67 protein-coding genes, 2 tRNA genes and 1 riboswitch (2 of these 70 cut by a window edge) are annotated in these 115,343 nt (G+C 43.3%); of the genes, 7 read left to right on the top strand and 62 right to left on the bottom strand.

Annotated features, from left to right (window positions below; genetic code table 11):
- From HXT26_RS01380 to HXT26_RS01290, 19 genes are all read right to left on the bottom strand, one after another.
- Positions 1–536: the 5' portion of a cell division protein FtsQ/DivIB gene (locus tag HXT26_RS01380; protein ID WP_421788972.1), read on the bottom strand. The gene continues 715 nt to the left of window position 1, outside the view; only the first 536 of its 1,251 coding nucleotides appear in the window; its start codon is at positions 534–536; the stop codon falls past the left edge of the window.
- Positions 537–588: 52 nt separating this feature from the next.
- Positions 589–2,151 carry a UDP-N-acetylmuramate--L-alanine ligase gene (gene murC, locus HXT26_RS01375; RefSeq protein ID WP_422112037.1) on the bottom strand — a complete coding sequence of 521 codons (1,563 nt, stop codon included), beginning with the start codon at positions 2,149–2,151 and terminating at the stop codon, positions 589–591.
- Positions 2,151–3,350, bottom strand: coding sequence for a UDP-N-acetylglucosamine--N-acetylmuramyl-(pentapeptide) pyrophosphoryl-undecaprenol N-acetylglucosamine transferase (locus tag HXT26_RS01370; protein ID WP_415707089.1), 1,200 nt, complete (start codon positions 3,348–3,350; stop codon positions 2,151–2,153). Before HXT26_RS01370 ends, murC begins: the two co-directional genes overlap by 1 nt.
- A 51-nt stretch (positions 3,351–3,401) precedes the next feature.
- Positions 3,402–4,613, bottom strand: a complete 1,212-nt coding sequence (locus HXT26_RS01365; protein WP_415707181.1) for a peptidoglycan glycosyltransferase FtsW — start codon at positions 4,611–4,613, stop codon at positions 3,402–3,404.
- A gap of 526 nt (positions 4,614–5,139) precedes the next feature.
- The gene (gene murD / locus HXT26_RS01360) at positions 5,140–6,741 is read right to left on the bottom strand and encodes a UDP-N-acetylmuramoyl-L-alanine--D-glutamate ligase (protein ID WP_004118770.1); all 1,602 of its coding nucleotides are present in this window, start codon (positions 6,739–6,741) and stop codon (positions 5,140–5,142) included.
- Between the two features lie 24 nt (positions 6,742–6,765).
- Positions 6,766–7,869: a phospho-N-acetylmuramoyl-pentapeptide-transferase gene (gene mraY / locus HXT26_RS01355; protein WP_004107386.1), complete on the bottom strand. Its 1,104-nt coding sequence runs from the start codon at positions 7,867–7,869 to the stop codon at positions 6,766–6,768.
- A 78-nt stretch (positions 7,870–7,947) separates the two neighbouring features.
- Positions 7,948–9,537 carry a UDP-N-acetylmuramoyl-tripeptide--D-alanyl-D-alanine ligase gene (locus HXT26_RS01350; RefSeq protein ID WP_101886109.1) on the bottom strand — a complete coding sequence of 530 codons (1,590 nt, stop codon included), beginning with the start codon at positions 9,535–9,537 and terminating at the stop codon, positions 7,948–7,950.
- 99 nt (positions 9,538–9,636) lie between these two features.
- The gene (locus HXT26_RS01345) at positions 9,637–10,680 is read right to left on the bottom strand and encodes a UDP-N-acetylmuramyl peptide synthase (protein ID WP_101886110.1); all 1,044 of its coding nucleotides are present in this window, start codon (positions 10,678–10,680) and stop codon (positions 9,637–9,639) included.
- A 42-nt stretch (positions 10,681–10,722) separates the two neighbouring features.
- Positions 10,723–12,564 (bottom strand): peptidoglycan D,D-transpeptidase FtsI family protein, encoded by a 1,842-nt coding sequence (locus HXT26_RS01340; protein ID WP_004107378.1) that lies wholly within the window; start codon positions 12,562–12,564, stop codon positions 10,723–10,725.
- On the bottom strand, positions 12,564–13,151 hold the full coding sequence (locus HXT26_RS01335; protein WP_415696133.1) for a hypothetical protein: 588 nt from the start codon (positions 13,149–13,151) through the stop codon (positions 12,564–12,566). Before HXT26_RS01335 ends, HXT26_RS01340 begins: the two co-directional genes overlap by 1 nt.
- A gap of 1 nt (position 13,152) precedes the next feature.
- Positions 13,153–14,178, bottom strand: coding sequence for a 16S rRNA (cytosine(1402)-N(4))-methyltransferase RsmH (gene rsmH, locus HXT26_RS01330; protein ID WP_032835539.1), 1,026 nt, complete (start codon positions 14,176–14,178; stop codon positions 13,153–13,155).
- Positions 14,179–14,189: 11 nt separating this feature from the next.
- Positions 14,190–15,002 (bottom strand): division/cell wall cluster transcriptional repressor MraZ, encoded by an 813-nt coding sequence (mraZ, locus tag HXT26_RS01325; protein ID WP_004107368.1) that lies wholly within the window; start codon positions 15,000–15,002, stop codon positions 14,190–14,192.
- Between the two features lie 979 nt (positions 15,003–15,981).
- Positions 15,982–17,319 (bottom strand): type I glutamate--ammonia ligase, encoded by a 1,338-nt coding sequence (glnA, locus tag HXT26_RS01320; RefSeq protein WP_004107357.1) that lies wholly within the window; start codon positions 17,317–17,319, stop codon positions 15,982–15,984.
- Between the two features lie 198 nt (positions 17,320–17,517).
- A complete protein-coding gene (locus HXT26_RS01315; RefSeq protein ID WP_415688404.1) occupies positions 17,518–18,204 on the bottom strand; it encodes a hypothetical protein in 687 nt (228 codons plus the stop codon).
- 81 nt (positions 18,205–18,285) lie between these two features.
- On the bottom strand, positions 18,286–21,852 hold the full coding sequence (dnaE, locus tag HXT26_RS01310; protein WP_004107352.1) for a DNA polymerase III subunit alpha: 3,567 nt from the start codon (positions 21,850–21,852) through the stop codon (positions 18,286–18,288).
- A 46-nt stretch (positions 21,853–21,898) separates the two neighbouring features.
- Positions 21,899–22,837 carry an RluA family pseudouridine synthase gene (locus HXT26_RS01305; protein ID WP_422112036.1) on the bottom strand — a complete coding sequence of 313 codons (939 nt, stop codon included), beginning with the start codon at positions 22,835–22,837 and terminating at the stop codon, positions 21,899–21,901.
- Positions 22,830–23,324 carry a signal peptidase II gene (locus tag HXT26_RS01300; protein ID WP_422112035.1) on the bottom strand — a complete coding sequence of 165 codons (495 nt, stop codon included), beginning with the start codon at positions 23,322–23,324 and terminating at the stop codon, positions 22,830–22,832. The genes HXT26_RS01305 and HXT26_RS01300 overlap by 8 nt, the downstream gene beginning before the upstream one ends.
- 96 nt (positions 23,325–23,420) lie before the next feature.
- Positions 23,421–24,749 carry a DivIVA domain-containing protein gene (locus HXT26_RS01295; RefSeq protein ID WP_004107347.1) on the bottom strand — a complete coding sequence of 443 codons (1,329 nt, stop codon included), beginning with the start codon at positions 24,747–24,749 and terminating at the stop codon, positions 23,421–23,423.
- Positions 24,750–24,901: 152 nt separating this feature from the next.
- Positions 24,902–25,111, bottom strand: a complete 210-nt coding sequence (locus tag HXT26_RS01290; RefSeq protein ID WP_254596667.1) for a YggT family protein — start codon at positions 25,109–25,111, stop codon at positions 24,902–24,904.
- Positions 25,112–25,353: 242 nt separating this feature from the next.
- Here HXT26_RS01290 and galE point away from each other — a divergent pair, with 242 nt between their 5' ends.
- The gene (galE, locus tag HXT26_RS01285) at positions 25,354–26,364 is read left to right on the top strand and encodes a UDP-glucose 4-epimerase GalE (protein WP_422112034.1); all 1,011 of its coding nucleotides are present in this window, start codon (positions 25,354–25,356) and stop codon (positions 26,362–26,364) included.
- Positions 26,365–26,413: 49 nt separating this feature from the next.
- On the opposite strand, the gene HXT26_RS01280 is transcribed toward galE, so the two are convergent.
- From HXT26_RS01280 to nrdD, 6 genes are all read right to left on the bottom strand, one after another.
- Positions 26,414–26,486, bottom strand: a tRNA-Phe gene (locus tag HXT26_RS01280).
- Positions 26,487–26,529: 43 nt separating this feature from the next.
- A tRNA-Asp gene (locus tag HXT26_RS01275) sits at positions 26,530–26,603 on the bottom strand.
- A 102-nt stretch (positions 26,604–26,705) separates the two neighbouring features.
- Positions 26,706–28,757, bottom strand: coding sequence for an ABC transporter ATP-binding protein (locus tag HXT26_RS01270; protein WP_004107341.1), 2,052 nt, complete (start codon positions 28,755–28,757; stop codon positions 26,706–26,708).
- A 2-nt stretch (positions 28,758–28,759) separates the two neighbouring features.
- Positions 28,760–30,640: an ABC transporter ATP-binding protein gene (locus tag HXT26_RS01265; protein ID WP_422112033.1), complete on the bottom strand. Its 1,881-nt coding sequence runs from the start codon at positions 30,638–30,640 to the stop codon at positions 28,760–28,762.
- 193 nt (positions 30,641–30,833) lie between these two features.
- A complete protein-coding gene (gene nrdG, locus HXT26_RS01260) occupies positions 30,834–31,538 on the bottom strand; it encodes an anaerobic ribonucleoside-triphosphate reductase activating protein (protein WP_004118730.1) in 705 nt (234 codons plus the stop codon).
- Positions 31,539–31,758: 220 nt separating this feature from the next.
- Complete coding sequence (nrdD, locus tag HXT26_RS01255; protein ID WP_004118729.1) at positions 31,759–34,176, bottom strand: anaerobic ribonucleoside-triphosphate reductase; 2,418 nt, start codon at positions 34,174–34,176, stop codon at positions 31,759–31,761.
- Between the two features lie 269 nt (positions 34,177–34,445).
- Between nrdD and HXT26_RS01250 the strand changes: the two genes are divergently transcribed.
- On the top strand, positions 34,446–34,868 hold the full coding sequence (locus HXT26_RS01250; protein WP_004107331.1) for a DUF3052 domain-containing protein: 423 nt from the start codon (positions 34,446–34,448) through the stop codon (positions 34,866–34,868).
- Between the two features lie 429 nt (positions 34,869–35,297).
- Here HXT26_RS01250 and HXT26_RS01245 read toward each other — a convergent pair whose 3' ends face one another.
- The 12 genes from HXT26_RS01245 to HXT26_RS01190 all read right to left on the bottom strand — a co-directional run bounded on the left by HXT26_RS01245 (position 35,298) and on the right by HXT26_RS01190 (position 53,156).
- The gene (locus HXT26_RS01245; RefSeq protein ID WP_004118728.1) at positions 35,298–37,214 is read right to left on the bottom strand and encodes a DEAD/DEAH box helicase; all 1,917 of its coding nucleotides are present in this window, start codon (positions 37,212–37,214) and stop codon (positions 35,298–35,300) included.
- A 293-nt stretch (positions 37,215–37,507) separates the two neighbouring features.
- The gene (ettA, locus tag HXT26_RS01240) at positions 37,508–39,184 is read right to left on the bottom strand and encodes an energy-dependent translational throttle protein EttA (protein ID WP_004118724.1); all 1,677 of its coding nucleotides are present in this window, start codon (positions 39,182–39,184) and stop codon (positions 37,508–37,510) included.
- A gap of 153 nt (positions 39,185–39,337) precedes the next feature.
- Positions 39,338–39,841, bottom strand: coding sequence for a DUF3180 domain-containing protein (locus tag HXT26_RS01235; protein WP_032835493.1), 504 nt, complete (start codon positions 39,839–39,841; stop codon positions 39,338–39,340).
- Positions 39,841–41,076, bottom strand: a complete 1,236-nt coding sequence (locus tag HXT26_RS01230) for a hypothetical protein (protein WP_004118722.1) — start codon at positions 41,074–41,076, stop codon at positions 39,841–39,843. The genes HXT26_RS01235 and HXT26_RS01230 overlap by 1 nt, the downstream gene beginning before the upstream one ends.
- A 274-nt stretch (positions 41,077–41,350) precedes the next feature.
- Positions 41,351–43,660, bottom strand: a complete 2,310-nt coding sequence (gene ftsH / locus HXT26_RS01225) for an ATP-dependent zinc metalloprotease FtsH (protein WP_101886118.1) — start codon at positions 43,658–43,660, stop codon at positions 41,351–41,353.
- A 61-nt stretch (positions 43,661–43,721) separates the two neighbouring features.
- Positions 43,722–44,276 carry a hypoxanthine phosphoribosyltransferase gene (gene hpt / locus HXT26_RS01220; protein ID WP_101886119.1) on the bottom strand — a complete coding sequence of 185 codons (555 nt, stop codon included), beginning with the start codon at positions 44,274–44,276 and terminating at the stop codon, positions 43,722–43,724.
- Positions 44,251–45,369 (bottom strand): tRNA lysidine(34) synthetase TilS, encoded by a 1,119-nt coding sequence (gene tilS / locus HXT26_RS01215; RefSeq protein WP_422112032.1) that lies wholly within the window; start codon positions 45,367–45,369, stop codon positions 44,251–44,253. Before tilS ends, hpt begins: the two co-directional genes overlap by 26 nt.
- A 46-nt stretch (positions 45,370–45,415) precedes the next feature.
- Entirely contained in the window at positions 45,416–47,206 is a 1,791-nt protein-coding gene (locus HXT26_RS01210; RefSeq protein WP_422112031.1) for a D-alanyl-D-alanine carboxypeptidase, read from the bottom strand.
- A gap of 74 nt (positions 47,207–47,280) precedes the next feature.
- On the bottom strand, positions 47,281–48,933 hold the full coding sequence (locus HXT26_RS01205) for a hypothetical protein (protein WP_162861590.1): 1,653 nt from the start codon (positions 48,931–48,933) through the stop codon (positions 47,281–47,283).
- 14 nt (positions 48,934–48,947) lie between these two features.
- Positions 48,948–49,835, bottom strand: coding sequence for an ABC transporter ATP-binding protein (locus tag HXT26_RS01200; protein ID WP_422112030.1), 888 nt, complete (start codon positions 49,833–49,835; stop codon positions 48,948–48,950).
- 508 nt (positions 49,836–50,343) lie between these two features.
- Positions 50,344–51,570, bottom strand: coding sequence for a glycosyltransferase family 2 protein (locus tag HXT26_RS01195; RefSeq protein ID WP_032835541.1), 1,227 nt, complete (start codon positions 51,568–51,570; stop codon positions 50,344–50,346).
- Positions 51,567–53,156, bottom strand: coding sequence for an AI-2E family transporter (locus HXT26_RS01190; protein ID WP_004107301.1), 1,590 nt, complete (start codon positions 53,154–53,156; stop codon positions 51,567–51,569). The genes HXT26_RS01195 and HXT26_RS01190 overlap by 4 nt, the downstream gene beginning before the upstream one ends.
- Positions 53,157–53,347: 191 nt before the next feature.
- On the opposite strand from HXT26_RS01190, the gene glnA (HXT26_RS01185) reads away from it, so the two are divergent.
- Positions 53,348–54,784 carry a type I glutamate--ammonia ligase gene (gene glnA / locus HXT26_RS01185; RefSeq protein WP_004107300.1) on the top strand — a complete coding sequence of 479 codons (1,437 nt, stop codon included), beginning with the start codon at positions 53,348–53,350 and terminating at the stop codon, positions 54,782–54,784.
- A gap of 321 nt (positions 54,785–55,105) precedes the next feature.
- Here glnA (HXT26_RS01185) and HXT26_RS01180 read toward each other — a convergent pair whose 3' ends face one another.
- The 14 genes from HXT26_RS01180 to HXT26_RS01115 form a co-directional block, all read right to left on the bottom strand.
- A complete protein-coding gene (locus tag HXT26_RS01180) occupies positions 55,106–55,747 on the bottom strand; it encodes an ABC transporter ATP-binding protein (protein WP_004107298.1) in 642 nt (213 codons plus the stop codon).
- 105 nt (positions 55,748–55,852) lie between these two features.
- Entirely contained in the window at positions 55,853–57,175 is a 1,323-nt protein-coding gene (locus tag HXT26_RS01175) for an ABC transporter permease (protein WP_064340204.1), read from the bottom strand.
- A gap of 74 nt (positions 57,176–57,249) precedes the next feature.
- Positions 57,250–58,620, bottom strand: coding sequence for an ABC transporter permease (locus tag HXT26_RS01170; protein WP_004118695.1), 1,371 nt, complete (start codon positions 58,618–58,620; stop codon positions 57,250–57,252).
- 229 nt (positions 58,621–58,849) lie between these two features.
- Entirely contained in the window at positions 58,850–60,241 is a 1,392-nt protein-coding gene (locus tag HXT26_RS01165; protein WP_174191606.1) for a zinc ribbon domain-containing protein, read from the bottom strand.
- A gap of 75 nt (positions 60,242–60,316) precedes the next feature.
- Positions 60,317–61,573 carry a zinc ribbon domain-containing protein gene (locus tag HXT26_RS01160; RefSeq protein WP_004107291.1) on the bottom strand — a complete coding sequence of 419 codons (1,257 nt, stop codon included), beginning with the start codon at positions 61,571–61,573 and terminating at the stop codon, positions 60,317–60,319.
- 264 nt (positions 61,574–61,837) lie between these two features.
- Positions 61,838–62,491, bottom strand: a complete 654-nt coding sequence (locus tag HXT26_RS01155) for a peptide deformylase (RefSeq protein WP_004107289.1) — start codon at positions 62,489–62,491, stop codon at positions 61,838–61,840.
- A gap of 176 nt (positions 62,492–62,667) precedes the next feature.
- Positions 62,668–64,095, bottom strand: a complete 1,428-nt coding sequence (glmM, locus tag HXT26_RS01150) for a phosphoglucosamine mutase (protein ID WP_112928885.1) — start codon at positions 64,093–64,095, stop codon at positions 62,668–62,670.
- A 585-nt stretch (positions 64,096–64,680) separates the two neighbouring features.
- Positions 64,681–67,296 carry an aminopeptidase N gene (gene pepN / locus HXT26_RS01145; RefSeq protein ID WP_422112029.1) on the bottom strand — a complete coding sequence of 872 codons (2,616 nt, stop codon included), beginning with the start codon at positions 67,294–67,296 and terminating at the stop codon, positions 64,681–64,683.
- 106 nt (positions 67,297–67,402) lie between these two features.
- The gene (locus HXT26_RS01140; protein WP_422112028.1) at positions 67,403–69,430 is read right to left on the bottom strand and encodes a ribonuclease J; all 2,028 of its coding nucleotides are present in this window, start codon (positions 69,428–69,430) and stop codon (positions 67,403–67,405) included.
- 206 nt (positions 69,431–69,636) lie between these two features.
- Positions 69,637–71,031 (bottom strand): MFS transporter, encoded by a 1,395-nt coding sequence (locus tag HXT26_RS01135; protein WP_004107275.1) that lies wholly within the window; start codon positions 71,029–71,031, stop codon positions 69,637–69,639.
- Positions 71,032–71,091: 60 nt separating this feature from the next.
- Positions 71,092–71,778, bottom strand: a complete 687-nt coding sequence (locus HXT26_RS01130; protein WP_004107272.1) for a GNAT family N-acetyltransferase — start codon at positions 71,776–71,778, stop codon at positions 71,092–71,094.
- A gap of 181 nt (positions 71,779–71,959) precedes the next feature.
- The gene (locus HXT26_RS01125; RefSeq protein WP_422112027.1) at positions 71,960–76,177 is read right to left on the bottom strand and encodes an ATP-dependent DNA helicase; all 4,218 of its coding nucleotides are present in this window, start codon (positions 76,175–76,177) and stop codon (positions 71,960–71,962) included.
- Between the two features lie 2 nt (positions 76,178–76,179).
- The gene (locus tag HXT26_RS01120) at positions 76,180–80,808 is read right to left on the bottom strand and encodes a PD-(D/E)XK nuclease family protein (RefSeq protein WP_422112026.1); all 4,629 of its coding nucleotides are present in this window, start codon (positions 80,806–80,808) and stop codon (positions 76,180–76,182) included.
- Between the two features lie 43 nt (positions 80,809–80,851).
- Positions 80,852–81,649 carry a hypothetical protein gene (locus tag HXT26_RS01115; RefSeq protein WP_415705974.1) on the bottom strand — a complete coding sequence of 266 codons (798 nt, stop codon included), beginning with the start codon at positions 81,647–81,649 and terminating at the stop codon, positions 80,852–80,854.
- A 195-nt stretch (positions 81,650–81,844) separates the two neighbouring features.
- Positions 81,845–81,956: riboswitch (TPP riboswitch) on the top strand.
- Between HXT26_RS01115 and thiM the strand changes: the two genes are divergently transcribed.
- A complete protein-coding gene (thiM, locus tag HXT26_RS01110; protein WP_004107252.1) occupies positions 81,946–83,523 on the top strand; it encodes a hydroxyethylthiazole kinase in 1,578 nt (525 codons plus the stop codon). (Overlaps the previous riboswitch by 11 nt.)
- 573 nt (positions 83,524–84,096) lie before the next feature.
- Here thiM and thiD read toward each other — a convergent pair.
- The 8 genes from thiD to rpoB all read right to left on the bottom strand — a co-directional run bounded on the left by thiD (position 84,097) and on the right by rpoB (position 110,212).
- On the bottom strand, positions 84,097–85,017 hold the full coding sequence (thiD, locus tag HXT26_RS01105) for a bifunctional hydroxymethylpyrimidine kinase/phosphomethylpyrimidine kinase (RefSeq protein ID WP_050397244.1): 921 nt from the start codon (positions 85,015–85,017) through the stop codon (positions 84,097–84,099).
- Between the two features lie 192 nt (positions 85,018–85,209).
- On the bottom strand, positions 85,210–94,830 hold the full coding sequence (locus tag HXT26_RS01100; RefSeq protein WP_422112025.1) for a hypothetical protein: 9,621 nt from the start codon (positions 94,828–94,830) through the stop codon (positions 85,210–85,212).
- Between the two features lie 111 nt (positions 94,831–94,941).
- Complete coding sequence (locus HXT26_RS01095; protein WP_421789005.1) at positions 94,942–96,264, bottom strand: class C sortase; 1,323 nt, start codon at positions 96,262–96,264, stop codon at positions 94,942–94,944.
- A 769-nt stretch (positions 96,265–97,033) separates the two neighbouring features.
- Positions 97,034–98,791 (bottom strand): SpaH/EbpB family LPXTG-anchored major pilin, encoded by a 1,758-nt coding sequence (locus tag HXT26_RS01090; RefSeq protein ID WP_422112087.1) that lies wholly within the window; start codon positions 98,789–98,791, stop codon positions 97,034–97,036.
- Positions 98,792–99,583: 792 nt separating this feature from the next.
- Positions 99,584–100,669, bottom strand: coding sequence for an ORF6N domain-containing protein (locus HXT26_RS01085; protein ID WP_004107227.1), 1,086 nt, complete (start codon positions 100,667–100,669; stop codon positions 99,584–99,586).
- 229 nt (positions 100,670–100,898) lie between these two features.
- On the bottom strand, positions 100,899–102,188 hold the full coding sequence (locus tag HXT26_RS01080; RefSeq protein WP_032835499.1) for a hypothetical protein: 1,290 nt from the start codon (positions 102,186–102,188) through the stop codon (positions 100,899–100,901).
- 386 nt (positions 102,189–102,574) lie between these two features.
- The gene (locus HXT26_RS01075) at positions 102,575–106,594 is read right to left on the bottom strand and encodes a DNA-directed RNA polymerase subunit beta' (RefSeq protein WP_004118670.1); all 4,020 of its coding nucleotides are present in this window, start codon (positions 106,592–106,594) and stop codon (positions 102,575–102,577) included.
- Between the two features lie 69 nt (positions 106,595–106,663).
- Positions 106,664–110,212, bottom strand: a complete 3,549-nt coding sequence (gene rpoB / locus HXT26_RS01070; protein ID WP_032835542.1) for a DNA-directed RNA polymerase subunit beta — start codon at positions 110,210–110,212, stop codon at positions 106,664–106,666.
- A 311-nt stretch (positions 110,213–110,523) separates the two neighbouring features.
- On the opposite strand from rpoB, the gene HXT26_RS01065 reads away from it, so the two are divergent.
- The 3 genes from HXT26_RS01065 to HXT26_RS01055 all read left to right on the top strand — a co-directional run bounded on the left by HXT26_RS01065 (position 110,524) and on the right by HXT26_RS01055 (position 113,157).
- Complete coding sequence (locus HXT26_RS01065) at positions 110,524–111,213, top strand: tRNA (cytidine(34)-2'-O)-methyltransferase (RefSeq protein ID WP_004107537.1); 690 nt, start codon at positions 110,524–110,526, stop codon at positions 111,211–111,213.
- A gap of 33 nt (positions 111,214–111,246) precedes the next feature.
- Positions 111,247–112,242, top strand: coding sequence for an A/G-specific adenine glycosylase (locus HXT26_RS01060; protein ID WP_004107536.1), 996 nt, complete (start codon positions 111,247–111,249; stop codon positions 112,240–112,242).
- Positions 112,243–112,371: 129 nt separating this feature from the next.
- On the top strand, positions 112,372–113,157 hold the full coding sequence (locus tag HXT26_RS01055; protein WP_422112086.1) for a peptide ABC transporter permease: 786 nt from the start codon (positions 112,372–112,374) through the stop codon (positions 113,155–113,157).
- 118 nt (positions 113,158–113,275) lie between these two features.
- Here the strand turns inward: HXT26_RS01055 and HXT26_RS01050 are convergent, their stop codons facing one another.
- From HXT26_RS01050 to HXT26_RS01040, 3 genes are all read right to left on the bottom strand, one after another.
- Complete coding sequence (locus HXT26_RS01050; RefSeq protein WP_032842559.1) at positions 113,276–114,640, bottom strand: PFL family protein; 1,365 nt, start codon at positions 114,638–114,640, stop codon at positions 113,276–113,278.
- A gap of 38 nt (positions 114,641–114,678) precedes the next feature.
- Positions 114,679–115,017: an ACT domain-containing protein gene (locus HXT26_RS01045; protein ID WP_004107532.1), complete on the bottom strand. Its 339-nt coding sequence runs from the start codon at positions 115,015–115,017 to the stop codon at positions 114,679–114,681.
- A 103-nt stretch (positions 115,018–115,120) separates the two neighbouring features.
- A protein-coding gene (locus HXT26_RS01040; protein ID WP_004107531.1) for a ribose-phosphate diphosphokinase crosses the window boundary here: on the bottom strand, positions 115,121–115,343 show its 3' portion. Its footprint extends 791 nt past the window's final position; the window shows 223 of its 1,014 coding nt (coding positions 792–1,014); its start codon lies beyond the right edge, outside the window; its stop codon occupies positions 115,121–115,123.

Genomic DNA, 115,343 nt, shown 5'->3' with positions numbered 1-115,343 from the left:
GCAGATTTACGTTCTTTCAAACGCTCTCGAAAATTAATTATTCTAGGACGAGTAATCATTCCAAGAGAACCAGAAGTTTGACTTAAAGTTTTTCTTACAAAATCAAGCTTCGGCAAAAGTCTAGCGTCAACAAACTTACCTTGATGATTTTTTTCATTAACATCAGCTACTCGTATTTGCGATGTGTTTTGGCTGATTATATGCCTTTGGAAACGCTGGTCTTTGCGCAACGACGAAGCAGATCTAGGTTTAGAAATATGAATTTTTTCATCACGCGTTTTTTCGATACTAGATTTTTTTATATTAGATTTTCCGATATTAGATTTCGCACCACGCGCTATGCCACGCAATACACCACTACGCAATTCATTATTAAGCAATTCAGCGCTACGAGACGCACTACTACGAGACGCACTGCTGCTGGATTTATTACTACGAGACTCTTCAGTACGCGCAATATTAAGACTTGAAACGGTACGACGATGCGAATTATTTGCATCAGCATCGTACGATTTGCTTGACCTCACGCGACCCATAATTGCCTCTCGTAATAATTTATTTATATTTTAATCACTTAATTTCAAAGCACTACAATGCTTCTAGCATAACAGACGTCATAGCAGTAATACTTCCTGCACCAACTGTAAGCAGCACATCACCAGATTTTGCACGCAAAGCCAGTTTCAACGCAGCTGCGCGCATATCGTCAACCGCTTCAATTTTTACATCAAGATTCTGTGATTTTGCAGCTTTAACAATAGTTTCAGCATTAATATTTGGAAAATCTTCCTGCTTTTCGCGAGCTGGGAAAATTCCTGTAACAATTACATCGTCTGCAAGAGCCAAAGATTTTGCAAACTCATTAGCAAAAGCCTGCGTTCTGGAGAACAAATGAGGCTGAAACAGCACGCGAAGAGTAGAAGAAGTGTACTTTCTTCGAGCAGCGCGCAATAATGCAGCTATTTCAGTTGGATGGTGAGCATAATCGTCCACAACTGTTACACCATCAACACATCCACGAATATCAAAACGACGAGACGCACCTCGGAAGCTTTCTGCACCACGAGCCGCATTTTCTGGATTCATACCGAGCAATACTGCAGCAACAATAGCTGCAGAAGCATTAAGAGCATTATGCAAACCTGGTATTAACAAGCTAACTTGCACCTTGTTCGAACATTTAGTATGCTCATCCAAAATTTTTTCTGGCAATACAAGCGTAAACATTTCGCGACCACTTACAGCTTGCTCATTTTCATGCTCAATACTTGCGAAGATAGCTAATTTTTGTACGCGCGAGCTGAGTTTTAGGCTCCAAGTATCCAAATTACCGTAAGCAATTGTTTTGTTTAAAATATTATCCGGCATAGCTTCAAGTACTTTTCTAGCACCTTCGTCTTCTGCACAAATTATTACGTTATTAACAGCATGACTTACGTGCTCAACAAATGCTTCTCTGTATCGTTCACTAGATCTGTAATGATCCAAGTGATCTGCTTCAGCATTTGTTACGATTGCAATACTTGGGCTGTATTTTTCAAAACTTCCGTCAGATTCGTCAGCTTCAGCAACCATAACAATTCCATTGCCAGCATGACCACCGTCTAAGACTGTTCCGTCTGCAGCTTGAATAGATCCGCCGATTGCGTAGCTTGGATCAGCCAAATCGCCTACTGCAGCCACAGTTAATATATGAGAAAGAAGTGAGCTAGTAGTTGTTTTCCCATGTGCTCCAGCAACAGTCACACCAGTTTTTGCAGATAATAATAACGCAAGAATATCGCTGCGATGAACAAGTTTTATGCCGCGCTCATGTGCTGCCATAATCTCCGGATTGCTCGGTTTAATAGCACTTGAATACACGAGTACATCTGCATGCTCAACATGTGAAACACTTTGTCCAATTTCTACTTCAATACCTAATTCTTCCAAGCGTTGAGTGTGATCATTTGCTTCGCGATCACAACCGCTTACGCTTACGCCCTCTTCATGCAACATTTCTGCCAGAACACTCATTCCAGCTCCGCCAATGCCAATAAAATGCACTCGCCCTAATTTTGAAATTGTTTGCGAATCATCAAACGCTGATTTTACCGGGTTTAAATCAATGTTGTTATGAGATGAAGTTGTATTGTTATTAAAATTGGTCATTACTTTCTGCCTTCTTTTGCGATTTCAAGAATACGCTTCGCCATAACGTCTGCAGCATCACGAATACCATAATTCCAAGATTTAGTGCGCATAGCTTGTAATTGCTTTTTGTTTTGCAATAAAGCTAATCCTTCATCTATAAACCACTTTGCATTGAAATCAGCATCATTTACCATTAACGCTCCCCCTGCATTTACTACAGGCTCAGCATTGAAACGCTGCTCGCCGTTGCCAATAGGCAATGGCACGTATACAGCAGGTAAGCCAAGTGCAGAAATTTCTGCAACCGTTCCAGCTCCTGCACGACATATAACTAAATCTGCACAAGCAAAAGCCCAATCAATACGCTCTAAATATTCTGCAATATGATAATCACCACAACCAGCATGTTCTGGTTTAATATCATTTATTTGCGATTCGCCTACTTGCTTTGCAACTATATCTCGCACTTCTTCCGCTTTTGCGCGACCAGTTAAGTGAATTACTTGCGCATGTTTTAAAATATCTCCTGCCGCTGCAGCAACAGCTTGATTTATGCTTTTTGCACCCAAAGATCCGCCGGTAACAAGAATAATTGGACGTTTAGGGTCAACGCCAAGTTTTTGCGCACCTTCAACGCGAGCGGAATCATAATCTTTTTCTAATCTTTCACACAATTTAGAAATAGCAGGTCTAAGAGGTAAACCAACTCTTTCAACTTTGACACCTTTTCGTGTGCGCAAATCAGTATTCCCATAAACTGTTCCAACAGCATCAGCCCAACTTGCACCCAAGCGATTTGCCATTCCAGATTTAGCATTCTGCTCGTGAATCACAATAGGAATATGCTGCGCATGAGCTTGAGAATATACTGGAGCAGAAGCATAGCCACCGAAGCCCACTACTATATCTGCTTTTCTAGCGGCTAGTATATTTCGCACTTTGCGTTTTTCGCGCATCCATCGAATTGGAAACTTAATTGCATCCAAATTTGGCTTACGTGGGAACGGCACTTTTTCTATAGTGTCAAGTTCGTATCCTGCATTCGGCACAAGACTTTTTTCCAAACCAACTTCTGTGCCAATTACACTAATTAACGCTTCAGGATTGAGCTTTTTAATCGCGTTTGCAACAGAAAGCAAAGGATTGACATGACCTGCAGTACCCCCGCCTGCAAGAACAATATGCACTTCATGCTCAATAGCATTATCAAACTTCATTTCACTACCCTTGTTATAACTTTCATATTATAAAAAAGTTGTAAATACTTACTACTTCGATATAGTAAGTTGCGGATTGGAACGCATAAGACCATCAGCTACGCCAATTGCAACCAAACACATAACAAGCGAAGATCCACCTGCGGACACAAACGGCATAGGCACTCCCATAACCGGAAGTATTTGCACAACAACAAGAATATTAACTAATCCTTGGCCTACAATCCACGTTGCAATACACATTAATACGATTGAAATAAATTGCGATTTCGCTTTTAATGCTGAAGATAGTATGCACCAACCAATAATTACGTATAGCAAAATTACTGCTGCTGCAACCAAAAAGCCCATCTCTTCGCCAATAATAGCGAAAATAAAATCATTGTGAGCGTAAGGCAAATAATTCCATTTTTCACGAGAGTTTCCGATGCCAACGCCTAATAGTCCACCAGAAGCCATTGCATATTGAGCGTGAATTGCTTGGAAGCAAACGCCTTTAGCTGCTTTTGCGTCGCATCCATGCAAAGTAGCAAGAATACGTCGCATACGATTTTGGCTTGTCAAAACAAGCATAGCGACCATAGCAATAGCAATAAAAATACTTCCTATCAGCCAGCGCGTAGGGAATCCACCAAGATAAAAAGCTATAAGTGCAATAAGAATAATAATTAAAGCAGTACCAAGATCCTTACCTGCAATAACAAGCAACAACGATACGCCGAGTCCTGCTGTTACAGGAATATATGCGCGCATTTGCACACGCTCATATGCTTGTTTTGCAGCAATCAAAGCTATTGGAAGCCAAATACATAATGCAAGTTTTGTAATTTCTGCAGGCTGCAAAGTAATAGGGCCGAAAGCAATCCAACCAGCATTACCATTAACTTCACGTCGTAAACCTGGAACAAATGTTAAGAACTGTGCAATAACAGAAATAATGTAAATGACAGCAACGTATCGTCTATAAACTGTAACTGGAAGTCGAGAAGCGAAAATATAGCCAATTAAACCTAAAACGCAATACATTGTTTGGTTTACGCCTTGACCCCAAGGTGCAATTCCGTAGGTAATCATAGTTACTGAAGAACTAGAAAACACCATGAATAAGCCAAAAATCGACAGTATAACCACTGATACTCGCATGCCGTATAAGCACCACAGTGGGTTAGTTAAACTGCGCAAGCCAACATATTTCTTTAATTCTGAATCTTGAGTTTTGCGCTCTAACGAGTTTTTTGAGTAGTCTTTCTTCGAGGAAAATATTCCAGATACAGTATGCGCTAATTTTGCGTATTTAATTGACTTTGTCGGCTTTGCTGTATTTGCTGGTTTCGCTATCTTTGTTAGCTTTGCAGGTTTCGCAGGATTTACAGTATTTACAGGATTTGCTTGCTCTGCAGGCTTTACAAAATTAGCCCGTTTAGTTTGTTTCGCTTGTTTCGCAACTTTCGACTTCTTTACATCTTTTACAAATTTTACAGATTTATTTAAAGAAGAACCTACAGATCTGCCAACTTTAGTAACAGAATTACTTACGGACTTACTTACAGACTTTCCTACAGACTTTCCTACAGATTTGCCTAATTCCTTACCCGCTTTGCTTGCATACGCTCCTACTTTGCTTATGGACTCGCCTACTTTACTTGCTGAAGTCCTAATAGATTTTTTAAAAGATTCAAATTTTTGTTTTTGGGAAGAATGAGAAGAATCTGAATCTGCTTCAATATGATCTTCCATAATAACTTCTGAGACTTTGCGCGCTAATGAACGCAAAAACTTTTTAGGCTTATTACTGTTGAACACCATGATTATGCACCCATCGTTGAGATTCTTTAGCAAAACGATTGCCGCGATCGGCGTACGAAACAAATTGATCCATAGAGGCACAAGCAGGAGCAAGCAGAACAACATCACCAGGCTTAGCATAACGCCCAGCAGCTTCTACAGTTTGACGCATAACAGCCTCACCGAATGAAGAATCAGGATTTACAAGCGAAGTATTCTCAATATTCTCACAAACTAAGTCATCAACGCAATCATATGATTTAGCGCAAGAACCATCCTGTGAAACAATAGTTACTGGAATGTGAGGAGCTGAACTGTGAAGAGCTTCAACAATTGGACGTTGATCTATTCCAATAACAACAACTGCTTTAATCACATGAAGTTGGTTTGCAATTAAATCTTCAAAATGACCACCTTTAGCTAAACCGCCAGCAATCCAAACAACCGAATTATTAGCAAAACTAGCTAAAGATGCACAAGCAGCATGAGCATTAGTTGCTTTAGAATCATCTACAAATCTAATACAATGCGAAGGATTTTCATCTTCAGACATCAAAGTCGCAACTGTTTGAATGCGATGACCTCCAGGAGCAAATTCGCGTAAAGCACGAACTGAAGAATCTACGTCACCAGTTAAACCTAAAGATAAAGCTAACGCAGTAAGAGCATCAGCTAATAAATGCGGATACACACTGCCATCAGGCTCGCACAGATGTTTTAGCTCACGCAATTCGACAATAGGTTTTAGAGTGCCTTTAGTTCCTCCAGCAACACCGCTGTTATCGACAATCCAACCGTCTTTTACGCCAATTTCACCATCTTTAGGCTCTCCTAACGTAAAACCAATCTTTTTACAACCATCAGCAACTTGTGCACAATCTGCCAATTTGCTTACACGCTCATCTTGAGCATTGTAAACCAAAGCTTTTTGCACATTATTAAATACTTTTGACTTGTCACGAGCGTACGCTTCCATGCCACCATGCCAATCTAAATGATCAGCAGCAATATTAGTAATAGCAGCACAATCAAGAGCTAAAGAATCAGTGAAATGCAATTGGAAAGAGCTTAATTCAACGCATAAAGCATCATGCTCACATTCCAAAGCAGCATGTGACACAGACTTTCCAATATTTCCCACGGCTGGAGCATTTAATCCGCAAGCGGTTAGCATTGCAGAAGTCATTTCTGTAGTAGAAGTCTTACCATTTGTGCCAGTAATGCCAATCCAATAAGCAGGTTTATTCGTGCGATTAGAAGGTACGCGCAAGCGCCACGCTAATTCAACTTCGCTCATTACTGGAATATTGCGCGATGCAGCTTCTTGCAAAAATGGCGTGCGAGGGTTAAATACTGGAGATGTAACAACAGCATCGATTTTAGACCAGTCTATTGCTGAAAAATCATGTATATCGGCATCAGGCTTATTTTCGTCTGCAGTCACAGTCTCAGATCCAACAGCGCGCAAAACCTCAGCTGCGCCACGACCCGAAACTCCAAGACCTGCAACTAATACACGCTTAAAAGCAAATGCTTTATCGCTTGTGCACGACTTACAAGTAGATTCAGACGAAACAGATACTTCATTGCCATCGACAATATTCATATTGAAGCCTTCCAATTTTTGAAATTAAATAAGCAAGCCAGAATGCCCTGCCCAATCGGCGTAGAACATCATAAGTGCAGAAAGCACAAACATAAGCTCAATCATCCAGAATCGCACAACAACTTTAGTTTCCGTCCAGCCGAGCAATTCAAAATGATGATGAATAGGAGCCATTTTGAACACGCGCTTATGCGTAGCTTTAAAGAATCCAACTTGAATAACGTCACTTGCAGCTTCCATTACAAATAATCCACCCAAAATCACAGCCAAAAACTCTGTGTGAGTTGCAATAGAAAGAGCTGCAAATAATCCGCCTAAAGCCAACGAACCAGTATCTCCCATAAATACTTGAGCAGGATTCGAATTAAACCACAAGAATCCAAAGCAAGCAACAGCAGCGCAAACAGCAATAATAGTTAAATCGAGAGGGTCAGAAACAGCGTAAGAGAATCCAAAATGACCGCCTCCACGCACATGGTAGCTTTCCCAAAAAGCAATCAAAGCGTAACCAGCAAAAGCAATCATAGAAGATCCAGAAGCTAAACCATCAAGTCCGTCAGTCAAGTTTACAGCGTTAGACCAAGCAGCAATAAGGAAATTAACCCAAACAATAAATACTACGATTCCTACACCTTTACCGAGTATAGAAAAATCAAAAAATGGTTTTTCAATAAAACTCATTCCAGGTTGAGCGCTAGCAATACCAGATTGAGTTGGCAATAGCAATGACAAAAGCGCGTAAATACTTGCAAAAATAATTTGACCAGTAAACTTCGCATGTACAGAAAGACCAAGATTCTGCTTTTTACGAACCTTAGCAAAATCATCAATAAAGCCAAGCAAACCCATTGAAAGCATTGCAAACAGCACCAAAACAGCAGACCATGAAGGCGAGCGACCAACAGAAACATATCTATAAAGAGCAGAAGCAGCCCAACCTGCTACTACAGCAAAATTAATAACAACACCGCCCATAGTTGGCGTGCCGCGCTTTACTAAATGAGATTGTGGTCCATCTTGGCGAATGTACTGACCGTAGTGCAAACGATGCACTAAACGAATAAGCAAAGGTGTGCCAACAATCGTAACTACGAGCGACACCACAATTCCTACAATAAGCGCAATCACCGCTTAACCTCCGTTTACTGTTCTGTTTGCTATAATACTTGATTTATTAATTTCACACTTATATTGAGCATCGAGCAGTTAAATATTTGCCCAATGTTCAGCAAGCACGCTCAAGCCTGAAGCATGAGAGCCTTTCAATAACACAACACTACTCGGATGCTCGGCCACAAGTTTCCAAACAATATCATCAGCCTCATCCGCACTGTGTACAAAATAGACTGCCTCATGAGAAGAAGGTAGTTTATTATTCCAAGAAGAACGCGCACCTTGAGCAATACAGTGAGCTAATTTATCTAAGTCAGAGTCCGTTTTCGAACCAACAGCAACAACCGCATCGACACTCGAATTTGCCACATATTCTCCAATATTTGTGTGCAATTCATCTTCGTTGCTGCCAAGCTCCAACATAGAACCAAGAACCGCTATACGGAAAGGTTTCGAAGATGCACTACAAGAATCATTTTCATAAGCGCACAAACCATCGATTCCTGCTTTCATAGAATCAGGATTTGCATTAAAGGAATCATCAATAAGTGTAAATTTCTCGTCATTCTTAGAAACTGTACTCAATTGCATGCGATGCGGGCTAATATGCGAAACTTTAGACAGCACAGAAGCAATATCATCTAAAGTCATTCCCAAATATCTGGCAACATTTGCTGCTGCAAGCGCATTCATAACATTATGCTCGCCTTGTATAGCAAGATGCACTTCAATATGATTCACTAAATCAGAAGAATTAATGCGTTCAGTGATAGTAAAAACTGCTTTACCAAAAGAATCTAACTTTATATTGCTAGCTGAAAGTTGGTAGTCATCTTTACTAGCTGATTCCAGCAATCCGTTTTTAGCATTTCTACCAAACCAGCGCACATGCTTATTCTCTACAAGACAAGACATTGCAGAAACTCGCTTATCGTCGGAATTTAATACTGCTATGCCATGTGGCAAAAGCCCACGCACAATCTCACTTTTTGCTTGCGCAATTCGCTCAACTGAGCCAAATTCACCTAAATGAGCAACACCAACTTTAAGCACTATTGCGAGATCCGGAGGAGCAATATGAGTTAAATTGGCAATTTCGCCAACATGGTTAGCACCCATTTCTGCTATTAAAAATCGAGTATTACTGCCAACTTGCAAAGCAGTAAGAGGCAAACCAATATTATTATTAAAAGATCCAACAGGAGCAACTGTTTCGCCTAGCGTGCTCAACAAAGCCTTCAACATATCTTTCGTTGTTGTTTTGCCAACGGAACCAGTGATACCAATAATAGTGAAAGGTTTGTTAAGATTGCGGCGAAGTTCCAAATTATGTTTAGCTAGCAAACCCAGCGCTTCTACAGAATTATTAACAACTATTTGATTGAGATTAGTGCCTTCGACAACATGTTCAACAATAGCTACAACAGCTCCAGATTTTTCAGCATTCTTTACATAATCATGACCGTCAACATGTTCACCAACTATAGCTACGAACACAGAACCTTTACGGATTTGACGAGAATCACTAAAAACGGAATTTGCAACTAAATCTGTGTCACAACTATTAAACTCGTGCATTTCCCCATGAACAGCGTTAGCAATTTCGCTTATATTCATAGGCATCATATCAGCATAATCTAAACTCTTAGCATTGCTAGCACACGAAGTTTCAACACAACTCATAACATCCTCCAAATTAGCCACATAATTAAAAGCTCTTAAACAAAACTCACGCAATTAATTTATTTGAAAACTCGAATGAAATCAGCGCTTCAGCACAATTCAGTGCAATTCATGCGAAACTCGCAGCGCACTTTTAATAGTCCCACGACGAACACCAGCAGCTAACACCATTGCAATAGATAATGAAAGATGCCGCTGTACATCATTGCCACCAATTTGATCCGCTAATTCAGCTAATTCGTCAGACTCAGCCGATCTAGTAACACAATAAGCGTGCTCTCTTCCAGAAAAACCATAACGTTGACGCAACGCATAAAAACTCATGCCGGTTGCATATGCCGGGTAAAGCGGTGAAGAAGATATCTTTGCGCTAATTTTCACATTTGAGGCTGCATCTTTAAATTCAGAATTAGGTTCAGATTCAGAATTAGTATCAGAGCTATCTTTAGACTCAGTATCAGATTGAGAATCAGATCCTGCGCTAGAATTGCTTTCATTCTGAATTTGCTCAACGCCAAGAACATCAATATTAACGGATTGCAACGCATTCTTAGCTAAAGTTGCAGAATTAAGTGCAATAACAACAGCTGCGGCACCATCTTCTGCACACACGGATAAAGCATGCTGTACATCGGCAATATTTAAAGGATATTGCAAAGACAATTCACGCTGTAATGAAGTAGATCCAGCATCACTAATAACACCAACAGGATTGCCTAACATATGCAAAAAATCAGCTAATCGCAAAACGTTAGCATGGATCTCATCATCATCGTCACCAGCAATCGCAAATATTGCGACGCATGAAGAAGGATCTGCATTAATATCGCAAGCAAGCTTGCCCAAAGCAACTGGATTAGCAGAAGAAACAAGCAAAGGTAGACCTAAATCTGCAGCCTCACCACGAAATTCTGGTGAAACTAATGCAGCATATGCCCCAGCATCACGTGCAGCCTCAAGCTGACGACGATCAATATGACCAATTGGCACAAATAATCCACCAGGACGTACATGACGCACATCATGAGCAATAGAAGTAATAGTTACCTCTGAAGCAAACGCAGGAACAACTTCAAAACCATAATTTTTTGCAGCAAAACCTAGCGTCACCCTAATTCTAGAGTATTCATCAACCGCACTCATTGCACACCCTACTTTATAGACAACAACATTGTAATGCGTACACTACCAATTCACAGGAACAGGATTTGTGCGTGGAGAAGAAGCTGGAATATCATACTTTTGCATTAAGAATTCTCCAATAGTTTTGAACAGTGGACCTGCAGTCATACCACCATAAATACCTTGTGGATCACGCAAAACAACTGTTATGACGAAGCGAGGATTATCTGCTGGTATAGCACCCGACCAGTCGCTGATTGTAGAGCTAAGTTTACCATCAGCGCCAGCAACTTCAGCTGTACCACTCTTTGCAGCAACACGATAACCATCGACACCAGCAAACCTATGATAATGCTCACCAGAATTTTCCAAAGCATTCATCATTTGTGCAGCAACATTTTCATCCAAAACGCGCGTTCCTGCAGGGCGAGAAGACTTTGTAACCCTACCATTAGGATCTATAACGGATTTAACTATTGACTGACGCAATCTCACGCCTTTATTTGCAATAGTTGCAATCGCATTAGTAAGCTGCAAAGCATTCACTGCATAACCCTGACCAAACAGAACGGTATCTTTTTTACGACCATCCCAAGCTTGAACGCTAGGAAGCAAGCCGCGAGATTCTCCTTGTAAATTCAATCCCGAGTACTGACCAAGACCAAATTTATAAAGATACTCATAGCGTTTATCTATCGGATATTTTTCACCAGCCATAACCATACCGACGTTAGAAGATTCTGAAAGAATACCAGCTAATGTCCAACGCTCAACACCGTGGCTAACAGCATCATGGAATGCTTGACCGTTCTTATTGAGAGTATTAGGAACAGCAAATTTATCAGTAAGCTTATGCGCACCAGTTTGTAACATTCCAGACATTGAGAAAGCTTTACCAATAGAACCAGGCTCAAAGGTTTGGCTTACAGCTCTAGAAACATTCACCTTAGCTTGCGTTGTTCCAGCTTTAATCTCATCAGTATCTTCCAAAGCAAGTATTTCGCCAGTACGAACATCTTGCACTACTGCAATACCCCAAGTTGCATGATATTTTTTCTTGCCATCAAGCAAAACTTTTTTAACATACCAATCGACATCGCTATCGATTGTGAGCTTAACATCGCTTCCGTTGATTGCAGGCTTAGATTCAGTTACAGTACCAGGAATTTTCTCATTTCCTGCATTATTACCTTGATAACGCTGATATCCATCTACGCCGTTCAAAGTTGCATCTTTAGTAAATTCAAGACCTGTAACACCAACCTCGCCTTTACGATCTTTAATATCTTTACGATTAACTTCATCGGCATTAGCAACAGCACCAATCACAGATCCAAGAATAGGACCGCTTGAATATACTCGTTCACTACTGTTCTCTGCATAAATACACCCAGAAAGATTCAAATCGTCAATGGCACGTTTCATTGCAGGAGTCACGTTACGTTTCAATAAAACGTAACGACCAACGCCAGCCAGCTTTCCACCAAGTTCTACAGAACTCATGTGCAAAATCGGAGCAAGCAAACGGGCGACCGCCACAGCGCCCGTGCCTTCTACAGGCTTGCCATTAAGCATATGACAGTTATGCTCGGTTTGTTTTGTGCAAGGAGTCGGCACAAAAGCCTGAGCATTAAGTGGATCTCCAATAATATTAAATCGCTCAACACTTTGAGCCAACACAGCACCATTAGCATCAAGTATGCGACCACGACGTGCAAGAATTGGTCGCACACGACTACGCTCAGCCTGAGCTGCTTGCGCTGTTGAACGAGCATTAATAATCTGTATAAAACTTAGCTTTACTATTGCACTAACACCAATTAACGCAAAAACAATTGCAATTACGGTGCACTTACGCGCAAATATCTGCTGAGAAGCGAAACGTTGTTTGATTAAGTGGCGCATCAATGTTTCTCCTGTTTTGCTTTCTGTTGATATTGACGATTTTGTTGTTCTTGTTTTTGAGTTTTATTTGAGTTATTAGTTTGTTTTTCGTGCTTAGTTTTCTCAGAATGACCATGTTTTCGTTTTGCTGCATAATCACTCAAGTCAATAGAAATAGAACCTTGTTGCGGAACCATTCCCATTCGTTGCGCTCTTGCAGGAAGTTCAGATTCCAAAGTATCTAATTTCGCTTGACGAGCTTCCACATCCTGATGCAAACGAGAAATACGCATCTGTACTGCAGTTTGGTCGAAGGAAATCTCTGCCATTTGCGTACGCAAAAGAAGCGAAGTCAACAACGTAACAACCATAAAAATCACAATAATCATGCAATTTACAAGAGGTACTTTGCGCGTATTGCTCCATGTCATAACCTTGCGGAATCGTTCAAGCACAGCAGAAGATTTACGTTGAGATGGGTTAAACGCCGAAAGAGCAGAATTATGTACGTATTCTTTACGAGTCGAATTATCTTTAGTACGACCAGCTGGAGCTGAAGCAGAAGACGCAGAAGAGCGCAAAACACGATTTTGCATGTTCAATACCATGTCAGCGACCTCCTTTTATAGCTTTACGACCAGCCGCCTCATCTTCAAGCCTTGGAATCCAACGCTCAGGAATAGGTCGGCATAATTCGACAGCGCGCAAACGAACTGAAGAAGATCTAGTGTTATGAACAATTTCTTCTTTAGAAGCCTTCATAGCTCCGCGAGTAAGAGCTTTAAAGAACGGCTGAGCATCGTCAGGAATAACAGGCATGTTTGCAGGAACATCGACGGTTAATCCTTGATTCATAAAACGTTTTACAGCTGTATCTTCCAATGAATGATAAGATTCAACAACTAAGCGACCATGCTCACGAAGATGCAAAGCAATTTTAGGAAGAGTACGGCTCAATTTATCTAATTCACCGTTCACTTCAATACGCAAAGCTTGGAACACTCGTTTTGCTGGATTTCCAGTAGCGCGATGAGCTTTCGGAATTACAGAGTCAACTAAGCTAACCAACTGACCCGAAGTAGCAATAGGCTCCGTAGCGCGAACTTCAACAATACGACGAGCAATAAGAGACGCAAAACGTTCTTCACCATACTCGCGGAAAATTCTAGTTAATCCTCGAGAATCATAAGTAGCTAAAATCGTTGCGGCAGTAGTTGCTTGCGTTGTATCCATACGCATGTCAAGTGCTGTATCGTGAGAATAAGAAAAACCGCGATCAGTTTCGTCAATTTGCAAACTTGAAAGACCCAAATCCATAAAAGCAGCATCAATACCGTCAATGCGGTTTTCTCGTAGTACTTCATCAATCTCATCGAACGCCGCATGTGCAGGAATAAAACGATTCTCAAGGCCTTCACTACGCATTCTTTGCGTTGCTAACGAAAGTGCTTCAGCATCACGATCAATACCAATAAGTGTTGCAAAAGGCGCAGCTTTAAGAAAAGCAGTTGCATGACCAGCAAGACCTAAAGTGCAATCTACTACTATTGCGCCTTTATGTTGCAAAGAAGGAGTAACTAAATCAACACAATCTTGCAATAATACCGGTGCGTGAATAGCTGTAATGTCTTTCATAACATCAGTCATCACATCACCGCCGGAAGTACATCGTCAGCAATATCCGCATAACCTTGCTCACGATCGGCAAGATACTCTTCCCAAGCAGATTTATTCCAAATCTCTGCACGCGTACCAACACCAATAACAACAATTTGATCGCCCAAATTGGCGTAATCTCTTAACATTGGCGGCACAACAATGCGTCCCTGCTTATCTGGCTCTTCATCAACAGCGCCAGAAAGGAACACGCGAAGATAATCGCGAGCTGACTTGTTGCTCATAGATGTGCGCTGAATTTGCGTTGTCATACGCTGGAACTCAACCATAGGCAGCACGTAAACACAATGCTCTTGACCGCGAGCCATAACAAAACCAGTTCCGAGCTGAGAACGGAATTTTGCAGGAAGAGCAACACGACCTTTATCGTCAATTTTTGGAGTATAAGTGCCTAACAAAATAGGTGTTGCTGGATGAGTTGACACAGCTTCTTGATATTGAGAAGCATAAAAAGGTGCAACTGGCATAGCTGCAGCTTGTGCAGACGAATCAGCAGCGCCGGACGGAGTGGAGGTGAAAACCGGTGCTGGCATATATTGCTGCATTGCTGGCATAACAGTTGGAGGCATACCATAATAACCCTGAATTGACTGCTTAGATTGTATAGGTTGAACAGGCTGAACGTATTGTTGCTGAGGCACTTGTGAATCTTGCATTTGCAGTGGCATCTGCGATTGCTGAGAAACATTTGGATCAGCAGCTGATTGAGCCTGATTTATGGAATGCGCAGAGGAAGAATTGGCGTTATTGCGCGGTTGCTTATTAGCAGCACGACGTGCCATACTCCACCTCCTTAACTCAACATGTACTATGCCATTTACACGTTGCTCACCATTTTACCCCATTCCTCCCCAAAAATCCCCACTTTTTTACAAAATTTTTGATTTTTTTGAAGCAAATCACCAATAGAAAACAAAAGACACGCATGCAGCGCTCAAGCAGGTCGTTACGAACGCAGTCGACCATCTGCACCAGTAACAAAAAACGACCAAAACTTTACAGCGGTGTAAAGAAACGGTCGCCTACGCGCGAAAAAACGGCAGAAACTTTACAGCGGTGTAAAGAAAAAGCCGTTTGCGCGCCAGAAAACGGCAGAAACTGTACAGCGGTGTAAAGAAACGGTCGGCTACGAGCGAAAATCCGACAGAAACTTTACAATCGCGCTGCTAGCGAATCGATACACGCGTTAAATATTTTTGCAGTCAATAGAAAATGTCGAAAACATCTTGCGATTATGTATTTTCGACAGTTTTGGCTTGCGTTTTGTTTATTTCACCAAACGATTTGGTATTTTCGACATTTTAGTAAGCTGCAAAAATCGTAAAAACGCTTGGAACGCAGCGCGACGTCTGCAGCAGTGTCCCAAAACAAGCTACAAACGCCGGAGAAAAAACTCCAGCAAATGTTCATGAAGCTTTGCAGTAATGCTTCTGCGAACGGTAAGTATTTATTGTCTATAGAACACTAGCATTCGTGCTGCTGCACACACCACACCATACGCACCTACCACATCACAAAACAACGGTGAGTGGATTTACGAGTGGGAGATAGGAATTGCTTGTCGAGCAATATAAAAGCGGAACGATAGTAATAATCTTATTGACGAATACTATTTCTGCAGAAAAAGTAATTAAAAAACTAAACTTAACTATGCAACCGCTAAGTCCAAATAAGGTATAAGAGCGGAGCGCTGCGAGATAAGTAATTCCTATATCACACAGACACTTCAGAAACCCGCCAGCCAAACGCCAGGCAAAACAACTACAAACGCGGCAAATACTTCTCCAGCTCAAAAGGCGTAACTTGACGACGGTACTCTTCCCACTCTTGATGCTTATTGCGCAAGAAGTACTCAAAAGCGTGTTCACCTAATACGCTTGCAACGAAGTCCGAGCGCTCCATAATCTTTAGTGCTTCATCCAAGGATTCTGGCAATGGCTGAATACCCATTGCTTGACGCTCAGCATCAGTAAGCTCCCACACATCGTCGCTAGTTGGATCGCACAAAGTCATTTGCTTTTCAATACCATCCAAACCAGCAGCAAGAAGCACAGAGTAAGCAAGATACGGATTCGCTACAGGATCTAGCGCGCGGAATTCCATTCGGCAAGAATTACCTTTACCAGGCTTGTATTGCGGAACACGCAGAAGTGCAGAACGGTTGCTATGACCCCAGCAAACATAGCTAGGAGCTTCCGCACCACCCCACAAACGCTTGTAAGAGTTCACATACTGATCAGTTACAGCGCAAATTTCTGAAGCATGATGCAAAATACCAGCCGCAAATTGACGCGCAATAAGAGACATATTAAATTCTTGACCAGCCTCATAAAAAGCGTTCGTATCACCTTCGAACAAACTCAAATGCGTATGCATACCCGAGCCAGGCTGATCAGTTAGCGGCTTTGGCATAAAGCTTGCATACATCCCACGCTCAAGAGAAATTTCCTTAACTACAGTGCGGAAAGTCATAATATTATCCGCGGTAGTAAGAGCATCTGCATAACGCAAGTCAATTTCGTTTTGACCAGGACCACCCTCGTGATGCGAGTATTCTACAGAAATACCCATTTGCTCAAGCATACTGACTGCGCTACGACGGAAATCCATAGCCGAACTTCTAGGAACGTGGTCAAAATATCCACCTTCATCAATCGGCACAGGAGCTTTGGACCAATCATCTTGGGCTTCAAACAAGTAAAACTCAATTTCCGGATGCACGTAAAAAGTAAATCCTTTTTCTTTCGCTTTTGCGAGCGCAGTCTTTAAAACGTGACGAGGGTCTCCCAGCGAAGGCTCTCCGTCTGGAGTTAGCACATCGCAGAACATGCGCGCTGTGCCTTCCGGACCTCCATGCCATGGAAGAATTTGGAACGTTGACGGATCCGGCTTCACAATCATATCGTCTTCTAGGACGCGAGTCATGCCTTCTATTGCTGAGCCGTCGAACCCTATTCCCTCTTCAAAAGCTGCTTCTAATTCAGCAGGGGCAATAGCAACGGATTTAAGCGTGCCTAAGACGTCCGTAAACCAGAGTCGAATAAAACGCACGTCTCGCTCTTCAACAGTACGTAGAGCAAACTCTTGTTGTCGATCCATAATAAGCCCCTTGGGTATCATCCGGTTGTATGCATAGTCACGCACATATGCACATTCACATGTAATTGTAGTGTATTATTTCGTATTGCGCTTCATATGTTGAGCTCATCTGCAATGAATTTACGTAATTGTAATGAAATTTCTACTTTCCCTCACAACTTCTTCAATTTAATATGACAATTAATTGCTTAATTATTTTTACTTTCTTTTGCCATATTTTTGAAATAGCTCGTACGCGTTCGCATCGCTTAAATCGTCACTATTGAACATCTCTATATTTTGTTTTGAAAGAGTTTCAACTGTTTCCATGCCAATAGCTAAATCTTCTACTGCACGCGACCACACAGCTAACGCCATAGGCGCAACTATTTCTTGCGGTTCGCAATTATATTCGTAAACTTTTGCAGTTAATTTATCAGCTCTATTTGTAATGAGCATAACATCCATTCCACGGAAGAAATCAACAAATTTTTGCACTGCTTCTTCCGGCTCATTGCCGTCCAAATTTTTTAATACCGCAACAGCACCTTGCTCTTCATCGAAGCATCGTGCTGAAACACTAGCCATTTTGCAAAAAGCAGCCAGCAACTGCGCAGGCTGCACATACGTAATCATTAACGCAACTTTTGCTTTATTTCCAAGCAGACCTTGCAAGTCTTCTTCAAAATTAGCTTCTTCAATATTGCGCATAGCTTGATCAAGAAAATCATTTTCTTGATTATCGTCGCTTTTTTGGTTATTCTCTAAATTTTCGCTATTTAAATTTTCTTGCGACTCTTCTTTAAATTCACGTTCAAATCCCGCGAGCGCATTATCTAATTCCGCATCAGTAAAAGAAGTGCGCACAGAATCGTCATTATTGCGTTCGTCACCATTGTTTAACATATTCGTTATTTCCTCCCCTTTCAATGAACTTCTTAAAACATACCTAATTTTATATTTTATCAAATTAGTAGTGCATATTTTCTACGCACTAGGCAAACAACTAGATCCAAAAACAATTTTCATTTCAGCAAACAAAGAAGTATCTCGCTTTACACGGAAACGATCCCCAAACGTAAGAACTTGCGCCTTGCCAGTATCATCGACAAGAGCCAAGCGCACTTCACAGCAGCCTGGGTGTCGGCTCAAAATGTCACTTAATTGCGCAACATGACCTTTATCTAGAACTTTACGCGGAATAACAACTGTTAAAGGTCTTTCATCCACTGATTCAAGAGTTGGTATTTCAAACTCTGTAGCACGCATTGAAACAGTTTCATCACGCACTTCAACTTGTCCACGAATACGCACAACTTGATCAATTGCAAGTTCTTGCGCTGAAGCTTCGTACACTTTGCCAAAGAACATGCATTGTATTGAACTTTCCATGTCTTCAACTGTGACAATCGCCCAAGCGTTACCTTTTCGAGACACTCGCCTATCTACGCTTGTAACTAGGCCTGCAATAGTTACTTGCTGACCGTCACTCATAGTTCTCGCTCTGTCGATCAGTTGAGCGATTGACATCTCACGTAAATCTGCCAAAACTGCAGACAATCCGCTTAGTGGATGATCAGAAACGTACAATCCAAGCATTTCTCGCTCAAAATTAAGCTTTGTCTTTTTATCCCACTCTTCAACATCCGGTACAGTAATTTGCATATCTCCCATACCGTTGTCGTCATCCGAGTCAGAAGACGAATCAAGATCAGCAAATAAATCAAACTGACCCTCTGCCTGCTTACGCTTAAGCGCAATCACAGAATCAATTGCAGGATCACAAATTTGAAACAGCGCACGACGATTTGAATCAATAGAATCAAAAGCTCCAGCTTTAATAAGTGATTCTACTAAACGCCGATTAAGTGCACTAATAGGAACACGTTGTACGAAATCCATAAAGTTTACGAAACGTCCGCGCTCACCTTCGCGCTCAGTAATAATATCGTTTACTGCTTTGTCTCCAACGTTACGAATAGCACCCAAACCAAAGCGCACAACATCTCCAACTGCAGAATACTCAAGAACAGACTCGTTTACATCAGGTTGCAAAACTTGAATACCCATGCGCCTTGCCTCGCCCAAGTACAGTGCAGTTTTGTCTTTATTCGTACGTTCGTTTTGAAGCAAAGCTGCCATAAATTCCACAGGATAATGCGTTTTTAGGTATGCAGTCCAGTAAGAAATCAAGCCATAAGCTGCAGAATGAGCCTTATTAAACGCGTAACCAGAGAACGGAACCAAAACATCCCACACAGCTTGTGCAGCTTCTTCAGAATATCCGTGAGCTTTCATACCTTCAAAGAACGGCACTTGCTCTTTTGCCAGCACTTCCGGCTTTTTCTTGCCCATTGCTCGACGTAACACATCTGCTTTACCAAGACTGTAGCCTGCTAAAATACGCGCTGCAGACTGCACCTGCTCCTGGTAAACAATCAAACCGTAAGTTTCGTCCAAAACTTCCTTTAACGGCTCAGCAACTTCTGGATGAATAGGGATAATATCTTGCAAACCATTCTTGCGCTTAGCGTAATTCGTATGCGAATCCATATCCATAGGACCAGGCCTGTAAAGTGCAATCAAAGCCGAAATATCGTTGAAATTATCCGGTTTCAAAGTACGTAGAAGCGCACGCATACCGTCGGAATCAAGCTGAAAAACGCCTAAAGTGTCACCCCTAGAAAGCAGTTGATAAGTAGCTTTATCGTCTAACGGAATCTTAGTATAATCAATCGGATCCTTCCCATTATTTTCAATATTTCGCAAAGTATCGCGAATAACCGTTAAGTTAGAAAGCCCCAAAAAGTCCATTTTTACAAGACCGAGCGTTTCACAAGTGTGATACTCAAAAGTTGTAGTAATAGTACCGTCAGTGCGCTCTAAAAGCGGCGAAGTGTTTGTAATTGGCTCCGAACCCATGATTGTTGCACAAGCGTGCACACCAGTTTGACGAATCAAACCTTCAATGCCCTTAGCTTCTTCCGTAATACGATGCGTATCTGGATCCGTGTCGTACATTTCGCGAAACTCGCGCGCTTCAGCATATCGCTTTGATTTTTCGTCGAAAATATCGTGCAAGCTCATATCTTTGCCGTTTTTAGCAGGAGGAAGAACTTTCGTAATTTTTTCGCCCACTGAAAACTCGTAGCCCATAATACGCGCAGAATCTTTAAGAGCTTGCTTCGTTTTAATAGTTCCGTAAATAACGCACTGAGCAACTTTATCTCTACCGTATTTTTCGCCCACGTATTCAAGAACTTTAGCTCGACCATCCGGGTCAAAATCAACGTCAATATCAGGCAAGGATACTCGCTCTGGGTTTAAGAAGCGTTCGAAAATCAGACCATGCTTCATAGGATCAAGCTCTGTGATGCCCATTGCGTACGCAACCATAGCACCTGCAGCAGAACCACGACCAGGACCTACCATTACACCATGCGCTTTAGCCCAATTAATATAATCTGCAACAACTAAAAAGTATCCACAGAATTGCATTTGGCAAATCACACCGCACTCGTAATCGGCCTGCTTTAAAACTTCCATTGGGATGTTGTTATTGTAACGACGCTCCAAACCTTCCTCAACTTTTTTAAGGAATAGCGAAGTCTCATCCCAACCTTCCGGACAGTCAAATTGCGGCATAAAAGCGCCATCTTCACCGTCGTCGAACATAACATTGCATCGACGAGCAATCTCAAGCGTGTTATCGCAAGCTTCTGGAAATTCTTTAAAAAGCTCACGCATTTGCTCAGCGGACTTCAAATAGTATCCTGAACCGTCAAACTTAAAACGGTCAGGATCGTCAAGCCTAGAACCAGAATTAATGCATAACATAGCATCTTGCGCTTCACGATCTTCTTCATGAACGTAATGCAAATCGTTCGTTGCAAGAAGAGGTGCATTAAGTTTTTTTGCAATTTCAAGCAAGTCTTTAGTTACGCGCGTTTCAATAGAAAGCCCGTGATTCATAAGCTCAATAAAGAAATTGTCACGCCCGAAAATATCTTGAAACTCGCCAGCTGCTCGTAAAGCCTCTTTGAACTGACCTAAACGAAGACGCGTTTGAATAATTCCAGAAGGGCATCCTGAAGACGCAATTACACCTTTTGAGTAAGTTGAAAGCACGTCTTTATCCATACGCGGGTAGCGCATTACACGGCCTTCAAGATTTGCAACAGACGAAGCTTTAAGAAGATTTGTTAAGCCGGTATCGTTTTCCGCCCACAAAGTCATATGCGTAATTAAACCACCGCCAGAAACGTCATCTGCACGCTGATCTTCCGTGCCCCAATGCACGCGACTTTTGTCTTGTCTTGCTGTTTCCGGAGTAACATACGCTTCTATGCCAATAATTGGCTTAATTCCAGCTTTTACAGCCGTACTCCACATTTCGTACGCGCCGTGCATGTTGCCATGATCCGTAATTGCAACAGCCGGCATGCCTAATTCTTTAGCGCGCGCTACTAAATCAGGTATTTTTGACGCACCATCTAGAAGTGAATAATGCGTGTGATTGTGTAAATGCACAAAATTGGTTTCCGGCTGAGTCATAAAAGATATTCTATAAGCGAAAGTTGACTGAAAAAACGCAAAAACGTTACTTTAATAATGCTCGCATAGCTTCTAACGCGTGTTGCAAATCAAGAGGATAATGCGACTTAACAGTCACTGATTTACCCGTGCGCGGATGCGTAAAAGTAAGTTCCATAGAATGCAACCATTGACGTTGCAACCCAAGTTTTTGAGCCAAAACTGGGTTCGCTCCATACATTGAATCCCCAACCAAAGGATGACCTATAGACGAAAAATGAACGCGTATTTGATGCGTACGACCAGTTTCCAAATTAACACTTGCTAACGTTGCTTGACCAAAACGCTCAAGCACATCCCAGTGCGTAACAGCAGGCTTGCCGTCCGAAGTAATAGTAAAACGAAAATCAGATACTTTTGCGCGACCTATAGGAGCATCAATAGTTGCCTTATCTTGCGCTAAATCTCCTTGAACAAGCGCATGATATGTTTTTTTAACGATATGCTTTGCAAACTGATTTTTCATTACTTCATAGGCAAAATCTGTTTTGCAAATTATCATTAATCCGCTTGTTCCAACGTCTAATCTGCTTACGATTCCTTTGCGCGATTCGCCGCACAGCGTTGTTTTTATATCTATTCCAGCAGCTTCTAGGCATTCTGGAACTGTCGGTCCGCTCCATCCTTTTGCTGCGTGAGACGCCACTCCAACAGGCTTATCTATTACAACAACATCGTCGTCGTTGTAAATGATTGGAATATTACATACAGAAGATTTATTATTTCGCTCTTCTTTTCGTTCTGCACTTTCTTTTTGATCGACAACAATCGTATCTCCATCTTGTAAAATGGAGGATTTTTGTGATTTTCTACCTAAGATTTTCGCTTGGTTACGCTCAATAAGAGATATCGCATTTGCACGCGAAACTCCCATTAGCTTTGATAAGCAAACGTCAAATCTGCAGCCGGAAAATTGGCTTGTAACTTTAAAGCAAATATCACTCATCGGCATGCTCTAAAAGAGGAATCCCAATCAAAATAAGGCATACAACTGCGATTCCTGCAAACATAAGCTCAATATCCGCAACGTTGCCAACAGACCAACTGTAGTTTATAAAATCTACGACTTTGCCATTCAAAAAACCTTGAGCATATTGCGCTCTATCAATGAGGTTTCCAAAAGCTCCAGCAAACGCTAGAGCAAACGCAATAGTCCAATACAAAGATTTTGTGTGCTTAATAGCCGCTATCATGGCACCACAAGCAGCACAAGCTAATACGCTAATAACCCATGTAAAAGAAGAACCTAAGCCAAATGATGCTCCAGGATTTCGTACAAGAGTTAAAGAAAGCAAGTGCGGCACAAGCTCAATGTTTTTCCCGTCACTAAGCGTCGACAAAGCCCAGAGTTTTGTTATGCGATCTAGCACAACACCAATAAAAACAATCAGTGCAAAAACGGCTACGCGAGTACGTAGCCGTTTCACACGCACATCTCTATGCGTCAATATTTATCCGATCTTTAGTAATTCAAATAGTATCGGTGCAGTGCGCAACATTTTAAAATATCAGTTACGCACTGCTAAAAACTACTCTTGCTTACCAGATTCCTCACCCTGCTTCTGACCTAATCCAGCATAGGTATTTTCATCAGAAACTTGAGCAACCAATTGACCAAGGAAATCAGTCAAGCGAGTACGATATTCAGTTTCAAACTGCTTGAGGCTCTGAATATTCCCTTCAATAACTTGAGTTTGCTTCTCAAGATTCTCACGTACCTGACGAGCATATGCATCAGCAGCTGTACGAGTTGTAGAATCATAGTCTGCAGCACGATGCTGTACTTCAGCCTCATACTGGTCAGCTTGATCATGCGTCTGCTTAGAGTAATCATCAGCAGCTTGACGAACCTTACCAGAGTAAGCATCAGCTTCATTGTGAGCACGAGCAGCATAAGAATCAGCATCGCTGCGAGTACGAGTAGAGTAATCGTCAGCATCAGCATGAGTCTGCTTGCTGTACTCTTCAGCTTCAGAACGAGTACGTGCAGAATATTCATCCGCCTTAGCAACAGTTTCATTATAACGAGCTTGGCTTTCTTCAACAATTTGCTGAGCCTTAGCCTTGCCCTTATCTACATATTGATCATGCAATTGCATAGCAAGAGTCAACATTGCAGTTGCACGTTCTGGCTCAGAACCTTGTGCTTCTGCACCAGCACCAGCAATCTTTTGCAAGCTACCTGTTTCAGTATTTGGCTCCATCTTAGCAACCTGCTTTCGAAGCTGCTCTTCACGCTGACGGGACTCTTCCAATTGCTTGGAAAGTTCCTCAATCTTAGTGTTTTCTTGCTGAGTGACAACAAGCTGCTGACGAACAGTTTCAAGCTCGCGACCCAAGTTTTCGCTGCTTGCACGGAAGTCGTCACGCTCGCGAGTAACAGTTTCAAGCTCTTTTTGAACCTGCTTAGCATTGTCTGCTTGAGCAGTTTGAGCAGTCAACTGATCTACCTGTGCACCCAAACCATCTAACTGTTCCTTCAACTGCTGGTTTTGAGCAGTCAAAGCACGATTACTTTCTTCAGCTTCACGCAACTTAGTTGCAGTAGCTTCAAGTTGAGAAGCAGCTTCATTTGATTCACCCTGCTTCTTAGAAGCATTACGCAATGCCTCATTTTCTTTAGTTAAGGATTCTACCTTAGAAGTTAACTCAGCAATCTTCGTATTCAAACCCGCAACATCACGGCCAAGAGATTGCGTGGAAGCCCCTAGGCCCTGCACTGCCTGCTGACCGAGTGCTTCTATTGTTTCTGTAACCTGATCGAGAAACTCGTCGACCTCGTCAACGTCATAACCTCCCTTAAAACGTACAATTTGGAAGGTATGCTCTCGAATGTCCTTAGGCGTCAACAGAGTCATATGCTTTACACCTCGCTTTTTGGGCACAGCCCTTTGATATATATCTATTCGATGCTATCACGTCCGCAGAAAATTAGTGCGGTTAATACAAAAATTTATGTAACAAAACGCCGCTTTTATAAAAATTACGCGTTGAAAAAACGTAAACTCATCTATAACCAAATTTGAAGAACGTACAAAGCAAAATATAAAAGCATATAACTTACGTCAATACTAATTTTTCCACAACGAGTTGGCGGAATAAACTTGCGCAATACGCGTAATGGCGGTTCTGTTGTGAAATAAATAATCCGTATTAGAAAATTAAAAACACCTCTAGGACGCATACGAGGAACAAGCACAAATAACCAATCTGCAACCATTCGAATAATCATTATTATCAAATAAGCGCGTATAATCACACACAATATAGATAACGCAACAAATATCATTCGAACATCACCTTACAAAATAATACAACTGACACATTCAAGTTAAGCATACGCTGCAGAATCAAAATGCAAGAATAACAGATGCTATGCAACAGATGCATATCATTAAACTTCAGTTTTACGAGATATAATCTCACTGATTGTATTGATATTATTCAAAAGGAAGGTCGACAATGACTGTTCTCGTTACAGGTGGATGCGGATACATTGGAGCACACGTAGTTCACGCCTTACATGAAACAAATCAAAATGTCGTCGTCGTTGACGATTTAAGCTACGGAAAGCCTACAAGAATTGAAGGCGCACGTCTTTATGGTATGGATATCTCTTCTCCTGATGCAGGAAAGCGACTTGCGCAAATCATGAAAGACGAGAATGTTGATGCTGTAATTCACTTTGCTGCTAGAAAGCAAGTTGGAGAATCCGTAGAAAAGCCACTTTGGTATTATCAACAGAATATTAACGGCATGCTTAATGTGCTTGAAGGCATGAAAGATAGCGGAGTTAAGAAGCTCGTATTTTCTTCTTCTGCAGCAACTTATGGCGTGCCTCCTGTTGAAGTTGTACCAGAAGATGTTGTGCCAATGTTGCCAATTAACCCTTATGGTCAAACCAAGCTTTTTGGCGAGTGGATGGCACGTGCTTGCGAGCACACATACGGAATTCGCTTCTGCGCACTGCGTTACTTCAACGTAGCTGGATGCGGGCCGGTGGAATTGGAAGATCCTGCGATTTTGAACTTAATTCCTATGCTTCTTGACAGACTACAGCGAGGAAAAGCACCTGCTATTTTTGGCGGCGACTACCCTACTGCTGATGGTACTTGCATTCGCGACTATATTCACGTCTCTGATTTAGCAGACGCGCATATTGCGGCACTCACGTATTTGGATCGCGACGAGCGCAAGTACGACGCTTTTAACGTAGGAACTGGTAAGGGTACGTCTGTGCGCGAAATTGTTGACGAAGTGCGCAGAGTGACCGGTTTGCCATTTAAAGAAACTGTTCTTGATCGCAGAGCTGGAGATCCTCCACAGCTTATTGGCAGCACGAAGCGAATTAACGAAGAAATGGGATGGCATGCTCGCTACGACGTTAAGGATATCGTAGAATCTGCTTGGGCAGCTTGGCAGGCAAATCCTGAGCATCATATTGATGTTGATTCGTGGAAGCAGCTTGACTAGCGAATAAAACAAAACGCGCGGCACAAATCGTGTCGCGCGTTTTTTGTTGTGGCTCCGAGCGGGATCGATCCGCTGACCTAGCGATTTTCAGTCGCTCGCTCTACCAACTGAGCTACAGAGCCATGATGAATAAAAAACCCGGCGAACCGGGTATTCTACTAATCGCGACCCCGGCCGGACTTGAACCGGTGACCTCCGCCGTGACAGGGCGGCGCTCTAACCAACTGAGCTACGGGGCCGTGGCTTTGTTCTCTCGAACAGCCGAGTCACTATCTTACAGAATCCTTAGCAAAATGCAAGTGCCGCGCGTGTTCGGCGTGTTGCAGCACAAAATCAAGCTATTATTCAAGCTCAACAGCTCCAGTGCAAAGCTGATAATACTCCCCACGTTTTGCCAATAATTCCTCATGTGAACCGCGTTCAATAATGCGACCGTGATCCAGCACCATAATCACATCAGAATTGCGCACTGTAGACAGCCTGTGAGCGATTACAAATACAGTGCGCCCTTCCATCAAAGAATCCATTCCATGTTGAACTAATTCTTCAGTATGCGTGTCAATCGATGAAGTTGCTTCATCGAGAATTAACACAGGCGGATTTTCTACTGCAGCACGAGCAATAGAAATAAGCTGTTTCTGGCCTTGAGAAAGCCCTTCACCGCCATTGTTAAGCTGCGTATTGTATCCGTCAGGAAGATGAGAAATAAACGCGTCAGCATGAGCCAATTTTGCAGCTTGAATACAATCTTCGTCGCTAGCATCAAGATTTCCATAACGAATATTGTCCATTATTGTGCCTGTAAATAAATTCACATCTTGCAAAACAGTGCCAATAGCGTGGCGCAAATCCGTTTTGCAAATATCGCGCACGTCAATGCCATCATACAAAATTTGTCCATCATCAATGTCGTAAAAACGCGTAAGAAGGTTAGCAATAGTAGTTTTTCCAGCACCTGTAGCTCCAACAAGAGCAACTTTTTGACCAGGTTTTGCAAACCACGTAATATCGTGCAAAACTGGATGATTTTCTTTGTAACCAAACACAACATCCGTAAAACGCACGTCGCCTCGAAGCAAAGTATAGCGGCCATCCTTAGAAGTGCGAGCATCTCGCTTTGCATGGCACACAATCTCTTGAGCCATTTCGCTTAAGTTTTGAGCGCGCTTTTTAGCTTTAGTGCCATTATCTTGCTTTGATCTTTTCCAAGCCCAATAAATATTGCTTCCTTCAGATTGTTCGTCTACTTCTTCAAGCACATCAAATGCTGATTTTTCTTCAAGATCTTCATCAGACTGAAGTACACGCACTTTAACTAATTGCACACTGCCAGAATCAAGTTCTGGCTTTTCATCAAGTAACTCAAAAATACGAGAAGCTCCTGCAAGAGCCATCATAAGTGCGTTAGCTTGCATTGTAATTTCGCCAATAGGGTTAATAAATGCGCGCGAAAGTGCCAGCAAAGATATAAGCGTACCCAGTGTAAGAGTACTAGATCCAGATAATCCCAGCGTTGGCAGACCCACTGAAGCAGCCCACGCACCAAGTAAAGCAATTAATACATAAAGCAAATAGCTTGCATTACTAATAACAGGCATTACGTTATTTGCATAAGAATTCGCACTTGCAGAAATTTTTTGCACTTTTTCTATGCAATTATCTAATTTTTCAATAGAATCTGCTTCATGATTGAAAATTTTAATTACTTTGCTTCCAGTTGCAGATTCTTCAACAAACTCATTTAACTCGCCTAATGCATGCTGGAATTGTTCAAATAAACTGCCAGATTTCTTTAGCATAAAACGCACTAAATAAAGCAATATTGCAGTGAATATAGCTACAAAAACTGCAACCGGAAGCGATAAGCACATAATAGATATAAACGCTGCCAAAATTGACATTAGTGCAGAAAAAGAGTCAGGAAAAGCCCACGAAATTGCTTCACGAAGAACCTCAGTATCGTTTGTGTAACGGCTCATAATATCGCCGTAACCTTGAGAATCTAAGTAACGCAATGAAAGCTTCTGCTGATGCTTAAACATAGAATCTCGCAAATCACGCATAACACTTTCAGATATATTCGCAACAAGCCTGCTCCAAAGCCAAGAACAAAACACGCCAACAACATAAACACTTGCCATCAGAATAATCATGCGAACAAGAGGCGTCCAATCCTGATTATGCTTACCGACAAGCGGAAGAATATACGAGTCGACAAGAGATTGCAAAAACATTGCGCTTGCAGCTTGCACGATTGCGCTAACTATTATTGATGCAATAATTACGCAAATTTTAACTCGATACACAAGCACATAAGAGGCAAGTCTGCTAAGAGTTTTCCAACTAATAGCTGAATCATTTTTAGAAGAGTGAGCCGTTTTATTCTTAGCCATTGTTATTTAGCTCCTTCTTCTTTAGTTGCGCTAGTTATGCGACTTTTTTCTTGAGAAACCGCCATATTTCTGTAAATTTCACAAGATTTAAATAATTCATCATGCGAACCGTTAGCAACAACACGACCATCTTTAAGAACAACAATAATATCCGCATGTTCGATTGAAGATATGCGCTGAGCAACGATAATTTGCGTAGAATCAGGCATAAACTTTTTCAAGCCATCGCGAATTTTACTATCCGTTTTCATATCAACCGCACTCATCGAGTCGTCGAGGATTAAAATTTTCGGCTTCCTCAAAAGTGCGCGCGCAATGCACAAACGCTGTCGCTGACCACCGGAAACATTCTTACCACCCTGGTCAATATGCGTATTGTAGCCGTCTGGTAAATCTTTAATAAACTCATCAGCACAAGCAATTTCGCAAGCTTGACGCAAATCATTATCGCTTGCTTCCGCCCTACCCCAGCGAAGATTTTCTGCAATTGTGCCACTAAACAAAATATTTTTTTGTAGAACAACACCAACTTCTTCACGCAAACTAGAAGAATCATAATCGCGAATATCTTTTCCGCCTACAAAAAGAGTGCCAGAAGTTACGTCATAAAGTCTTGCAATTAATTGCACTAAACTTGATTTTCCAGATCCCGTTGCACCAACAACGCCAACAGTTGCTCCAGAAGGAATAGATATATTTATATCATGTAAAATTTCCTGTTCTGCTGGAGTGGATTCATCTGTATTATCTGATTGAGGATAGCGTAACGAAACATTTTCAAAACGCACAGAAGCGTCAGAAAGCTTTGTAAGTGGATGCTTGGAAACAACTTCAGTATTTCGAGATTGCAAAACATGTGAAATACGATGCATCGAAGCTCGAGCTGTTAACGACATTACAAAAACTGCAACTAAATTCGCTAAAGCAAACAAAATTTGCAAAGCATACACTACTAATGCAGCAAGATTTCCCGTTGTTAAACCAAAAGCAGGATTATTTCCTGAAGCCACAATTTCGTGCGAAGCCAACCACGCAATAAGCAGCATGCCAGAATAAAAACATAAGTTAAACAAAGGAATACTGCAATTTAACACATACTCAGCTTTAATAAAATAATCATAGATTTTATGCGAAATACGCGTAAAACGACTTATTTCATAATCAGAACGCACATAAGACTTTACGACGCGAATATTATGCAAATTCTCGCCAACTCTATTATTCATCTCGTCAATCATTCGATAAATTCGAGAAAATGCTGGAGCAACTATACTCGCACCAAAAGCGCCAATTGCACCAACAATAGGCACGAATGAAAGAAAAACCCACGAGATAGCAGGGCTAATTGAAAAAGTAAACCACCAAGCAGTGATGATAATCATAACGCTGCGAACACCAGAGCGAATAATCATTTGGTAAGCAAATTGCACATTTGACACATCGCTAGTCATACGCGTAACAACAGTGCCGCTAGAAAACTTATCTAAATCAGAAAAACTTAAACTTTGTAAGCGTGAAAACATGTTGTGACGTAAATTTTTACCAAAACCAGCACTAGAATGCGCGCAGCAAATACCAGAAATAATGCCTGTAATCATTGCAATTGCAGCAAAAATGAGCAATTGCAAACCATAATATTGCACAGCTTCTTGAGAACGTGACATAATGCCAAAATCAATAAGATTTGACATTACTGTAGGGATCTCAATTTGCATAGCAGCTTCAACGAGAATAGTAACAACTGTTAAAACGCCAAGAAAACGGTACTTTTTTAAAGAACTTAGTATTGTTCGAAGTGCTCGAGGGGCATAGGCATAGTCTTTTTTATGAGAATCTTTTTTCGATTCATCAAACTTACTTGGATTCTCAGACTTCTCTGCCATTCTTCCCCTACTCTAAATTAAATACTTATTCTTTAATGATATCACCTTTGCATATAAGGCAGGCAGAGGTTTGAGTGAACCAAATTCTCCCGCAAATGTTCCATAGCAGCACTGAATCAGGTAGTTGCGCACGGCTATTAGTAGCCGTGCTACTGATTTGGATGAGCTTGAAATGCACTATGCAATTTCAAGCTCATCCAAGCGCTTCGCCTTGCGCGCGGTCTTTTCCGTAAATTGACGGAATAAAACGCTCCTGATCGTGAAGCTTTTCCCAGATTACAGGAGGATTTTGCGGATTTTCCAACGACTTTGGCACGTCAATAATTCGCTGATTACTAGAGCCGCGGAATTGCAGCAGCGAATCGTGCAAATCTTTCATATAACGGCCGTCAACAAGAATATCAATGTAACGTAGCAACTCAAGCTTATCAGGCGTCTCCCCTTTGCGCATAAGCTCTTCCCAAGTGTATCCAGTCCAACTCCAAATGTCTTTCGTATGACCAAATTCGCTTCTAATACGCTTGCAAAGAGGCAATAAAATGCCAGTATTAAGCAGCGGCTCGCCGCCAAGAAGCGTTAAACCTTGCACATAAGGCTGCGCCAAATCTTCCATGATTTGATCTTCAAGCTTTTGAGTATAAGGATGACCTGCGCGAAAATCCCAAATCGACTCGTTATAGCACTCAACGCAATGGAACGGGCAGCCGGAAACGTAAAGCGAACAACGAATCCCCTCGCCGTCAGTCATCAAAAAACGCTTGTAATCGGCGATCATCCCCTGGCTCATGCGCTCACTAGACCACTGTCCTGCGCGAGGGTTATTGGAAAGAGAGGTAGGAATCCACGGTCCACGATTCACGTCTGCAGGCGCAAAATCGTGCAAACTCATGCGAGCCATATCCAACCCCCTTCCAAACCGAATAAGCAACTAAAAAATAAACGACCAAATTTGCGAAAATAAAATAAATCTAGCCGTTAGAAAGTGCAATCACAAAACGCAATACATTTCTAACGGCCAGATTATCACCAAACAACAAACACAAGAAAAGCTATTTATTTAGCTAAATTATCTAGTCATACTTATTTTACTAAGTTTCAACATAGTTAATTAGCTAAGTTTATTTTGTTTCCTCATACCATTCACGAGACTCACCGTTGTTAAGAGTCACATGGCCAGTTTCGCCAGACATGTGCTTTACGCGGTGAGCGATTTCTTCGTGACGTCCGTGAACCATTGGGCGCTGAACAGGATTGCCCAAGTAGCCGCAAGTACGCTTAGTCACATTGCACTTATCTGGGTCGCTGTTGCCGCACTCCGGGCAACGGAAGCCTTCTTTAGTCGGCTCAAAATCGCCCTGGAATCCACAAACGAAGCAGTGATCGATTGGCGTATTCGTACCCAAGTAACCGATGCCAATCTTGTAAGCGTAATCCCAAACAGCTTCCAAAGCCTTAGGATTCGCCTGCAAGCATGGGAACTCGCAGTAGTTAATAAAGCCGCCGGAAGCAAGATACGGGAAGTCAACCTCGTAGCGAAGCTTCTCCATAGGAGTTGGCTGCAACCAAACCGGGTAATGGAAGGAATTAGTGTAGAAGTCGTGATCGGTAACGCCTTCAATGCGGCCGAACTTCTGACGATCCATACGGTTAAAGCGGTCAGTCAAAGACTCAGCAGGAGTTGAGTAAACAGAATAATGGTAGCCTTCAGCCTTTGACCACTGCTGGCAAAGCTTATTCATGCGGCGAACCAAAGAAAGCGCAAACTCCTTGCCTTCCTCATTCCAGCTGTGATCTTGCATCCAATCCTTGCCGAAGAACACTGCAGTAGTTTCGTACAAGCCAATGTAACCAAGCGAAACTGTAGCGCGCTCGTTACGGAACAGCTGATCCACACTTTCGTTAGCTTCCAAACGACCAAAAGCACCGTAACGGAATAGCGTTGGAGCGTTTACAGGAGTTGCTTGCTTGCAACGCATAATACGGAATCGCAAAGCCTGGTGAGCTACTTCCATACGCTCGTCGAAAAGCTTCCAGAAGCGAGTCACATCGCCGTGAGATTCAAGAGCAATACGCGGCATGTTAACAGTTACAACGCCAAGATTCATACGGCCATCTTCAACATCTTTGCCGGTCTTTGGATCAATCCAACCCTGAAGGAATGAACGGCAACCCATAGGAGCCTTGAAGGAGCCAGTAATCTTAATAATATTCTCGTAGAACACAACATCTGGATACATGCGCTTAGTAGAGCACTCAAGCGCAAGCTGCTTCAAATCGTAGTTCGGGTCGCCAGCGTCCGCGTTAACACCGTGCTTAATAGTAAACACAAGCTTAGGGAAGATTGCAGTATGACGATCTTTGCCGAGACCACGAATACGGTTAAGCAAAATAGCGCGCTGAATTTCGCGGGCAAACCAAGAAGTACCCAAGCCAAAGCCAACAGTTACGAACGGAGTCTGACCGTTAGAAACACGGTTGGAATTAATTTGATATTCCATCGTTTGCATAGCGTCGTAAATAGCTTTACGCGTCATAATCTTTGCATAAACTTCACGAAGCTGATCAAGCTCACTCAAGTTTTCGTCAAAAGGAGTATCAGCAGGAAGTGGATCTCTGTCCAAGCAATGAAGATTCTTAGGCTCCTGAGCTTTTAGGCCGTCAATCATATCTTTTGCAACTTGAATTGGCGTGGAATCAGGAATCATAGCGTGCGCCATAGCAAGATTTTTGTCGTAATCGCACTTAGCATAAGGCTCAAGCATCTCGTCAGCGCGATTAACAGTCTGACCACCATATTGCGCTCCAGCAATATCCTTAATAATTTGCGTAACCTGAGTTGCAGCAGTACCAATAGACTTTGGGCTATCCATCATTGCGTTACCAAGAGCAAAGCCCTTAGCAAGCATATCGCCAAAATCAGGAAGCGAGCAGTTGCTCATGCAAGTAAATGGCGAATAATCAGCGTCGTGGAAGTGAATATCACCCTTCATATGAGCGTTAGAAACTGCGTGAGGAAGCATAGAGAACGCAGAAGCCTTGGAAACAGCGCCTGCAAGGAGATCGCGCTGAGTTGCATAAACATTGGAATCCTTATTTGCGTTTTCGCGAACAAGAGACTCATCACGATTTACAAGGCGGTTAACAGCCTCGTTGATATCGGTAGCTTTAGCGCGGTCGATATCTCGGTTCAGTCGGTAGCTCGTGTAGCAGCGAGCAACCTCGTAAAGATGATTCTCAATAAGACTGTGCTCAACCAAAGTCTGAATATCTTCGATTTTTGCTGGACCATTGTAACGATCCTGAATCTCAGCTTCAATATGATCTGAAATATCGCGAATCATCTGCTCTTCTTGCGGACCGACTTCCTTGCCTAAGTCCTTAAAAGCAGCCTTAATTGCCATAATGATATTCAGCGGATCAAAATCAACTACGCGACCATCGCGCTTTTCGACCTGCACACGAGAAACTGGAGCTTCAACTACATCATCCGTACAATTTTCTGCGCTTGTGACAGCAGTTTCTTCCAAAACCTGCATCGGTACAGACCTTTCTTAAACACTGTTCCTTCTAGCAAATTTTCTCGTTGCAAACATGGGAACTATTTCTAACGACTCGCTCTACTATAACCCAACTCATGCACAATATCTAGGGCAAGACGCAAAGATAACCACCTATATATAGTGATTTGTGTCATAATCGCGATTTTTGAGGCGTGTCCTGGTGTGTCGTAATTGATAAACAATAAATTACTTAATACACGCCGTCAAATGTGCGCACTTCGTGACGCTTTGATATATTGAATCACGTGGAACAGATAGCTTTTCAGCATGCACAGGAATTCGGATTCCAACCAGGAGACATTGTGCAACAATGGCTCTGGGATGACGATGTTGACGAAACAATTTGCGAAAGCATCGAGAAACTTACCGGCGAAGAGTTGGTAGATGAAGATTACGACGCTGCTGTTGATGGTGTGATTATTTGGTGGCGCGACGGCGACGATGAAGATGAGCTCGCGGACACCATTATGGATGCCACAAATATGCTTGACGATGACGCGCCTATGTGGGTTCTTACTCCAAAACCAGGTCGCGAAGGTTCCCCAAGTTCTAGCACAGTTCAATCTGCAGCAAAAACAGCTGGCATGAACGCAGCCACTCCGTTAACCGTAAGCGCTGACTGGAACGGCGTGCAACTGCGCGCATTTGGTAAAGGTCAATCTAAGTAGTATTTGCTAGTTGACGTAACTAGCTTAACCGACTATTGACTTGCGTAACTGCCTGGTTAACTGCCTATTTGCTTAATTGCTAGCTTAGCTTCTTGTTAAGTCACTTATCACTTGCTTATTGCTTGTTAACTTGCTACTTATTTTTGTAGTATTGCTACTGTTTTTGTCAAAAACACCAAATCAGCCGATACTTTCGACAAAAAACAGGACAATTTTGTAAAAAAAACACATAATCATTTGCGAAATCGACAAAACGCACAAGAATAGCGCAAATAAAAGCGCGAGGAGAGAAATATACAAGCCTCGCGCCACAACAGACAAGAAAACTAAAGCTGAAACAAATACCGGAAAAACACAGCATTTGTTTCTAAAGCTCACGATTGTTATGCAAAGCGAACAAACTTACGACCGTTACGCAATACCGCCAAACTAACGACCGAAGTGATGAACACGACTACCACGCTCGCCACGTTTACCGCGCCCACTGCGTTCGTTGCGTTCACTAAGTTCACCGTGCTCATTACGACTGCTGCGACCGTTACGCTCGTCACGCTCACGCCCGCGCCCACTGCGTTGCCCACGACCGCGACCACGACCCTTACGCTTCTGCTGCTCCGGCTCCGGCATACTCCAGCCTTCTTGAAGCTCAGCAGCTTCACCCACAATCTCATCTAAAACTAGCGAAGCAGGATTCACATCCTCAGCTTTCGCATGAATTCCAGCCTTGCGAAGCATCATATGGGCAGCGCGCTTTTGATTAGGAAGCACAAGCGTTACAACATCGCCTTCTTCACCAGCTCGAGCAGTGCGACCCGAACGATGCAAGAAAGACTTAGGATCCTCAGGAGGCTCAGTTTGCACAACTAATGCAACGTCGCTAATGTCAATACCTCGCGCAGCAACGTCCGTAGCAACCAACACACGTACCAAGCCTTCAGCAAACACAGCCAAATGACGATCTCGCTGATTCTGCGACAAATTACCTTGCAAATCGACTGCAGGAATACCTTGCTGCACAAATTTTTTCGCCATATTCTTCGCTTGATATTTCGTGCGCGTAAAGAATATAGAACGTTTCTTTCCGGAAGCAAGCTTTCGCAAAACTTCGTACTTATCCCCTGCTGACACAGCAAAAATATGATGCGTCATAGTATCAACTTGGCAATCAGCATCATCCACAGCATGGACGACAGCATTTGGAAGGAAACGCTCAACTAATGTAGAAACTTGCCTATCAAGCGTTGCAGAAAACAGCATGCGTTGACCATCTGGCGCAACTTGCTCAAGAAGTCTAGTAACAGCAGGAAGGAATCCCATATCCGCCATTTCGTCTGCTTCGTCGAGCACGCTAACCATTACTTTTTCAAGCGTAAGCGCTCCCTGACGCAGCAAATCTTCCAAACGACCAGGGCAAGCAAGCACAATCTGCGCGCCCTGCTTAAGCTGCGATACTTGGCGTTGGTATCTCACGCCTCCATACACTGTCACAGTGCGCATGCCATAAGCTGCAGCAAGCGGCGCTATTACGTCATCAATTTGATGCACAAGTTCACGAGTTGGAGCAAGAATTATTGCTCTAGGAGCAGGAATATCGCTAGACTCGCGTGACTTACGGTTTTTATCAGAATGAATTAAATCAACAAAATTCTCAGCTAAACGTGCAACAAGTGGAATAGAAAATGCTAATGTTTTACCGCTTCCTGTGCGACCTCGCCCTAGGATATTCGCGCCTTGTAAAGAATCGGGAAGCGTTGCTTGTTGAATTGGGAATGCAGTGGTTTTCCCATCCGCACGCAACACCTCTACTAAAGGCTCTGGAACGCCAAGTTGCGCAAAAGTTACATCGTCACGGTAATTTTCACGAGATTCAATGGCAGAGTCTGGAATAATTGTTGCGTTATGAGAATCTTGCTTTTGCTTTTTCGAAGTAGGGTGCAAAGATATTGCAGAATTTTGTTTTGTATTATGAGATTTTGCACTATTATGCTTAGCAACATTATTTTTATCAATATTATGCTTAGCAAAATCTTGTTCAGCATCCGCAATAGCTACTTCTTCATAACGCAAGGCTTTTTCGCGCGTCTTTTGACGAGCTTTTTCTGCTTTGCGATTGCGCTCCCTGCGTGAATTGAACTCGTGATTAGAACCATAATTTTTATGGCTCCCCTGATACTCAAAAGGATTGCGTTTTTCAGCTGATTTCCTAGTATTTTTGGCGCTTTTAGGCTTTTTTGTTTTATAACTATTTTTATTATTCGTATTGTTTATACTATTCGTATTTTTATCATTCTTGGTATTCTTCGCGCCTCGCTTTTGAGCGAACGCAGCATGATGAGTATGCGGCACAATAGCCTTTCGTAAAATATGTGTGTTCAAAACTTAAATTTCAAAACGTGAACTAATCGAGCCTAGCACACGCCTGGCACAATAACGGCAAATGTTGTCAAAAAGCGCCAAGACGCTCGCACCATAAGTGCTCGCTTCTGAGCTTGCATGGAAAGTCCAGTGGACTTTCCATGCAAGCTCACGCTCCGAGTTGCTTTCGCGCACTACGCTCCAAGCGCGAAAGCAGGTCGTCGCGCAAACGCCGTAAAAATCACCGGCAAATGTTTCTGCCAATAAATGAAAACAAAACTCAACTAGCGAGTGAGCTTACGGTGCAAGCGATGCGGACGAGCAGCTTCCTCACCCAAGCGCGCAATCTTATTTTCTTCGTAAGCTTGGAAGTTACCTTCGAACCAGTACCATTTTGCAGGATTCTCGTCGTCGCCTTCCCAAGCAAGAATATGCGTTGCAACTCTGTCGAGGAACCAACGATCGTGTGAAACCACAACAGCGCAGCCTGGGAAATCAAGTAAAGCGTTTTCCAAGCTTTCCAAAGTCTCAACATCCAAATCGTTAGTAGGCTCATCGAGGAGCAGCAAGTTTCCACCCTGCTTAAGAGTCAAAGCCAAGTTCAAACGGTTACGTTCACCGCCAGAAAGCACTCCCGTAAGTTTCTGCTGATCCGAACCTTTAAATCCAAAGCTTGCAACATATGCGCGAGTAGGAATTTCAACGCCTGCAACCTCAATAAAATCGAGTCCGCCTGAAACAGCTTCCCACAAGTTCTTATTAGGATCCAATCCTGCACGATTCTGATCCACGTAAGAAATCTTCACAGTGTCTCCAACAATCAGCTCGCCACCAGAAAGAGGCTCCAAGCCCACAATCGTCTTGAACAGCGTAGATTTACCAACGCCGTTTGGACCAATCACGCCAACAATACCGTTACGAGGCAAAGTAAACGACAAGTCGTCGATTAGCACACGGTCGCCAAAAGCCTTGTGAATATGCTTTGCTTCCAAAACTTGCGAGCCCAAACGTGGACCTGCTGGAATTTGAATTTCAGAGAAATCAAGCTTCTTGGAATTACGTGCCTCTTGCTCCATTTGGTCGTAACGTTCCAAACGAGCCTTGTTCTTAGCCTGACGCGCCTTCGGCGAGCTGCGCACCCAATCAAGCTCATTTTTCAAACGCTTAGCAAGCTTAGCATCCTTGGCACCCTGGATTTCCATACGCTTTGCTTTAGTTTCCAAATACGTTGAGTAATTGCCCTTATATGGATAAAGCTGACCACGGTCAACTTCGCAAATCCACTCTGCAACATTATCCATAAAGTAGCGATCGTGCGTAACAGCAATGACAGCACCCTCGTACTTGTGCAAGAACTGTTCAAGCCACAAAATAGATTCCGCATCCAAATGGTTAGTAGGCTCGTCCAAAAGTAGCAAATCTGGAGCTTCAAGAAGAAGCTTACACAATGCCACTCGACGCCTTTCACCACCAGAGCACACAGAAACAGGAGAATCCGGGTCTGGGCATTGCAAAGCGTCCATAGCTTGCTCAAGCTGCGAATCCAAATCCCAACCGTTTGCAGCGTCAATTTCAGTCTGAAGCTTACCCATTTCTTCCATTAACGCATCAAAATCAGCGTCTGGATTAGCCATTTCTTCGCCGATTTGGTTAAAACGCGCCACTTTTTGCGCAATCTCACCAAAAGCCATCTTAATGTTTTCGCCAACCGTCTTAGTGTCATCAAGAGGTGGTTCCTGCTGCAAAATACCTACCGTATAGCCAGGAGTCAAAGAAGCTTCACCGTTGGTCACATTTTCCAAACCGGCCATAATTTTCAGCAGCGTCGACTTACCCATGCCGTTCGGACCCACAACACCAATTTTTGCGCCCGGAAGGAAGCTTAAAGTAACATCGTCGAGAATTACACGATCTCCATACGATTTACGCGCCTTAATCATCTGATAGATAAATTCAGCCAAAGTAATATACCATCCTTACAAACGTTGAAATTCCAGCGTTTGTTGCAACTTGCGTCAAAAGCGTTTAATACTTTTACCTACTTAATTCAAGCAAGATGCAACTTACATAAAACTACGCAAACTAATAGCTAGTAAATACGAGCCTAGCAAATACTAGCATGTTGCTGGCGTACGATTTGACTTATTGACAGACTCAGAATCATCTTCAGGCGGAATCTGGCAGAGCCACTCGCCTAAAATGCCAACAACCATGTCAATAAAGCACACCAAGCCAGCAATAGAGCATTCACGCACAACAGAGTTATACAGAATTATCTCACTGTGTGGCAAACTCATTAACAATTGCCCAACATACCAGCCAGACAAAATAGCACCTGCCATTCCCAATGCCTTCGACAGCATAAGAGCCGCAACAGCAAATTGAGAACTTACATGCTTCTTATTCTTATCTTTGTTGTTGGCAACACTTTGATGAGTTTGCAATGCCATAACAAAAGTTATTAAGCCAGCAATCACCATAATTGCAACAACAACCCACGGAGCTCCTGCTAACGACATAGCACTAGACTCTGTTGACGACACTAGAAATGCGCCCAGCACAAAGCCAAACAGTAACCCTAGTACCAGATACCACCAAGGTGTGCGATACGCTTTCATTAACAACCATCCCCTATAAGCCATTGCTCTGAGTATACCCCAACAGTTTGAGCATCAAAAGCAAACGCTAATGAGTACGAAACTGAGTTATCGTCCAAAGCAGCATCTGACTCTATCTGCATCCACGGCATAAGTTCAGGCGCCTTAGGGTCAACCGTCACCATTTCCGCTAGTTGTTGTGGCAATTTTTCTGCATCAACAGTTCTTGTGTCAGCAGCAGAAGCACCATATGAACGCGTACCCAACACTCGCACAGTCACTTTATCTTTATACAAAGTAGCAACAGCGCGAAGCAAGCGAAGCAGCTCATACTCGTCACCACCCGAAGACAGAATAAATACAGCCGCGTAATAATCAGCATCAAGCATATTGGCAACATATAATGCCGATACACCGTCAACGCGAGATTCTCTATCCTGCTCGAGCATTGCAACTATTCTCAGCATAGCAGAACGCGTGTCTTGTTTCGCGACACCCTTCATAGAAATCACTGCAGTTGTTTGTAACGGAGTTGGACATATGCGGAACAAAGGAGACTTAGTTTCTCTTTTAACAAGCTCATTGCCATAATTGACACTTTTAGATTCATCGCCACAAGAGCACTGTGAATCTCCATTATTTTCATAATCATCTGCGAAAGAATTTGCAATATCAACAGCAGCTTTAGCAGCTGCAACAGCGTCTTCATCTTCTTTGCGTTGCTTTTCTTTTCTATCTTCCTCAATAAGAGAACGGTAGTAATCTGCTATTTCGCCTTCCTCAAGATCGTCAACCGATACGCTTCCACTGCGAACAGCAACATGCGCAAGAGACTCAGGAACTACACGCCGTTCCGAATAATTTAACTCTTCTCTAGAAACGCTATTCAAAGTAACACAAACATCGTCAACAGTGCTTTTCATGCCGTAATATTCGCTTCTTAAAGCAGCATGAACAGTAATATCAGCCTCACTAATTTGCCAAGTGTGCATAGCAGAATTTAAAACAGATTTAGCAATAAGTTCTAAAGCTATAGCAGGATGCTCCTCAATCTCGCTATCTTTTTCGCAACGTTTAAGCATAAAAGCAAGACGCTCAGCAATTTGAGGAATATCTATTGCGTTAGTCTCATCTCCGTCTAATGCATTACTCAAATTAACTTTTAAAACAGCATCTATGCAAATAGAAGAATATAATCCAATGACTATTGAGTCACCGCTTGGGCGAATACCCTTCAAACTTATGGTCGTATTCATAATTTCATCTTCTACTCTCTAATAAAAACAATTTAAAATTTCAATTATTCGTTTATTTATCTTTTATTACTCTTACCTATAATACGCAAAACTAATATTTTGATATATTGTACTCGATATAAATCAACATGCGTAATTTTTTGCATATAGCACTAATTTTTATTATTAAATTCTTAGAAAAATAAAAATAAACGCTGACAGCAATAAATTATATTGTTATCAGCGTTTATTAATAACTTTATTTTATCTGCTTTTTAGCACTGCATTTACACTATTAAGCACCAAATTGAGTACCGTCATTTTGATTAGTAGGCGGATTAACAGGTGGTTTAACAGTTCCAATAACAGTTCGAGGAGCAGGTGCAGGAGTTTGAATAGACGTATCAACAGGCATCTGATCAGACTGCTGGTTTTGTGAAGTTGCATTATTGGAAGATTCAGAAAGTTCAGAAGCTTCAGTCTGCTCATTCTTACCTTCAACGTTGCGCTTCAAACTTTCTGGAATTTCAACAGGGGGAAGATCAGAATCTGGTCTTCTATCGTCCGAAAGCCAAAGAGTACGCTCAGGAGCCTTACGAATCTTACTGAAGATTTCCTTAAGTTCCTTCTCGTTAAGAGTTTCCTTAGCGAGCAACTGACGAACCAGCTCATCCAATACGTCACGATTATTGTTAATAATCTCCCACGCTTCAGTATGAGCAGTTTCGATAAGCTTATGAACTTCTTCATCGATTACTTCAGCAGTACGATTCGAGAACTTGCGAGGTTGCAAAGAATCGAGTGAACCAGAAGAATCTTCGTCAGTATCCATCCACTTAACAGCTCCAAGCTTTGCTGAGAAACCATATTCAACAACCATCTTACGAGCAATGGCAGTAGCTTTCTCAATGTCGTTAGAAGCACCAGTTGTTGGATCGTGGAACACAACTTCCTCGGCTGTGCGTCCACCCATAGCATATGCCATTTGATCCAGCAATTCGTTGCGAGACTGCGAGTAACGGTCGCTTGTTGGCATCACAGCAGTGTATCCAAGTGCGTGACCTCGCGGCAAAATCGTTACTTTAGTAACAGGATCCGTGTGGTGCAGCGCAGCAGCAACAAGAGCATGACCGCCCTCATGGTAAGCAGTGTTACGCAATTCATCCAAAGCCATGCCCTTAGACTTACGTCGAGGTCCTGCTTGAACACGATCAATTGCCTCATCAATAGCGCGATTATCGATATATTGAGCACCAGATCGAGCGCAAAGCAACGCAGCTTCGTTAAGCACGTTAGCTAAGTCTGCACCAGTAAAACCAGGAGTGCGCACAGCAACCATATGAAGATCAACATCCGGCACAAAAGGCTTACCCTTAGCGTGAACCTTCAAAATTGCCTCGCGACCTTCCAAATCAGGAGCCTCAACAGCCACCTGACGGTCAAAACGACCAGGACGAAGAAGTGCGGAATCAAGCACATCTGGACGGTTTGTTGCAGCAATAATAATCAAATTAGTATCGTTGTCGAAACCATCCATCTCAACAAGCAACTGATTAAGTGTCTGCTCGCGCTCATCATGACCGCCAGTCATGCCACTTCCGCGGCGACGACCAACAGCATCAATCTCATCGATAAAGATGATTGCAGGAGCATTCTTCTTAGCTTCGTCAAAAAGTTCACGAACGCGAGACGCGCCCAAGCCTACGAACATTTCCACGAAGTCAGAGCCAGCCATTGCATAGAACGGCACACCAGCTTCGCCTGCAATAGCACGAGCCAACAAAGTCTTACCAGTTCCTGGAGGACCATAAAGCAGCACACCGCGCGGAATACGAGCACCCAAAGCCTTGTAGCGCGAAGGGTCCTTCAAGAAGTCTTTAATTTCTTCAACTTCTTCAACAGCAGCTTGTTCGCCAGCAACGTCAGCAAACTTAGTTTTAGGAGTCTGACCTTCGAGTAGCTTGCCACGGCCACGTCCGCCGCCCATGCCAAGCATACTTCCGCCGGCACCGCCTATTCTGCTAAACATGAACCAAATCATGCCAAGGAAGAACAATATTGGAACAAGCGAAGTAATCAAATACGAAATAATGCTAGATGACTGTAAGCTAGCAGTCCAGCCGTTAGAAGGCTTCGCCTTTTCGACTTCTTGTACAATTGACCTACCTTGTGCATACGCGTAGTAGAATTGCACATCCTTGCCAAAGTCACGATTTTGCTTACTTCGTTTATCGAACTTCTTAAACGGACTATCAAGCGTAAGCTTAACTAACTGTTTATTGTCAATAATTTCCACATAACTTGCTTTATGAGATCGCACTAACTCAATACCATCCTGAGTATCGATAGTTTGCGATCCGTTATGAACAAACATTTGGAATCCGACAACTGAAAGCAACACAAGAAGCACAATCCACGTCCATGGCGACTGCCAGAAGGAACGACGATTGTTATGGTTGTTCTCGTTATTTTTATTATTCTTGCCCTGCTGACCGTTGTTTCGCTGATTCCTAGGGTTGCGTGGATTTAAAAACGGATTATTTCCGTTATTTCCACGCCCAGGACCGCCCATTGGGCCTTGCGGTGTCATAGGAGAAGCGCCCATGTAATAAGGCTCCTTTCAAACTCCTCAATTTATATAAAAATTCTGAATAGAATCTATAAAATCAAGCACCATACACTGATGGCTTTAATACCGCAATACTATTGAGGTTGCGGTAGCGTTCGTCGTAGTCCATTCCGAAACCAACGACAAATGCATCAGGAATTTCAAAGCCCGAGTAGTCGATTTGTACGTCTACTTCGCGACGTGCAGGCTTACTGAGCAATGCAAAAACTTTTACACTTGCAGCACCACGACCTTTTAGCTCATCTACAAGCCAAGCTAGCGTGCGACCGGAATCAACAATGTCTTCTACAATAAGCACATCTCGACCGCGCACATCAGTACTTAAATCTTCGCGGACAGTAATTTGTCCGCTAGTTTGAGTGCCACTGCCGTAACTAGACAAGCTCATAAAGTCCATTGATGCGTTAATGCTTAATTCTTGCGAAAATACAGCAAGAGTATTTACAGCACCTTTTAGAACTGCAACAAGCAAAACATTACGGTTTTTGTAATCTTCACTTACTTGTTTAGCAACTTCACGAATACGCTTCATAAGGTCTTCGTGGCTAATTAATTCATAGTCGATGTCATCTCGTATATCTGCAATTTGCATGTTCACTATCTTTGCATAAGCGAATGACGATATTGCGCGAGAGTCGAGTTGCTTCATAATAATTTGGCAATGAAAAAGGCTTCTGACCATGCCATTTTGTACATAGTTCGTCCACTGCAGATATGTGACTTGACGAGAAACGCAGACCAAGCTCACTTAACGCACGCACTATAATTCGTCTGCGAATTGATGGATGATATTGCGCTAATTTATCAGCTTTTAACCTAACAGTTTTCGCATTTTTATCAAATTCCATCACTTGTGAACTAGCTTCGTCAACTTGAGAATTAATATAGTCAAGATCGTCTCTAGCTATTTCAGCTCCGCGAGAAAGCAAAGTAACCATATTCGCATTAAAAAATCGCGAAATATAAGGCATTAACGTGTGTCTAACTCGAGATCTCAATGGATAATTTTCTGAAAGTTCCTCATTTTGCGAAATATCGTCACCATTTGTAGGATCATCCCACCATGAAATACCTAGATCCTCGCAAATAGCAGTAGTATCTTCTCTAGTAAGCTTAATAAGAGGCCTTGCAAAAAGCACGTTTTGACGCAATGTCACTGCTTTCATGCCAGCAACTGCTTCTAAACCTGCAGAATCTTTTAACCCCATCATTACAGTTTCTGCTTGATCATTTGCAGTGTGAGCTAAAAGCACGGCTGCAGCTTGCTGCTTTTTAGCAACCTCAATAATTGCTTGATACCTAGCCTTTCTAGCAGCAGACTCTTCGCCTTCTCCTAAATCTTCAACGTTCACAGATTGAATATACACGTACTTTTCGTCTATTCCAGATTGCAAACAATGCTTAGCAGCAATATTGGCAATTTCAGTTGAGTGCGGCTGCAAATGGTGATCTACTATTACAACACCGCAACGAATACCTCTACTTGCGCACACAATCACGCTCAATGCTGTAAGTGCAAGAGAATCTCTACCTCCAGAGCACGCAATAAGAACCAGAGGAGCATCAACATCTGTCGCGTGGTTGCCATGTTCGGAAAAACGCGCGTCTTGAGCACACAACGAAAGTTCATCAAAACAATGCTTGATTGCGCCAATTCCTGCGCGTATGCGAGAAGAATACACCATAGCTTCTAGTGTAGCGCGCCAATAACGCTAAATTGCAACTCATAAATCATAGTTTTGGCAATTCTGCCATAAACTTATTAATCGCTACGAATGCTCCCCAAATATCAGCTGGCTGGTTCGCAACAACAGCGAAAGTTAGCACTCCACCACTTTTCCTAGATACATTACCAACCATAGAAGTAACTTCACTTAAAGAACCAGTCTTTACGCGAAGCATACCGGCAGATGATTCATCCGCTAAACGCTTTCTTGCTGTTCCAACTAAACCAGGAAGAGACAATCCTTCAGCAGCTGCAGCACCTCCAGAATCGGCTTTAATATTAAGCACTTGTACTTGAGCTAGCGTTGTTGCGCGCAACCTTGATTTTGGAGACAAGCCTGAGCAATCAGACATATGCAAACCACGTATATCGATATTGAGCTTGCGTAATCCTTCTTTTACCGCCTGAACTGCACCCTCCGGAGAGTTGGATTTGTGAGTTGCAAGCGCAGTCAAACGACCAAACTCTTCCGCCAATGTATTGTCTGAAATACGAAGCGTATATGCCATTATTTCGTTTAAAGGTGCAGAAGAAACTTGTGCAATTAAACGCGAATTAGATGATATTAACGATTTAGTTTCGCTTACTGGTATTACAAAATTTTCAGATTGTGCAGATTTATTTTCATTTTCAGAATCTTTGTTATTTTCAGAAGAATCATCTGCAGACGAGTCTGAACCGGAATTTTTTTCGTCAGAAGTGGTTTTATTAGAATAATTACTTATAACTATTCCCTGTTTGCTTAATAATTTAGCAAAAACACGACCGACACTTAAAGCAGGATGAGGATCAGAAAGCGGAAAATCTGTCATAGCATCAGCGTCAACACCTTGCACTGAAAGGTCACGCTGACGAGCATCATCTATAGCCAAAGATGACGTTTGAGCATAAAAGCGTCGTTCAACATCTGTTTCATAAATCAAATCAGGAGCACGTTTTGCGCCAAACAATGAGTCATCAACAGCTAAAGAAACTGTGCGAATATTTTCAAGTTTCAAAGCGTTGGCTGTTCTTCTCGCTAATGTCGTTAAGCCTGCTCTGCCATTAACATGGTTCCAATCGTTTTCTCCAACGCCAAGAAGCATGTCACCATTGCCGCGAAGCACAAGCTTTCTAGCATTCGCACTAGAAGCTCGTTCTGGTTCACCGCCTGTTTTAGGCAACAAAAATACTTGAGTATCAAGAGTTGAACCCATGTCAAGAGTGCGAGAAGCCACGCTAGCAGTTAAAGTTTTAAGCGTTGATGCTGGCTCTCTTAAAGCATTTGGCTCATGTGAAGCAACTACTCGCCCATTAGCATCCATAATTACTGCTGAAGTGCTGCTACTCATAGAAGCATCGGAAACCAACTCGTCAATAAGTTTTTGAGCTTGCGAATGATTTATTTCTTTACCATAAGTCACGCCTTTAGCTAGTGAATTAACTCGCAAAAGTGATTTAGGAGAAGAAACAGTTACAGCATAATGTTGTTTTCGTAACGTCAAAGGACCGGGAAGAATATCGTATACGTCAAGCAAAAAATAAGTAAAAATAATTGCTGCACTAACTATAACTGCTATAAATGCAATAAGTAATCGCCAACGAGAAGGATATTGGCTTCTTAAAACCATAGCAGCGTATTTACTTTTCTTCTGTGTGCTACTTGGTTTAGATTCACTACTTGCTTTAGGCTCGATACTTGGTTTAGGTTTAATACTTGGTTTAGGTTTAATACTTTTGTTGGGTTCGCCGCTTTGCGTTGGCGTGCTCGCATTAGGAGTATTTAAGGCATCGTTTGAGCCTTTACTACTTTCCATGCGAGCACACCTTTAAATCGATTGCAAATACCGCGCTTAACTATACATTGCGCTTGCAACAAAGCGTGCATAAGTTACGCAGTAATCGACGCAAATCTGCGCAAGTTTTCTACAATGCGAATCATGCGCTTATCCATCACTTTGCCGCCAAGAATTACGCCAACAACCAACACAACAAATCCGTTTACTACGAACAGAATGCATGCAATCCACAAAAGATTCGTGTTAATAGCCAAAAACGTCATAGCTGCAGCAATAGACGGAATCATGCATACTGCAGAAAGAAGCGAAAAACCTATTGGAGCAAAAGATCTAGCGCCTGCAGAACCTTGCGGCCTAGAAAATGGCTTTTCGATTGACGCTACAGGGTACATTGCTATGCACGAAGAAATTAAGCCAATGCCTATGGTCGCAAAAGCTACTCCAATTGGAGAAAGAGTTTGGAACATAACTGCATTCATATTTTGCTTAACATTTGCTACAAAGAAAAGGAAAGCGTAAACCCCTATTCCAAGAATTGCAAAGTACACAGCGCAAATCACGGACCAAACTATTGCGTGCGCTAAACGATCGTGCAAACCTTTTACTCCAATAATCGCGTGCATAGTAAAAGCTGTGCCATCGTATGCAATATTGTTTCCAACAACCATGCCCATAAGCAAAGCAGCATACATAAGCCAGCTAGAAACGCCTATGTCCTGTGCTATAGAACCAAATCCTTTAGCATTAAAACTAGTTCCTCCTGCAACTATCAGAATAAAAAGCGGCGTAAGAAGCAAAAATAGTTGACGCATATCTCTTCTCATAACGCTAATAATTCGCGCAATAATCGCACCAACTGTGTTGTCTGGAACTGCTGCAAAGAAGCCGATTCCCTTAGTTTTAACAACTGTTTTTTGCTCACCGCGAAGTAGCTTTGGCTCTAATTTTGCGCAAAATACAGAGATTGCAAAGCAAGCAGCAATCGTTAGTACGCAAATAAAGAAGCGAATAACAAGCGCAAGCCAATTGCCATTAATGGCGTCAAGAGGCAAAGCCATAGCAGCACTTAATGGAGTAAAAGCGGACGCAGAGCAAAAACCTAAGCCAAACACAATTCCTCTTGGACTTTTGTTACCAATATTCATAGTGGAAACAAAAATCATATACGCTACGAAAATAGCAAAGTAAAAAATGTTTCTTGAACGCTTGTTTATTAAAATAGTATCCAAAAGCTCAATAAGCATTTTGCTTAAAGACACGATTGTTGCAACGTAAAGCGGAGCTGCAATTACGCTTACTAAAACCGGCACAATCCCAAAGTTTCTGTACGCTAAAGACCACAAAGCAAGCGCGATTGTGCAGCTTATAGAAAGCGCTCCAAAAAGGGAGCCAAGAAGCATACCAGCTTGCTGCTTTACGTAGGGAATGCCGTAAAGCGCAAAACTACGCGACTTTAGTGTTGTGTCACTGCCGAACATAAATAGGTTTATAAACAGCGTAAAAATTGACACAATCGACGCAACCATTATTGGAGCGAACTGAAATTCCTGCCAATTTTTAGTATCTGCAAGCATTCCTGGATTAAGATACTTTCCTGCTTGCCAGCCCGCAAAACCAAGAGCGCATATAATCGCAAGTCCAAAAACAATGACTATACCAAAGCCGATTTTTTGCCAAATCGACTTTCGCATAACGGAAAAAGTAAGCGCCCAGCGAAGGCGAACCATGGTAAAAATCATAGACATTACGGCCATCCTTATTAGGCATTGAGATTAGCAGACTCGGTAGAAGCGACAGCAGCGTTATCAGACTTGCCGCCGTTAAGCCAGTCGATTCGCGCAGCTGCGTGACGTCCACCAACAAGCTCCATAAAGCGATCTTCAAGATCTTTGCCCTGAGCCACTTCTGCAAGAGTGCCAGAAGCTGCAACATGACCTTCGTTAATAATCGCCACGTGCGAGCACATTTTTTCAACCAATTCCATAACGTGCGAAGAAATAATAACCGTACCGCCAGTAGAAACATACTCGGCGAGAATATCCTTCAAATTTGCGCTAGAAACAGGGTCCACTGCCTCAAAAGGCTCATCGAGCACAAGTACGCGAGGGCTATGGATCATAGCTGTTGCAAGGCAAATCTTCTTAGTCATACCAGTTGAATAGTCAGAAACCATGGTGTTTGCAGCTTCTGTTAAGTCGAAAGCAGAAAGCAAGTCGTTCGCGCGCTTTACGGATTCCGCGCGACTCATATCGCGAAGCATGCCAGCGTAAGTTAAAAGCTGCAAACCAGTAATTGTCTTAAAAATCTCATCTGCTTGAGGCATTAAACCGATTGCGCGCTTAGCACTATTTACATCGCTCCAAACGTTATTGCCAAAGATCGAAGCTGAGCCAGCATCCGGCATAAGCAAGCCCGTAAGCATTTTAATCGTAGTGGTTTTGCCGGCACCGTTCGGACCTACCAATCCGTAGAAAGAGCCTGCTGGAATGCTCAACGAAAGATTATCTACAGCAACTTTCTTGCCAAAAGTCTTAACAAATCCGCGAATAGAAACCGCTGGAACATCTTCGTTAGTAGCGTCGTAAGTGTTTGCGCCAAAAACTGGAACGCTGCCAGACATATTTGCAGATGGAACAGAATCTACCATAGAAACCTCGCAACATACAGATAAACGCACGCATTGCGCCACATTATGCGCAATTGCACGTTTACACCAGGACTTCTTATTATCTCACACCCGCAATCTTTGCGCAATCGCAACGCCATCAGCCGCCGCACTCACCACCCCAAATCCTCCTACCATCACACCAGATCACTGTTCCGTACGCTACCTTCACTGTACTAATATTCGTGTGGTAGAGATTTGAGATTTTTCGCACTGAGCGCGGCGAACGTCAGAGCCGCAGGCTGCTGATTCGCCAAGCGAAGAAGAAAAATCGAAAAATCTCTGCGATAAAACGAGGTTATTAATGGTTAGCACGCAGAGTTTGGGGGATTTCTCTACGAGCGCTAAAAGAGGACTGATGGAGCAACATTCTTTAAAGAAAGGCGAACACAATAAACGCCTTTAACAGTCAAAGCGACTGAAGGACGGGACGCGCGAGGAGAAAAATCCCCCAAAACTCGCTCCACACTATAGAATTTCATTCTTTCACTCAGCGACCGGTATGCTGAATCGGCTTCCACTCGCTCTTTGAGAAAATAGCTTGGAACGCAATAGGCACGTACGAAAGCATAAAAATCGGGAAGCTAAGAGCGTACGCAAACAGCTCCTTATTCGTGGCCCCAAGCTTATCGTGTTCAACCAAAATAGTGAGTGACACAAATATCATCATGCCTAAAACGCTTGTAACAGTAGTGGTAATGAAATTAATCATTGAAGAAATTTGACTCATCCATGTTACGAATCCAAATGCGGCAAAAATAAAACCAAGTATTATTCTTGCAACAGCCAAAACCATAAACGGGAAAAGCATAAGCGTAAAATCAACCGACGAAAAATCTCTTTCGCGAATACCATGTCGAATAAGAGCTGCTCCATAGTAACGAAATACTTGCAAGAATCCCTTGCTCCAACGAAGACGCTGCCTCCAGCTCTGCCTAAACGACACAGGCTGTTCGTCATATAATACTGCAGAACCGCAATATCCAACTTTGTCTCCGTGAAGAATAGCGTCCATAGTGAATTCAAGATCCTCAGTAAGAAGATGGAATTTCCATCCGCTATTTCTGTGCATAATCTCACGCGAGAACATGAATCCAGTTCCACCAGCATGGCAACTCGAACCGAATAGCATTCGAGAGTTGTTAGTAAATCGCGATTCTCGAATAAACCAAAGTGCAGAGCCGGAAGAAACCCAATTATCTGAAAGATTCACGGAATTACGGTAGCTAGTTAAAATTTGATATCCTGCGTGGAAACCTTTATTCATTTCCTCAAAATAATGCGGATCAAGTTTATTGTCTGCATCGAAAACAAAGTACGCGTCATAAACTTTATCCGCACCAATTTTCATAATATGATCGAGGAGATAGCTGAGCGCATAACCTTTACCAATATGCTCTTTATCAAAACGTTCAATTACGTTGCATCCGCAATTGCGACCAACTTGCGCAGTAGAATCAGTGCAATTATCTGCAACAAGCCAAATATCAATAAAATCTTGTCTATATGTTTGAGTTTGAATGCAATGAATAAGATTACCTATAACAGCTTCCTCATTGCGCGCAGAAATAAGCACAGCATAATGCTTATCCATTGGCGCTTCAGGAAAAACAATAGGCTTAGCGAATAAAGATGCAACGGCACAAACACCTTGATACACAACACCGCTTATGCCAATAAGTATTACTAGTACATCAAATATTGATAGAAGAATCATCGCTTCCATCCGCTCCGTGGATTATTTTTTACGTTACTTTTACTATTTTTTGTATTTTTTGTATTGTTTACTATTTTAGACTCGCCTACTTGCAATTTTGCTTTAGGAGAATCCTTATTTTCAGAATCTACTTTACGCTTTGCAATATCTTTATTTACGGCATCTAATATTTCGCGCGAAATTGGCATTGTTGCCAATACATCAGTTTGATCAGAATCGTTAGAGGAAACTTTGCTACTATTCGCATCGTCAGAATCTGACACATAAGCTTGCTTATACCAATATAAAATATCCTCGTTCAGAGAAATGCGAGAGCTTGTGCCTTTCATTACACGATGAACACTTTCACTCATTGGATTCATGAACTTACGGCCAATCGCCTCAACGCAACGAACAATAATAGAAGTGTGATCAGGGTGAGGATCGTTCATAAGCGGAGAAGAAACTAAACTATATTGCTTCGTGCATACTCTAAAAATTGCTTGCAAACTTGCAGTCACAGGCAAAGCCAAAAATGCTCCAAGAGCACCAAATACAGCGCCCATTACAAGAACTGAAATAAAAGCTACTGCAGGATTCAGATCCATAGTCTTTTCGGAAATCTTCGGCGAAATAACCATGTTCTCAATTTGCTGATAAATCGTAATAAAAATTAATGTTGCAACAGCCGCACCAAAACCATTGGAACCCCACGCAACCAAGATAGGCAAAGCTCCACCCAAATAGCCACCAATTGTAGGCACAAACTGCGAAACAATTCCGCAGAATAAGGATAGCGGAAGCCAATACGGTATATTCATCACAATAAGGAAAATTGCGGTACCCACTGCGTTAATCGCTGCCAAAATAATTCGCGAAAATAAGAAGCTCGAAATCTGCTCTTGAACAACTGACCAAATAAATAGGAAACGACGCTGAGCTTGCGGATTCATCCAACGGCACATGCTACGACGCATAGCCGGACCTGCTGCAGAAATGTAATACGTAACCATAATAATGGTAAGCAAATCAAGCAGAACAGTCATCAATCCCCATGTTGTGTTAAGTGCTTGGCCAGCAAAATCAACAACCCAAGATGTTTGCACATGCTTCAAAATTTCCATGCCAAGCTGCTCAATATTAGGCATTTTAAAACCGGTATAGTGAAGCACAAAATTTGCAAATTGATTGTATAAATCAGGCAAGCCCATAACCATTGAAACAACCTGCTGAGCAAATAAATTACCAAACAAAGCAAGTAGCAAGCTAATTACAACAAGCAAGCCCGTTAGCGTAAAGCCAGAAGCAACTCCTCGCCTCCAACCATGCTTAATTAACCGAACAACAAGCGGTTCCATTGCGAGCGCAATAAAAATAGAAATCACAACATCGAAAACAATGAATGAAATGCTATTCCAAGCGAACCATAGGAAGATGGACACAAAAGTAACAATTGCAACGTAAATAAGTGCACGACCTAGCCAATCTGGCGGCCTTCTATCATCGCCTTTGGCTGGGAAAAGTGAAGCTAAATCTAGCTTATTTTCACTTTCCTTAATATGCTCATGCATCTTATGTTCATGCATTTCTTGCTCTTGGTAATTCATAGGTACTATTGTAACTGCGCGAACTGATGAATGCGAATTAGCGGCATGTAGTATTGATTTATTCGCATCTACGCAACTACACGTAACATTATGTAACACAAACGTAACGAGATATTCGAGTCGCTGAAATCCAAAATGGCATTCATAGTCATAAACTCATTACTGGGTTTTTTAAGAAAGGAATGGTGGCCATGACCACTTTGCAAACTAAAGAAGATGCCGCAGCCCTTATTGAAAAGGAAGGCATTGAATACGTATCCGTACGATTTACTGATTTAATTGGCGTTCAGCAGCACTTTACTGTTCCTGCTGACGAGTTCTTGCACAGTGCTTTCACTGATGGAATGGCGTTCGATGGTTCTTCAATGCAGGGCTTCCAGGCTATTAACGAATCAGATATGAAGCTTATTCCAGATGTTGACACTGCTTATATTGACCCATTCCGTAAGCATAAGACTCTGAATGTTGCTTTCTCTATTGTTGACCCTGTAACAGATGAGCCATATTCTAGGGATCCTCGTCAGGTCGCTATTAAAGCAGAGTCCTATTTGAAGTCAACTGGCATTGCTGACACTGCAAGCTTTGCCCCTGAAGCTGAGTTCTTCATCTTTGATAAGGTGCGTTTTGCTAACGACATGCAACGCTCCTTCTATGAGGTTGATTCTAACGAAGCTCCTTGGAATTCTGGCATCGACACTGAGGATGACGGCAGCAACAATATTGGTTTCAAGAATCGCGTAAAGCACGGCTACTTCCCTGTGCCACCAGTAGATCACAATCAGGATTTGCGCGATGACATGGTTTGCAATTTGCAAAAGGTCGGCTTGATTCTTGAGCGTTCTCACCACGAAGTCGGCGGCGCAGGTCAGCAGGAAATCAACTACCGTTACAATACGCTTGTTCATGCTGGCGATGATTTGATGAAGTACAAGTATGTGGTTCATGAAACTGCTGCTTTAGCTGGTAAGGCTGCAACATTTATGCCAAAGCCAATTGCTGGAGATAACGGCACCGGCATGCACTGCCATCAGTCGCTTTGGAAGGATGGCAAGCCATTGTTCTATGCGGAAACTGGCTACGCTCAACTTTCTGATATTGCACGTTGGTACATTGGCGGCTTGATTAAGCACGCTTCTTCTGTGCTTGCATTTACGAATCCTTCGCTTAACTCTTACCATCGCTTGGTTCCAGGATACGAAGCTCCAGTCAACTTGGTTTACTCTGCTCGTAACCGTTCTGCAGCTATTCGTATTCCTCTTGCTGGTACGGAACCTGCTGCTAAGCGAATTGAGTTCCGTGCACCGGATCCTTCATGCAACCCATTCTTAGCATTCTCCGCTCAGCTTATGGCAGGTTTGGATGGTGTTGTTAACCATATTGAGCCTCCTGCCCCTGTTGATAAAGATTTGTACGAGCTTCCTCCAGAGGAGCATGACGGCATTAAGCAAGTTCCTTCTTCACTTGGTGAGGCTTTGCAAGCTTTGGAAGAGGATCACGACTTCCTTATGCAAGGCGACGTATTTACTAGCGACTTGATTGAAACTTGGCTGAATTTGAAGCATGAGGAAATGGATATGGCGCGCTTGGCTCCAACTCCACTCGAGTATGAGCTTTACTTCCACATCTGATTTGTAGTTAAGTTCTTCTAGCCAATAAGCCGGCTCTACGATTTCGCAGAGTCGGCTTATTGTTTGGCGCGACGACCTGCTTGAGCGCTGCGATTTAGCGCGCGAAGGCAACTCGGAGCGGAAACTCGCTTAAGTTGGAAGTCCAGTGGACTTCCAACGCGAGTTTCGTAAGCGAGCGCAATCTGCGCCATTAACGAAAAAACGGAAACATGCGTTACGCGCGCAGCACGACGACTGCACGCGTGTCCGAATAACAGGATTAAGAGACCATAACGCAGCGCGCCAACTGCACGAGTGTCCGAAACTCGCCGGTTCGTGCGCTCAAGCAGATTGTCGCGTTAGCTGTTTATTTTTTAGCACGTATTTTACATCAGCTTGAGATGCGACCTTCGAATCATGAGTAACAACAATCACACATTTGCCATGCTCTCTAGCAGCTTTTTTTAATATTGCAATAACTTCTTTAGTTGTTGCAGGGTCAAGACTTCCAGTAGGCTCATCAGCTAAAATTACCGGCGCAGAAGATACTAAAGCTCGTCCAATTGCAACACGCTGCTGTTGACCACCAGAAAGTTTAGTGACGTTACGATTTGCTTCTTCTTCAGTTAACCCAAGATCTATTAGCACTTGAACATCAGCATGTGAATTTACTAATCGCAAATTTTCTAATGGCGTCAAATAGTCAATAAGATTAAAATTCTGGAAAACAAGTGAAATATGTTTTTTGCGATGCTCAACATATCCTGTTTTTGCAATATCCTCACCATTGAACAATACTTCACCTTTATAAGGAGTATCTAATCCAGCTAAAAGTGAGAGCATAGTAGACTTTCCTGCTCCAGAAGCTCCCATGATACTGTACATTTTGCCAATTTCGAAATCTGCATTCACGTCATTTAGTACCGCAATATTTGCAGGTCCGTAAGTGTACTTCACATTTTTTAATTGCAATAAAGCCGACATAATAAGCTCCTTATTTTTACATAATTTAAATATGATTTATACGATTTGTTCCATTTATGCGATTGCGCTTTTAGTAGAAAATTCGCATACGCAACTACATTTCTGCTAACTCATGGCACTCAGTATTTTCCGAGGCTTCTTTATTAATATTGGCAGCACTGCAACAAGTAATGCGACTATTGAAATAAGCAAACCAATAACAAAAGCAGCAAGAGTTTGCAGCAATGGCAATACTGGCATACCATCCGCAATAAATGACGAATCAGCACTATGCAAAATCGCAGAACCAATAACGCCAGAAAAAGCAGCACCGAAGCCTAACGAAATGACGAATGACACAATGTTGAGTATCGCTATTTCAACAAGCAATTGACTAACTATTATTGCTCTAGATAATCCGATAGACATAAGTACGCCAATCTCGTGCATACGTCCTCTAACCCAGAACACTAATACAAGTCCAAGCACTAAAATACCAACAAAACTTAGTGCCACAAAAATCATTCGCACAAGTTGTTGCACAGAGTTAACCGAGCTTATTACATCAGACAATTGCGAAGCATTCTGCTCTACATCTGCCCACTTGCCAGCAATACTTTTAGCCTCCCGTATTGCACTAGCTAATAAATCAGAACGCTCAACAACACAACGCAAAACACTTCGATTAGAAGAACCCGCCAAAGACAACGCAGAACTTAAGTCAGTAAATATGCGGTTTTCTGACGTATCCGAAGGAAGCGCTCCTTTAGTTTGCAATTTGCCGGCAAAAATGCCAACAACGCGAACTTTTACATTAAACCCTTGCTTAAGAATTATAGTAGAACCAATCTTAAGATTATTCTTCTTAGCAAAATCACGATGCACTATTGCTCTACCAGAAGAACGATTAGTAATATGCTCACCCTGTTCTAAACGGTACAATCCTTCTTGAAAACCTTGAGATAATCGAGAATCTGTTGTGCCAGTAATTCCGGCAGCATGAGCCAAAACATCATCGTCTAGTCTTGGACCCTGCGCAGGAAGCACAAGTTGCTTTCCAACAGGCACAGCTAAAACATCGCGCTCTTCCACTACAGTTTTTACGCTCGAAATCGCAGCAAATTTACGAATTTGACTAGAGTCAATTCCTTCATTTGCGCCCAAATCTTGAGGAATTGAGGAACTAGATGTAGCAGTAGCAGAATTAGAATTTGCATTACTTTGCTCTGGAAGAGTTTCACCTCGAGTTTTTGCTCGTACAGTAAAACCTAAGCCAATACTGGATTGAATACGATCCCTAGCACCCTCAACAGAAGCACTGATACCAGCTTGTGAAACTAGCGCACTTAAAACAAGAGTCATAATCAGCACAATTATTGCGTTACGTCGAGGTTTGCGCAATATTGCAAGTTTCGCTCGAGCACATAAAGAAATTACTTCACCATTCATAATGTTACTCACTAACTTTTCAAATAACTTTCATACGACGAATTATGAAAACTATGCCGCCAAACAGCATAGTTCTACTTTTGCAATCCGAGGAGCTCACGAGGAGATTTGCATATAATTGGCAAATAAGACAACACAACTGCAATAACGATTACTGCACCAACAATTGTAGAAACTCCGACAAAACACTGAGCGTCTACTTGTACGCTAAGTGTTTCCAAAGTTTTTGTTGCCAAAGTTGATTCAAGATTTCCACCAGCTTGACCCATATTACTCAATTCACGGGCGGCTGATGATTGCACAGAGCCAAGAGCAACATTAGCCATCAACGGAGCTATAACTTTTGCAAAAAGGTAACCCACAATCAACGAAGGTATTGAAATAAGCACAATCTCAGCAAGATATTGACCAACTATAGATAATTTGCCAGTGCCAATTGCAACAAACACACCAATTTCATTACGTCGCTCATTCATCCACAGCAAAAGCACTAATGCCAAAGCAATAATAGCGAATGATACAACAGCAATTGTTGTAACAGTCATTATTGAGCGCACTCCCTTTGCTGCTTTCAACAAACCAGAAACGAACTGATCGTCACGAGTTAGTTGATAGTTTTGCAAATCAATAGGCAATTTCGCAGCTTGAGACATAATATTATCCGCATCCTCGCCGCGCTTTATTCTAAAACTTGCATCCTGATATATTTCTTTTCCAGGCTTATATTTGTATAATTCGCGAGTAGTTTGCAAATCCGTATACACGGTATTAGCTGTCAATTCCGCCCTAGTTGCGACTTGACGCTTATTTGCACCGGCATAAATTCCAACAATACGAGTTTTTACTGTTGCTGTTGATTGTTGAATATTGTCAGCATCGTAAGGATTAGCGCGAAGTGTAAGAGTATCTCCTACATGTAATCCGTTAGCTTTAGCGAGATCTTCATGAATTAGTGATGCATGAACGTTGTTAGCAATAAGATGCTTGCCTTTAGACATAGTTATTGCTTTTGTTTTAAAAGTATTTAAACCAGTAGAGTCATTCGTTCCTTCAATATTAACGGCATTCCCAAACTGCTGTTCACGCTTATTGTCATACTCTTGTACGCCTGGAATTCTTGCCGCTTTAGCATTAACTAAATCCGCTGTTACATTTTGTCGAACAACGTAGGAAGCAATTCCATTTAACTTTGCAATTGCCTGTACATCTTTAGGTTTTACAGTTCCAGCTCCTCTAGGAGTTCCAGGGTTTATTTGAGGGTTATTTGCGAGCACAAAACTAGACTCTGCTTGCGCTTCAACTTTTTCTCCTTCTCTACCTGCAGCATTTGAAACTGCAGAAGTAGAAAATAACAATGTCGAAATAAGAAATACAATAATGAAAACTATTGCTGTTTTTATTCGTTTCCTCAGAATGTAGCGTATTGCACGAGAGATAAACGTCATCGACTACCTTTCTTCATTGAAAATTGCTTGTATATCAACCTTTAAATATACGGACTACCAGTATAACATATCCATACTGAAAAATGCGTTTAGTGTCATACTTTACAATGCGCAAATCTACCAGTGCGCAAATCTACGCTATAAAAAATTCCCCTCTGCAAAACAAATTGTAGAGGGAAACTTTTATTCGTATTTAATGCGCCTTTAAATTTTGCACATTTCGTTAGGTTTAGTCTTGGTTAAAATCTATTACTAGCTTATTATCTTTAATACTAAACTTTCCATAAACATAACCACTATTTCTAGTGTGCGAGTCTCTCCAGTCACTATCATCATCGTCCTTATAGCGATAAGTAATGTCTACACCAACCTCATCGCTCTGAAAAGTTCCTGACGACATGTTAACTTGATCCAACATAGGAGTGCTATTAACACTACGCTTAATATTGTCATATTTATAGCTGGTATAGTAACTAAAGCTTGCAAATCTACAACTCTCTGGAACATCAGTTTCAGTTGACGCTACACATTTATCGACATGCTTTTGAATAGCCTTAGTAAGCTCATCCTTTAATGTTTCTGTAGCTTCTAACTCTAAACTTGCAGATTCCGAACTATCTTTTTCGCTAATTGACGCGTCAGCAGAATTTGTGGTCCACAGTTGCGAACTTTTTGCAGATTCAATATGGTAAGCACCAGGATACACTGGAAGTCTATATTCTGTAGCTGATGTATATACTGAATAACCGTATTCTGAACTGTAGCTTTCACCGTCATATTTCGGCGATTTTTTGAGAGTAGACAAATTTATTTCAGAATCATTAACTTTTATTTTATCAACTTCATTTGGCACAGTTATGGTAATGTGACCAAATGGTGGATATTGAACTTTATAAGAGTCAAAGAATAGCCACTGTTTGCCAGCTGGTACAAGGCTTATTACTGCCGAAGCATCACTATTGCCAATTTTGTAAGAAAGCTTAAATGAATTGTATGGGCCACTATCAACACTCATGTAAGACATATGATTCTTGGAAGCTCTGCCTATTGCGCTTGTAAGTAAGGCACGATAATTTTCTGGAACTTTAGAAGAAGACCAATCTGTCATATTGTTAGCTTCATCAAAATTGCCTTCTTGCAAAGACTTCACATAACGTTGAATTGTTGCTTGTGGAGAATACACATTCTGTTGAATAACTGTATAACCTATACCAAGAACCACAATAACAATGCCAATTACAATAAGCATAATTTTTGTGCTGTGTTTCATAGGCGTGCTTCTCACAACATTACCTGCTACGAAATTAGGATTAAACGAATCAGGAGCATAATATTCTGTAGGCTGATTTTGCGAATAATCCTGCTGATTATAGTACTGTTGATTTGAATAATCCTGCTGTTCATAAGTATTTTGACTGCTATAAACAGGCTGAGGATAAGCTTGCGTGTTCTGCTGAATGAACTGCGTTTGTTGTACATCGTTCATTTGATTTTGCTGATATTGAGCACTTTGCATTGGCTGATAACTTGAATTAGCTTGCTGCGGCACAAGACTAGCTCCACAAGATGAGCATACTATAGCTCCATAAGCATTTTGACTGTTGCAATATGGACAATTCATATATTTCTCTCCGTATATTTTTACAAAATAAGCCTAGCAGACAAGACTGCTAGGCTTATGACTTATTAGATATATTTACTTAAATAAATTAGCTAGGTCTTGTGCTTTATTCATAAGATTATTCGAAGGAACCAAGGAATTAACCATAGCAGTATTGATTGCAGCAACGATAAATATTGCAACAATTCCAATCAAGATAAAGATAACCCACATCCACTCACGATCAAGCTTACCCTTGTAGTGTGCAGTTGCCATAAACGATACAGGAATGAGCATCAATAATACCAAGTAAAGTGTGTGCAAAGACATAGATGGAACTTGCAAAACAGCACTAGGATTATTCATTAACAATGAGATGTCTGAATTGCTGTAGATTATAGATGCAACTAAAGAATCACTGCCTTCTACTTTTCCTTTAAAGTAATTCATAACAGGAATAGATGGAGCAATGAAAGTCAAAATCACTGAAACAATTTGCAAGCCTAAAAGCGGTACGAGTTTCTGAGCAAAAAGAACGTGAAGCTGAGCTGGCGAAACCTCTTCACCAAACATCTTCATGCCAAGCAAAGCTACACCGTATACAGCGTATACGGTAATCATTCCAATAACAAACTTATAGAAGAATAGTGTAAAAGGCACACCAGGAGTTTGCTGTCCAGCGAACTTAGATACAAGTTCCAAAGCAGTGCTATTAGAAGCATTGTAGAAAGAAAGCGAAGAGAAATATGCTTGGAAACCAAACAGCAAACCAGAAATCACAGAAATTAAAACTGCGTAAATATTAGATACGCGATACCTCTGAGAAGGATTCTTAAGAGCAGTTACTAACCAACGGAAGAAGTTCATCATCTGTTCAGCATTAAGCTGGTTTGAAATTTGGCTATAGTGCGAAACGCCTGGAGTATTTGGGCGATTCTGCATACCCGGCATTCCTGGCTGAGCTGGCATACCCTGCTGAGCATATGGATAGCCTGGACGTTGCATATTTGGCATACCCTGCTGAGGCATACCCTGCTGAGGCATTCCTGGCTGAGCTGGCATACCCTGCTGAGGCATACTAGGACGCGCAAACTGAGGAGCATGCTGCGCAATAGGCTGAGCAGGCGCCGGCTGAGCTGGTGTAGGCTGAACATGCACTTGCTGAACAGGCACTGGCTGAGCTGGAGCATGTTGAACAGGTACTGACTGAACAGGTGCCGGCTGAGCAGGTGTTGGCTGAACAGGTGCCGGCTGAACGGGTGCCGGCTGAGCAGCCTCAAACTTGTTACCACAACCCTTGCAGAATTTTGCAGTATCAATATTCTGGGTACCGCATTGAGCGCAAACTTTCACTCGTCTCTCCTTTGTTAATGGAACAGATCCCATAAATTTGCTAACCGAAAAATGTTTAACAAACCACTTGCGCTCAATTCTATTACTAAAAGCACACAAAACAAACCAGACGTAACAAAAAAGTGCTTGTTTGAAACAAAAAATTCTATAAACACGACATAAATCAGTAAAAAATACGACGCAAAAATAGAAAAACAGAAAAATATAGTCAGTATCTATTAATCAAAAACAAAATCAAATTAATAAATAAATTGACAATAAAACCTAGATAGCAAATCCCAAAGTGCGAGCCGCCGCCACTGGAACTGCTTCATCTGCCCAATAATCCTCAAGGTTCTCATCAGTGGAAAGTGAACGCATTTCTGCACGATCAATATAAAGTTCACCACGAAGATGATCTGTTTCGTGCTGGAAAATACGCGCAGGCCAACCATGCAAACGCTCGGAATGTTGTTTGCCGTCCTCATCCTGCCAAGTAGCCTGAATATCAAGCCAACGTTGACGTACAGCCTGATAGCCGGAAACGCTTAAACAACCTTCATAAAAACTACGAGTTTGCGTACCAATAGGCTCATAATGAGGGTTAATAATAGCTCTAAACGGAAGCTCTGCGATGTCACGAGGATCATCCTCATCATCACGAACATGATCTTCAATAACAGCAATAGCAAGACCAAGACCAATTTGAGGAGCAGCTAAACCAACTCCCGGAGCTTCCAACATTGTGCTATGCATTAACGAAATTAGCTTAGTAAGAGTTGCACGTGTAAGCTGACCATCATACGCAACAGTACGCTGGCGAAGAACAGGCTCACCTGCCTGCACAATCGGCAAAATGCCGTCTTCTGTAGCGGAATCAAGCAAGCGCTCAACAGCGCGACTGAGCTTAGTATCAACACTTGCGTGATGCGTAAACATAGGACTCCTTTTCACCGTTTTAAATAACGCGCATAATAACGCGAAAATATACAAAATTTACATGCCGCGAGCAGAATTTGAAAGCAGCACTAAAGATATAAGTGTATCAAAATTATTTGCGCACTGCTAGAGCCGACTGAGATGTAAGCAAACAGAGAACGCAAAAGTAAGCAAACTTATAACTTCAGATTATCAACCACAACTTGAGCAAGACGAGCACAAACCTCATCCGCCTGAGTTTGAGTTGCAGCCTCGCACATAACGCGCACAAGAGGCTCGGTGCCGCTAGGACGCAAAAGCACGCGACCTGTATCTCCAAGAAGTTTCGATTCTTTCTCAACAGCTGCAAGCACAGCTGCGTTAGTTTTCGAAGCCATTTTATCTACATTTGGCACATTTACAAGAGCTTGCGGAAGCTGCGGGAAGTCTGCAGCCATTTGCGAAAGTTTCTTGCCTGAACGCACAACTTCACGGCACAAAGTCAAAGCAGTAAGCGTACCGTCGCCGGTGGTTGCAAATTCGCGATTAATAACGTGACCAGACTGCTCGCCGCCGAGCGAATAATCGTGCTTGAGCATTTCTTCAAGAACGTAGCGATCGCCAACGTTTGTTTGCACTGTTGCAATACCCATATCTTTAAGAGCAAGTTTTAAGCCAAGATTGCTCATAACTGTAACTACAAGAGTGTCATGATTAAGCTTGCCTTCAGCCTTTTTAGCGCGAGCAAGAATACCCATAATTTGATCGCCATTAACCATATTGCCGTTTTCATCGACAGCCAAGCAGCGGTCTGCGTCGCCATCAAACGCAACACCTAAATCAGCCTTAGAAGCTTTAACCATAGCTTGTAACTGCTCAGGATGAGTCGAGCCCGCATGATCGTTAATGTTGTAGCCGTCAGGAGATGCGTTAATAACTACAACTTCTGCACCAGCGCGGCGCAAAGCCTCAGGAGCAACAACAGAAGTAGCACCATTCGCGCAATCTGCTACAACACGCAAACCTGCAAGCGGCTTTGGGCGCGTAGTAGAAGCGTTACTTAAAGGCGCAACAGCAGAAACTAAATGATCAATATACAAGTTAGTAGCTGTAGTAGTATCATGGCTGACTCGACCTACACCAGCACCAGTTGGACGCTCCCAATCTTGACCAAGCACAGCCTCAATCTCATCTTCCTTGCTATCTGGAAGCTTAAAGCCTCCGCGCGCAAAGAATTTAATGCCGTTATCTGGCATAGGATTATGCGACGCAGAAATAACAGCACCCATTTCAACGTTAAGCACGGAAGTGAGGAAAGCAACGCCAGGAGTTGGGATAATTCCAGCATCGATAACATCAAAACCGCCAGCACTCATGCCAGCAGCGAGAGCAGAAGCTAGAAAATCGCCAGAAACGCGAGTATCTCTACCAATAAGCGCGCGGCGACGAGCGTGAGCGGAGCGAGAAGAAGTATCTGATGACGCTTCTTCTTCTGCAGCAGACGCAACCGCGCTTTTATCTCCCAAAACGCGCACTGCAGCGTCACCTAAATCTAACGCAAGTTGCGCTGTTAAATCGCGATTTGCTAATCCACGCACACCGTCTGTACCAAACATTCTTGGCATAATAAAGCCTCTTTCGCAAAAATCACTTCTCTTGCGCGCAAGCAAACAACATCGCATACTAGCGCGTCACACACTATCCGCAATTCTACTCACTGTTTCGCATAACGCGCTAGCGCAGCAAAGAAGCTTTGCAGTAATACTTCTGCGAACATCGATTACTTGTTGATTAGTGAACTTTAACATTCATGCTCTGCAGATATTGAATACTTATCCCCTAGTGGACACTAGCATTCGCGCTGCTGCACAAACTGCACCAGACTCTCCTACCACACCACAAAACACTAGCGTTTTTATCAGTAGTGAGGGGTGGGTGTTGCTTGGTCGAGCAATATAAAAGCGGAGCGATAGTAATAATCGTGATGATGAATAACTATTTCCGCAGAAAAAGTAAGCAAAAAACTAAACTTAACTACCTATCCACTAGTCCAAATGAGGTATAGGAGCGTAGCGCTGCGAGACAAGTAACCCCACCCCTCACAGCCACTCCAGAAAACTGCCAGCCAAGCACCACATTAAACAAAAAAACTCGCGCCACATTAAACAAGAACTTACTTGCTCAATGCAGCGCGAAAGCAGGACATCGCACTAGCGCAAAGAAGCGTTGTAATGCTGCACTTTAAGCGTGCGACGCGAAGAATCAAGGCTACCAAGCACCATGCGTCGCAAAGCCTGATCCGCATCAGCATGAGCCTCAAGCCACTTTTCACCGTGCTTAACCAGCTCCTCAACCGGCGCATACACAGGATACAAGCCCTCAATCAGAGCCTCAGCCATATGGAATGTGCGGTTCTTCCAAATCCACTCAACTTCAGCAAAGTAGCGCTCAACATAAGGCTTAACCAAATCGCCTTTAGCTGTGCTTGCAAAGCCGGCAACCACAGCACCCATTTGCATATTAGTTAAATCGAGATTACGCAAAGCCTGTTCGAAAGCCCAATCCTTAGCTTCTGCAGTTGAGCGAGCTGCACGAGCTTGGTAAGCATATTCGCGATTCTCGGTAGTATCGCGCTTAGCGAGTTCCGCGTCAATTCCAGCTTCGTCCAAAGCATTCACGCCTGCGAGCGCAATCAAAATGCTCCAGCGCAAGTCGTTGTCGATTTCCAAGCCTTCCAAGCGCACGGAACCGTCGAGCAAGCCGTTAGCTACGCGCAAGAACTCAGCATCTCCAACTTCGCCGTATCCAAGATAAGCCTTAACGAGCTGGAATTGCTCGTCGGAACCTGCAGAAGCTGCCAAAGCCAACTGCCACAATTCGTGAGCAACATGCTTTGCGACTTCTGCTTGACGCTCTGGGACAACGTAGTGGCTTGCAGTTACTTTCACTTGACCAAGAGCATAGCGGAAAGTAGTTGATTCGCGCTCAGTTGCCAAAGCTTTAAGGCTGAGTTCTACGAAGCGTTCTGCTGGGAATTCTGCGTCGCGAGTCATGTCCCACAACGCGAGCCAAATAAGTGAGCGAGTCAAAGAATCCTTGAAACGATACAAGTTTTCGGCAGCAAATTCAAGCGACTTTTCGTCAAAACGTAGCTTCGTGTAAGTCAAGTCGTCGTCGTTTACAAGGATAAGTGCTGGCATTTTTTCGCCGCGCGCCTCAACAACTTCCGTCACTTCGCCGTCTACGTCAAGTTCGATTCGCTTTGTGCGCTTAATTTCGCCAGTTGCTTCGTCTACATTGTAGAATCCAACAGCCAAACGGTGTGCGCGAAGAACAGGATGCTCAGCTGGCGCGCTCTGACGCAAACGCAAGGAAGCAATAGTGCCGTCACCTGCTTCTTCGACTTCGGTAGAAATCGTGTTAATTCCAGCCTTTTCAAGCCATTGAGCACTCCAAGCTTTAAGATCGCGGCCGCTTGTAAGCTCTAACTCGTGCAACAAATCGGCCAAAGTTGCGTTGCTGTATGCGTGCTTGCTCAAGTAGTTGTGAATTCCTTCAAAGAACTTTTCGCGACCAACATACGCTACGAGTTGCTTCAATACGGAAGCACCCTTTGCATAAGTGATGCCGTCGAAGTTGACGGAAGTGTCATTCAAATCGTTGATTGGAGCCACGATTGGGTGCGTTGTTGGAAGCTGATCTTGATTAAGTGCCCAGCTTTTTTCGCCGGAATTGAAAGTGCTCCAAGCGTCATGCCATTCGGTTGCTTCAGCAGTTGCAAGAGTAGAAGTGAATTCTGCGAAGGATTCGTTAAGCCACAAATCATTCCACCACTTCATGGTCACGTAGTCGCCGAACCACATGTGTGCAAGCTCATGCAAAACTGTTACAACGCGGCGCTCAGCATAAGCGTCCGTGACTTTGGATTCAAACACGTATTGATCGCGAATCGTAACCATACCAATGTTTTCCATAGCTCCAGCGTTATATTCTGGCACGTAAATCTGATCGTACTTTGCGTACGGATACGGCACTCCCCAAGTCTTAGCGTAGAAAGCAAAACCTTTCTTCGTAATATCGAACAAGTAGTCAACGTCTTTTGCAAAAGCGTCTTTAAGTGCCTGACGGCAGTACATTGCCATTGGCACTACGCGACCGTCTTCGTTGTCGTAAGTTGTGTGCCATTGCGCGTAAGGTCCTGCGCAAATAGCAGTTAAATAAGAGCTCATCTTTGGAGTTGACTCGAATACCCAGTGCTTCATGCCTTCTACAGCACCATTTTCCAAAGTGCCTGCTTCAGTTTCGCGGCCCTCTAACGCTGTTTCGCTTTTAATTGGCATGTTTGAAGTAACGATCCAGCTTTCTGGAGCATCAACCGTAAAATCAAAAACAGCTTTCAAATCTGGCTGATCAAATACAGCATAAACACGGCGAGCATCCGGCACTTCGAACTGAGTATATAAATACACGTTTCCGTCAGAAGGATCGACACTTCTGTGCAAACCCTCGCCCGTGTTGGAATACTGGCAGTTTGCTACAACTTCTACGGTATTATACTCAAGCAAATTTGCAAGCTCAATTCGGCTGTCTGCAAAAACTTTAGAAACGTCAAGATCGGTACCGTTTAACACCACGGATTCTACGCTGTTTGCAATTAAATCGAGGAAGCTTGCGCTACCAGCCTTAGCATCGAACTCAATCTTTGTGCGCGAAGTAAAATCGCGTCCGCCTTTTCCTAAATCGAGCGCAACATCGTAGTGAATTGGCATTTGGATAGCGTCGAAACGCTCTTGAGCTTCTACGCGAGTAAGATTTGCTCCTGGCATATTTTGTACCTTTCTTATTTTTTCTTATTTTTAATTATATTTACGATTATTTTCAGCTATTTACGAATAATCGCGAATATTTTTCTTTATTTTTGATTATTTTTCATTATTCTTGACTATTTTTTGCAATATCCGCAACTACCGGAACGAGCATAGGCTTCCTGCGTAAAGCGCGAGCCACCCAACTGCCCAATGTGCGTCGCATAATTTGCTGCAATTTATAAGTATCGTGCTCGCCGCGCATCATAGCATCTTGCAACTGTTCAACAATTTGATGACGAACCTTCTCAAAATCAGCCTCGTCTTCAGCAACAGCATTCAAGAAAATCTTTGGACCAGAAACCACGTCAGCGTGCTCTGTATCAACTACAACAAAGCTCGAAACGAAACCTTCCGTGCCCAAAATTCTGCGCTTTTCAAGCTCTTCATCTGTAAGCTCACCGACAGAATCACCATCAACATACACGTAACCGCATGGCACAGAACCAACAACTGCAGCATTGCCATGATACAAATCCACAACATCGCCGTCTTCAGCAAGCACAACGTTATTTGGATCAACGCCAGTTTTTACTGCAATCAATCCGTTTGCAACCAAGTGACGATGCTCACCATGAATTGGCATGGCGCACTTTGGCTTCACAATGTTGTACAAGTACAGCAACTCGCCTTCATTGCAATGACCAGACACGTGGATAGCAGCATTATCTTTGTTAATTACGCGCGCACCCAACTGCACAAGCTTATTAATAACTTTGTAAACCTCATGCTCATTGCCTGGAATAAGCGAACTTGCAAGAATAACAGTATCGAATTCGTTAACAGTAATATCTCGGTGACTGCCATCTGCAATACGCCCAAGCGCAGCCATAGGCTCACCTTGTGAACCAGTGCACATGTATACGAGCTTGTCATCCTGAATATCCTTCGCCTGTTTTAAGTCAACAACAGTATTTTCAGGAATATGCAAGTAGCCTAAATCCGCAGCAATTGACATATTGCGAACCATCGAGCGACCAACGAACACAACTTTGCGCCCAAACTTATGCGCAGCGTCAACCACTTGTTGCACGCGATGAACGTGACTTGAGAAGCTAGCAACAATAATTTTGCGCGTAGCTTCAGCAAAAGCGCGATCCAAAGCCGGACCAATCGAAGTTTCAGGCTTCACAAATCCTGGTACTTCAGCATTAGTGGAATCAGCCATAAGCAAATCTATGCCTTGCTCACCTAAACGCCCGAACTCAACTAAATCAGTAATGCGATGGTCAAGAGGAAGCTGGTCAAGTTTAATATCTCCAGTATCAATAAGCGTTCCGGTCGGAGTTTTTACGCACACAGCGAGCGCATCTGGAATAGAATGCGTAACAGTAATAAATTCAAGGTTAAACGGACCGACTTTCATCTTATCGCGACCTTCTACGCGAATAAGCTCCGGATCAATATGATGCTCTTTGCACTTAGCTTCCACAAAAGCAAGAGTTAGCTTTGAACCAATTAACGGAATGTCGGGACGCATTTTAAGAAGGTAAGGCACACCACCGATATGATCTTCGTGACCATGCGTTAAAACCAATGCCTCAACTTTGTCTAAGCGATCTTGAATGTAGTGAAAATCTGGGAGAATCAAATCAACGCCTGGCTGCTCTTCTTCTGGGAATAGCACACCACAATCGATAAGCAGAATATGACCGTTATATTCAATTACGTTCATATTGCGGCCGATTTCACCCAAACCACCAAGCGGTACGATTCGCATTGAGCCTTTACGATACTTTGGCGGCGCAATAAGCGCACCTTCTCTTTGATCGTTAACTACAGGAGGAAGAACATTTCCTGTTCTACGAGTTGATGACTTTGCGTTTTCTGTTTTAGTTTCTTTGTTGAATTTAGCTTTTTTAGTTGATTTAGTTTTAGCAGATTTTACATCTTTAGTAGATACTGATTTAGTTGAAGTATCAGAAGACATTTTTTTATTCACTTTTTTCACCGACTGTCGAATTTGCTTAGACGACGCAGAAGATTCTTGGTTATTAAGAGAACGCATATTATCAGCGTCAGATTGCAACGCATCGCGTACTACTTCAGCAAGAATTTCCTCAGTACGTTCATCATATTCTATTTTCATATTCATCTCACTACATCTTGCGATATTGCGCACTTCTTTCTAGTGTACCGTTAGGACTCAACTCAGCTTTTGTTACTGAAACGGCAAAAACTTTACAGCGGCGTAAAGAAACTGCCGTCCCCTAGCCAAAAAGCGGCAGAAACTTTACACAGCTGTAAAATTTCGGTCGGATTAAAGCGAAAAAACGGCAGAAACTTTACACGCGTGCGCAGTTAATGTCGCTTTTTAAGCACCATTACAATAAACCAGCCGAACGTTGCGATAGGTATAGCTGCCATTGTTGAAATCCACGGAACCATCATTCCGGCATGCGAATTCCACGAGTCTATTGCAGCTCCAGCAGCCATCGAACCTAAAGAACAGCCGACAGCAGACGCAGTTGGTAGCCATGAAAGACCTTCCGTAAGCGATTCTTCAGGGACAGTTGCTTTAACGATAAGATTTCCAGTAGCAAAAATTGGCGAAACGCATAAGCCGGAAAGCACTTCAAAAACGCTCATAAGCATAAGTCTGTCAATATTAAGACTCATAAGCACAAATCCAACAGTTAAACCAGTCAAAAATACGATCAAATGCGACCAATTAGAACCGCGGAATTTATGCGATCCAAAAATAATCGCTCCCACAAGCGAACCGCATGCAAACAATGCCAGCTGCATACCAATAAAATGATCAAGTCCTTGAGCTTTCATTGCAGCTGTTACAGACACGTCAAATGCACTAAAACTCATATTAAACACAACAAACATGAGCACTAGCGGGATAATACCGCGGTAAAGCAGCACGTTTTTGCCACGCTTTTTTGAGTGATGATTGTGCAATTGCTTAAGACTAAATTTGTCTGCAAATGAGCGTTTCGGTTCTTGCTTTTGAGATTCCGCATAATCTTTAGAAATTTCATCTTCTTTTTGAGAAGCGATTAATACATCAACGTCTTCAGCTGCAGCAGTTGGAACTTCCACTACTTTAAGCACAGCAGGTTGAGTATTTTTTAGAGAAAAGAACCAAGCTCCGCCCAATCCACTTGCAAATACTGGCACGAATAATTGCGAAACAGGATGCACAGAAGTTGCTAACCACGCAGCTAAAATAGGTCCTAATATAAACACAATTTCATCGATACCAGATTCCAACGCATAAGCAACGTTTAATAAAGAATCGTCATCTTCTGCACGCAATGTATAAGCCCAACGAGTACGCACCAACGCGCCAAAAGCAAACTGAGTTACGCCCATCACAATTGCTAGCACAAAAAGCAAAACAAGAGGAACCTTAAATAACGCTGCACATGCAAAAGAAATCATAGCGATTACTTGTGCACTTAGCGCAATAACTCCAACTTTACGCTGACCAAAACGGTCGAAAAGTTTAGCATACACAGGAGTTACCGCAGCCTGTGCAAGCACATACGACGCAGACATTGCTCCAGCAATAGTCCAGTTGTTATACAAATGGTTTAATGCAAGAACAATCCCCAACGCAATCATAGACATCGGCAAACGCGCAATCGCGCCTGCTACACAAAACGCTTTAGCTCCATTAAATGAAAATAATCTAGAATATTGAGAAAATACCGATGCTTTCTTAGTTGCCGTTTGCGACGACATATATTTCTTTGCTCCTTTTGTCAAGCAAGTCACGCACGTTATACATTTGCATATTTTTTATTAGCACGTTTTAGAACGAGCATTCGCTTGCTTTGAACGAACTCTCGGCTCACCTGAGTAAATATACAAGTCATCCACCAAAGATTTCACGTTCTTAGCTTCATAAGGATGATCCGAACGCATAAAAGAAGCATCTCTTCTAAGCCCGTGATAATCATAAAAGCTTACGTCGCACGCTGAATCAGTATGCAAATAGTAACGATTTACGCCATTATTTCTTAGCATATGCATTGTTCGCTTCCACAAGCCTCCACCGACACCATGCCCACGAGCATCCGGAGATACAAGGAAAAGCTCCAATTCCGCTTGAGTTAAATTATTAATATGAGATTTTGCTTCAAGTTTAGTTTCCAACGCGCGCATGCCATACGCTTCTTCTAAAGCGAGAGCATAGTTTTTGTCACAATTTTCTTTCATTGCGGCTTCTTGCTCGCGAAGCATTCTCCCTACTTCTGGAAATAAAACAGGTGCGCCAAAAACTCGCGCCAAAAGCAGACCCATAAACTTACCGTCTACTTCAGCAATAGTACCATGCGTTGAAGGTTCCAAGTAATGCAACACACATCTTCGAGAAAGACTTAACGAAGCATCTTTCCCAACTTCTTGCGCAATACCCCAAGTACGTTCATATTCTTTAACCATTGCATCAATATCGCTGAGTTTTACAGAACGAAATTCAACAGTCATGATTCTTCCTTACTTCATACTCAAATCGATGTTGTGCGTATGCCCGCCCACACACACTGCACGAGGAATCTGCACGTTTTCGAAGTGATGCACGATGCGTTTCAATCGCGGCGCAAAATACGTTACAGCAAACAAAAATTGCAGCAAATAAATTGCGGCAAAATGATTGCAATAGCAACATTTATGCGTCATCATCATCGAGGGAGATTAACGTGTCAGAGTGTAACTCGGCAAGGATCTCATCTTTCGTTTTTTGCTCGGCATGAATTTCCCGTTCACATTCATCCGATATGTTCACATAATAAAGGGTGGCATCGATAGCATCAAGCGGAACCTTAGTCATAAGAGACAAAAGCAGACGATACCAGTCAAGCTGACCAAGTTTAAGCGCAATATCTTGTGGCTTGGTTGGTTTTCTACCGGTTTTCCAATCGACTATCGTGTACAATTTGCTTGGATCTTCTGGATTTAAACCACCTGCGAATATTGCGTCGATTTTGCCATTAATAATTTGATCGCCTAATTCTGGAACATGAGCTACAATCGGCTGCTCTGCTGCTATAGGACGGCGATGCGCCCATTTTGATGTTATTAAGCGCTGCTTCCATATCAACAATTTGCGCTCCGAAGATTTTGCATTTTGCGAAATATTCTCGCAAGTTCCAGCAACGTTCTCATCAACGTTCTCATCAACGTTCTCATCAACGTTCTCATCAACGCCATACTGAATAGAATTTTTATTCACACAACCAGTTTTTATAAACTGTTCAGCCCAGGCATGAAAACGAGTTCCCAAATCAGAAGCAGGCGAAGAAACACTAGGAATAGGGCGAATAATTGCCATCCATTCCTTTCGCAAACGCTTAGCATCCGCATCATCAAAATCTTCATTCGCGCGCGAATAATTATTACGAAACATAGCGCGCCTTTGCACAGCAGTCACATTGACATTTTCAACATTAGAAAGCTGCTCTGCTCTGTTTTTTAACTCTTGAATGTTGCAATACCAATCAATTTTCGGCATTAAATCCGCATCTTGTAGCAAAGCTTGAGCTTTGTAAAGCAAAGAATTATCTTTTGAAATACCAGAAACTCGATTACTAATTTTTGAATTTACAACGTCTTGCGCAGATTTTTGCAATACACTACGTATAGCTTCACTAGATGCACTCGGCCAAGATAATTGCTTCTTATTATCTTCAGTTGGAATAGAGCTTTCCTCGCTAAATAATTGCGCAAGTTGCGAAGCTGACTCCCCTACAACATAACCTACTTGATTTGAAGAATCTGAAACCTTAGCTGTGACCTGAACCGGAGATTCTTCAGATCCGCGCATTGAATCATACATTTCCTGCCAAAAAACAGAAGGTTTTTTAACTCTAGAAGTTGAAATATTTGAAGATTCATCTACAGAAGAAGCTGCACTATTGGCAGAATTTTCTTTATTCTCAACAATGCTCATAGCATTAGACTGGCTGCAAGTGAGCAATGCTGCGAATTTAGCACGCGTCAAAGCAACATACATAAGGTGACGCTCGTCAATGTGCAAAGCGCGCCCACGCTCCTCGACTTGCGAAAGAGGCAATGTGCCAGTTTTCATTACAGCGTCATACACTTTGCTAGCTTCTGAAGGAATCGCTTCTACTGGAGCCTGCTCATGCTCATGGAACTTTTCTGCCAAATCAAACATTTCTCTAGCTCTTGAACCATAAACTTCTGCGTCGATATCGTCTACAGTTAACATATTTTTCAAAGATTTTTGAGGTTCCATGCTAGTTTCAAGATCAACATCGTGAGGGAATCTTGGCAATATATTTGCATCCACTCTCATAGAAACAGGCACTTTTGCAGCAACTTCGAGCGTTGCGTATGCCCTTTCCCTGTACACGCCACTTTGTTGCGTTGCTATTACGCGCAAATTATCGCCTTGATTACTTGGGAACACGCCTTCATTAAGCCCAACTATCGCTACAGCAGGCCATTCCAAACCTTTCGATTGGTGAATAGTCATTAATACGACATCCGCAGGTTCATCCACTGAAGAAGGTTGATCGTTAATTTTGTCTATATTGAAAATCCAAGACATAAACCCATGCAAAGTAGGAGTTGTAAAATCGCTCATTTCTTGCAAATACGCGTCTGCTAGTAGACAAATAGAATCGACAGTAGAGTGCATATCGTCAAGAAGCGTTGCATTAGAGGAAGTATCATTCATAAGCGCACGAGATAGCGCAACGTCAATATCAACGTTAAGCGTTTCTACAGCAACGCGCATAATATCTTGCAAAGAGCCAGATTGAGCACGTTGTATTGCATGAATCATTTGCCCTATTCTTAACACTGCTACATAAGCTTTAGAGCTTAAATTATTTTTTAGCTCAGAAAGCAAATTATTGTCGTTTTTGTCGTTATTTTTTGCTTCTTCGCTTAGTTGAGTTTCGTATGCTTCAAGCAAAACATCCGCCACAAAAACTCCACCATGAATACTATTGGTTTGCGAAGCTTGAGATTGCTGTTCTCGAACAACTTGCGACCACTTAGAGCGAGGAGTTTCAGCGTCTACTAAACCTGCTTGCACTAAAGCACGAAAAACATATTCGATATTCTTTGATGTTGCAATATTAGCTATAGCAGCCAAATCATCAGTATTAAGCGCAAAACGAGGAGTTGCAAGCAATCTCATCAAAGCTTGAGTATTTGTGTGATCTGCAACAACAGAAAGAAGAGCTAAAACATCTCGAATTTCTGGTTTTTCAAGCAATGCAGAATACCCAACAGTAAGAGTGCGTAAACCTGCTTTTTGTAATGCTTCTTCATATAACGAAATATTATTTTTGCTACGGAAAAGAACTGCAACTCTAGCAGATGCAGAATTAGTATCGTCGTTTTCAGATAGCGCATTATGTTTTACATATTTTACAAAACGCACAACGGCTTCTACTTCTTGATATTGCGTAGGCATATTTAACACACTAAAAGTACCTTTTGGAGCATTATCTAAGTATTGCAAGTTTTTCACTTCTACTTCTGTAGCAAGTGAACTGCTATGACGAAGCGGAGGCACTCGCAAAGGTTTCGTAATAGAATTTGCAGCTTTTAATATAAGCTGCGAATTGCGTCGCGTTCTTGTAAGAGAAAACTCACTTGACTGGTCGATATTTAGTGCTTGCTCAAGCTTTCTGAAAGCTCCGGAACTAGCTCCTCTAAACGAGTAAATAGCTTGGAAGGGATCACCTACTGCAGCAATATGCGTTTGTTGAGTAGTCAAAAAGTCTTGATTTTCACTAGTTTTCGCAACAACGCTAGCTTCTTCAACACCGCTAGTTTTTTTATGAAACAGCGTTGCAATCAGCATTGCTTGAGTGGTAGAAGTATCTTGATATTCGTCAAGCAAAACTTGGCTGTATTGGCGGCGATACTGCTCTGCAATAGAAGGAAAATGCGTCACCAAACGGTATGCAGCAATAGTAAAGTCGCTAAATTGCGCCATATTTGCGCGCTGCTTTGCTGCGTCAAAAGCCAAAACTAATTCAAGTAATGCATTGCGCTTCTTAGCAGCTTCAAGCAAGTTATTACAAGATTCATAACACTTATTTTTTAATGTAATATTCAGGTATTCTACGTATTCTTTTCCGTAATTTTCGCACTTTTCGAAATATTTTTCATCCGAATCGTTTTTTCCGCGACGCAATTTAATAGAGCTAGGCTTTTTTGCAATTATTTCAGTAGTTTCAGCACAATCAATTGCTTTTTGCAAATGTTCAATCCAAGCGTTATTCCACTTTTGAATTTCTAGAACAGCTTTAGACGTGCTATCTATAGACTCTCCCCTGCTATTTATGCCAATCATCGAGCATGAAATATCTGCTGCGAGCGCAAGCACGTCGTCAATAAGCGCATCAAAACTATACCAAGACAGTATTTCCGCATGATTAGTAACATAATCGTTTACTAGCGGTTTTATTAATTCGCGCGCACCTGCATCGCTTAAAGGTTGCGTATTTTGATCAAATCCAACGAGCAAACCATATTGGCGCACAATTGACTGGAAAAAAGCATCGTATGTCATTACTTCTGGCTTCAAAAAGCCACTTGAAGATGCAGAATTTCCGTTATTAATGAGCTTATTTATTTCGCTACTATGCTGACTTACAGCTTGAGCAACTCTTGCAAGCAGCTCAGAAGCTGCTTTATTAGTAAAAGTCAACCCCAAAATACTTTCAGGAGCAACTCCGCGCTCAATAAGGTCGATAACGCGACGAGTCATCGTATACGTTTTGCCACTTCCAGCTCCTGCAACAATAATCATGTTCTTATTTGTTGGCGCTTGAATTGCTGCAGCTTGTTCCACGCTATCGGTGTTCTTGCGAGTAAATTGCTTATTTGTTTTATCAATCATAACTACAGCACCTCATATACAGTATCTATGCAACCTGCGCATGCTGGGCATACTTGTTTTCCATTGCAATACTTCAAGTGTTCAGAAGTTGGGTGCGCAATAATCTTATGCGAACGAGCTGCCGCAGCAGCATAGCAAACGCGCGAAATCATAGTAAGAGACCATTTTGCGCTTTGATTTAATGATGTAAACGACTGCCAAGCGTTTTCGCTTACATTTTCTGGACAATTCTTCGCAATATCGTCAAGCTGCGAATAATCTAACAATCTTGCCATATTTTTGAATCCAACTCGTAACTCAAGCGGATTATTATTTAAAGCATTTTTTACGCAAAGCGGCGGCTGATACACGTTTTCAGCAACGTTATGATCTTGAGCAGGATAATCGTTCTTAGCAACGTGAAATAGAACACTTCGTGAAATAATCGGCGCATTCGACGCATCAATAAGCGGATTCTCATCAGAAAAAAGTAAAGCAAGCTGATAGCAAACTAGCTGCAAATCGTTAAAAACTCCGCTTGCTGTTAAAGGTTTTCCTGTTTTGTAGTCCAGTAAACGAATATGCTCAGAACCATCTGAATTGATGCGCTTTTCCATGCGATCAATTCGACCGTGAATATGCACTTGCATATCTTCACTTGCGCCATCCGGCCATCCTCCAACTAAAGCACCCATCAATTCGTAGCAGTCATGCGTAGTAACGGTTTGCAAATTTGCATTCTTAAAAGTATTGTTCAATACGCGAGTAATATCATTAAATCCAAAATGCGCGCTTGTTTGCAATTCGCAATACGCTTGTTGCAATCTGCCTATGCTGCTTTCTAAAGATTTTTCGCTTTTTGTAAGAGATTCTAATATGCCGTTTTCTGACTTTTTTGAGTTAAGCGCATATGTTGATTGATCGTAAGAAGTAACAAAATATTGCGCAATTGCATGTAACGCACGTTTAATATTCTTCTCACGCGCAAGAGCCGAATAATGCTCCTTACTATCTCGAATATCTGCAAGTTCAGGCGCAATACTTAAGTAATAGTTTTCCATAAGATTTGCGATTGCGTTACTGCGGCGCACAAGCGGAGAGTAAGGCGAATAGTCGGCTGAATTATTCGTCGCTTCAGCCGCATTATTCGTCGCTTCAGTTTCATCAACTTCAGTTTCCGGCATATCGTAATGCTGATTTTCGCTTGCCCACCTTGCAGTTTCGTGAATTAGCGTGCCAAAATACGTTGCTGCGCTGCCGGGTTGAGGGCCTAAAAGCTGACGATTGACCAATCCACACACAGGACATGCCCACAAACTGTCTACAGCTGAAGGAGACAAGCTTACAACAGAGTTAGTTTTTTTAGCAGAGCTAGCTTTTTCATTGTATTTTTCATTATTTTTTTCATTATCTTTTCCAACAGAAGATTTCTCATCAACATAGTCATCGACATCGCTCATAAAATCCCACTCAAAAGGATCAGCGCAAAATACTCCATTTTCTTTAAGTAATTGCAACGTTTGAGCAGCGTCAATAATCGCATTTCTAGACTTACTATTCTCACTATCGGAACTACTTGCACTATCTGCACTACCTGCATTACCTACACTATTTCCAAACTCTTCTTTCATAGAAGAAGCACGCAAAATTTGCGAACGAGCAGCACACACTAATCCACGAACATCCATATCTAAACCGGCAAAAGGTGTAGTAAATTCCGTAAAAGGCGTGCGCGAATTTTCATTATTGTAGTATCTTTCAGGCAAATAATAATAAAGAAAGTCGCTTGGCACAGCACTATCGCTATATTGCGCGCTTATATACAAACGCTCTGTTGCGCGCGTAATAGCTAACAAAAAACTGCGCTGCTCCGAGGCAAAAACTGCAGATTTATCATTATTTGAAAGAAGTGACGCATTCACAGTCAATTTAGAAGCAGAAATCTTAGAATGCAAAATAATATTCGCTAAACTTTCTGCGCCAAACATAGTGCTACGAGAAGCAAGATTTGGCCACACACGTTGTTGCAAAGTAGGCATCCACACAAGATTCCAATGTTTTCCAACAGAACCAGCAGGAGTAGTAAGCGTTACAGCATCTGGGACAGGCGCTACTTTAGCAAGAGAATCAGCTTCAATTTCCATGCCACGAACTTGAGCTATAAAATCTGCAATACTTACAATATTTTCTTGTTTAAAAGTATCGTCAAACGTATTCATTGACGAGATATCAGAAGAAACATATGAAGAAACGTAATCAAAAAGACGCATTGCAGCATCCAAGCGATCGTTAGCTCGATAACCTTCCGAATTATGCTGTAAAGACATACGCTGCCAACGCTCAGCAACATGACAAATATTCCAAGCCTCACCAAGAGCGTATTGAGCACTACTCAAATCAGGATTATTGTGCATACGAGAAGCGAGAATTTGCACGTTTTTCCACAGTTTTACAAAAGATGCAACGTGCGGATTCCGAGGTGCCATATTCTGCAATATTTGCAACACTGTAGAATCTTTACGAACATTAGAATCATCATCTATAAAACGTGCAACATCTGCTACACAAAGCAAATAGCATGCATCAAGAGACAATGGCATAAGCTCATTTGAACTGCCATCAATACGACTATTATCAACCAAAATTTGAGATTCAAAGTACGCTTTGCTTTGCGCATTATGAAGCGAATTTTGCAACAAATCCCAGTTATGAACAAGATTTCGCAAAGGCGCATTAGATTCAAAGCTCTTGTTATTTTCACAATTTTTCTCAATTAAAACAGCCGAAAGAGAAGAAAGAGAACGCATAAGCGAATCTACAGAATATAACTTCGCAGGTATTTCAACGTCTAAATCACCGTAAAATCCAGAATCGCTCTTAGTAATCGAGGAAAGTGGACTATCCATAATATTCTGAACTCGCAAACGCACCCACGAAGCCAAATTTTGCAAACTTCTACCATGTTTTACTTGCTCAACAATTCCAGAAAAACCGTGCTGCGCAAATTGAGCAAGTTCAATAAGCGCAAATAAACCTTGCACAAACGGCTCATCTTTTAATGGGCGAGTTACTAACGAGTATCGCACAGGAACTCCAGAAGCGCGAAGCTGCTCGCCAAAAAGACGAACAGTGGAATTGTCGTGCGCAATTAACGCCATATCGCTCCACTTGCGCTTATTATTTACGTGAGATTGCTTCATTTGCCAAATAACAGCATCTAATTCCTCGCGCTGTGAACGATATAACGCTGTAAAAACAGTGTCATCTGAGTTTAGATGAGAATTTTGTGGGGTTTCTATAGGCTCAATCGGTAAGGACCCTACAAATTTTGGCATTTTCCAAGGGCGATTTGGGAGCGCAACATCTGTTTTATATTGCGAAGTAAGCGAAAGAGAAACGCGCGAAGCGAGTAATTCACGCATCGAAGGTGCTTGGGTATAATTTGCAAAAGTTGGATCTGCAGAATAATTTTTAGAAGAATCAGCAGAATCGTCGGAAGAATTTTCGCAAGAATCAGCAAAACCCGTATATTCTAAAGTTTGTTCAGCAGCATTCAACTCATCCAAAGCTGCAGAAATTGCATAATCCGGGTACGCTCCTCTAAACGATTGCACAGATTCATCCGGATTCGCAAGCAAAACTAAACGCGTGCCAATCTTCGACAAAGTCTCAATAAAACTCAAACCAGCCAAAGTAATATCTTGATAATCATCGACTACAAGAAGAGCCGGAATTTCAGAAGAGTTTACTAAACCATGCTCGCCTAATTCGCGCGCAGATTTTGCGCCCTCAACCAACAGTTGCGAAGCGTCAAGTCGGAAAGAAGATTTATAAGTGTCGGCAATTATTTTTCGATATTCAGCTCGCAAAGCAAACGCCAAACGCCATTGAGTTAATCTACGTTTAATAAGCACAGACGTTTGTAAAATATCACTATTATTGGCGTAAGATTGCTCGTCACTAAGAGCGCAAAGAACTGAATTTTCGCTTTCAAAATCGCTAATACCAAGCTCATCTAAACGAGCGAGCATATCGCGCAATTGATGCATAAAAGCGTTGTTAATATCGAAACTATCTGCCAAAAATTCTGGAGACGAAGAAGCTGCTTGAGCAGCCTGAGTTGTTGAAGGCGCGGAAGTGTTAGAAGTGGCGGAAGTATTAGAAACTGCGCAAGTTAATGGAATAACCCATTGAGACGTTTCAAAATAATCCTTAAAAAGCGCGCATATATTGCAATCACCATTATCTCCACACATAACATGCTCAATGTGTGCGCGCAAAACTTTACGAAGCAAAGAATCCTGCTCAGCACCATTTAGCAGCTTAGGCGAAGGCTCATTCTTTAACTTACAGCAAGCAGAAATGATATTAAAAGCTAAAGAAGCCAAAGTGCCAACTGGACGAGACTGCTTACTCACACCAATTTGACGAATAATAATATTGTCAATTTTTGAAGCAAGAACACGATTTTGCACAGCCATCGCAGTAACATTATGCGACCAACGCTTATAGCCGGAAATTGCTGCGCGCACAGCAAACTGCGTTTTACCAGTATTCGGCGCACCATACACAAGCAACGCATTAGTCACATTGCCAGAAGAATTGCGTAACGTACCGTCAAATAATGCTTGTAATGCAGTATCCTCACTCATACGCTTAATTCTAGCAATTAGGCAATAGTGGCGCGCAACAATACTATTCTTTTAATATTGCACGAGCGCGAGCATCCTTAAGCGCAAGAAATACACTGCCGACACCAATAAAAATAAGAGTAAACACAATTAACAAATACGCAACACCAACGCCCAAAGTAGTGGCATTAAAAGTTTGCGGTGCAAAGCCGAACCAGCCGGCAGGAGCGCCATAATTGAGGAAATTATAAGGCGCGCGCATTGCATGAACACCCCAACGAACACCAGCAAACTCGCTAAGCATAGCAGCATAAGCAACATAAGCAAGAGGCGGAACAGTAGAAACATACAAATGTGCGCGAGTAGAGCGGAAACGATAATCAAAAAGCACAAAATCAGCGATTGCAAGAAGCGGCGCAACTGCGTGAACGCAAAGGCTGCTGCATCCGTTATTCATGTAAGCGCCAACAAAACCAAGCTTATTGGTAGGTGCTAAGAAACACAGGTACAAAGTGAATGTGACAGCAATTGAGATGGTCATCATGAATTTGAAAATGTACCAAGCGTTGGATTTTGAGTCGAACCATGCGCAAGATGCTGCAGAATCTTGCTGTGCGGCGGAACATGCAGAATTACGAGCACGCATAAACGCAGCTGTATCAAGCAAAAGCGATCCAGCAAGAGCTACGCAAATCATAAGGTTAGAAAGATTCGTAAAATAAGTGAAGGTCATCAAGCCTTCCCACGAAGCAGTCATACCATAAACAGATGCGATGATTGCAATCGCGCGTATTGCTGTGCGTGTCGCGTATTCGCGCGCTGTGAGCGGAGTCTTTTGTTCTAGCATGGAATCGTTTGCCATGTTATCTCGCTTTCGTAACTTCTATAATCTACTTTTTATTTACTATATTTATGTTTACACAGTTGAAAGCAAAAATATGTAGAAGAAGTTGCAAAAATGCGGCGCGATTTTTGTAGATTCCTGCAAGTGCTGCGAAACAAGCAAAATGAGACACTAACGCAAAAGAGCGTAAGTCATGAACAAAAGATATAGTCGAAGGATGGTTCGGAGTGCGCAATTGCAACAAATTGTGAAGTCAAGCGCTGAGATTACATCCGTAAAACCTGATCTAGATAGTGCTAGCGAAGGGAAACATTATGACAACATGCAACACTGAAAAAACAAATACCTGCAACGAAGCAAACGAATACTGCACAAGCTCAACAACGCAAGTCGACACATGCTTCTCTGTACGCGCACGCCGACGTATGTTCCTTAACGACGTGCGTCAATGCATCGAACGTGTGCGCACACAGCAGCCACTCACCCATTGCATCACGAACGTAATCGTGCAAGACATTACAGCCAACGCACTGCTCGCTGCAGGAGCATCGCCAATTATGGTAACCGATCCAGAAGAAGCGCATGCACTTGCGCAAATTGCCACAGGCGTGCTCATAAACGTTGGCACATTCCATCAGCCAGAAACTTCCGAATACATGCGCGCAGCTGTTGAAGGATGCGAAAAAGCTGATACTCCGTGGGTGCTTGACCCGGTTGGAATCGGCGTTCCAGCACTTGCACCTCGCGCGCGCTTTGTACACGAAATTATTAAGCACCACCCTACTGTAATTCGTGCAAACGCTTCCGAAATAATGGCACTTGCAGGCAAAGAAAGCAACGGAAAAGGCGTAGATTCTCACGATAACGTAAACGACGCGCTTCAAGCTGCTCGCGAATTAGCTAAAAAATACGGATCCGTAGTGGCAATTTCCGGAGAAAAAGACGCGATTTACGCTCACGGATGTTTAGCTCGCGTAACAGGTGGCCACAAAGCTATGACTAAGGTAGTTGGAACAGGTTGCGCTTTGGGAGCGTTAGTTGCAGCATACGTTGGCGCAAACCCGGAACGTCCGCTCGCAGCAACTGTTGCAGCGCACGTGCACGCAGCAGCGGCTGGAACTTGGGCAGCTCGCCAAACCACAGCTCCAGGCACTTTCCGCACACTGTGGATGGATGCGCTTTCAACTCTTAGCGTAAATGATATGTTTAGTTTGACAAATATTGAGTTTACGGTGGAGCCTGTTGATTGGACACTGTATTTGGTAACGGATCCGCGCATGGGAAATCGCCCGGAAGAAGAAGTTGCAGTAGAGTCAGTTGAAGGCGGAGTTACAGTTGTGCAATTGCGCGATAAGTATTCCAATGACGCTGAAATTTCGGCCAAGGCGAAGAAGTTGCGTCACGCGCTTATTGATTCCGGACACGGCGATGTGCCTGTGTTTATTGACGATCATGTTGATTGCGCAGCTCATCTTGGTTTCAACTTGCACGTTGGGCAAAAGGATACGCCGTTTGTTGAGGCACGAAAGGCGATGCCAGCAGAGTGGATGGTTGGGCTTTCTTGCGCTCGACCGGATTTGATGGAGAAAGCTTACCGCGAGTGCAAAGAAAACGACGTTCCGCTGCCGGATGTGATTGGCATTGGTGCAGCTTTTGAAACGCATACGAAAGCGCACGACGTGCCTCCACTGGGAGTTGAAGGCGTAAACGAAGTTGCGAAAGTTGCGCACTCTATGGGCGTAAAAACGTTGGCAATTGGCGGAATTCACGAGAACACAGTGTTCCCTATTCGCGGTCTTGAGCTTGACGGAGTTTGCACAGTGTCGGCGCTTATGTGCGCTGAGGATGCTGGGAAAGTTGCGCGCGAGCTTAAAAGCGTGATTACTGAGTAAAACTGACGTTCCGAGTTGCCTTCGCGCGCTACCCTCCAAACACGGGCGCGATGATCTGCTTGAGCGCAGCATTGCGCGCGCGAAAGCAACTCATAGCGCCGAGCTTGCTCAAGGTTGAAAGCACAGTGTGCTTTCAACGCAAGCGAGGTAGTGAACGCGTTTTTCATGTGAACGTTCCTTCAGTCGCTCTATTCTTAAGCGTTATTAACAATACGCTCGCGTTTTATTACGCTCGCTCGCGAAACTCGCGTTGGAAGTCCACTGGACTTCCAACTTAAGCGAGTTTCCGCATTGAAGTGCCTTCGCGCGCGCTTTGACCGAGCTTGAAATCAATGGGATTTCAAGCTCGGTCAAAGCGTGATTTGGCTCAAGTGTGAAGCACAGTGTGCTTCACATGCCAAATCAGCCGAACGGCTACCAAATAGCCGTGAGGAACAAGCGCTCCGGCAAGTCAATGCGCACGTTTGGAGCAAAACACAGCTAAAAACCCTCCAAACGCGAGGGAGTTTACTCGCAATTGGAGTAGATGTTGACGTTAAATCCTCCAAACACGAGACAAATGCTCGCGCGCACTCACGCAGTTTGCTGAAGGATACGCACGGAGTGGTTTACCGGCCCGTGACCGCGCTCGCCTCCGCACCCAACATGCAACACACTTCCGGCAGCAATCGCCTCTCGAAGCCACGCTGTTGACCATTCAAGCGCGCGAAGTACAGTATCATAATTGCTCAAATTCTTTCCCTCGCGCAAAGCAAGCCCAATTTTCGTAGCAAGCGCAGAAGAAAGCGAGCATCCAGTTCCGTGAGTTGTGCTTGTTTCAACTCGTTCGCTTGGTACGTGTCTTGCGTCACCGTCCGGAAAAACCGCAGTATTTCCAACGTCTTCGCCAGTTAAGTGCCCGCCTTTTACGATTACAACAACGCTATTTTTTGCAGCCAACTCGCGCGCCTGATTGCAAGCTTCCTCAAAATTTTCCGCAACGCTCGACTCGCTCAAAGCAGCCAACTCCGGCACGTTTGGCGTCACGACATCAACGCAACTTATAAAGTTCCGCATCGCATTTTCAGCACTCGCCTCAAGCAAGCGTTTTCCGGAAGTCGATATCATCACCGGGTCAAGCACGCTTATAGGAACCGGATTATCACACATCCAGTCTCGCATTGCTTCAATGTATTCTGCACAGCCAAGCATACCGATTTTTAGCGCGTCAACTGTAACGTCGTCGTACACGCATGAAAGTTGAGTGCGGAAAAAGCTGACCGGCGGCGTAAACACTTCGCGCACTTCGCACGTGTTTTGCGCAACCAAATTAGTCGGTATACACATACCATAGCCGCCTGCAGCCATGATTGATTTGAGATCTGCCTGTATTCCGGCTCCACCTGTTGGGTCTGTGCCAGCCACGCTTAAAACGCGCGGAATGACTGGTTCTGATTGATTCGAAAGCAATTGCGTATATTGCGAGTCGTGTTGCCTACGTGATACTTGCGTCATACTTTTATTATATGCGCGCATTGACTTGCCGGAGCGCTTGTTCCTCACGGCTATTTGGTAGCCGTTCGGCTGATTTGGCATGTGAAGCACAGTGTGCTTCACATTTGAGCCAAATCACGCTTTGACCGAGCTTGAAATCAATGGGATTTCAAGCTCAGTAAAAGCGCCTGCTTACGCATCACAACCTACGCATCACAACCGAGGCCACTTGAGCTTTAGCTTGAGCTTGAACAGCTTTCCGCTTCGAAGCGCCTCAGCCGAAGCATCGCAGTGCTTGCTGTCGGTAAGAGCGCCGAATCCGTTGCCGCTAAGCACCGAGCTGAGCCATCCGCGCCTTCCGAACGCACCGGATGCCAAGAACAGCGCCAACAGTACGCCGAACATGAAGCTGAACCATATTGCAGCCTGACCGCCGCTATAAGGCAGTGCAACCGGACGCACCAAGTATCCGAAGCTAAAGTATCCGACTAAGTGACCTACGTTATTGTTGTCACCAAAGCCGTCGCTCTCATTGCTGGACTTATCTTTTGCACGTCCGTACAAAGCGTATTCAACTCCGTTGCCGTCAGTTTTTAGCCGCTTGAACGCATTAGCATCTACGGAACCATCTTTGCCCATTATTGACTTGCAAGTGCCAAAATCAGTTGCGCCGCCAGCCTTATTGACTTTGCATGCAACTAGGCTAAGGTTGCTGAGATCACCGAAACGATCGTAGTCGTCGTGAACATCCGCAAACAGAGTCTTTCCGCTCTCCTTGCTTTGCGACTTCGAAACTTTTCCGTCCGCGTATTCCACAGGATTACCCTTAACTGTGAGCTTAGAGTAGTCCTCTTCTTTCATTGTTACAACGTAAGGATTATTAGCATTCGTGTGCCCACTTAGAAGCGATCCTCTAGTTGCTGCAACGGTCGGCTTCTCATTATCTACAGGAATCAGATACACAGGCATTACGAATTCGTGATTGGCATCGTTATCCCAGCCGCCAGCTTTACCTCGCGTTGTATGAGTATCGCCAACCCAGCTATCGCCATATGTCATAATAACCGACAAACGATTATCTGGCTTTTCGAAAATCTTATGACTAATTAAGCTCTTATCAATCGCACCAGACCTACCCCATGCGCCAACACCATCAAAGTCGGTAAGCGAAAGACCAGTATTACTACTCTCAGACGTTACGCCAGAGCTATTAGGAATACGATATCCACCGCCGGCACCGCCCTTTGAAATCATATCTATGACGTTTACATACCAAGTTTCTTTAGCAGCAGCACCATTGTCGTTATCAGAACCATTATCAGCGCCATTAGCACCAGACCTATGGTCTTCAGACGGATTATACGTATAGAAGTGTGTACCCCCATTAAAGCTGAAGCCGTTTCGACCATGCTCGCCATCAACCTTATCGCTACCTCTTACTTCTGGCAGCAAGGATGGCTGGCAATCATCAAACGCCCATTCGCTTCCATCAACATACGTTCCACACTCGTTTGCTGGGTGCAAACTACTGTTACGCTTAAGTTTCAACGCAGATTGCAAATCATTAAGCGTAAAGTTGCGCTTAGTTGAAGCATTATACAGATACAGAAGAGACTTCTTATCTTTCGAAAGAACAAATCCTGGATCATACGGACGCCCAGCTACGCGCAGAGCCTTACTATTATCCTTAGTCTCTTCGAAGCTAGTAGGCGCATCAGCTAAGTAGTCTGCAGCATAATCGTTACCGCCAGTTGTGTTATCATGACCACTCTCTGCGCGCAATCGCACAAATCGCGTAATCTTATTTTCTCGAGGATTTGGCACAAGCACGCGGCTTCTCCAGCCTCGAGTCATAACAGCCACGTCTTGTATATTTCCTACTTTGCGGTCACCATAATTAGGCGGATTCAAAGGCTTATGGTCATCGTCCATAGCACTATAGTCATACTTCCTAAAAGTCACCATCGTTCTACCAGGCTCCAGCCTTGGATCCTCATCCGTAACGATTTCACTATCGTTTGGAAGCCAAATTCCCTTCTCTGGTTTTCCAGCAAAGTTGTTTTCGCTGTGCAAATCCATTCGTATTGCGCGCTCTTCGTGACCACTTAGAAGCATTGGGTGTATTTGCACTATTTGACGCTTCATAGTAACACCGAAGTACACGCAGTCGGACGGCTTCTTCAAACCAGACCAGTTGTCTGCGCTCCAGTAATCCGGACGGCATACTTCACTAGGCTTTTCTTTTGCGTAAGCCATTGGCAGCACGTCAAGAGTATCTTCTGAACTAGCGTCGTCTCTGTTAGAGTTTTTACCTTTTGCAGCGCGGCTTTTTGCGTTTCTACCTTTTGCAGAACGCGTATTTCCGCCGCCTCTTGCAGTCTTATCTCTGTCTCTATTAAGCGATTCATCGGAAAGATCTTCAGGGCTTCTAACACCAGGCATATACGTCCATGGTCCAACTTCAAGACGGCTGCGTGCTCGAACCACGCTTCCTGGAGCTAAGAAACCGCTAGGGAATGTTATAACAGCATTACCCTTATCGTCGTGAGTAAGCGTTACTTCATTCGGCTTAGAAGTGCCAGCGCATACACTCCACGATTTATTCCAACACACGGAAATTGTTTTACCAATACTGGTTTCCAAGTTAGTCTCATTTGAGTTTGCAGCAGAGCCAGCAGAACCATTAATAGCAACAGGTTTCTCAAGCTCTGAAGCAGGATGATAGTAAACTACCATTCTTTTAGCTCCATAGCCTGATTTAACTACAACTTTATAATCGCGGTTTTGTGAAGAACCATCTTTGCTAAGCCAGCTATCGTACTTTGCAAATTCACCGCTATTACCATCGTACGCAACAACAGATGGTTTCACCATGTCTGTCCACGTTGTCTTAAAGCATCCAACAATAGTTTTGTCACTTTGCTTTCCAGCACTATCCGTAGTTTCAGCATACATTGTAAATACAGTTTGCTTATCCGTACTTGGATTTTCCAAATCTGTGCTCCTGTATTTTTCAACAAACCTTCTAAGCAAATGTTTATTTGTAACGCCGTTACTAACAAATTTCACCATCGGACTAGAAGTTTTACCACTAGAATCCTGAATATTATTCGCTTGAATATACACATTCAGATTATTAACCAGCACTTTACTGTTCACACTATTCGGATACAAAGTAACGTATTTCTTATTAAATGCACTGCCTTGCACCCACTGGCGATCGCCTTTGCCTGGTTCGTACTCATTGAAATCATCGTCTAGCTTTAATGACGAAGGCAAATTAATCGTAGCATTATCGGCTTCATACCAAGCTTTCGTACCTTTTTCATAAATTTTCTTATCAAGAGTAATAACATCATCCTCAACCAGATTACAACTATTGGTATTGCCACTAATCATGCATTTTCCGTGAATATCCCACGGCTTACCGTCCCACTCCTGATAACTCTTCGCACTAATCGTCGGTTTCTCATTATCAACCGGCATAAACCACACGTTTATTACGTTCGTTGTGTTATCTGGCGTCTTACCAGGCTCACGAAGCAGAAGATCGTTCGTAACATTACCATTATTCACATAAAGTTGCGCATGCATGAACGGCCTGTTATTTGCGTATCCAACAGCCTTTGAAGTACCTTCACCGTACGCGTCGTAGTCGTTTATAGTGTCAACATCAATATTCTTAGTTATAATGTCACCAATATTTTCGCCATCTGCTTGACCGTTCAGATCTTCACCGCCAGGCATAAGGAAGTCTTTGTGAATAGCATATTCACTAACATACTTATCTTCACCAGCATGTTGACTACTCTTATTTTCAATAAGCCTATCTGTAATATGTACTTCACTTCCGTTCTTCATATTTACAGAAGCATCGTAAGAGAATGAAGAACGATCCATAATAAATTCATTAGGCGTATACTTAACTAAATTAAGCTTATTTCGCCACTGGCACTTACCTTTTTGCGCAACACCTTTATTAGCCTTAAGAGACGCGGCACATGTACTGTCTTTCACAGCGTAACTTAAGCCACCTTTGACAACCATAGGGTATTCGCCACCCCATGCGTCAAATTGCTTATTATCCGCCGCGCTCATAGGAGTTAGCGAAGGCTGCGGCTTACTTTCCTCTTGCGCATTGATGTTCGGCGTACCTTTTACAAGCTTTAGCACATCCTGAAGGTTTAACGCCTTAGCATTGCCCTTGCGGTATGAGTTTATGTTCCACTTGTAAACAAAGTATTGCGTGCCAAACTTTTGATTTCCATGCAAGCCGTTTTGCGGGCCGTCAAATCCAGGGTCATCTCGCCCGTCAACACTTTTCTTGTTGTTATTTACTAATCCCCACGTATAGTCCTTACGCATATCAACGAAGCGCGTCACCTTATGCTCAACCGGGTTAAGCGTAGTCTCGTCATCAGCTTCCAACTTTTTGAAAGAAAGCTTCTTTATAGCGTACAGCATTTCGCTAAGTTTATGATTATCGTCTAGCTCGCCAATACCAGTAACGCCATCTAAGCACAGCTTCCACTGCTGGTCCTTCGTACTCTCGCATGAGTATTGAGGCTTATTTTCACCATAAGCATACTTTGCTTGAGTAGTTTTCGGATTAAAGCCATTATCGTATTGGTCATAAGTATCGTACTTATTTTCACCTTTAACGCCAATTTCTTCCTTACGGTAGCCGAAAATTCGCTCGTTTCGCTTATCGTGCCTCATCCAAGAAAGCATTGCAACGATTTCGTTATTATTAAGCTCAAACGGGTTCACTTGTACTAAGCCGTTTGGCCACACAATATCGAGCGGAAGCGGGTCTGACTCTTCGCGATCCTGAAGATTGCCTGGATCCATAAGCTTCCAAAGTTTATCCTGACGCCAATCTGGATTATTTTCCGGCACAGAGTAAGTGTCTACGTAAATTCTTGAACCAATTTCCGCAAAGTATTCCGGAATCGTAATATTTCCAGTTACAGGATCAAAAGTTATTTCACACCTGTCGTCGCCGTTAGCAGTGCAGCCCTTGATATGGTCTCCAAGATTTGCTGTAATAATGCGCTTACTAAATTCTTCACGCCATTGATCGTTAGATTTCGTAGTAGAACGATCTTCTCCTTCAGCACTGCGATCCTGACCATTAGAATCTTTCGACTCAGCGTCTTTGGAGTCTTTAGCGTCTTTGCTTGCGTTACCATTTTCTTCGGTATTAGCAGCATCACTCTGATTACTACCGTTACTTACTTCAGTATTATTTACTTCAGACTTTTGCGTATTTTCTTTATTAGAAGAATCACCTTCGTTTAGCACTGCAAGCTTTACGCTTCCGCGCTTTCCAGGAACATTACGCTTCTTAGCATTCTTCTTAGAACTCTTTTTAGCAAATTTCTTAGCATTCTTCTTAGCATTCTTCTTAGCAGATTTAGTAATCTTCAAAGAAGCAGGCTTGTTGTTAGTTTGAGGCTTATTAGCCTGCTGCTGCTTATTCTGCTGCTCCTGCTGCTTATTTTCTGACTTCTGCGATTTCTGCGACTGCTCCTGCTGACCCTGCTGATTTTGGGTAGAGTTCTCCCCAGGTTTGGCATTATCAGTTTTTTCGTTATCAGCTTTAGCCTTGTTGTCAGCATTCTTGTTATCGGCAGATTTTCCGTCAGCATTCTTGCCGTTAGCTTTAGCCTTTTCGTCAGCCGCATCTCTGTCCTCTGAAGAAGACCTGTCCTCTGAAGCAGACCTATCTTCAGCAGACCTATACCCATTCGGGCTAGCAGCATCATTATTGTGGTTATACGTATTAACCTGATGCCAATAATCAGTCTTCCTATTACCATCTCGCTGAATAACAATGCCGTAACAACTGCCATCCGAAGGGCACATACTATCATAATTATGATCCTTCTTAGGAGCTTCCTTACCGCGCGCCCAAATGCGTACCATAATCGAACGCACGCGCTTATCTTCATCCCAAGGATTTACGCGCCCAACATAATGTCCATTCGGCTTCTTATCCCACCAAACGTTTGGCAAACCATAGCCAGGAGATACAATAATCAGCTTAATTTTCTTTATTACGGAATTACCTGCAGCATCCCAACCGTGGAATATCAAATCATGCACACCGCGATTTCTATTTTGATCGCCAACTTGTACTGTAGGAGAACCATCATCTTTAGAATTACCGCTGTTAATAACCCATCCAACTTGATCCGTCGGACTATCAGATTCACCACTTTTATGAATGAATTGATCGTAGCTTATAGTAGTAAAATCACCGCAACCGCGATTATCGCAATCATTCTTCTTTTCACGAGTAGTCGTAATCATATCGAAATCATTGCGCACAACGACTTTTTTACCATCAAAGAATCTCTTATTTTTATCGTTAGTAAAGTAGTCGGTAGCTTCCTTCGGCTTTACGCCAAGCAAAATCCTCTTGTCGTCATGACCTTTAACCCAGAACTTAATTTTGCTATTAACAGGAATCTTCAAACCATCAGCTGGAACATCAACAGGAGTTGCGTTATTCACACTCACTTTTACATCCAACGTTGGCTTCTCGTAATCAACATACGGGAATACAACAGGTATAACAGTAGTCGAATTATCCCAGAAAGTAATCTTTACGTACTTTACAAACACATAATTTGGCAAAACTTTAGGATTCTTGCCATCCTGCAACTGAGCACTATACTTGTTGCGCATCCAGTTTCTGTAAAGACGGTTGATTTTAGCCAAAACTTTGTTCTGCAAGTCTTGCTTTACAGGTTCGCCAGGCTTCAACTCCTTACCATCATCACCCGTCTTAGGAGCGTTACTTACAAACCAAACATTACGCTTAGTAGCATTTTGCGCTTTAGGCCAGCATTCAGGCATGCTGTCTTCACGATCCTCACCAAGAGCTGCACGGTCGTTGTTTGCAGCAGAAGCATCGTCACTATCTACGGATCTAAACGAAACAGAAGACCTAGACTTACCGTTAATTTTATCCTTGTATTCGTCAAGAATCTTAGAATGGCCGCAAGGATTTACAACGCTAACAATAGGCACTTTAGCAGCAATACTTAAATCAGCATCCTGAAGAGTATTCGAGCGAGGCTCATCACCCCACTTATCCGTCCACTCAGCTTTATAAACAGCAAGATTCTTAAGAGGAGTATTAGAATCGCCATCCGGATCAGTACTCAAATAGCCAGCATCAAACGGATAAGGGTTTGTCCTGGAACCCTTCTTCTGTTTTATTGAACCATACCTATTCCTTGAACCATACTCATCCTTATTAACAGGCGGGAACAAGTTAGGGTCGAAAGCCATTACCTGCTTATACAAGTCAGAACGTTTGCCAACAAAATTCACAAACCCAGCATTATTATCAAGCTTATCAATAATAAGAGGATTAGGAAGCGGCTGATCGTAAGAATAATACTTAGGAGTCTTGTTATTTTCGTCATATTCCTCAGTTTGCAAAGGCTTAAACACGTCTGCTTGCGTAATAACCCTATACCACAAATCCTGAGTTTCGCTCATGTGATACGTTCTATCGTTATATCTAAGCTCAAGCTTATGCCTACCAGGCTCTGAATCCTTCGTATTATGGTCATTCATACCAGGATTACGGAACCACTGATTGCCTCGGGCATAACCGTTATTCGCAGAATAATAATCAGGCAATAAGCGTATATCTTGATTCTCGTTCATAAGACTTGAAGATCCCAAAGGCTTATTGACTATTCCAAGTAACACACTAGAGAATGAAATATGCCTGAGTTCAAGAAAATTACCGTTGTCACTGTTGTACGGTCCTAAACCAGTACCCTTAAGGAAGTGGTATCTAGGAGCCTGAATATCTATGATTCGCGGCGCACCATACCATTGCTGATGCATTACAGTGTACATGTAGTAGTTAGCGTCACGTCCAAAATTAGTCATGGAATATTTACTGGCTTTAGTAACACCAAACGGGTCAGTAGCACCATAAAAACCTCTGCTTTGTTTCTTACCGTAGTAAGATCCTGCAGCGTAGAAGAATGAAAAGTTTTCGCAACCCGTGCCATCACTCACGTTATTAGAAGAGCAATATGAGTCGTTTTTATTCGTAGAAGTTGTAGTAGTGAAGTGAATCTTATACGTATAAGCAATCTCGCCGGACTTAATTTTATTCACAAAACTAAATACGCGCTGCGTGTCACCTTTTATAGATCTATAAAGATTTTGCACGAGAGCAATATAAGCAGGACTATAGCCTCTGCTATAGCTTCCTTCGACTTTAGGAACAACTTTAAGATCGCCTTCATCCAAAGCACCATAGCTACTGGAATTAATGCAGTCCAAACCTGTGCCATCACGGCACCAACCAATAGCGTCAGAACTACTCAAATCCTCAGTTGTTACAGCCTCCGGAAGAATCCTAGAATAATTGCCATTCTTACTGTCGTCAGTGCCGCGCATCTTATTCCAAGCTGCAACTAAATCGTCTCCAGAATCAAAATCGTTACCGTCAGTTTTAATGCTGCATAAACCGTTAGGATTATCCCACGAGAATGAGCAGGTTTCGCGAGGAGGATTATTGTTGCCTTGCTTCTTCTTATACAAAGCAGTAGCTTCCCTGCCGCTGTAAAGAACACGCTGAATATACTGCCTTCCGCCTTCGCTACCCTTGTCTAGAATCTGACCTTTTGGAATCGTAAAGTAATCAAGAGCAGCACCAGCGCCTTGAGTACGGCCGCCAGCGTTAAAAATAACATCCCACACGAAGCCGCCGCCGGAAAGCTTAGGAGTACGCTTTACAAACACGAAATCTGCAGTGTCATCTATAGGCAAGTTAATTCTGTCGACGCCAGAACCCTTATGGTTAAAAGCCATGTTGCGTAAACGGCCCATAATAAAAGTACCCTTAGGGTATGGAGTGAAGTAAGTTGCGCCGTAATGATCCGTGCCGGAAGGATCTTCAGGCACAGAACCGTTCTCGTAGTGGCCGCGAGGCCTCGTTGCTGCACTAGCAAATGTGTCACTAGATTCCAAGCTGTATCCAAGACTATTAACATCCAAATCGTGACCGTTCGTAGCGCGCAAACCAGCGCCGTCGCCGTCAGTAGTAATGCATGCGCCGCGAGCGTAATCCTTGTTGCACCCAGGTCGATACTCTTCGTAAGATTCACGAGCTGAATAATTAGAATCGCGGCTTTGCGCTTTTGCTTTTTCTTCTTCTACAGCACGATCAAAAAGCGACGATCTTGATTGGGAGCTGAACGGAGAAGCAAACGGCATACTTGTGCCGGAGCCTGAGTAAGAGTCAAAAGATCGAGAGAATGGATTTCTTGGATCCATAAATCCTTGTGAATTGCCAAAACTTTGGGATGCAGAAGACTGAGAGGAAGAAGAATCTTGGTAGGAAGATAAGTCTGTGCCTGTGGATTCAGATGAGTCTGGATTAGAATCTGGATTACTGAAATCAGACTTTAGATCAGTTTTAGGATCAGACTTTGCGGAATTATTAGCGGAATTACTTGCAGAATTATTATTACTATCCAAAGCAACTGCTGTTTCAGCACTCAAGCAAACAGGCAGCAACATTGCTACCGAAAGAAAACACACAAGAACAGTTTTAAGAGCGCTGGCAAAAGAGCTGCTGAACACACGATATGCAGAAACAGACTCGCGTTTAGATGAACGTTTAGTTGAAAGTTCAAGCACACAATTAGCTATACGATTAGCCAAACGCTTAGTCACACTTTTAGCCACACGGCACATATGCTGAGTCGCACGTTTAGCTACACGAGTTGCACATTGAGTCAATTGACCTATGCGAACAAGAACGTTTAGCATAATCGTCCAAATACTCTTCATTGTTTCCACCTGTTTTGCATTGTTTTACACTGCTTTGCGTCGCCAACACGGCACCGCAAGTTTGTTATTAAGTTTTGTTATTAAGTTTTGTTATTACCTATAATCAATCGCTCATAAACCGAGAATTCTTATAAGCCAGTCGAAAGTCTTTTCGCTGTTACCACTCCGCTTGCGTTTTTTGCGCGAACTAGACTTTTTGACTTTCGGTCGTTTTTTCGGGCGATTTTCAATCGCCTTAGCTTCCTCGAGCACAAGATCTGCACTGCTCACTGTGCTGGTCGATGTGCTGTCTGCACTTCTGTAAGCACTACCTACTGCACTGATATTGACATCAGTAGCTGCCGGCGCATCAGCCTCAGCATCACCCACAGCATCAGAGGCAACATCAGAAGCAACATCATCATTACGCTTTTCAGTTTTCTTTTTCTTCTTAACAGGCAAACCAGCCCACCAAATGTAGCCACCAACAATACACAGGCTTCCAAAGCACGCAACAATCCACCATGGAAATCGCGGAACATCAGGCTTTTTACCACGAAGCGCCTTGTCTGCCGCAGGCGTTGGAACCACTCGTTCGCCAGTAACCAAAATGCGTTGCGTGTTGATGCCAAGCGGCGTACAAGTAATCAGCGTCATCAAATCTTTACCAGGAACGGCTGCAATCTTCTTCGTCTCATCAGGGTTTACAACGATCTTGTCAACAACCTTGTAAGTGAGAATCTCGTCGAAAACCTCAATGGTAAAAGTGTCACCTTTTCCAACTTCGTCCAGCCTGGTGAACATTTCCGCACTTGCCAAACCGCGATGTCCTGTAATCACAGATCGCGTTCCCTTGCCGCCAACCGGAAGCGAAGTTCCACGCAAATGACCAAGACCTTTCAGAAGAGTGGCATCTTCTGTGCCGTGATACACAGGCAAATCAAGATCAATTTTTTTGATGCGCAAACGAGCCATAAGCCCGTCATCGTTTACTTTCAATTGATCCCAGTAATCCTGGCTCGCATCGGAAGTAGCTCCGTGAGAAGTTGGTATGTTCGTATTTGCCTCGTAAATAGCACCCGACGAAAGCTTACTGTTATACTCACGAGCGCGACGGAGCTGCTCGTGCGGAGCAGGGACCGCGTGTGTAATAAGCTTTGCATACTCGGCCGCCACTTCCGACATGTGGTACTGGCTTAGCCACATGGCGGCATGCGGGTAAATAAGAGACGCAAACGACGCAAGCAACAGCAAAGCCGGAACTATGCACGATTTAGAAAATCGCCACTTTTTTTGAGCGGATGCTGTTTGTGTTGTTTGAGGCTTAGTAGGCTTAGTAGGCTTAGTGTCGCCGCCATCTGGATAAGCTCGAGCGTCACGATTACCATGTTCATCACGATAATCGCGCCGATCTGGCTTAACCGCCACAATGCGGCTCTCAAAAAACCTAAACATGCTAGTAAATCCTCATGAAAGCGCTCGCGCAGTACGATTTCTGCGCGAGTAACACTTTTCAGCGTTTTTTCGTTACTGGTGCAGACAGCGCGCTGCGCGAGTAACATATAAGCCCACTTTTTCGTTACCAACGCAGTACAGTTTCTGCACCAGTAACACTTGGCAGCTTTATTCGCTAGTCATTTTTGCGAGATACTTGGCTTTCGTCTATGAGTTTTGTCTGGCGTTTGGCTGGCAAATTTCTGTAGTAGCTGTGAGGGTGGGTGTTACTTGTCTTGCAGCGCTCCGCTCTTATACCTTATTTGGACTTAGCATCCAGATAGTTAATTTAGTTTTTTACTTACTTTTTCTGCATAAATAGTATTTATCAGCAAGATTATTACTATCGTTCCGCTTTTATATTGCTCGACCAAGCAACACCCACCCTCACTACTAGTAAAACCGCTAGTGTTTTTTGTGTGGTAGGAGTGCCTAGCGTAGCTTGTGCAGCAGCAATGACGCTAGTGTTCTCTATGCAGTAAATACTCAACGTCAGCAGAGCAATAATGCAAAGCCACTGAAACATTTGACGGGAATTTACATGGGTTTTGTCGCTACATCAGATGTTTTGTAGAACATTCGCCGGAAAATTCCCAGCATTTGCGCGACACCTGACTGTGCAACTAACCGCTCAAACCGGTTGCATAGCTTGTTTCGAAACCAAACTGTGCAACCGGCAAAGCAAATCAGCTGAACAATTGTTCAAGTCGCCCAGCCAGCCGAGCGAGTTTTACTCCTGCTCTTGCTCCTTGCGACGCTTCATTACAATGTAGAAGAACGTGCCGCCCAAACCAAGAACACCGCAAAGCGTCAAAATCACCAAGCCGCGAGCACCAGTCATAGGCAAGTTGCCGAGGATTTTGTCAAGTTCAGTAGCCTGGGAATTAACGATCTCGTGAGCGTTATCATTATTAAGACCTGCTGTTGCCTGTTCTTTGGTTTCTACTTTAACCTCGTAGCAAGTCGGGGTTTCATTCAGCTTGAAGCCGGCAGGAGCCTTGGTCTCAACAACGCAGTAGATCTTGGAAGCAACATCGTTAGTTCCAATGAACAAGTTTGCAGTCGTTTCACCCTTATCATCAGTTGCCTTAAGCTTAATAGCGTTGACATCTTTATCACCTTTATCAAGCTTTCCTTCGATAGTTTCCTTGGTTGCAGTACCTGAAACCTCGGCAAACGTTGTACCTTCTTTAACTGGATAAACAGTGAACTCTGCACCCTTTAATGGCTTCTTGCCAGACTCTTTAGTCTTAGCATCATTAACCTTGGTGATCTTCAAGGTAGCAAAATGCGAAGTGCCGTGAGGATTCTTATCGCATGGCTTATCTGCAGTTGGGACACACGGGTGATCTTGATCACCGTCTTCACCAATCTTGCTATCGTCAATCCAGCCATTAATCGAGTTAGTGACGTTCTTGGTTCCATTAGCAACCTTAGTTTTTAAAGTGACCTTCAAAACGTAAGTATTAGTACCGAAATCTTTGGAGATATCCGCCAACCTTGTATCAGTAAGGCTAAACGTTACCTTATTATCAGCATTCGCAACCGTGTAGTCAGTAGTTACAGCAAGCGGTACATCAGTTGCTTTAGAACCAGCAGACGTCTTTGGTGTCTTAACGAGCTTAACGTCAGATACGCTATCATACGTCAAACCATTAGGAAGAGCATCGATAAATCCAATCTTCTTATAAGCTTTATTGTCACTAGGAGGCATCAAAGGAATAGAAATATCCCACGGAATAACAGTGTTACTATTTTCATCAACATAAAGCTTGGTTGGAGTCTTTGGTGTCTTAGTAGGAACGTCGTCACTGGTATCATTCTTTGGATACACATTGACGTTGTACAACCATTCCCATGACTTATCAGTCTTGTGAGGCAAAGGCGTTGTGATGAAGAACGGATCAACCTTACCAGTAACAGTTACAAACTTCCACTTTTCTCCATCTTTAATTTGAGCACCTTTTGTGTCAGTTTCTTCAACGTAGTAAAGCGATTCGTCAAGATTATTAAACTCTGCAGAACCATCTTCACCAGTTGTTTTAGCTTCAACTTTAGTCTTAGCAAATTTAGGAGTATTACCTTCGAAGAATGAAGCTGCTTTCTTAGTAGCAGGGTCGAGACTCTGAATCTCTTTGATTTTCTCCCAGCCTTCAGCCTTAGACAAATCAATCTTCCTGGCATTCGCATCAGCTCCTGCCGTAAGCGTGACTTTGTAAAGCGTGAACTCAACGCCCTTAACCGGCTTCTTATCTTTAACAAGATCGCTCTGATCAGAGCCATCAGATTTAGTAGCAGTTGCAGGACCTTGGTACTTGTGAATAGTTATACTCGTTTTTTGTTCTGCAATGTTTGCAGTATTTGCGCCTTCGGCATTCTGATCACCATTCGCCCACGCGATGGATCCTGCGATGCAGCAGGTACCTAGCGTGCAGGCGGCGGCCACGAGTGCCACGGCGCGCTTTAACTTTGAAGTCTGTAGACGCATATTTCCTCTCTTCAATAAGTAAACTCTAATCGTCTTACATCTTTATTTAGGCTCAACAGCAGGTTACAAGCTAAACAAAAGGTTATGACATACTAACAATTGCATTGACGACAGCATCAGTGCAAACACACAGATGCGAACGCAGAAATACAACTGCAACCTTCACCATTCAGCTTTTTTCGCAAATTGTGCGATAACGCTCAACCATGAGTACATATAATATTAATCGATATTTAGACGAAAAATGACGTGCAGTATAACACAGTCAAATGTTTATGTTTCTGAGCATCTACCCCCCCCCGGTACAAAAATCGTTGAAAAACAACGCATTTGAGGGGTGTCAAATAACCAGTTCTTCTTGTTTTTTGCGTTTTTTATTTTTTCTCAAAACCCAAATCGCGGCGTGTCGCATTGATTCGCTTTTCGCTTAAAGCGTAGCGCTCCAAACACGAGAAACCTACCACACATTCGGAGAATTCAACCTGGCAAACCACTCCAAACACGGGCGCGACGACCTACTTGAGCACAGCATTGTGCGCGCGAAGGCAATTCGGAGCGCCGAGCTTACTCAAGGTTGAAAGCACACTGTGCTTTCAACGCGAGTTTCGTAAGCGAGCGCGTAATCCGCGCAGAACGCCAACTGCGTCAGTAGCAAAAAAGCGACATTATACGTTACTAACGCAGCGCGCGAAAACTGCTCTATAATTTGCTGCAATTAAAAAAAAGACGATAGATTTTTACTTCTACCGCCTTGCTTGGAATCCATACAACTTTCTAGCCCGTTCCCGTATATCAAATTTTCAAATTCTTATTGTTTAACATTCCCCCAAACATTGCATGATACATATCCTTCGATGATTCTTCTATCTTGGTAATACTCGATATTTTATTTCCAGCATCCTTTGATGATGCTCCACAAAGATAAAAGGCTTCATTTTCTGCCCCAAAGTCTATTGCAATATATCTATCGTGGTATTTTTTATCAGCTACCTTAAGATTCAAATCTAAATTAGGATAATCTTTTCTAAAATCATCTAAAATATTTTTTGTAAGCATATCTTTATTTCTTACATTATCGCTAAAAACTATGATTCGCGTGTTATCTCTTGCAGCCCTTAAAAGTTCTAATGTTTTAAGCCCTATATAGTTATCTATAACATAAATGCTTTTCTTTGCTGACTTATATATTTTTGTGTAGGCAACGTCCGCTTCTATTTTATCCCCATTCAGCAAAAGAAAATGCTTGTAAGTGCTACTATCTATAAAATTATCCATCACTTTTTTCAAATCTTCTTTTGTTGCTAGGGTGATAATTTTATCATTTATATTTGCTATTTCTTTTGAATGCTGCATTATATCATTTGTATTTTGATTTGTTTGCAGCGACAATTGCACCATCTCTTTTGAACTAAGAAAATCTCTATTCTCAATAATGAAGTCTTTCATCTGCTTAAACATTCGTACTAAAGCGCGACTTTGCCTAATCGCAAGTTCGCCTCTTAACACAGTCATAAGCATATAGATGCCCTGTTCCGTAAAAGCGTAGGGATTGTATTTAATGTTACTGCCTCTGCCTTGCCCTTTGTTCAAGGTCGCATTTTGCGACCTTGAAAGTTCATATACTTGCCCATTGTTCAAGGTACCAAAATGGCACCTTGAAAGTTCATATACTTCCTCATCGGTTAATTGGAACATAAAATCATCCCCTTCAAATTTTTCAATATTCCTTTTAACCTGTTCGTTAAATCTTTTTGTAGAATATCCATATATTTCAGCTAGATCCGAATCAAGCATAACTTTTTGATTTCTTATATGGTAAATCTTACTTTTAAGCGTAATTTCATCTATTATCGCAATCTCTTTATTCTCTTCTGCCATGATGCCCTCCAAAATTATCTAAATCTCTTGCCAAAACAACCAACCAGCAACACTCACACAGAACGCCAACTGCACCAGTAACGAAAAAAACGCATCTATCCGTTACGCACGCAGTACGCCAACTGCGCCAGTAACGGAAAAACGCGTCTATCCGTTACGCACGCAGAACACCAACTGCGTCAGTAACAAAAAAAAAACAGTAAAGCGTGCGCATTCTAAGCGCCCGCTCTCATCCAACGCGCATAATTCGCGGCACGCCAGCCTCAACAAGCTTCCGCTCAAGATTCTTAACGCCAACAACATCCGCAAAATTAAAACGCACAATCTTACTCACGCCGCACTCCCTAAAAAGCACCGACTCACGCTCAGCCTGCCTATCAATATTGCGATTAATAGCGGCCTGATTGTAGGAATTACGCAACATTTGAGTATCAGCCGAAGAATTAAAGTTGATATTCACATGCGACGAATTAGTCGAATCAACAAAATACTTGTCATACCCATCAAGCTCGCCAACAATCAGACCACCGCCTGAAACCCTCCACAAAAAATCACACCTATACTTAACCCTGAAATTAGGCGAAACAAACTCATGCTGCAACTCAGGCACCATAAACCCAAGATCAATCATCGTGCCGCGCGCGAAAGACTCGCCGCCATTCTCGCTTAAACCATTCTTAAAAAGGCAAAGGCGACGCAACCTAAAAATAGGATCCACATTACTGCCGAAACCAGCTACACAGCTATACACAAAACCGTTGCCAACTACACCACTACCGCCAACACCAACAGCACCGTCTCTTCCACCATCTCTTCCGCCGTCTCTTCCGCCATCTCTTCTTTCGCAAATCTCAAGAACCTTGTTAAAGTTCACGTTATCGCGCGCAGCAGAATCAAAAATCGGCAAAGCAGCCCTAAAACTCAAACTGTTAGCAGCATCAAAAAGCAGAGTACTTTTGTCAACAACATGACTTCTAATCTCGTAACTTACCCTGTCACTTGAATGCGGAAGCGTAATAAGCTGACCATCATACTTGCGACTCGGCTGCACAATACGCACGTCGTCGCTAGTAGCATCCTGTTCCTTTCCGGTTGCGCGAATACGATGCAATTGCGGATTATCGTGCGTAGATTTGTTAATTTTTGAGCGAATATAAATCTGCGTCGGAAGCGTTTGTAAATTCATTTTCTGTGAATCATATTTACTACCAACAAACAGCGTGTCATAATCTTCAACAACATCATAACCTAATAAAGCTGCCCCACTCGTAACAGTAAACTTCCAATCCGGATAAAGATCTATCAATGAAAGCGCTACGTGACGTATACGTTCTGACGTATATAGCTTCTGCCAGTACTCAGTTTGCGCGTAAAGATTACGAAAAGTGCGCACAAAAGTGCCGCTTTTCACGCATCTGTATGCATACTGTTTTTGAGCTGCGTTAATAGGTAGGATGCATCGATGCTCTATTTCGGCATCTCTTATCATGCGTATCGTTCCGTTGTTAGTTTTAGGCATACTACTGAGATTATTCGAGAATACGATTCATAGACAATAAATTTTGAGCATTGTGGTTAAAAGGTATTTAAGGACGATTCATGTGTTACTTGCGCAGTACGCCAACTGCGTGAGTAACGAAAAAACGACATTATCCGTTACTAACGCAGAACACCAACTGCGCCAGCAACGAAAAAGCGACATTATCCGTTACGCGCGCAGTACGCCAACTGCGCCAGTAACAAAAAAGCGACATTATCCGTTACGCGCGCAGTACGCCAACTGCGCCAGTAACAAAAAGGGCTTCAAGCCCGAAAGCTTGAAGCCCCATTTATATTAGATTAGTACCGCTCAGCACCCACCAAACGCAACACGCTCAGCACGAACCAAGCAGAATGCCAGCGTCATCACTCAGCTTCGTCGCCATAATCGCTCTGACCACCCTGATCGTCAAGGAAGTCATCTGGATTAAAGTCGTCGCCGAGCTTCATATCACCAAAATCAATGTTGGAGAAGTCAACATCGCCCATATCGCTCTCACCGAAGTTCGAAGGCGTGCTATCTGCACCGCCCAAACCAAAGTTCGGATAAATAGAGTCGCGAACCTGAGGATCCGGCTCCACACTAGCATTGCGGTAACGTGCCAAACCGGTACCAGCTGGGATGAGCTTACCGATAATCACATTCTCCTTCAAGCCCTTAAGGTCATCTTCCTTCTGGCTCAAGGCGGCCTCAGTAAGCACACGCGTAGTCTCCTGGAACGATGCTGCAGAAAGCCAAGAATCCGTAGCCAAAGAAGCCTTGGTAATACCCATAAGCTCTGGTCGACCAGCAGCAGGCTTTCCGCCGTTCTTTACAGCAGCCAAGTTTGCCTCGCGGAACTTTGCTTGATCCACAAGCTCACCTGGAAGAAGATCCGTATCGCCAGAATCAATCACCGTAATACGGCGAAGCATCTGGTGCACAATAACTTCAATGTGCTTATCGTGAATATCAACACCCTGAGAACGGTACACGTTGTGCACTTCTTCCACGATGTTCACCTGAGCCGCACGCGGACCAAGAATACGCAGAATCTTCTTAGGATCCACAGAACCTTCAATCAGCTGCGTACCAACCTCAACATGGTCGCCATCTTTTACAAGCATTGGCGCACGACGAGTCACTGGGTAAACGATTGGATCAATCGTAGTGTCGTCTGGAGTCAAAGTCACCTGACGGCCGTGATCAGTATCCTCGACCTTCACAACGCCTGGGAACTCAGCGATTGGAGCCTCACCCTTAGGAGTACGAGCCTCGAAAAGCTCCGTAACGCGAGGAAGACCCTGAGTAATATCAGAAGCCGAAGCGACGCCACCAGAGTGGAAGGAACGAAGCGTAAGCTGCGTACCAGGTTCACCAATGGACTGTGCTGCAACAATACCAACAGCCTCACCAACATCCACGAGTCGGCTTGTAGCCAAGGACCAGCCGTAGCACTTTGCGCAAACGCCGCGCTTAGATTCGCAAGTAAGCACAGAACGCGCCTTAACTTCCTCAACGCCGTGAGCAACCAAATCACGCAAAACGTCCATAGAAAGTGCGTCACCACACTTTGCCAAAACTGTCGTACCGTCAGCAGGATCAATTACGTCTGCAGCAAGCAAGCGCGAGTATGGACCACCGTCAGCAGCCTTAACAAGCGTCAAATTGCCGTTTTCGTCGCGATCAGCAATCTTCATCATAAGACCGCGCTTAGTGCCGCAATCTTCTTCACGCACGATTACTTCCTGCGAAACATCCACAAGACGACGAGTCAAGTAGCCAGATTCTGCCGTACGAAGTGCGGTATCTGCCAAGCCCTTACGAGCGCCGTGCTGCGAGATGAAGTACTCCAACACGGAAAGACCATCGCGGTAGTTTGACTTAACAGGTCGAGGAATAATCTCGCCCTTAGGGTTTGCCACGAGACCTCGCATACCAGCAATCTGGCGAATCTGCATCCAGTTACCACGTGCGCCTGACTGAACCATGATGTTCACGTTGTTGTCATCGTGGAAGTTTTCGCGCATTGCGTCTGCAACCTTGTCGGTGCATTCAGTCCACAAGTTGATCAACTCTTGACGACGCTCTTCGTCTGTAAGAAGACCCATATCGTATTGAGAGTTGATTTTTGCAGCCTGATCCTCGTAATCTTGCGCAATTTGCTCGCGATTTGGAGGAAGCACAATGTCAGAGAATGCCATCGTTACGCCAGACCAAGGAGCGCGAGTAAAGCCGAGATCCTTCAAAGCGTCGAGTGTTGCTGCAACTTGAGCTGTAGAATAGCGGGTTGCAATATCGTCGACGATCTTAGAAAGTACGCCCTTTGGCACCTGCTCGTTTACGAACGGATAGTCGACTGGCAAAGTTCCGTTGAACAAAATGCGTCCGCAAGAAGTTGCAAACAGTACAGTCCCGTCCTTAAAACGCTCTTCGCGCACAACGTCTGGGCTGCCTGGCTCAGGGTCAACAACCTTAAGCTCAGCAGGCTCCCAATTCTTTGGCAATACGAAGTCTGCAGGAACTCGAATCAGCACCTTAGCTTGCATATCAATCTCATGCTTGTCGAGAGCCATTTCAGCTTCAGCAAGCGAGGAGAAGATTCGGCCTTGACCTTTTGCTCCGTCAATTACGGTAGACAAGTAGTAAAGACCCAGAATCATATCCTGAGAAGGCATAGTCACGGTGTGACCGTCTGCTGGCTTCAAGATATTGTCGGAAGCCATCATCAAAGTGCGCGCTTCCGCTTGAGCTTCTGCAGAAAGCGGAAGATGCACTGCCATCTGGTCACCATCGAAGTCTGCGTTGAATGCTGCACAGGCAAGTGGCGGCAGGTGGATTGCTTTACCTTCAACCAAAATCGGCTCGAATGCTTGAATACCCAAGCGGTGAAGTGTAGGTGCGCGGTTAAGAAGCACAGGATGTTCGGAAATAACTTCTTCCAAAACGCCCCAAACTTCGGAGTCGCCACGGTCAACCAAACGCTTTGCGCTCTTCATATTCTGAGCGAAGCCCTGATCCACCAAACGCTTAATAACGAACGGCTTAAAAAGCTCCAATGCCATTGGCTTTGGCAAACCGCACTGATGCATGCGAAGGCTTGGACCAACGACGATTACGGAACGACCAGAGTAATCAACACGCTTACCAAGCAAGTTCTGGCGGAATCGGCCTTGCTTACCTTTAAGCATGTCGGAAAGCGACTTTAATGGTCGGTTGGATGCGCCGGTTACTGGGCGTCCGCGGCGACCGTTGTCGAAGAGTGAGTCGACTGCTTCCTGAAGCATGCGCTTTTCGTTATTAAGCATAATCTCAGGAGCACCAAGCTCAATAAGTCGCTTCAAACGGTTGTTACGGTTGATTACACGACGGTACAAATCGTTCAAATCGGAAGTTGCAAAACGACCACCATCAAGCTGAACCATTGGTCGCAAGTCTGGTGGGATTACTGGAATTACGTCCAAAACCATAGCTTCTGGCTTGTTTCCAGTAGTCAAGAACGCGTTTACAACCTTCAGTCGTTTCAAAGCGCGAGCCTTGCGCTGACCGGTTCCGTTGTCAATTTCTGCGCGAAGTTCTTCGGCAGCAGACTTCAAATCGAAATCTTGCAAACGCTTCTTAATAGCTTCAGCACCCATGCAGCCTTCGAAGTAATCGCCATAGCGATCTTCCATCTCGCGCCACAAGTCAACGTCGCCTTCCATATCGCCGGCACGCAAGCCCTTGAAACGATCAAATACGGCGTTCAAACGCTGAATTTGCTCGTCATAGCGAGTACGAATAGCAGACATTTCGCGTTCTGCACTAGCGCGCAACTTAGATCTTGCAGCACCTTTGCCTTCGCCAGATTCTTCCAGCTCATGCAAGTCTTCTTCAACTTTCTTAGCGCGCGCTTCAATTTCGTTATCACGACGCTTGCGAAGGTTGCCGATTTCTGTATCGAATTCGTCTTGCAAATCTGGAAGATCTTGGTGACGCTGCTCTTCGTCGACTTTCGTAACCATGTAGGCTGCGAAGTAGATTACTTTTTCAAGATCCTTAGGTGCAATGTCGAGCAAGTAGCCCAAACGGCTTGGCACACCCTTGAAGAACCAAATGTGCGTTACCGGAGCTGCAAGCTCAATATGACCCATGCGTTCGCGGCGAACGCGACTGCGGGTAACTTCTACGCCGCATCGTTCGCACACGATTCCCTTAAAGCGCACGCGCTTATACTTGCCGCATGCGCACTCCCAATCGCGAGTTGGACCGAAGATCTGCTCACCGAACAGACCGTCCTTCTCTGGCTTTAGGGTACGGTAATTAATGGTTTCTGGCTTCTTTACTTCGCCGTGGCTCCAGCTACGGATATCTTCGGCGGTTGCCAGTCCAATCCTCAGTTTGTCAAATGCGTTGACGTCCAGCACTCTTATCGTCCTGTCTCATGAAATTGTTTTTAACGTTTCTTAATTTCTTAAAGTGTGTTCGTTACCGAATCACTGGTATTCAGGTTCAACAGCAATCTGATCTTCCTTGGCGGACGAATCTGGTCGAGCGCCAATATTGAAGCCAAGATCGTCGGAAGATGAAACTGGGTCGTCCTCTTCATCCTTCATGTCGATTGCGACGCCTTCAGCGTTCAACACCTCAACATTAAGCGAAAGCGACTGCATTTCCTTAAGCAACACCTTGAATGATTCAGGAATGCCAGCTGGTGGCAGGTTATCGCCCTTGACGATAGCACCGTACACGCGCACACGACCGTCGACGTCATCAGACTTCGTAGTCATCATTTCGTGCAATGTGTAAGCAGCACCGTAAGCCTCGAGCGCCCACACTTCCATTTCGCCGAAGCGCTGACCGCCGAACTGAGCCTTACCACCCAACGGCTGCTGGGTAATCATGGAGTAAGGACCAGTGGAACGTGCGTGAATCTTATCATCAACCAAGTGATGCAGCTTCAAAATGTACATGTAGCCCACAGAAATTGGCTTCGGGAATGGCTCACCAGTACGACCGTCGAATAAGGTTGCCTTACCGTCAGAGCCAACAAGCTTGTCACCATCGCGATTTGCGAGTGTTGTAGAAAGCAAGCCCTTCAAAGTTTCTGGTCGCACGCCGTCGAATACTGGCGTTGCAACTGGAGTGCATGGATCGCCATGCTCAGCACCTTGCGGCACGTACTTCTTCCAAGCTGCTTCCAAGTCTGGATCCAAGTTAATATCCCAGCCAGCGTGAGCAATCCAACCCAAGTGAAGCTCGAGCACCTGACCCAAGTTCATTCGAGAAGGCACACCCAACGGGTTAAGCATGATGTCAACTGGAGTACCATCAGCCAAGAATGGCATATCTTCTTCTGGCAAAATGCGGGAAATAACACCCTTGTTGCCGTGACGACCGGAAAGCTTATCGCCTTGCGTAATCTTACGATGCTGAGCAATGTAAACGCGAATCATTTGGTTCACGCCGTTTGGAAGCTCGTCACCGTCGTCTTCAGCGTCTTCACGAGTGATTTCCTTAACTGCAATCACAGTACCAGTCTCGCCGTGTGGCACGCGCAAAGAAGTATCGCGCACTTCGCGGCTCTTTTCGCCGAAGATTGCGCGGAGCAAACGCTCTTCTGGAGTAAGCTCGGTTTCGCCCTTAGGAGTTACCTTACCAACCAAAATATCGCCAGCTTCGACTTCAGCGCCAATACGAATAATGCCGCGCTCGTCGAGATTTGCAATCGCATCTTCGCCAACGTTTGGCAAGTCACGAGTAATCTCTTCGGAACCAAGCTTGGTTTCGCGAGCGTCGATTTCGTATTCTTCAATGTGAATAGAAGAAAGCGTATCGTCTTGCACAAGACGCTGGGAAATAATCACAGCATCCTCGTAGTTGTAACCGTTCCAAGGCATGAATGCAACGAGCAAATTCTTACCCAATGCAAGTTCGCCCTTTTCGGTTGCAGGACCGTCTGCCAAAACTGTACCAGTTTCAACGCGCTCGCCATCTTTAATAAGCGGCACTTGGTTGTAGCAAGTAGTCTGGTTAGAACGCTGGAACTTTGAAAGCTTATAGCTGGACTGAGTTCCATCGTCGTTCATAACGCGAATAATATCTGCAGAAACGTAAGTTACTACGCCCGGCTTTTCAGCCAAGATTACGTCGCCAGAATCAACTGCTGCACGCCATTCAGAACCGGTACCAACAAGTGGTCGCTCCGACTTAATAAGCGGCACAGCCTGACGCTGCATGTTCGTACCCATCAATGCGCGGTGGCCTTCATCGTGCTCCAAGAATGGAATCAAGGAAGCGCCGAGAGAAACCATCTGACGTGGGGAAACGTCCATGTAATCTACAGTGCTTACAGGCACATCGACTGCTTCTTCTTCGTCCACGCGAGCAAGTGCTTGAGTGCCGACGAAGTTGCCGTTTTCGTCGAGTTCCTGGTTTGCTTGAGCAATAACGTGCTCAGCTTCACGATCTGCAGTCATGTATTCGACTTCGTTAGTTACGTGACCATTCACAACCTTGCGGTATGGGGTTTCGATGAAGCCGAATGGATTGATGCGTCCGAAGGTTGCCAAAGAACCGATAAGACCGATGTTTGGACCTTCTGGGGATTCGATTGGGCACATACGTCCGAAGTGGGATGGGTGCACGTCTCGAACTTCCATAGAAGCGCGATCGCGAGAAAGACCACCAGGACCAAGTGCGGAAAGACGACGCTTGTTCGTAACGCCTGCCAAAGGATTGTTTTGATCCATAAACTGGCTGAGCTGGGAAGTTCCGAAGAATTCCTTAATAGTTGCGTTTACTGGACGAATGTTAATCAAGGACTGAGGAGTAATTGCCTCTGCATCCTGAGTTGTCATACGTTCGCGCACAACACGCTCCATGCGGCTTAAGCCGGTACGAAGCTGATTCTGCACAAGCTCGCCAACCTGACGAATACGACGGTTGCCGAAATGATCGATATCGTCAACGTCAACGCGCAACTGTACGTCTTGACCGTCGCGCTTACCTGGGAAGGTTTTTTCGCCAGAATGCAACGTTACCAAGTACTTAATAGTTGCGATAATATCTTCGCGATTCAAGCTGCGATCGCTGTAATCTGCTTCAATACCGAGCTTGCGGTTGATCTTATAGCGACCAACGCGAGCCAAATCGTAACGCTTTGTGTTGAAGTAGAAGGAATCGAGAAGATTGCGACCAGCTTCTGGAGTTGCAGTATCTGCAGGGCGAATCTTACGATACAAATCGGTAAGTGCATCGTCTTGCGTTTCAATAGGCTCTTTTGCGAGCGCATCCAAAACAAGTGGATAGCCTTGGAAAGCATCTGCAATTTCGTCTTTCGTCATGCCGATTGCCATAAGGAATACGATTGCGGACTGCTTACGCTTACGGTCTACGCGAACGCCTAAAACATCACGCTTGTCAATCTCAAATTCCAACCATGCACCGCGGCTTGGGATAATCTTCGCACCGAAAACATCCTTGTCGGAAGTGCGATCTTGTGTACGATCAAAGTACACGCCTGGAGAGCGCACAAGCTGCGAAACGATTACTCGCTCGGTGCCACCAATAATGAATGTGCCGTGAGGAGTTTGCAATGGGAAATCACCCATGAAAACAGTCTGGCTCTTAATTTCGCCAGTTTCGCCGTTTTCAAACTCAGCATTCACATAAAGTGGAGCAGAATAGGTGTAATCCTTTTCCTTGCACTCGAGCACAGTGTGACGTGGCTCTTCAAAGTATGGATCAGAGAATGTGAGGCTCATCGTCTCAGCAAAGTTCTCAATTGGGGAAATCTCCTGGAAGACTTCGTCGAGACCAGAAACATGAGGCACGGTGTGAGTTCCGTTTGCTTCATCTTCTGCAACGCGCTTCTTCCAGCGTTCAGAGCCGATCAACCAATCAAAGCTGTCGGTTTGCACGCCGAGGAGGTATGGCACATCAATAGGCTCACAAATGGAGCCAAAATTCACACGATCTGACGCTTTATGCAACTTAATATCATGTTCGTCAGCACGTGCGATGACTTTCGTGGTGCTCGTCATAGCTTGTTCAGCAGCCAATGGACGTTCCTTTATCACTCGCTAGTTAACTATTTAATCTTTGAAAAACTAAAGAAAATCGCGGCAAACGAAACTGCCAAATAAGCAAGTTGCGATGCGCGGGCGCCTTCTTCGGTTCCATGAGCATGCCCGCTATATGACACACCTTACACAGTCTGTCTACTCTACCAAAAACTCCGGACTTTTCCCCACTAATAACGAACGCTCGCAATAGTAATGTGCAAGTTGCGAGTAAACTAAATACGTTACGATTACGAAGTTACGTAAAGATACTTAAAAAGCTAAGGAATAGCATGAATAACAGCGAGAATACGCAAGAAGCAGCAGCCAAAACCAAAAAGCAAACCGAAGCACACAAAGCAGCAGCAAGCCGCGTAGAGCAAATGTACGAGTACGGCTACCGCAAATCAAATTATGGACCAGACGAGCTTGTAACCGACGCTCACGGAAATCCGATTAGCGTTATGGACGCAATGCTCAGCGCCGACGATGCCGCGCGCGCAGAAACGCACACCCCTCACCTTTGCTTTTACTCCCCTCGTATTCCAGGAAATACAGGTTCCGCAATTCGACTTTGCGCTGTAACTGGCACTATCTTGCACTTGGTTGAGCCGCTTGGTTTTAATTTGCACGATACTAAATTACGTCGCGCAGGCTTGGATTATCACGATATGGCTCACGTTGTTTTGCACCCGAATTTTGAGAATTTAGTTGAGTCAATGCCAAATTCGCGAATTATTGCGTTTACTGCGAATGCTACGAAACTTTACACTGAAATTGAATATAAGTCGAACGATATTCTGCTTTTTGGACCAGAGCCAGGAGATATTCCTGATCCAATGGATGTTATGGCTGGTCCACACGTGGCAGAGCAGGTGCGCCTTCCTATGCGCCCGTCACTTCGTAGTTTGAATCTTACAAATTGTGCTTCTATTGCAGTGTATGAAGCGTGGAGGCAACTCGGTTTTACAGGCGGAAAGTAATCACGAAAGTATACGACGTTTACATAATCAAGCATGCAGCAAGATTCACAATCTCTCACCGAAGAACATCTCACCGAAGAAACTTCTCAGCCATTGCGCGAATTGGCAACACTTACGCGCGATAATGTTGCACTTTTTTGGCATAGTTGTGCACGCGATTTGCCTTGGAGGTTTGGGCACACTACCCCTTGGGGTGTGCTTGTGTGTGAAGTAATGAGCCAGCAAACGCAAATGAGCCGCGTTGTACCTTATTGGCTCACTTGGATGCAAACTTGGCCAGATGCACAATCACTAGCTCACGCTACGAGTGCTGAAATTATTACAGCTTGGGGTCGCCTCGGCTACCCTCGACGCGCGTTACGTTTACAATCTTGTGCTCAAGTTGTAGCAACAACATATCGCAATAAGCTGCCATGCACCTATGAAGAACTTATTGCCTTGCCAGGTGTAGGCGATTACACAGCAAGTGCAATACTCAGCTTTGCTTATGGCAAGCACATTGCGGTGATTGATACAAATATTCGCCGCGTACTTATGCGCGCTTTTACTGGAACTGAATCGCATGGTGGCAGCACAACGCAATCTGACCGCGAGCTTGCTGCAGCAGTATTGCCGGAAGATAATCATGTTACTACTGCCACTGCTAACGCTACTAACACCACCAACACTACCTGCACTTCATCCGTTTGGAATCAGGCAATTATGGAAATTGGTGCTACCATTTGCACAGCACGATCTCCGCAATGCACTACATGCCCTTTGCAAACATGGTGCCGTTTCAAAGCTGCTGGATTTCCAGGTCTTGGCCACCATACCCGCCCACAGCAACATTTTGCCGGCACTAATCGGCAAGTGCGCGGCATTATTTTACAGGCATTGCGTGAAGCACATAAAAAACAACAGGTATTGCAACGTTGCGAGATCAACAATTTATGGTCGAATCAAACGCAACTTGACGAATGCATTGCTTCGCTCGATCATGACAGTCTTATCACTATATTGCCGGATGGCACTTTAGCACTACCTTAAGTAACTAACTAATTACGCTGCTTTTGTAACTCTTTAATTAACAACTTAATTACTTTGTATGTGAGTCTACCTTGTGTAGTGAGTACAGTTCATCTCATCGACTTATGTATTACAATGGTAAATATGTCAATGCCAACTACGTCACCACGTAAACCGCATCGCAATGCGAGTGCAACATCATTTCGCAACCCGATGCGCAAACCCGTGCGTAAGCCCGTACGCAACATGAGTGCAGCAAAACGAAAAATGTATCGTCGCCGCAGAATTGTTGTTGGTATTGCTTTGTTGCTTTTGATTATGCTGGTCATATTTTGCGTTATTAGCTTGAGTAAGGGTATTGCTGCTATTGGTAAAGCGATTGCTGGCCATGAAGTTACTATTGTTCGTCAACCAGTGCCAGACCCTCGTCCTGTTGGCTTAACACCTCATTGCGCTGCTAAAGATATTCGTCTTGAGCTTTCTACTAAGTCACAAACTGTTCCCATGGGCGGTAGCGTTGAATTGACAGAACGATTTGTGTACGAAGGAAACTCTTCTTGCCTTATTGACGCATCGGATATGAATGCCGTTTTAACGATTAATAGTAGTGAAGAAGTTACGCAAGGTAAGCAAACAACTAAAGATAATAAAAAGAAAAATAATCAAGACAGCAAAGACTCCAGTAAGAGCGTTGACTACTTATCCCATGCAGTATGGCGTTCAGACGTATGCGATATGCCTTTGAAACCTCTTCTTATGGCAAAAGGCGACCATTTTGAGAAGAAAATTACTTGGAACACTAATTCCACTTCCGGCAAAGGCTGCACCGCTGATGAGGATTTGCCAAAAGTGAATCGCGGAACTTACGTTTTACGCATTGAGCACAAACGAGTACAAGGTTTGCATAGCGAACCTGTGCTAATTAACGTGCAATAATCGCTAGCATACCGTACAAAATGCGCTCGTACTAAAAGCTAGTAACAACTTGCGCATCAAAATTAAAGCCAGACGCGACGCTTGTGCCCGCAAAGCACGAAAGCAAGTCGAAACGTAGCTAATTCTTGAAGCTGTGCACTGGAGCAGGAATACGTCCACCGCGAGTTACGAAAGCTTCGCAGCTTGTTTGGTTTACTGGCATAATCGGAGCGTATCCCATTAATCCACCAAAGTTCGCCATTTCACCTACACCTTTTCCAATTACTGGAATAATTCGCACAGCGGTAGTTTTTTGATTAATCATACCAATTGCAGATTCATCCGCAATCATGCCAGAAATCGTTGCAGCGGAAGTGTTTCCAGGAATTGCAATCATGTCAAGACCGACTGAGCAAACGCATGTCATTGCTTCAAGCTTTTCAATAGTCAAGCAGCCAGACTTCGCAGCAGCAATCATATTTGCATCTTCCGAAACGGGTATAAACGCTCCAGAAAGACCGCCAACATAGCTACTTGCCATAATGCCGCCCTTCTTAACTTGATCGTTCAGCATAGCGAGCGCTGCAGTTGTGCCAGGAGCACCAACCTGGTCCAAACCGATTTTCTCAAGCACTTCGCCAACAGAATCGCCAACTGCAGGAGTTGGAGCAAGCGACAAGTCTATAATTCCAAACGGCACACCAAGCCTACGAGAAGCCTCTTGCGCAACCAACTGACCTACACGAGTAATCTTAAACGCAGTGCGCTTAATAGTTTCGCATAGAAAAGCAAAGTCTTTTCCTCTAGCAGCATCGAGTGCACTCGAAACAACGCCAGGACCAGACACGCCAACATTGATCACAGCATCGCCTTCAGTTACACCATGGAAGCCGCCTGCCATGAACGGATTGTCGTCCGGAGCATTGCAAAAAGCCACGAATTTAACGCAACCGTAAGAATCGTTTCCAGCTGTAGCTTCAGCAATCTTTTTAATTGTTCGTCCGAGCAGCTCTACGCAATCCATGTCTATACCAGTTCGCGTCGAACCGACGTTCACAGACGAGCACACAATTTCCGTCTCGCTTAAGGCTTGCGGAAGCGACTCAATAAGCATGCGGTCTGCTGCAGTCATCGACTTTGCAGGAAGCGCCGAATACCCACCAATTAAATCAACTCCAACAGTGTGTGCTGCTCTGTCTAATGCGTGCGCAATTTGCACAAAATCTTCAGGCTTTTTACAAGATGACGCTCCAACAAGCGAAATTGGAGTTACGGTAATTCGCTTGTTTACAATTGGAATTCCGTAGTCGCGCGAAATATCGTTGCCGGTTTTTACTAAATCTTTCGCAAGACGTGTGATTTTTGCTTCAACTTTACAACAAACGTCCTGCAAGTTTTCGCAAGCGCAATCTAGCAGGTTAATTCCCATGGTGATTGTGCGAACGTCGAGCTGTTCTTGCTCAATCATCGAATTAGTTTCGCTTACTTCCATCAGGTTGAGCATTGTGTACTTCCTTACATTTACTTAGATTGCTGCGGATTTTAGATTCTGTGCATTGCAGTGAAAATATTGCTACGCTGGCAGCGAATACGCACGCCAATTTCGTCTCCTAGCGTTTCTAATCCTGCAGCAAAGTCGCCAAATTCGCAATCAACAGTAGACACGTCAACAATCATCATCATGTTGAAGAATCCGTCGACAATTGTTTGAGAAATATTCAAAATATTTACATTATGCTCGGCAGCATGCGAAGTAACTTTTGCAATAATACCAACGGTATCGCAGCCGACAACGGTAATAATCGCTCTGGAAGCATCAGATTGCAACGCTTCTTGCGATTCATTATTTTCTGCAACTGCTGTTGTGTTATTGGCGACCATATTTGCCTCCTGCCGTTTTGAACCCGTACGTTAATGCATAAAGCTTATGCAGTTACACGAATTATGCGGTTATTTGTTTTATATATTGTACGTTTTATGCGCTTTATGCGTAAATATTATGCTGTTTCATATCTTCCGGAAGTGCGTTGCGAAGCGACACAAGCGATCCAGAGCGGAACACGGAACGAATACCAGCAGCAAGAAGCGGCGCAATCGAAAGAACCGTCATATTATCAAGACGCTTCTCTTCAGGCACAGGAACTGTATCCGTCACAATGATCTCGCGAACTCCAGCAGCTTTCAAACGCTCAACAGCAGGTCCAGAA

The sequence above is a fragment of the Gardnerella sp. DNF00497B genome, from assembly GCF_049262725.1.
Classification (GTDB): Bacteria; Actinomycetota; Actinomycetes; order Actinomycetales; family Bifidobacteriaceae; genus Bifidobacterium; species Bifidobacterium leopoldii.
Note: the sequence above shows the minus strand (reverse complement) of the source record. Positions and strands in the feature narration are given on the sequence as shown.

Bases quoted from the DNA above. Each gene is read 5' to 3' on its own strand.
- murC (WP_422112037.1), bottom strand. From the start codon at position 2,151: ATGACCAATTTTAATAACAATACAACTTCATCTCATAACAACATTGAT.
- HXT26_RS01370 (WP_415707089.1), bottom strand. From the start codon at position 3,350: ATGAAGTTTGATAATGCTATTGAGCATGAAGTGCATATTGTTCTTGCA.
- murD (WP_004118770.1), bottom strand. From the start codon at position 6,741: ATGAATATTGTCGATGGCAATGAAGTATCTGTTTCGTCTGAATCTACT.
- HXT26_RS01350 (WP_101886109.1), bottom strand. From the start codon at position 9,537: ATGAGTTGTGTTGAAACTTCGTGTGCTAGCAATGCTAAGAGTTTAGAT.
- HXT26_RS01345 (WP_101886110.1), bottom strand. From the start codon at position 10,680: ATGAGTGCGGTTGATGAATACTCTAGAATTAGGGTGACGCTAGGTTTT.
- HXT26_RS01340 (WP_004107378.1), bottom strand. From the start codon at position 12,564: ATGCGCCACTTAATCAAACAACGTTTCGCTTCTCAGCAGATATTTGCG.
- HXT26_RS01335 (WP_415696133.1), bottom strand. From the start codon at position 13,151: ATGGTATTGAACATGCAAAATCGTGTTTTGCGCTCTTCTGCGTCTTCT.
- rsmH (WP_032835539.1), bottom strand. From the start codon at position 14,178: ATGAAAGACATTACAGCTATTCACGCACCGGTATTATTGCAAGATTGT.
- mraZ (WP_004107368.1), bottom strand. From the start codon at position 15,002: ATGGCACGTCGTGCTGCTAATAAGCAACCGCGCAATAACGCCAATTCT.
- glnA (WP_004107357.1), bottom strand. From the start codon at position 17,319: ATGGATCGACAACAAGAGTTTGCTCTACGTACTGTTGAAGAGCGAGAC.
- HXT26_RS01315 (WP_415688404.1), bottom strand. From the start codon at position 18,204: ATGTTAAACAATGGTGACGAACGCAATAATGACGATTCTGTGCGCACT.
- dnaE (WP_004107352.1), bottom strand. From the start codon at position 21,852: ATGACTCAGCCGGAAACCAATTTTGTGCATTTACACAATCACACGCAT.
- HXT26_RS01305 (WP_422112036.1), bottom strand. From the start codon at position 22,837: ATGAGTGATATTTGCTTTAAAGTTACAAGCCAATTTTCCGGCTGCAGA.
- HXT26_RS01295 (WP_004107347.1), bottom strand. From the start codon at position 24,749: ATGACTCTGTTGACGCCTAAGGACATTCGAGAGCATACCTTCCAAATT.
- HXT26_RS01290 (WP_254596667.1), bottom strand. From the start codon at position 25,111: ATGGTTGCAGATTGGTTATTTGTGCTTGTTCCTCGTATGCGTCCTAGA.
- galE (WP_422112034.1), top strand. From the start codon at position 25,354: ATGACTGTTCTCGTTACAGGTGGATGCGGATACATTGGAGCACACGTA.
- HXT26_RS01270 (WP_004107341.1), bottom strand. From the start codon at position 28,757: ATGGCTAAGAATAAAACGGCTCACTCTTCTAAAAATGATTCAGCTATT.
- HXT26_RS01265 (WP_422112033.1), bottom strand. From the start codon at position 30,640: ATGGCAGAGAAGTCTGAGAATCCAAGTAAGTTTGATGAATCGAAAAAA.
- nrdG (WP_004118730.1), bottom strand. From the start codon at position 31,538: ATGGCTCGCATGAGTTTGCACGATTTTGCGCCTGCAGACGTGAATCGT.
- nrdD (WP_004118729.1), bottom strand. From the start codon at position 34,176: ATGCAGGTTTTGGAAGAAACTGCTGTCACAAGCGCAGAAAATTGTACG.
- HXT26_RS01235 (WP_032835493.1), bottom strand. From the start codon at position 39,841: ATGAAAGCGTATCGCACACCTTGGTGGTATCTGGTACTAGGGTTACTG.
- HXT26_RS01230 (WP_004118722.1), bottom strand. From the start codon at position 41,076: ATGAATACGACCATAAGTTTGAAGGGTATTCGCCCAAGCGGTGACTCA.
- ftsH (WP_101886118.1), bottom strand. From the start codon at position 43,660: ATGGGCGCTTCTCCTATGACACCGCAAGGCCCAATGGGCGGTCCTGGG.
- hpt (WP_101886119.1), bottom strand. From the start codon at position 44,276: ATGCAAATTGCAGATATACGAGATGACATCGACTATGAATTAATTAGC.
- tilS (WP_422112032.1), bottom strand. From the start codon at position 45,369: ATGGTGTATTCTTCTCGCATACGCGCAGGAATTGGCGCAATCAAGCAT.
- HXT26_RS01210 (WP_422112031.1), bottom strand. From the start codon at position 47,206: ATGGAAAGTAGTAAAGGCTCAAACGATGCCTTAAATACTCCTAATGCG.
- HXT26_RS01205 (WP_162861590.1), bottom strand. From the start codon at position 48,933: ATGTCTATGATTTTTACCATGGTTCGCCTTCGCTGGGCGCTTACTTTT.
- HXT26_RS01200 (WP_422112030.1), bottom strand. From the start codon at position 49,835: ATGGTAGATTCTGTTCCATCTGCAAATATGTCTGGCAGCGTTCCAGTT.
- HXT26_RS01195 (WP_032835541.1), bottom strand. From the start codon at position 51,570: ATGATTCTTCTATCAATATTTGATGTACTAGTAATACTTATTGGCATA.
- HXT26_RS01190 (WP_004107301.1), bottom strand. From the start codon at position 53,156: ATGAATTACCAAGAGCAAGAAATGCATGAACATAAGATGCATGAGCAT.
- glnA (WP_004107300.1), top strand. From the start codon at position 53,348: ATGACCACTTTGCAAACTAAAGAAGATGCCGCAGCCCTTATTGAAAAG.
- HXT26_RS01180 (WP_004107298.1), bottom strand. From the start codon at position 55,747: ATGTCGGCTTTATTGCAATTAAAAAATGTGAAGTACACTTACGGACCT.
- HXT26_RS01175 (WP_064340204.1), bottom strand. From the start codon at position 57,175: ATGAATGGTGAAGTAATTTCTTTATGTGCTCGAGCGAAACTTGCAATA.
- HXT26_RS01170 (WP_004118695.1), bottom strand. From the start codon at position 58,620: ATGACGTTTATCTCTCGTGCAATACGCTACATTCTGAGGAAACGAATA.
- HXT26_RS01165 (WP_174191606.1), bottom strand. From the start codon at position 60,241: ATGAATTGTCCATATTGCAACAGTCAAAATGCTTATGGAGCTATAGTA.
- HXT26_RS01155 (WP_004107289.1), bottom strand. From the start codon at position 62,491: ATGTTTACGCATCACGCAAGTGTTGATACTAAGCTCAGTCGCGCTGTT.
- glmM (WP_112928885.1), bottom strand. From the start codon at position 64,095: ATGCCAAGAATGTTTGGTACAGACGGTGTGCGTGGATTAGCAAATCGC.
- pepN (WP_422112029.1), bottom strand. From the start codon at position 67,296: ATGCCAGGAGCAAATCTTACTCGCGTAGAAGCTCAAGAGCGTTTCGAC.
- HXT26_RS01140 (WP_422112028.1), bottom strand. From the start codon at position 69,430: ATGAATATGAAAATAGAATATGATGAACGTACTGAGGAAATTCTTGCT.
- HXT26_RS01135 (WP_004107275.1), bottom strand. From the start codon at position 71,031: ATGTCGTCGCAAACGGCAACTAAGAAAGCATCGGTATTTTCTCAATAT.
- HXT26_RS01130 (WP_004107272.1), bottom strand. From the start codon at position 71,778: ATGACTGTTGAATTTCGTTCTGTAAAACTCAGCGATATTGATGCAATG.
- HXT26_RS01125 (WP_422112027.1), bottom strand. From the start codon at position 76,177: ATGATTGATAAAACAAATAAGCAATTTACTCGCAAGAACACCGATAGC.
- HXT26_RS01120 (WP_422112026.1), bottom strand. From the start codon at position 80,808: ATGAGTGAGGATACTGCATTACAAGCATTATTTGACGGTACGTTACGC.
- HXT26_RS01115 (WP_415705974.1), bottom strand. From the start codon at position 81,649: ATGGCAAACGATTCCATGCTAGAACAAAAGACTCCGCTCACAGCGCGC.
- thiM (WP_004107252.1), top strand. From the start codon at position 81,946: ATGACAACATGCAACACTGAAAAAACAAATACCTGCAACGAAGCAAAC.
- thiD (WP_050397244.1), bottom strand. From the start codon at position 85,017: ATGACGCAAGTATCACGTAGGCAACACGACTCGCAATATACGCAATTG.
- HXT26_RS01100 (WP_422112025.1), bottom strand. From the start codon at position 94,830: ATGAAGAGTATTTGGACGATTATGCTAAACGTTCTTGTTCGCATAGGT.
- HXT26_RS01095 (WP_421789005.1), bottom strand. From the start codon at position 96,264: ATGTTTAGGTTTTTTGAGAGCCGCATTGTGGCGGTTAAGCCAGATCGG.
- HXT26_RS01090 (WP_422112087.1), bottom strand. From the start codon at position 98,791: ATGCGTCTACAGACTTCAAAGTTAAAGCGCGCCGTGGCACTCGTGGCC.
- HXT26_RS01085 (WP_004107227.1), bottom strand. From the start codon at position 100,669: ATGGCAGAAGAGAATAAAGAGATTGCGATAATAGATGAAATTACGCTT.
- HXT26_RS01080 (WP_032835499.1), bottom strand. From the start codon at position 102,188: ATGCCTAAAACTAACAACGGAACGATACGCATGATAAGAGATGCCGAA.
- rpoB (WP_032835542.1), bottom strand. From the start codon at position 110,212: ATGACGAGCACCACGAAAGTCATCGCACGTGCTGACGAACATGATATT.
- HXT26_RS01065 (WP_004107537.1), top strand. From the start codon at position 110,524: ATGAATAACAGCGAGAATACGCAAGAAGCAGCAGCCAAAACCAAAAAG.
- HXT26_RS01060 (WP_004107536.1), top strand. From the start codon at position 111,247: ATGCAGCAAGATTCACAATCTCTCACCGAAGAACATCTCACCGAAGAA.
- HXT26_RS01055 (WP_422112086.1), top strand. From the start codon at position 112,372: ATGCCAACTACGTCACCACGTAAACCGCATCGCAATGCGAGTGCAACA.
- HXT26_RS01050 (WP_032842559.1), bottom strand. From the start codon at position 114,640: ATGCTCAACCTGATGGAAGTAAGCGAAACTAATTCGATGATTGAGCAA.
- HXT26_RS01045 (WP_004107532.1), bottom strand. From the start codon at position 115,017: ATGGTCGCCAATAACACAACAGCAGTTGCAGAAAATAATGAATCGCAA.